Raw genomic sequence first — 115,343 nt, 5'->3', positions numbered from 1 at the left:
GGGCGCAACATCGTCGTGTCGATGCCCGGCGTGCCCTCGAGCGAGACCCGCGACCTCATCCAGACCTCGGCGCAGATGGCGTTCCGCCCCGTGATCGTCACCGGCGACGGTGCCCCCACACCGGCGGACAAGCGCACGGATCCGAAGTCCATCCCGGAGCCGGACGCGAAGCCCACCAACTCCTCGGACCCCAACTGGGTGACCCGCGAGCTTTACGCCCAGTACGAGGCCCTGGACTGCACCAAGGGTCAGTCGCAGGAAGAGCGTGCCGCGCAGCCGCAGGACAAGGCCGTGGTGGCGTGCGACTCGCAGGGCGGCTCCGAGAACGGCACCAAGTTCATCCTTGGGCCGGTGGAGATCCCCGGCACCGAGATCTCGGACGCGTCCTACGCCCAGGCCACGAACTCGCAGGGCCACGCCACGGGTGGTTTCGCCGTGAACCTGCAGTTCGACGAGCAGGGCACCAGGACCTTCAAGGACCTCTCCGAGCGGCTCTACAGCCTGGGGCAGAGCAGCCAGGGCGATCCCCGCTCCCAGTTCGCCATCGTGCTGGACGGCTCCGTGATCTCCGCGCCGAGCATGAACTCCGTCATCACGGACGGCAAGGCGCAGATCACGGGCAGCTTTACGGAGGACGAGGCCAAGTTCTTGTCCCAGCAGCTGAAGTACGGTGCGCTGCCGGTGTCCTTCTCGATCGACTCGGAGCAGCAGGTCTCCGCGACGCTGGGCAGCGACCAGCTGCGCATGGGCATCGTGGCCGGTCTGATCGGTCTGGCGCTCGTGTGCATCTACTCGCTGTTCCAGTACCGCTGGTTGGGGCTCGTGACCATCGCGTCGCTCGTCGTGGCCGGTGTGCTCACGTACCTCGCGATCACACTGCTCGGCTGGGGCGCCAACTACCGGCTCTCACTCGCCGGCGTGGCGGGCCTGGTGGTGGCTATCGGGCAGACTGCTGACTCGTTCATCGTCTACTTCGAACGCATCCGCGACGAGATCCGCGCCGGGCGTACGATTCCTGCCGCCGTGGACCACGGCTGGCAGCGGGCACGTCAGACGGTGCTCGCCTCCAAGGCCGTGAACCTGCTGGCCGCGGTGGTCCTGTACTTCGTGGCCGTGGGCAACGTGCGCGGCTTCGCGTTCACCTTGGGTCTCACGGCCATCGCGGATCTGCTGGTCGTGTTCCTGTTCACGCACCCGGTCATGGTGCTGCTGGCCCGCACGCGCTATTTCGGCTCCGGCGCCAAGAACTCCGGCCTGGACCCGGAGGCCCTCGACGCCGTGCCGCTCTACCGCGGCGCCGGGCGGCTGCGCGACCCCTCCGAGAACGACGGCCTCACGATCGCCGAACGACGACGCCGCGCGGCACGCGAGGCGGCCCCCGGTGACGACACGGCGTCGTCCTCCGCCCACTCCGACACTCAGGAGGCCCAGCGATGAGCAACCGACTCGCGCGATTCGGCAACGACCTGCACAGCGGGCGCCGCTCCTACCCGTTCGTCCAGAAGCGCGGGTTGTGGCTCGCGGTGAGCCTGGCGCTCGTGGTGGTCTCCGTGCTGATCCCCGTGGTCAAAGGCGGGTTCAACCTGGGCATCGACTTCACCGGGGGATCGGAGTTCACGGTCTCCGGGGTCGAGAACACGGACGTCTCCCTCGGCCAGCGCGCCGTGGCGGGCACCCCCGGCGCGGACGAGGCCACGGTCACCAACATCGCCCCCGGCACCATTCGGGTGCAGACCCAGCAGCTCGACGACGACCAGACACTGAGTGTGAAGTCCAAGCTGCAGGACTCCTACGGCGTGGGCGAGGACCAGGTGACCTCGAACTTCGTGGGTCCCACGTGGGGTCAGGGCGTCACGCAGCAGGCGCTGTGGGGCCTGCTGGTCTTCGTGGTGCTGGCCCTCGCGCTGATGGCGCTGTACTTCCGTACGTGGAAGATGTCTGTGTCCTCGATTGCTGCGATGCTCGTGACCGTGGTGGTCACGGGCGGTGTCTACTCGCTCGTGGGTTTCGAGATCACCCCGTCCGCCGTGATCGGCTTCCTCACGGTGCTCTCCTACTCGCTCTACGACTCGGTGGTGGTCTTCGACAAGGTCCGTGAGAACACCGCGGGGCTGTTGGACGGCACCGCACCTGCGGAGCGCGCGAAGCGCACGTACGGGGAGCAGGTGAACCTGGCGGTGAACCAGACGCTCGTGCGCTCGATCAACACCTCCGTGGTGGGCATCCTGCCGGTGGGCTCCATCCTGTTCATCGGCGCCTACCTGCTGGGCGCGGGAACCCTGAAGGACCTCTCGCTCTCGCTGTTCGTGGGCATCATCGTGGGCACCCTGGCCACGCTGTTCGTCGCGGCGCCGCTGTACTCGTGGCTGCGGGACCGCGATCCCGCGGTGCGCGAGCAGACCCGGAAGGTGCTGGAGGAGCGGACCACGGATGCGCCCCCGGTGAGCTCGGACCCCGTCTCCGCCTGAGCCCGGACACCCGGACCACGGGCCCCGCCAGCGCTCACGCCCCCCGCGGCCCCGTGCACGGAGCACTGGGCCGCGGCATTACACTGGGTCATCAGCCGCGCCGGGCCAGGATCCCACCTCCCCGGCACCGCGGCACGGTGAGGAGGCCACGACTCATGTCCAGCACGTCCGACCACGCGGGTACCCGCGCACCCGCAGACTCACCCGCGCCCGTTTCCAGGGGATCTGCCGAGGCCACGGCCGCTGCGACGACGGCGCGCACGACGTCGTCGGCGTCCGCTCCCGCGTCTGCCGAGGTTGTCGGCACGACCACGGGTCACGCCACATCGCTGGGGTCGGCCCCCACGTCCGCCGTGGGAACCAGCGTGGCCGCCGACGGCGCGTCGCGCGCGGCCGGCGGTCAGCGCACCGCCGTGGCCCGCGGGGACTTCAGCGGGACCCACTTCGTGCTCCCGGCCTCTCGCCCCGTCTTCGGCCGCGCCGTGTTCCCCGGTCGCAGCGAGAAGACCCGCTCCACGCTGTCCGTGCTGAGCGGGGAGTCAGTGCCCAGTTCGCCCGTGCTCGTGCCGCTGCTGCGCACGGTGCAGAACTCGCACCCCGAGCAGGACCTCAGCGTGCTGGAGCGCGCCTTCGCCGTGGCGGATGCGCACCACGAGGGCCAGAAGCGCAAGTCCGGGGACCCGTACATCACCCATCCGGTGGCAGTGACCACGATCCTCGCGGAGCTCGGCATGACGGGTGCGACCCTGGTGGCCGGGTTGCTGCACGACACGGTGGAGGACACCTCCTACACGCTGGACGAGCTGCGGGCGGAGTTCGGCGAGGAGGTCGCCGAGCTCGTGGACGGCGTGACCAAGCTGGACAAGATCCAGTACGGGGAGAACGCCCAGGCCGAGACCGTCCGCAAGATGATCGTGGCCATGGCCAAGGACATCCGGGTGCTGGTCATCAAGCTTGCGGACCGCCTCCACAACGCCCGCACGTGGCGCTTCGTCTCCTCCGAGTCCTCGGGCCGCAAGGCGCGCGAAACGCTGGAGATCTTCGCGCCCCTGGCCCACCGGCTGGGCATGAACACGATCAAGTGGGAACTCGAGGACCTCTCCTTTGCCGCGCTCTACCCCAAGGTCTACGACGAGATCGTGCGCATGGTGGGGGAGCGGACCCCCGAGCGGGAGCGGCACCTCGCCCAGATTCGTGGAGAGATCGGCGAGGCGCTGGACGCCTCCGGGATTGAGGCCACCATCACGGGCCGACCCAAGCACTACTACTCGATCTACCAGAAGATGATCGTGCGCGGGAAGGACTTCGACGAGATCCACGACCTGCAGGCTGCGCGCGTGCTCGTGAACTCCGTGCGCGAGTGCTACGCGGCCCTCGGTGTGCTGCACGCCAAGTGGCGGCCGCTGCCCGGGCGGTTCAAGGACTACATCGCCATGCCCAAGTTCAACATGTACCAGTCGCTGCACACCACGGTGATCGGACCGAACGGGCGGCCCGTGGAGATCCAGATCCGCACCCACGAGATGCACCGACGCGCGGAGTACGGCGTGGCCGCGCACTGGAAGTACAAGGACAAGGTCAACCAGGCGAACTCCGCCACGCCCAAGGCCAAGGAGGGCGAGCTGAACTGGCTCAGCTCCCTGGTCTCCTGGCAGGAGGAGGCCAAGGACTCCTCGGACTTCCTGGACTCGCTGCGCTACCAGATCAACACCGCCGAGGTGTACGTGTTCACGCCCAAGGGCGAGGTCATGGCCCTGCCCGCGGGTTCCACGCCGGTGGACTTCGCCTACGCCGTGCACACGGAGGTCGGCAACCGCACGATCGGTGCGCGGGTCAACGGCAAGCTGGCACCGCTGTCCTCGACGCTGCAGCACGGGGACCGGGTGGAGATCCTCACCTCGAAGTCGGAGCAGGCCGCGCCCTCCCAGGACTGGCTCAAGTTCGTGGGCTCCCCGCGCGCCCGCACCAAGATCCGCCAGTGGTTCTCCAAGGAGCGGCGCGAGGAGGCGATCGAGCGAGGCAAGGACATGCTCACCAAGGCCCTGCGCAAGCACCACCTGCCGTTGCAGCGCACGGTCACGAGCGAGTCGCTGCTCGCGGTGGCGCAGGACTTCAACCGCGGGGACGTGGCCGCCCTCTACGAGGCGCTCGGCTCGGACGCGGTCAGCGCCCAGCAGGTGGTGGAGAAGCTGCTGGAGCACCTGGGCGGTGCGGACGGCACGGAGGAGGACCTCACGGAGGTCACGCGTGTCACCAAGCCGGTGCGGTCGGGCGTGGCGGATGCGGGAGTGCTCGTGCAGGGCGCCTCGGACGTCTACGTGAAGATCGCCCGTTGCTGCACGCCAGTGCCCCCGGACGAGATCGTGGGCTTCGTGACCCGTGGTTCAGGGATCTCGGTGCACCGGGTGGACTGCGCGAACATGAAGGCGCTGCCGGAGGGAGACAACCGGGTCAAGCAGGTCTCGTGGGCTCCCACGCAGTCATCGCTGTTCCTCGTGGAGATCCAGGTGGAGGCGCTGGACCGCAAGTCCCTGCTCTACGACGTCACGCGCGTGCTCTCCGAGAACCACGTGAACATCCTCTCCGCCCAGGTGCACACCTCTCGTGCCCGTCTGGCCATCTCACGCTTCTCCTTCGAGATGGGGGACACCCGGTACCTGGACCACGTGCTGAACCAGGTCCGGCGGATCGACGGCGTGTACGACGTGTACCGCGTGTCGGGCCACCAGCCCGTGGTGTCCTGACGCCAGCCCGGGCGGGCGCCTACTTCCTGGGCCTCCGGCGTGCGGTCCGGCGGGTGAGCGGTCTGGCAGGTGATCGGCCCGGGAGCGCACGCCTTCCCGGGCCGGGCCGTTCGGCGTGGTCAAGCTCCACCGCGATTCTCAGGTCCCGGTGACCGCCGCGGGCTGCACCGTTCGGCCCTGTGCCTCGGTCTGCATCCCCCGTGACAGCTTGCGCACCCGCGTGAGCGCCGCGCGCCGTCCGGGGGTCTTGGGCAAGGTCTCCAGGCCGTGGCGGACGTCCTGCGGAGTGCACTGCAGCCGTGAGGCGCTCATGAGGGCCAGCAGGGCGGCGTCGCCGGCGGGGCCCGGAACGTACAGCGCGATGTCCAGGGCCGTGCGCCGAGGAGACGTCAGAGAAATTCCGCGCAACGTCACGACGTCCTCCGGAGCGAAGCTCGTCTGGTGCAGCACGATCCCCGGCGGAACGGTGGCCGTGGTGCGCGCGCTCTTGTCCACGAGCACGGGCAGGGGCGAAGGTTCCGGCGCGCAGCGGTAGAACCACGCCGCACCCAGCCGCCCCAGCACACCCCGGCGCTGCAGGTTGCCCGGCACCACCCGGCTCAGCACCACCGCCCGCAGGGAGTCGGTGACGGGCTGGGACGCGTGCACGTGGGCGTCCAGCAATTCGCGGCGCAGCACACCGTCCACGGTCATGGCGTGTAGCTCCGCGCGGCTGAACGGGTGGCCGGGCAGGAACACGGTGAACGCGCCGTCGTAGCGGGAACCGGAGGGGCGCAGCGCAGGGGCGAGGGAGGTCATGGACCCATCCCACCCCACGAACCGGCGCCACGGCAGACCCGCGCCGCACCTGTGGAGAACCCACGAGAAGCGCCCCCGTCCGGCGGACCGGAACGGGGGCGCTGGCCGTGAAAAGCTCGGAACCGGGCGCTCTCACCAGGAGACCCGGGACGGCACGCCGTCAGCGGTGCCGCCCCGGGGCGGGCCTCAGCCCAGTTCGGAGGCGGAAGTCTGCAGCGTGGCGAGCCACTGCTCGCTCGTAGCCAGGTCCTTCTCCAGGGAGGCGGCCTTCTTCTCGTTGCCGGAGGCGCGGGCGGTCTCGACCGCCGCGCGCTGGTCCGCGATCTTGTTCTCCAGCTGGGAGAGCATCGAGTTCGAGCGCGCCTTCGTCTCCGGGTCGGTGCGACGCCACTTGTCGTCCTCCGCCTTCTTGACGGCGTCCTCGACGGAGCGCAGCTCGTTCTCCACCCGGCGCATGTGGGCGCGCGGCACCTTGCCGGCCTCCTCCCAGCGCTGCTGGATCGAGGCGAGCTTCTTCTTGGCGGCCTCGAGGTCCTTGACCGGCAGGATCTGCTTCGCCTCGGCGAGCAGCTTCTCCTTCACGCCCAGGTTGCCCTCGAACTCCTTGTCGATCTGCTCGTTCGCGGCCTTGCGGGCGTTGAAGAAGACGTCCTGCGCCGCGCGGAACCGGGCCCACAGGGCGTCGTCGTCCTTGCGGGAGGCGCGCGGGGCCTGCTTCCAGCGGTCCATGAGCTCGCGGTACTTCCCCGCGGTCTCGCCCCAGTCCGTGGAGGAGGACAGCGCCTCGGCCTCGGCGATCAGGGCCTGCTTGACACGCTTGGCCTTGGCGTTGGTCTCGTCCAGGGAGGAGAAGAACGCCTTGCGGTGGCGGTCGAACGTGGTGCGCGCCTTGCGGAAGCGCTTCCACAGGGCGTCCTCGTCCGACTTGGACAGCCGCCCGCCCGAGCGCTGGTGCTCCTGCCACTGCGTGAACAACTGCTCCATCCGGGCCGAGGACCGCTTCCACTGGGTCTTCTCGGGGTCCTGGCCAGCAACCTCCTCTGCCTCCTCCACGATGGCCGTGCGGCGGGCCAGCTGCTCGGCCCTGTGCTTCTTCGACTCCTCCCGCTCGCGCTCCAGTGCCACGCGGATGGCGTCCTCGAGCGTGTCCAGGCGCGTGGAGAGGTCCACGAGGTCACCCACCATGGCGTGCGCGTCCACCTGCTCCCGCACGTGCTGCACGGTCTTGCGCATGTCGCCAGCAGGGGCCTTTGCGGCGATGCGCTGCTCGAGCAGCGCGACCTGCGCCTCGGCGTCGTCGAACTTGCGGGCGAAGTAGACCAGGGCCTCGTCGCTCGTGGCGTCCGGGAACTGGCCGCACTCGTACTCGGTGCCCTGGACGGTGACGTAGACGGTGCCGTTCTCGTCCGCGCGGCCGAAGCGCTTGGCACGGGCCACGGACTCGGCCGGGGAAAGCGCGGCGGGCGCGCTCTCCGCGGCAGTCCCGGGGGTCGACGTCGCGGCGGCCGGGGTCTTCAGGGCCGCGGGGCTCGGGGTCTTGGGCGCGGCCGGGGTGGGACGTCCGGCGGCCGACGGCGACGGCGCACCCGGCGTGGGAGCCGACGGCCGCGGGGTGGGCGCGGGCGTCGCGGGAGCGCTGCCCGTCTCTGCCGCGGTGGCCGTCTCGGGCGCAGCAGCGGTCTCTGGTGTCGCAGCGGTCTCGGACACAGCTGCGTCGTCGGACGCGTCGGCGGCGTGGTCCACCGGTGCAGGCGCCGCCGGGGCGGCGGAGGACTCGGATGCGGGAGTCTCAGCCGCGGGTGTCTGGGGGGAGCGCTCCTCGGGCGCCTCGGGGGTCTGCGGTCCCTGCTCGGGACGGCGGTCGTCGGATTCAGGACGTTCTGTCACCGCTACAACTCTTTCTGCACGGCCTCGCCGGGAGGGCTCTGTGGCGCTGCTCACCCGGCGGGGGCTCCATTGGTGGACACGGCCATCCTAACGAGGGGCGCGCCCTAGAATGGCCGCAGACACCGTCACGACCGTCCCGGGTACCGTGCCGAGGGCGAACACGGCCGGTGGCCCACCCACACCGAGGAGTTCCACCCATGGCTCGCACCACCTCCCTGTCCGGCTTCCCCGAATGGCTCCCGGAGGAGCGGATCGTGGAGCAGCACGTCCTCGACTCGCTGCGCCGCACCTTCGAGCTGCACGGGTTCACCTCGATCGAGACCCGCGCGGTCGAGACCGTCGAGCAGCTGCTGCGCAAGGGCGAGATCGACAAGGAGGTCTACGGCGTCTCGCGGCTGCAGCAGGACGAGGAGGACTCCTCCAAGGAGGGTGCGCTCGCGCTGCACTTCGACCTCACCGTGCCGTTCGCCCGCTACGTGGTGGAGAACAACGGATACCTCACCTTCCCGTTCCGCCGCTACCAGATCCAGAAGGTCTGGCGCGGCGAGCGCCCCCAGGAGGGCCGCGCGCGCGAGTTCACCCAGGCGGACGTGGACGTCGTCGGGGACGGCACCCTCCCGTTCCGCTACGACGTCGAGCTCGCCCTCGTGATGATCGACGCCCTGTCCGCATTGCCCATCCCCCCGTTCGTGCTGCGCGTCAACAACCGCAAGCTGGCTGAGGGCTTCTACCGCGGCATCGGCCTCGAGGACGCCCCCGCAGTGCTGCGGGAGATCGACAAGCTCGAGAAGATCGGTGCGGACGCCGTGGCCCGCAACCTCCAGGACGCCGTGGGCGCGAGCCCAGAGCAGGCACGGGCCGCGCTGGCACTCGCGGAGATCCGCACCGAGGACACTTCCTTCGTGGAGCAGGTGCGTGCCCTTGGCCAGACCAACGAGCTGCTTGAGGAGGGCCTCGCGGAGCTCGCGGAGGTCGTGGGGGAGGCCGCTCGCCGAGCGCCGGGCAAGGTGGTGGCAGACCTGTCGATCGCGCGCGGTCTCGACTACTACACGGGCACCGTCTACGAGACCGTCCTGGTCGGCCACGAGCAGCTCGGCTCGGTGTGCTCCGGCGGGCGGTACGAATCCCTCGCGAGCACCGGCAAGAAGAACTTCCCGGGCGTGGGCCTGTCCATCGGCGTGACCCGGCTGGTCACGCGCATCCTCTCGCAGAAGATGGCCTCCGCCTCCCGCTCCGTGCCCTCAGCCGTGCTCGTGGCCCTGAACGACGACGAGTCGTGGTCCGCCGCGCAGGACGTCGCAGGCGCCCTGCGCTCCCGGGGAATCGCCACCGAGGTGGCCGCCACGGCCCAGAAGTTCGGCAAGCAGATCCGCTACGCCGAGCGCCGGGGCATCCCGTTCGTGTGGTTCACCACGGTGGCGGAGGACGGCACGGTGGGCCACGAGGTCAAGGACATCCGCTCCGGCGAGCAGGTCCCGGCGGACCCGCAGTCGTGGCAGCCGCCCGTCGAGGACCTCCGCCCGGGCGTCGCCGCCGGGCCGGCCGACGACTGAGCCGCCGCGCGCTTGTAGACTCGCGGGAGACAACCCACCGGGCCGGGCGACGTCGTGCCCCGTGCCCGTGGCGCCGCGTGCGCGCGGCCCAGAGAACTCCGGGGACGTGCTCCCCGCACCACAACCAATGAAAAGGTGAATGCACTTGTTGCGAACACATGAGCTTGGCGCGCTGAGCGCCGAGAACATCGGACAGACCGTCACGCTGGCGGGCTGGGTCGGCCGCCGCCGGGACCACGGCGGCGTGGCGTTCGTGGACCTGCGGGACGCCTCCGGCGTGGCGCAGATCGTGGTGCGCGACGAGGAGCAGTTCCACCAGCTGCGCAACGAGTACGTCCTGCAGGTCACCGGCACCGTGGAGCGCCGCCCGGAGGGCAACGAGAACCCGAACCTGCCCTCGGGCGAGGTGGAGGTCATGGTGGACGAGCTCGCCGTGCTCAACACCGCCGCGCCCCTGCCGTTCCAGATCGACGAGCACGTGGAGGTGGGGGAGGAAGCGCGCCTGAAGTACCGCTACCTGGACCTGCGCCGCCCGGAGCCCGCCCGCATCATGCGGCTGCGCTCCGAGGTCAACCGCGTGGCCCGCAACCTGCTGCACGAGCAGGGCTTCACCGAGGTGGAGACGCCCACCCTCACCCGCTCCACCCCCGAGGGCGCGCGCGACTTCCTGGTTCCGGCGCGCCTGGCTCCGGGCTCGTGGTATGCCCTGCCGCAGTCCCCGCAGCTGTTCAAGCAGCTGCTGCAGGTGGGCGGGATCGAGAAGTACTTCCAGATCGCCCGCTGCTACCGGGACGAGGACTTCCGCGCGGACCGCCAGCCCGAGTTCACCCAGCTGGACGTCGAGGCCTCCTTCGTGGAGGAGGACGACATCATCGCCCTGGGCGAGCAGATCGTGAAGGCGCTGTGGGCGCTGATCGGCGTGGAGATCACCACCCCGATCCCGCGCATGACCTACGCGCAGGCCATGGCTGACTACGGCTCCGACAAGCCGGACCTGCGCTTCGACCTGAAGCTCACCGAGCTCACCGAGTACTTCAAGGACACCCCGTTCCGCGTGTTCCAGGCCCCGTACGTGGGTGCCGTGGTGATGCCCGGTGGTGCGTCCCAGCCGCGCCGTCAGCTCGACGCGTGGCAGGAGTGGGCCAAGCAGCGCGGCGCCAAGGGCCTCGCGTACGTCCTGTTCAAGGAGGACGGCGAGATCGCCGGACCGGTGGCCAAGAACATCTCCGAGGAGGAGAAGGCCGGACTGGCCGAGGCCGTGGGTGCAAAGCCGGGAGACTGCGTGTTCTTCGCCGCCGGCGGGGTCAAGACCTCCCATGCGCTGCTCGGAGCGGCGCGCGTGGAGATCGGTCACCGCGTGGGCCTGATCGACGAGAACGACTGGGCCTTCGTGTGGGTCGTGGACGCGCCCCTGTTCGAGCCGGCCGCCGACGCCGTGGAGTCCGGTGACGTGGCCGTGGGCTCCGGCGCCTGGACCGCGGTGCACCACGCGTTCACCTCGCCGAAGCCCGAATTCATGGACACGTTCGACACCGATCCCGGCTCCGCGCTGGCCTACGCCTACGACATCGTGTGCAACGGCAACGAGATCGGCGGCGGCTCCATCCGCATCCACCGCCGGGACGTGCAGGACCGGGTCTTCCGCGTGATGGGCCTGAGCGAGGAGGATGCCCGGGAGAAGTTCGGCTTCCTCCTGGACGCCTTCCAGTTCGGTGCGCCCCCGCACGGCGGCATCGCCTTCGGCTGGGATCGCGTGGTCGCGCTGCTCGCGGGCACCGACTCCATCCGCGACGTTATCGCGTTCCCCAAGACCGGCAACGGCTACGATCCGCTGACCGCCGCTCCCGCCGCGATCACGGCGCAGCAGCGCAAGGAGGCGGGCGTGGACGCCAAGCCCGAGCCCCGCACCTCCGGCGAGTCCAAGACCACCACGACCAACGAGAGCGGGCGGTAGTCGTCCAACCCGCTGAACAGCACACCGGCCGGAGCCTGATGGCCCTGGCCGGTGTGCTTCTGACTGCCTTCACCCTCCGACTCGGCGTCTCCGGGGTGTCCCCGGTGCTCGAACGCCTCTCCACCGACCTGCACCTCACCGCAGCGAACACGGGTGTGCTCGCCATGATGCCCACCCTGGGCTTCGCGCTGACGGGCTTCCTCACCGCGTTCCTGATGCGCCGCATGGGGCTCGAGGCGCTGCTGATGCTCTCGTGCGCCCTGGCCGCTGCGGGTCTGGTGGCGCGCGCCCTGTGCACGGACGTCATCCTGTTCCTCGTGTTCACGTTCGTGGCCATGTGCGGTCTGGGCATCGGCAACGTGGCGCTGCCGCCGGTGATCAAGAAGTACTTCCCGAACCGGATCGCGCCGCTCACGGCCGTGTACTCGATGCTGCTGGGAGTGTCCACGGCAATGGCCCCGTTCTTCGCGGTCCCGATCGCCGACGCCGCGGGGTGGCGTGCGTCCGTGGGGTCCTGGGCGGTCTTCTCCGCGGCGGCGCTCGTTCCCTGGCTCGGCGTCCGCTGGCCGCAGCCCGCCCGCGTCCTGGGCGCCTCCGAGCTGGCCGAGGTCCCCGTCCCGGGCGTCACCGCCCCCGCGGCGGGCCCCGGGCGGGCCTCCCCGTGGCGCACCCGCGTGGGCTGGGGGGTGGTGCTGATGTTCGTGGGCACCTCGTCCAACACGTTCGCCATGTTCACCTGGCTTCCCCGCTTCGTGGTGCACACCGGCTTCTCGGAGCACGAGGCCGGCGCAATGCTCTCCTTCTACGCGATCCTCGGCCTGCCCGTGAGTCTCGTGGTGCCCCTGCTGGTGCGCCGCACGGGCAACACCCTCGTGCCGGGTCTGTGCGCCGTGCTGCTGTACGGCACCGGCTACCTCATGCTGCTGCAGTGGCCACGGGAGGTCTTGGGTGGCCTGCCGCTGGTGTGGGTGTGGATCACGATCGCCGGGCTCGGCCAGGCCTCCTTCCCCCTGGCGCTGACACTGATCAACATCCGCACCCGCACCACTGCGGGCGCCGGCGCGCTCTCCGGCTTCGGGCAGGGCCTGGGCTACCTCGCTGGCTGCGCCGGGCCCCTGATGTTCGGTCTGCTCTTCGGGGCCACGGGCAACTGGTGGACCTCCTTCGGGTACCTCTGGCTCATGCTCGGGGTGCTCGCCGTCGGCGTACTGGTGACCGCCCCGCACCGCTTCATGGAGGACTCGGGCCCGGGATAGGGACAACGACGCCGCCCGCGCACCGCGGCGTCGTCGCCGGTTCCGCTGCGGGTTCCGGATGTGGTGGAGTGGACGGCATGCGAATCGTGCTGCAAGTGGTGACGGGTGCCCGGGTCACGGTCGAGGACCTCACGGTCGGGGAGATCGACGGTCCGGGGCTTGCACTGCTCGTGGGGATCACCCACACGGACACCCCCGCCACGGCGCAGAAGCTCGCCGCGAAGATCGCCGGGCTGCGGGTGCTGCCGGGGGAGACCTCCTGCGAGGACAGCGGCGCGCCCGTGCTGGCCGTGAGCCAGTTCACCCTCTACGGGGACGTGCGCAGGGGGCGGCGGCCCTCGTGGACGGACGCCGCCCCGGCAGCGTTGAGCGAGCCGCTGTTCGACGCGTTCGTCGCCGCGCTGCGCGAGCGTGGCCTGACGGTAGAGACCGGCCGGTTCGGGGCGCACATGGCGGTCTCCCTGGTCAACGACGGGCCCATCACGCTCGTGGTGGACAGCGACGACCTGCAGCGCCCGCGCCGCGACTGACGCCCGGAACGGGCTCGTGTGCGTGTCCGGGTCGGGCAGTAGGGTCGAGGCGTGAGCGACTCCCTGTTCGACCTGCCGGACCCCGCACGCGGCGGCCGGGCGCACGCCAACGACCCCGCGTTCCCGGAGCCCTCGGCCGCTTCCGGGGGTTCTGCCTCGGAGCACGGGCGGCGCCGCTCCCGCGCACCCCTGGCCGTGCGGATGCGACCGCGCACCCTCGACGAGGTCGTGGGCCAGAAGCACCTGCTGCGCACCGGCTCCCCGCTGCGCGCGCTCGTCACGGGACTCACGGGTCCCGCCGCGCCGTCCTCGGTGATCCTCTGGGGCCCACCAGGAACGGGCAAGACCACCATCGCCCACGTGATTGCGCGAGGCCACGACACCACTTTCGTGGAGCTCTCCGCCGTCACGGCCGGGGTGAAGGACGTCCGGCGGGTCATGGACGAGGCGCTGACCGCGCGGGACCTTCACGGGCGCACCACCGTGCTGTTCCTGGACGAGATCCATCGCTTCACCAAAGCCCAGCAGGACGCCCTGCTGCCCGGTGTGGAGAACGGGTGGGTGGTCCTGGTGGCCGCGACCACCGAGAACCCGTCCTTCTCCGTGATCTCCCCGCTGCTCTCCCGGTCACTGCTGCTCACCCTGCAGCCCCTGGAGCGCTCCGACATCGGCGAGCTGCTCGAGCGTGCTGTCACGGAGCCTCGCGGGCTCGACGGTGCCGTGCGGCTGGACCCCGCTGCGCGCGAGCACCTGCTTGACGTGGCCGGCGGGGACGCCCGCAAGGCGCTGACCTCGCTCGAGGCGGCGGCCGCAGTGGCGCTCTCCCATGCCACGGACAGCTCCGCCGCAGCGGCCACGGACGGCGCTGGGAGAGCAGGCAACGGCACCGGGGCGCGCGAGAGGGCCGTGGGATACGACGAGGCCGGGGAACCGGTGGGGGTCGGAGCGGATGGCGGGGCCGCCGGCAGCGGTGGGACGGGGACGAGCGGACAGACCGGAGCAAGCCGTGGGACCGGGGAGGGCAGCGGCGTCACCCGGGAAGATACGGACGGGCGGGCCGCAGCCCCGCCCACGGTGACCCTCGCGGACGCCGAGGAGGCCGTGAACCGGGCGGCGGTGCGCTACGACAAGACGGGCGACCAGCACTACGACGTGGTGAGCGCGTTCATCAAGTCCATTCGAGGCTCGGACGTGGACGCCGCGATGCACTACCTCGCCCGGATGATCGAGGCGGGGGAGGACCCTCGGTTCATCGCACGCCGGCTCATCATCTCCGCGTCCGAGGACATCGGGATGGCTGATCCCACGGCACTGCAGACCGCCGTGGCGGCGGCACAGGCCGTGCAGCTGATCGGCATGCCAGAGGGCCGGATCCCCTTGGCGGAGGCGGTCGTGCACCTCGCCACCGCCCCCAAGTCCAACGCCGCGTACCTCGCGGTGGACGCCGCCATCGCGGACGTGCGAGCCGGCCGCGCCGGGCCCGTGCCGCCGCACCTGCGCGACGCCCACTACCCCGGGGCCGCCGCGCTCGGCCACGGAGCGCACTACGTCTACGCCCACGACGCCCCCAACGCCGTCGCCGCCCAGCAGTACCCTCCCGACGAGCTCGTGGGCCGCGACTACTACGCACCCACCCAGTTCGGCCACGAGAAGAACGTGACCAGGCGACTGGAGATCCTGCGCGGGCTCGTGCGCGGCACCGGCGGCGGGTAGCGGCGGGTCCCGCGGCCGCGGGACACCCCCGGGGCCCGGGCACCGCGCGACATCCCGGCTGCCGGGTCCCCGGTTGTTCCCGTGCCGTTGCACGCGGACTATCGTGAACGTGGCCCTACAACCTCAACCGGCAACCCCTTGGTAGACAGGAGCGGCAACCGTGCCACTGACCTCACTGAACGCACAGCAACGCAGCGACGACCTGCGAGACATGGCGGAGCACCCCGTGGACGTCCTAGTCATCGGCGGCGGCATCACGGGCGCAGGGATCGCGCTCGACGCCGCCACCCGGGGCCTCTCGACCGCCATCATCGACGCGCAGGACTGGGCCCAGGGCACTTCCTCGCGCTCCTCGAAGCTCGTCCACGGCGGCCTCCGCTACCTGCAGCAGCTCAACTTCGCCCTCGTGGCAGAGGCGCTGAAGGAGCGAGACCTGCTAATGCACCGCATCGCCCCGCACCTGGTCAAGCCCATCCAGTTCATGTACCCCCTGGTGCACAAGGGCTGGGAGCGCCCGTTCGTGGCCACCGGCATCGGCATGTACGATGCCCTGGCCCACGTGGGCGCCAAGGGCGAGTCCATGCCCCTGCAGCGCCACCTCAGCGCGCAGGGCGTGCGCCGCACCTTCCCCTCGCTGAAGGACGACGCCGCCGTGGGCGCCATCGTCTACTGGGACGGGCGTGTGGACGACGCCCGCCTGACCCTCGACCTCGTGCGCACCGCCCAGCGCTACGGCGCGCTCGCGGCCAACCGTGCGGCGGCCCGCAAACTGGTCCGTGACGAGACGGGCCGCGTGGTCGGCGCACTCGTGGAGGACATCACCACCGGTGAGACCCGCGAGGTGCGCGCCAAGGCCGTGATCTCCGCAGCCGGTGTGTGGACCGAGCCCGTGCAGGACCTCGCCGAGTCCAAGACCGGCCTGAAGGTGCTGGCCTCCAAGGGCATCCACATCGTGGTGCCGAAGGAGCGTCTGAGCGGAACCACGGGGCTGATCCTGCAGACCGAGAAGTCCGTGCTGTTCATCATCCCGTGGGACGACTACTGGGTCATCGGGACTACCGACACCCCGTACGAACGGGACCTCGTGACACCCACCGCCAACGCTGCGGACGTCGAGTACGTCCTCGAGCACGCCAACGCTGTGCTGCGGGACCCCCTGACCGTGGACGACGTCATCGGCACGTGGGCCGGGCTTCGTCCGCTCGTACAGCCGGGAACCAAGGGCGAGGAGACCCCCTCGACCAAGATCTCCCGCGAGCACTCCGTGGTGGAGTCCGCGCCCGGGCTGTTCGCAATCGCCGGCGGCAAGCTGACCACCTACCGCGTGATGGCCAAGGACGCCGTGGACGCGGCCCTGGGCAAGAAGGCCGCCAAGAAGCTGCCGTCGATCACCGACGAGGTGGCACTGCTGGGCGCACAGGGCTGGTCCGGGCTGATGAACCAGGCCGAGCACCTCTCCCGGCGCACGGGCGTGGACCAGGTGGTCATCGAGCGACTGCTCAACCGCTACGGGGACGAGACCCTCGAGATGCTGGACGCCGTGGCCGAGCACCCCGAGCTGGGTGAGCCCGTGGAGGGCGCACCGCGCTACCTCGCGGTTGAAATCCATCGTGCGGCAACCCACGAGGGCGCCCTGGACCTCGAGGACGTCATCTGCCGGCGCACCCACCTGAACTACGACCAGCGCGACGGCGGGCTGGGCGCCGCCCCGGCGATCGCCCGCATCATGGGCGAAGTCCTCGGCTGGGACGAGGCCGAGCAGGCCCGTCAGGTGGAGCTCTACACGCAGCTGCACGAGGCCGAGCGGGCCGCGCTGCGGGAGACGGACGAGAACAGCGCGCAGCAGCTGCGCGCTGGTGCGGGCGATCCGTACCCCCGCCGGGGCTGATCACAGATCTCGGGCCCGGAACTCCTCCGGGCCCCCGACCATCCAATGGAGGGTGCAGTGAATGAAGTGACCGAGGTCGCGTTGTCCACCGTTTTCTTGTCCGAGGCGTTCGGCACGGCGATCCTGATGCTGCTGGGCTGCGGTGTGGTGGCCAACGTGGTCCTGCCCCGGACCAAGGGCAACGGCGCCGACTGGCTGCTGATCAGCTTTGGCTGGGGGCTCGCAGTGTTCTCGGGCGTCTACGTGGCGCACGCGTCCGGGGCGCACCTGAATCCGGCGGTGACCATCGGCATGCTGGCACGTCACAACGCGGAGTACGCCCCGGGCGTCACCATCACCCCGGCGAGCACCGTGGTGTACCTGGTGGCGCAGTTCCTGGGCGGTTTCGTGGGTGCCCTCGTGTGCTGGCTGGCCTACAAGAAGCACTTCGACGCGGCGGGTGAGGAGGGCGTCGCGACGATCGGCGTCTTCTCCACCGGCCCGGAGATCCGCAGCTACGGCTGGAACTTCGTCACCGAGGTCATCGCCACGTTCGTGCTCGTCTACGTGATCCTCGTCTTCGGCGAGACCCCCAGTGAGCTCGGCCCCCTCGCCGTCGCGATGCTCGTTGTGGCCATCGGCGCCTGCCTCGGCGGACCCACGGGCTACGCGATCAACCCTGCACGTGACCTCAGCCCGCGCCTCGTGCACACGTTGCTGCCCATTCCGAATAAGGTGAGCAGCGACTGGTCCTACAGCTGGGTCCCGGTCCTGGGCCCGATCGTGGGCGGCGCCCTCGCCGGTGTCGCGGCCATGGTCATCGGCTGACCCGCGCCACCCAGCAGGCAACACACTTTTTGACAAAGGAGTCAGACATGACCGAACCCAAGCACGTGATGGCGATCGACCAGGGCACCACCAGCACCCGCGCGATCGTCTTCGACCACTCGGGCAACATCGTGAGCGTGGGCCAGTACGAGCACGAGCAGATCTTCCCCCGCGCTGGGTGGGTGGAGCACGATGCCCAGGAGATCTGGCGCAACACCCGCCGCTGCGTGGCGGACGCGCTCGCGGAGACCGAGCTCACCAAGGACGACCTCGCGGCGGTGGGCATCACCAACCAGCGCGAGACCGCCGTCGTGTGGGACAAGAACACCGGTGAGCCCGTCTACCACGCGATCGTGTGGCAGGACACCCGCACGCAGGCCATCGTGGACGAGTTTGCGAAGGACGGCGGGGACGAGAAGTTCCGGGAGCTCACCGGCCTCCCCCTGGCGAGCTACTTCGCGGGCCCGAAGGTCAAGTGGATCCTGGACAATGTCGAGGGCGCGCGGGAGAAGGCCGAGGCCGGGGACCTGCTCTTCGGCACCACCGACAGCTGGCTCGTGTGGAACATGACCGGCGGCAGCGGGGACGGCGTCCACGTCACGGACGTGACCAACGCCTCCCGCACCCTGCTCATGAACATCGACACCCTCGACTGGAACGAGGAGCTGTGCGAGACCATGGGCATTCCGATGTCCATGCTCCCGGAGATCCGCTGCAGCAGCGAGGTCTACGGCAAGGGCCGTGCCCGCGGATTCCTCAAGGGCGTGCCGATCGCCGGCATCCTGGGTGACCAGCAGGCGGCCATGTTCGGTCAGACCTGCTTCGAGCCGGGCATGGGCAAGAACACGTACGGCACGGGCAGCTTCCTGCTCATGAACGTGGGGGAGACCCCGGTGCGCTCGGAGTACGGGCTCATCACCACGGTCTGCTACCAGATCGAGGGCCAGAAGCCGGTCTACGCCCTGGAGGGCTCCATCGCCGTCACAGGTTCGCTGGTGCAGTGGGTGCGCGACAACCTGGGCCTGATCCAGGACGCCAAGGAGATCGAGCCCCTCGCCCGGGCCGTGGAGGACAACGGTGGCGCGTACTTCGTGCCGGCGTTCTCCGGGCTCTTCGCGCCGCACTGGCGCCCTGACGCCCGCGGTGCCCTGGTGGGTCTCACCCGCTACGTGCGCAAGGAACACATTGCCCGCGCCGTCCTGGAGGCCACCGCGTTCCAGTCCCGCGAGGTCGTGGAGGCCATGAACAATGACTCCAAGCAGGACCTCACGGAGCTGCGCGTGGACGGCGGCATGACCGCCAACGAGCTGCTCATGCAGTTCCAGGCGGACCAGCTGGACGTTCCCGTGATCCGCCCGAAGATCACGGAGACCACGGCTCTCGGTGCCGCCTACGCGGCGGGCCTCGCGGTGGGGTTCTGGGCGGACCTGGACGAGATCACCCAGAACTGGGCGGAGGACAAGCGCTGGGAGCCGGAAGGGGACCGCGCGGAGGAGGACAGGCTCTTCCGCAACTGGACGAAGGCCGTGGGCAAGTCCCTCGACTGGGTGGACGAGGACGTCAGCTGAATCGGATATAGTAGACGGCTGGCTGGCACGTCGCGTTGCGGCATGCCCTCGGACGGTGAACACTCACCGCCCCGGGCTGCTGCGCGGACGCTAGGCACGTCGGATTGCGGCTGATCCGCACCTCTCCCGCGGGAACCACTTTCCGCGCCGGAGGCCAGTACCACCCAGAACGGAGCACGGGCCCCGCCCGTGCGCCGTCGAACCGCAGGAAAGGCAAGTCTTGTCCCAGAACAACAGTTCTCGTGCGCGCCGCCAGGTGCGCAAGTCTCGTGCCCTCGGCATCGCCCTGACGCCCAAGGCCGAGAAGTACTTCGAGCGCCGCCCGTATGCTCCCGGTGAGCACGGCCGTGCCCGCCGCAAGCAGGACTCGGACTACAAGGTCCGTCTGACCGAGAAGCAGCGACTGCGTGCGCAGTACAACATCCGCGAGAAGCAGATGCACCGCGCCTACGTCGAGGCCAAGCGCGTCGAAGGCCAGACCGGTGAAAACCTCATCGCTCTGCTCGAGACCCGTCTGGACGCCCTGGTGCTGCGTGCGGGCTTCGTGCGCACGATGGCTGCCGCGCGCCAGGCTGTGGTCCACCGCCACATCATGGTGGACGGCCAGCGCGTGGACCGTCCCTCGTTCCGCGTGCGCCCGGGTCAGATGATCCACGTGCACCCGCGCTCCGAGAAGATGGTCCCGTTCCAGATCGCCGCGACGGGTGCGAACCAGGATGTCCTGCCGAACACCCCGCCGTACCTGGACGTGACGATCGACCGGCTGCAGGCCACGCTCTCGCGCAAGCCCGAGCGCTCCGAGGTCCCCGTGACCTGTGAAGAGCAGCTCGTGGTCGAGTACTACGCCCGGATGGCCTGATCCTCCGAGCGCCACGCCGCCCCCTGGGGCGGCGGACGAACAGCCCGCGACCCCGGTCGCGGGCTGTTCGCCGTCTGCGGCACGGTTCGCCGCGCGACGCGGGTTGTTGGGTAGAGTTGCCAGTCGGTCGGCGTTGCTCGCCGGCACCCAGATCGTCGAGCCCGAACGGAAGAAGTGATCCCCATGGACGGTGGCGATATCGCCGGATTGATCGCGGCATTCGTCTTCGCGGTGCTGGTGGGCCTGCTCGCACTGCCCATCGTCAAGCTCGGTCGTGTCTTTGACGAACTCCGGCTGACCATCCGCTCGATCAACGACGGCACCACACCGCTGATCGACGAGGTTACGCGCACCGTGAGCACCACCAACACGCAGCTGGAGAAGGTGGACGGCATCACCTCGAACGTCTCGGACGCCTCCGCGAACGTCTCGGCCCTGTCCTCGCTCGTGGCCTCCACGGTGGGGCAGCCCCTGATCAAGGTGGCGTCCTTCTCGCACGGGCTGCGCCGGGCCTTCTCCCCGCAGCCTGGCCCTGCGGGGGCGCCCCGCACGGCGCCCACCGCAGGCTCCCCGGGCGACGCGAACGCCTCGAACCCCTCGACCGCCCGGCCGGAGGGTTCCGCACCCACGTCGGGGGCCGGTGACCGGCCCGCAGGCGACGCCGCGGCGTCGGGAACCGCGCGTGCCTCCCGCTACGGGACGTCCGCTTCCGGGGCTCCCGGTCCCTCCGCGACGTCGGGGCCCCGTTCCACCGGATCGGGGAGCTGAGCGTGGGAGTCTGGTCGAAACTCGCCCTGCTCGCCGCGGGTGCCCTCATGGGGGGCGCCGCCACGCGGGTCGCCTCGGATCCCACCGCGCGCCAGGTCCTCGCACGCCAGGTCTCCGGCGGCGCGCCTGCCGCAGAGGACACCGGCGGAACCCTTGCGGCCAGGACTGCGGGGGACGTCGAGCGCCGCCCCGAGTCCGGCCCCGTGGCCCTGCTGCGCGGCGGTGCCCGGCGGCTGCGTCAGTTCACGGCCCGTGTGCGCGCCGGCATGGACGAGCGCGAGAGCGAGCTGCGGGAGCAGTTTGGCGTGCGCTCACCCATGGACCACACGGCGAACCACTCCGGCGACGATGCCGTGGCCCCTGCGGGGGCGCCGTGGCACGCCGTCGACCCCCGTCCCTCGACCGGTCCCGGGCACACCGGGCACCGGATCATCGACCATGACCCTTCGGAAGGAAACGAGCGGTAATGCTCTCTCATGAGATCACCCAGCGCTGGCTGAGCTACTTCGAGGCGAAGGGGCACCAGGTGGTGCCCTCGGCCTCCCTCGTCTCGCAGCAGTCCGGGGCCATGTTCACCATCGCCGGGATGGTGCCCTTCATCCCGTATTTCCTGGGCCAGGAGACCCCGCCCTACTCGCGGGCCACGTCCGTGCAGAAGTGCATCCGCACCCTGGACATCGACGAGGTGGGCAAGACCGCCCGCCACGGCACGTTCTTCCAGATGGCCGGCAACTTCTCCTTCGGCGACTACTTCAAGTCCGAGGCGATCCCGATGGCCTGGGAGCTGCTGACCTCCGCCGTGGCGGACGGCGGGTTCGGGCTGGACCCCGAGCGGCTGTGGGTCACGGTGTACGAGGGGGACCAGGAGTCCTACGACCTGTGGCACGACACCGTGGGCCTTCCCGCCCAGCGGATCCAGCGCATGGGCCGGGACGAGAACTACTGGGACACGGGCCAGCCCGGCCCCGCCGGTCCGGACTCGGAGATCTTCTACGACCGCGGTCCGCGCTACGGCAAGGACGGCGGTCCGGCGGTGGACGACGACCGCTACATCGAGATCTGGAACCTCGTGTTCATGCAGTACCAGCGCGGCGAGGGCAACGGCAAGGACTACGAGATCCTGGGCGAGCTGCCCAAGAAGAACATTGACACCGGTCTGGGCGTCGAGCGCCTGGCCATGCTGCTGCAGGGCGTGGAGAACTTCTACGAGACCGACCAGGTCCGCCCCGTGCTCGATGCCGCCGCGAAGCTCTCCGGACGCGCGTACCGCGGCTCCGAGAAGCCGGGGGAGGAGGGCTACGAGGACGACGTCCGCATGCGCGTCGTCGCCGACCACGTCCGTTCCTCCCTCATGCTCATCGCGGACGGCGTGACCCCGGGCAACGAGGGCCGCGGCTACATCCTGCGCCGGCTGCTGCGCCGCGCGGTGCGTGCCATGCGCCTGCTGGGCGTCACGGACCCCTGCCTGCCGGTGCTGCTGCCGGAGTCCCGAGACGCCATGAAGGGCGTGTACCCGGTGGTCGCGGAGGACTTCGAGCGGATCTCCCGGATCGCGTACGCCGAGGAGCGTGCGTTCCTGAAGACCATCGAGTCCGGCACCACGCGCCTTGAGGGCGCCGTGGCTGTGGCGAAGGGCGAGAAGCGCGCACTCAGCGGCGCGGACGCCTTCGCCCTTCACGACACGTTCGGCTTCCCGATCGACCTCACCCTCGAGATGGCCGGTGAGGCCGGGGTGAGCGTGGACGAGACCGCGTTCCGCGAGCTCATGGCCGAGCAGCGCCACCGGGCCCAGGAGGACGCCCGCGCCAAGAAGGGCGCGCTGGCGGACCTCTCCGAGCTGCGGCGGATGCTCGACGAGCACGGCAGCGAGTTCACCGGCTACACCGAGCTCGTCACCCCCACCACGGTGCGCGCCATCCTCTCGGACGGGGTTTCCGTCCCGGCGGCGAGCCAGGGCGAGAGCGTGGAGGTGGTGCTCGAGCGCACCCCGTTCTACGCGGAGGCCGGCGGCCAGGCGGCGGACGTCGGCGTGATCGAGAACTCTGACGGGCTGAAGCTGACCGTCGAGGACGTCCAGCAGCCGGTCAAGGGTCTGTCCGTGCACCGGGTGAAGGTCTCCGAGGGCCAGGTGGTCGTGGGGGATGAGGTCACCGCGCGCGTGGACTCCCGGCGCCGCCACGACGGCGAGGCCGCCCACTCGGGCACGCACGTGGTGCACGCTGCGCTGCACGACGTCCTCGGGCCCGACGCGGTCCAGCGCGGCTCCTTCAACAAGGAGGGCTACCTGCGTTTCGACTTCTCCCACGGGGAGGCCGTCACGGCGTCCCAGCTGCAGGAGATCGAGCAGATCGCGAACACGGCCATCCGCGACGACTTCGAGGTCGTCACCCGCGAGATGCCCCTCGCAGAGGCCAAGAAGCTGGGCGCGATGTCCCTGTTCGGCGAGAAGTACGGGGAGCAGGTGCGCGTGGTCGAGATGAACGGCCCGTGGTCCCGTGAGCTGTGCGGCGGAACGCACGTGGGCTCGACCTCCCAGCTCGGCTCGCTGTCCCTGGTCTCGGAGCAGTCCGTGGGCTCGGGCAACCGCCGCGTCGAGGCGCTCGTGGGCCTGAACTCGTTCAACCACCTGGCCGCGGAGCGTACCCTCGTCAACCAGCTCACCGGGATGCTCAAGGTGCAGTCCAGCGCGGAGCTGCCCGAGCGGCTCTCGGCCACGCTGGAGAAGCTCAAGGAGACAGAGCGGCAGCTGAGCGCCCTGCGCCAGCAGCAGCTGCAGGCGAAGGCCGGGCAGCTGGCCCAGGAAGCAGAGCGGGTGGGACGCGTCACGGCCGTGCTTCACCACGCCGGGGAGGTCGCCTCCGCAGACGCCCTGCGTAGCCTCGCGCTGGACCTGCGGACCCGGCTGGGTTCGGAGCCCGCGGTTGCCGCGGTGACGGGCGTGGCCAACGGCCGTCCGCTCGTCGTCGTGGCCGTCAACGACGCCGCTCGGGAGGCCGGTCTCGCAGCGGGACAGCTCGTGCGCACGGCGGCGACCACGCTCGGCGGTGGCGGGGGTGGCAAGCCCGACGTTGCCCAGGGCGGCGGCTCGGACCCCTCGAAGGTCTCCGAGGCGCTCGAGGCGATCCGCGCCCAGATCCTGGCCACCGCGGGCTGATGCCTGAGGGCTTCGAGCGCGGCGTGCGCATGGGCGTGGACGTGGGCCAGGTCAGGGTTGGGATAGCCCTGACCGACCCGGAGTGCGTCCTGGCCACGCCGCACCAGACCCTGAAGCGCGATACGAACCCCCGCAAGGCCTTCGACGTGAAGATCATCACACGGCTGTGCGAGGAGCGGGACGTGGTCACCGTCTACGTGGGGTTGCCGCTGAGTCTGGACGGCGCGGAGAACCGCTCGACCCAGATGGCGCGCGATTACGCCGCAGCGCTCGTTCGTCGGCTAGGCTCACGGGGGTGCACCACCGCGGTGCGCCTGGTGGACGAGCGGCTTTCCACGGTGGCCGGGCACCGGGCGCTGTGGGACTCCGGGATCTCGCGGCGGCACCACATGGACAAGGTCGACCAGGCCGCGGCCGTGACGTTCCTGCAGTCGGCCGTCGAGCAGGGGCTGCGCACCGGGGCCGAGCCCGGGGACCCGGTCCAGGGCTGAGTACGAGCGGTATCGTGTCTGCCCGGGCCGCGGCAGGCCCGGGGGGAAACGAGAGACCACACCACACCACCAGAACGGCGGACGGAGACAATTCGTGAGCGATGAGCCGCGAGGCAACGGCACCGGAGACGGGACGCCCGACCACGGGTCCCACGGCGACGTGCGGAACTCTTCATCGGCCTCGGACCGGGATGCCACGTCGAACCTGGCGGGCTCGTTCGAGCACCACGACGTGACCCCGGAGCAGCGCAAGCGTCGCAAGGTGCGGTCGCGCGCGTCCCTCGCGACCGCCGTCGCCCTGTTCGTCGCAGCGCTGGTCGTGGTCGTGGCCGTGCTGGGGTCCGCCTTCGGGCTGTTCGAGCGCAAGGACTACCACGGCTCGGGCGACCAGGACGTCAGCTTCTCCGTCGCGGACGGCAGCACCACGGGCCAGATCGCCCAGGACCTGCAGTCGCAGGAAATCGTGGCGAACGCCTCGTACTTCGTCGAGAAGTTCCAGGACCGCTACCCGGAGGACTTCATCCAGCCGGGCACGTACGAGCTCAAGACCCACATGCCCGCGGACGCCGTCGTCAGCGCCCTCATGGAGCGCGACGAGGCTTCGCACTACGCGGCCATCGCGAAGACCCAGCGCATGGATGACACATTCACCACGCTCAGCGAGGCCACCGGCCTCGACAAGTCCGAGTTCGAGAAGCTCTCCACCGAGAAGGCGAAGTTCGGTGTCCCGGACAAGTTCCCCAACCTCGAGGGCTGGCTGCACCCCGGCGAGTACCGCTTCCCGCTGGACGCCACGGCTGAGCAGATCATCCAGGAGATGGTCGACCGCACCAAGCAGACGTTGAAGGACAACGACGTCGCCGAGGACAAGTGGTTCGACGTGCTGACCATCGGGTCCATCGTGGAGTTCGAGGGCACACCCAAGATCTACCCGGCCGTGGCCGGCGCGATCGAGAACCGGATCAACAACCCGGACGGCGAGACGAGCGGTTTCATCCAGTCGGACGCCTCCGTGACGTACGGTCTGGGAAAGAAGACCGTGCACCTCACGGACGAGGAGAAGCGGGACAAGTCCAACCCGTACAACACGTACGCCAACCCGGGCCTGCCCGTGGGGCCCATCGGCTCTCCGAGCGACGAGGCCATCGCCGCGGCGGCAAAGCCCGAGAAGAACGACTACTACTACTGGGTGACCGTGAACCTCGACACCGGCGAGACCAAGTTCGCCAAGACCTACGAGGAGCACCAGAGGTACGTGGAGGAGTACCAGAAGTGGTGCTCCGACAACGACGGCAAGTGCTCCTGAGATGACGGCGACGCTCCACGCAGCGGTCCTCGGGCACCCCGTGGACCACTCGCTCTCACCAGCGCTGCACTCCGCGGCGTTCGAGGTACTGGGTCTGGACGCGGACTACGTCCGTCACGACGTCCCCGAGCAGCAGTGGGACGAGTTCTGGGCCGGGGCCCGTGCGTCGGGGCACTGGCGGGGGTTCTCCGTCACGATGCCCCTGAAGCCCTTCGCGGCTCGGGACGCGGAGCGTGTGACTCCTCTCACCCGTGCCCTCGGGGTGGCCAACACGCTCACGTTCGCTCAGGACGGGAGCGTGGCCGCGGACAACACGGACGTCATGGGCATCATGGCGGCCCTCGGCGCCGCGGGGGAGATCCCCGCCTCGCCGCGCGCCGTCGTCCTGGGCGGGGGTGCCACCGCGAGTGCCGCGGTGGCGGCGCTGCACGGGCTAGGCGCGGACTGCGTGGACGTGGCGGTGCGCACGGCTCAGCGGGCCGAGTCCCTGACCGCGGTGGCCGAGGCCCTGGGCACGAGCATCCGTGTGCTGCCGTGGGAGCAGGCGGGTGCCGCTCTGCACGGCGCGGACGTCGTGGTTGCCACCCTCCCGCCCCGCGGCGCGGACGAGCTGGCCCGGGGCTGGCGCGAGGAGCACCCGCGGGTGTCCGGTGTGCTGCTCGACGTCGCCTACGACCCGTGGCCCTCGGCCCTGGCGGCCGCGTGGCAGGACGCGGGCGGCGCCATTGCCCCCGGGGTCGATATGCTCATCTTCCAGGCGGTGGACCAGCTGCGCTGGTTCACGCAGGGGGACTCGTCCCGCGCGCTGCCCCGCGAGAACGAGGTCACCGCAGCCATGTGCCGGGCGGTGGAGCGCCCGGAGCGTGTCGTCCCGGCGCGCGTCCGGCAGGCGCAGACCACGCGGCTCCCGCGCTGACCCGCCCGCCGCGGCCCCGTACCGTGGGTGGCAGGTGTCGTCCGGGCCGCGGAGCCGCGGGAGGGCACGCACGACACCGGGACCGCACGGGTCCCGGCGCAGACGACTCGCGAAAACTTGAGAACTGGAGTGTTGGATGTTGCGTTGGCTCACGGCCGGAGAGTCCCACGGTGAAGCACTTGTGGGAATCATCGAGGGCGTCCCCGCCGGGGTGGAACTGACCACGGGGATGATCCAGGACGCACTGGCCCGGCGCCGGCTCGGTTACGGCCGGGGCGCGCGCATGAAGTTCGAGCAGGACCGCGTGCGGATCCTGGGCGGGGTGCGCCACGGGATCACCCAGGGCGGGCCGGTGGCCATCGAGATCGCCAACACGGAGTGGCCCAAGTGGCAGGATGTCATGAGCTCCGACCCCGTGGACTCCGAGGTGCTCGCCGGGCGCGCCCGCAACGCGCCGCTGACCCGCCCGCGTCCCGGCCACGCGGACCTCACGGGCATGCAGAAGTACGGCTTCGACGAGGCCCGTCCGGTGCTCGAGCGCGCCTCCGCGCGCGAGACCGCCACGCGCGTGGCCCTCGGGGTGGTCGCTGCGCAGATCCTGGCGGCCCTGGGGATCCGCCTGGTCGCGCACACCACCGCCATCGCCGACGTCGCCGTGCCCGACGACGCCCCGCTGCCCGGCCCGGACGACGTCGCCGCGCTCGACGCGGACCCGCTGCGCTGCTTCGACGCCGCGACCTCCCAGGCCATGGTGGCCGCCGTGGACGAGGCCCACAAGGCGGGGGAGACCCTGGGCGGCGTCGTGGAGGTACTCGCCGAGGGGCTGCCCCCGGGACTCGGCTCCTACGTCCACTGGGACCGCCGTCTCGACGCCAGGCTCGCTGCCGCGCTCATGGGCATCCAGGCCATCAAGGGCGTGGAGGTCGGGGACGGCTTCCGCACGGCCGCGCGCCCCGGATCCCAGGCGCACGACGAGACGCTGCCCGAGGAGGGTGCAGTGCACCGCGTGTCCAACCGCGCCGGCGGCATCGAGGGCGGCATGTCCATCGGGGACCTGCTGCGCGTGCGTGCGGCCATGAAGCCGATCGCCACCGTGCCGCGCTCCCTGCACACGGTGGACGTCGCCACGGGTGAGCCCGCACGGGCCCACCACCAGCGCTCTGACGTGTGTGCGGTGCCGGCCGCGGGCGTCGTCGCCGAGGCCATGGTGGCCCTCGTGCTCGCCGAGGCCGTGCTCGAGAAGTTCGGCGGGGACTCCGTGGCGGAGGTCATCCGGAACAGGAACGCCTACCTGGCCGCGATCCCAGCCCAGCTGCGCACCTCCCCGGAACTTGCCGATCCCGCCGCGCTGGCGGCCCTGGACGAGGTGCGCGGGGACCTCTCGTGAGGCACGCACCCCTGCCCGTGGTGCTGATCGGGCCCATGGCTGCCGGCAAGTCCCACGTGGCCCGTCACATGGCATCGCACTACGGACTGCGCCACGTGGACACGGACAGGTTGATCGTGTCCCGCCACGGACCCATCCCGGAGCTGTTCCGCGCGCGAGGGGAGGCGGAGTTCCGCCGGGTCGAGGCCGAAGTCGTGGCCGAGGCCCTCGACGACCCGCAGAACCGGGAGTGCGTGATCTCCCTGGGCGGGGGAGCACCCATGTCCCCGCTCGTGCAGCCCCTGCTCAGTGGACGAATGGTCGCGTACCTGGAAGTGGACCTGGACACCGTGCGACCCCGGATCCGCGGCAACACCACCCGGCCCATGCTGCAGCCGGACCCCGAGGTCCGATGGAGCCAGATCCTGGACGAGCGCCGGGAGACCTTCGAGCGGCTCGCCACCATCCGCCTGGACGGCCGCGCGCCCCGCAGCGTCGCGCAGATCGCCCACGACCTCTACGCCGCGCTCGGTGAGCCGCAGACCTCCGTGCTCACCGCACGCGGGAAGGAGCACACCGCATGACCGAGACCGTGATCCCCGTCCGCGGGGAGACCCCCGAGAACCAGTACGACGTCCTGGTGGGCCACGGCCTGCTGGGCCGCGTGCCCCAGCTGCTGGGTGAGCGCGTCAAGAAGGTCCTCATCATCCACCCGCGCGCCCTGCGAACCACCGGGGACGTGGTGCAGGAGGACCTCGGGCAGGCGGGCATCCAGAGCTTCGTCGCGGAGATCCCGGACGCGGAGGAGGGCAAGCGCGTGGAGGTGGCGGCCTTCTGCTGGCAGATCATGGGCCAGTCCGACTTCACGCGCACGGACGCCGTGGTCTCCGTGGGCGGCGGGGCCGTGTCCGACCTCGCTGGTTTCGTGGCCGCCACGTGGCTGCGCGGGGTGCGGGTGGTCCACCTTCCCACCACTCTGCTGGGCATGGTGGATGCCGCCGTGGGCGGAAAGACCGGGATCAACACCGCGGAGGGCAAGAACCTGGTGGGCTCCTTCCACCCGCCAGCCGCGGTCGTGTGCGACCTCGACTCCCTGGCCACGCTGCCCGAGAACGAGCTGCTGACCGGGATGGCCGAGGTGGTCAAGTGCGGTTTCATCGCCGATCCGCAGATCCTGCAGCTGATCCAGGAGAACCCCGAGCAGGTGCGCGACAGCCAGTCGGACGTGGTCCGGGAACTGGTGGAGCGCAGTGTACGGGTCAAGGCGGAGGTCGTCTCCTCGGACCTGAAGGAGTCCGGGCGGCGTGAGTACCTGAACTACGGCCACACCCTGGGCCACGCGATCGAGCACAACGAGCGCTACCAGTGGCGCCACGGTGCCGCAGTCTCGGTGGGCATGGTCTTCGCGGCGGAACTGGGGCGCGCGGCAGGAACCCTGGACGACGACGTCGTGGCCCGTCACCGCGAGATCCTCACCTCCCTGGGGCTGCCCGTGAGCTACCGTGCGGACCAGTGGCCGCGGCTGCTGGAGGTCATGAAGCGCGACAAGAAGACGCGGGGCAACCTGCTGCGCTTCGTGGTCCTGGACCGCATTGCCGCACCGCGCATCATGGAGGTTCCGGACCCCGCGATCCTTTTCGCGTGCTACCAGGAGATCGCGGACTGAGACCCGCCACGCCGGCCCGTGCCGTGGCCACCGGGCGGACGGGCCCGGCCACGCGGTAGACTGGTGCGGCTCCACGAGCCGATCCCGCCCGCAGACGTTCCCGACGAGAAAGTGACACCGTGGCAACCAGCAACGACATCAAGAACGGCACCATCCTCAAACTCGACGGCAACCTCTGGCAGACCATCGAGTTCCAGCACGTCAAGCCCGGCAAGGGGGGCGCGTTCGTGCGCACCAAGCTGCGCAACGTGACGAGCGGCAAGGTGGTGGACAAGACGTTCAACGCGGGTGCCAAGATCGAGACCGCCACGGTGGACCGTAGCGAGTACCAGTACCTCTACCAGGACGGTGAGGACTACGTGTTCATGGACAACTCCACGTACGACCAGATCACTGTCCCGGGTGTCGTGGTGGGGGACGCGGCGAACTTCATGCTCGAGAACCAGAACGTGACCGTGGCCATCCACGAGGGCGCGCCGCTGTACATCGAGATGCCGCCCTCGGTGGTCCTGGAGATCACCTACACCGAGCCCGGCCTGCAGGGTGACCGCTCCACGGGCGGCACGAAGCCCGCCACCGTGGAGACCGGCTACCAGATCCAGGTCCCCCTGTTCCTCGAGCAGGGCACCAAGGTCAAGGTGGACACCCGCACCGGCGACTACCTGGGACGCGTCAACGAGTGAGCGGGGCACGCAGCAAGGCCCGGGTCCGCGCCGTCGAGATCCTCTTCGAGGCCGAACAACGTGACGAGTCGGTCCGCGACGCCCTGGTGCGCCGGCGGGAGAACTCGACCTCGCCCATCCAGCCCTACACCGTGGAGATCCTCGAGGGCGTGGACGGGCGCCGCGAGGACATCGACGAGTTCCTGCAGACCTACTCGCAGGGCTGGGAGCTCTCGCGGATGCCCGCAGTGGACCGCAACGCCCTGCGCGTGGGCGCGTGGGAGCTTCTCTACAACGACGACGTCCCGGACGGCGTGGCCGTGGCGGAGGCGGTGGCCGTGGCGCGGGAGCTGTCCACTGACGACTCGCCCCGTTTCGTCAACGGCCTGCTGGGCCGTCTGCAGAAGGTCAAGCCGTCCCTGCTGGACGACTGAGACCGTGACCCCGGTTCGTGGACCCCACGGGCCGGGGTTTTTCCGTGTGGTAGCTTCAAAGACAGATCGCACCCTTTAAATTCCGTTCAGTGAGGCGGGGAAGGAGGCGGCACGTGAGCGTGCCCGAACACGCCGAGCAGGCACCGGGGAGCACAGTCTCCCGAGTGATCCTCTCGACATCCGACATCGACCGGGCCCTGTCCCGGATCGCCCACGAGATCCTGGAGTCCAACAAGGGCTCGGAGAACCTCGTGCTGCTGGGGATCGCCCGTCGCGGCTTCCCGCTGGCCCAGCGCCTCGCGGCCAGGCTCGAGCAGATCGACCCCGACTTCACGGCCCGCGCCGCCACGGGGCAGCTGGACATCACCATGTACCGCGACGACCTGCGCCGCCACCCCGCCCGCACCCCGCAGCCCACGCTGATCCCAGATTCCGGGATCGACGGGCGCACCGTGGTGCTCGTGGACGACGTCCTGTGCTCCGGGCGCACCATCCGCGCTGCGCTCGACGCCCTCGTGGACGTGGGTCGGCCCCGGGCCGTACGGCTGGCCGTCCTGGTGGACCGCGGGCACCGCGAGCTGCCGATCCGCGCGGACCACGTGGGCAAGAATCTGCCGACCTCCTCTCAGGAGAAGGTGCGGGTGCTGCTGCGCGAGACGGACCCGGACACGCGCGCTGAGGGCCACGAGGACTGCGTGGTGATCGACGCGCCGGTGGCCTCGGACCCGGACGTCGCCAGGGACGCCGAGGCCGCGGGGGAGGGGACGAGCCGATGAGGCACCTGCTCTCCACTGCCGAGCTCTCCTACGGGGAGGCCGTCCAGATCCTGGACACCGCGGACCAGATGGCCGCCGTGTCCTCCCGCTCCGTCAAGAAGCTGCCCGCGCTGCGCGGGCGCACCGTGGTGAACCTGTTCTTCGAGGACTCCACGCGCACGAGGATCTCGTTCGAGACGGCGGCCAAGCGGCTGAGCGCGGACGTGATCAACTTCTCCGCGAAGGGCTCGTCCGTGTCCAAGGGCGAGTCCCTGAAGGACACCGCCCAGACCCTGATGGCCATGAGCGCGGACGCCGTGGTGATCCGCCACGCGTCCTCCGGCGCGCCGCAGCAGCTCGCGGACTCCGGGTGGATCGACGCCGCCGTCGTCAACGCGGGGGACGGCAAGCACGCACACCCCACGCAGGCGCTGCTGGACGCGATGACGCTGCGCCAGGTGCGCTCCCGCCGCACGGGCACGCCCACGACGGGCATGGACCTGGACGGTATGCACGTGGTGGTCGTGGGTGACGTGCTGCACTCGCGGGTAGCCCGCTCCAACGTGTGGCTGCTCACGGCCCTGGGCGCCCGGGTCACGCTCGTGGCCCCGCCCACGCTGCTGCCCGTGGCCATGGACGACTGGCCGTGCGAGGTCTCCTACGACCTCGACGCCGTGCTGGCGGAGGCTCCGGACGCCGTGATGATGCTGCGGCTGCAGCGTGAGCGGATGAACGCGGCGTTCTTCCCGAGCGAGGCCGAGTACACCCGGGGCTGGGGGCTGACCTCCCAGCGGGTGCAGCGTCTCGAGGCCCTCGGCGCGCCCACGGTGTTCATGCACCCCGGTCCAATGAACCGCGGCCTGGAGATCTCCTCCGAGGCCGCAGACTCGGAGCGCTCCACCGTGCTGGAACAGGTGTCCAACGGCGTCTCCGTGCGCATGGCCGTGCTCTTCCAGCTGCTCTCCGGAGACGAGAGCACCCCCTACCCGAGCGAGAACTGAGGCGGTCCCATGAGCTCCTACCTGATCAGCAGTGCCCGCCCCGAGGGCGGTGAGCCGGCGGACATCCTCGTCACGGACGGCGTCATTGCGTCCGTGGGCGCCCCCGGAACCCTGGAGGCGCCCGAGGGGACCGAGACCGTCGACGCCGCGGGCGCCGTCGCACTGCCCGGTCTCGTGGACATGCACACCCACCTGCGTGAACCAGGCCACGAGGACGCCGAGACCGTGGAGACCGGCACCCGTGCCGCGGCGAAGGGCGGGTTCACCGCCGTCTTCGCAATGGCCAACTCCCACCCCGTGGCGGACACTGCTGGCGTGGTGGAGCAGGTCTGGCGCCTGGGCCGCGACGCGGGCTGGGCGGACGTCCACCCGGTGGGCGCGGTCACCGTGGGCCTCGAGGGCACGCAGCTCTCGGAGCTGCGCGCCATGGCCGAGTCCCGCGCAAGCGTGCGGATGTTCTCCGACGACGGCAAGTGCGTGCACGACCCCCTCCTGATGCGCCGGGCGCTGGAGTACGTGAAGTCCTTCGGTGGCATCATCGCGCAGCACGCCCAGGAGCCGCGCCTGACGCAGGACGCGCAGATGAACGAGGGCACCGTGTCCGCGGACCTCGGCCTCACGGGCTGGCCCGCGGTGGCCGAGGAGGCGATCATCGCCCGGGACGTGCTGCTGACGCAGCACGTGGACTCCCGCCTGCACGTGTGCCACGTCTCGACCGCTGGCTCGGTGGAGATCGTGCGCTGGGCCAAGGAGCGCGGAGTGGTCGTCACCGCCGAGGTGACCCCCCATCACCTGCTGCTCACGGACGAGCTCGTGCGAACCTTCGACCCCGTCTACAAGGTCAACCCCCCGCTGCGCACGGACGAGGACGTCCGGGCCCTGCGCCGCGCCGTCGCCGAGGGCGTGATCGATGTGGTCGGCACCGACCACGCGCCGCACCCCGCAGAGGACAAGGAGTGCGAGTGGAGCTGCGCGGCCCACGGGATGACCGGGCTGGAAACCGCTCTGGCCGTGGTGCAGCAGACCCTCGTGGACACCGGACTCATGGGCTGGGAGCGGGTGGCGCAGATCATGTCCCACCGTCCGGCCGAGATCCTCGGGCTCTCCGACCAGGGGCAGAAGCTGGAGCCCGGCGCGCCGGCGAACATCGTGCTGTGGAACCCGGAGGGCTCCACGACGGTGGACCCCGCGAGCCACGTCTCCAAGGGCCGCAACAGCCCCTACCGGGGGATGAACCTGCCGGGGGCTGTGCGCGCCACGTTCTACCGCGGCCACCCCGTTGTCCTGGACGGGGAACTGACCACCCCCCTGGCCCGCTGATCCCCGCGCGTTCACGAAAGGTTCTGTCTCGATGTCGGACAAGCTCGTCCCCACCCTGCTCACCATCCTCATCGTGGTGGTGCTCTTCGCCCTGCTCTGGTGGGGCTGGCGGGGTCGGGTGCGACGCCAGTCGGGGCTGCCTCCCGTGGCGCAGGCCCCGCGGGACCTGATGCAGCGCGCCACGGCCCGGGTGGACGGGATGTACGTGGTCACCACCTACGCCTCCCAGCCGCTGGAGCGGATCGCGAGCCACGGCCTCGGCGTGCGCACCACTGCGGAGGCCGTGGTGGCACCCGAGGGCGTGTTCCTCAACCGCCAGGGCGCCCCGGACGTCTTCATCCCCCGGGAGCATCTGCGCGCTGTGTCGACCGCCTCCGGGATGGTCGGCAAGTTCGTGGAGCGCGGCGGACTCGTGGTGCTCACGTGGGACCTGGGGGACACCCGTGTGGACACCGGCTTCCGCGCCCGCACCGGTGAGGGCTCCCGCGAACTGGAGGACGCGGCGTCGGCCCTGCTGGACGCCTGAGCACAGAACCCGAGAAGACACCCCGAGAACCTGATCCCGGGACGGCACCGCAAAGGAGCCTCCCAGCATGCTCAACGAAAGGAGTTCACCATGAACTCACCACGCATCGAACCGGCCGTCATGGTCCTCGAGGACGGCACGGTCTTCCGTGGCCGTGCCTGGGGCGCCCCCGGCACGGCATTCGGCGAGGCGGTCTTCGCCACCGGGATGACCGGCTACCAGGAGACGCTCACGGACCCCTCCTACGCGGGGCAGATCGTGATCCAGACCGCGCCGCACATCGGCAACACGGGCGTGAACCTGCAGGACATGGAGTCCCACAGGATCTGGGTGAACGGCTTCGTGGTCCGTGACCCCGCCCGCCGCCCCTCCAACTGGCGCAGCGAGCGCAGCCTGGACGAGGAGCTCGCCGAGCAGGGCATCACCGGGATCCAGGGCGTGGACACCCGCGCCCTGACCCGCCACCTGCGCAACAAGGGTGCGATGCGCGCCGGCATCTTCTCCGGGGAGGCCGCCGAGCAGCCCACCGCGCAGCTCGTGCAGCAGGTGGCCGAGCAGCCCGCCATGGCGGGACGCTCGCTCGCGGAGCACGTGAGCGTGGACGAGGCCTATGTGGTGGAGCCCTCCGAGCACGGCTGGGACGCCCCGGTGCGCCACGACGTCGTCGCCGTGGACCTCGGCATCAAGTCCATGACGCCGCAGCGACTCGCCGAGCGCGGGGTGCGCGTGCACGTGGTGCCCGCGGACGTGACCTTCGAGCAGCTCCGCGAGCTGGACCCGGATGGTGTGTTCTTCTCCAACGGTCCCGGTGACCCGGCGACCGCCGACGAGCAGGTGGCCCTGCTGCGCCAGGTGCTCGACGCCCGCATCCCGTTCTTCGGAATCTGCTTCGGCAACCAGCTGCTGGGTCGCGCGCTCGGCTTCGGCACGTACAAACTGACCTTCGGCCACCGCGGCATCAACCAACCCGTGATGGACCTCGCCACGGGCACGGTGGAGATCACCTCCCAGAACCACGGCTTCGCCGTGGACGCCCCAGTGGGCGAGACCGTGACCGCCCCCGAGTCCCGCTACGGCCGGGTGGCCGTGTCCCACGTGGGGCTCAACGACAACGTGGTGGAAGGCCTGCGCTGCGAGGACATCCCCGCGTTCTCGGTGCAGTACCACCCCGAGGCCGCGGCCGGTCCCCACGACTCCGCCTACCTCTTCGACCGCTTTATCGACGTGATGGACCGGGCCGGCCAGGGCTCCGATCCGGAAGCAGGAGACAACTGATGCCCCGCAGGCAAGACCTCAACAGCGTCCTGGTGATCGGCTCCGGGCCCATCGTGATCGGCCAGGCCGCGGAGTTCGACTACTCCGGCACCCAGGCCCTGCGCGTCCTGAAGGACGAGGGGCTGCGCGTGATCCTGGTCAACTCCAACCCGGCCACCATCATGACCGACCCGGAGTTCGCGGACGCCACCTACGTGGAGCCCATCACCCCGGAGACGGTCGAGAAGATCATCGCCAAGGAGCGCCCGGACGCCGTGCTGCCCACCCTGGGTGGTCAGACCGCGCTGAACACCGCGCTCGCCCTGGACGCCAACGGAGCGCTCGAGAAGTACGACGTCGAGCTGATCGGCGCGGACGTCGCCGCCATCAACCTCGGTGAGGACCGCGAGGCCTTCAAGGGCGTCGTCGAGCGCTGCGGCGCCGAGTCCGCCCGCTCGGTCATCGTCCACTCCATGGACGAGGCGCTCTCGGCCGCGGAGAAGCTGGGCTACCCCATGGTCGTGCGGCCCTCCTTCACCATGGGCGGGCTCGGCTCCGGGCTCGCGTACAACGAGACGGACCTGCACCGCATCGCCGGCGCCGGCATCCAGTACTCGCCCACCTCGGAGGTGCTCCTGGAGGAGTCCATCCTGGGCTGGAAGGAGTACGAGCTCGAGATGATGCGCGACGCCAACGACAACGTGGTGGTCGTGTGCTCGATCGAGAACGTGGACCCCGTGGGAGTGCACACCGGCGACTCCATCACCGTGGCCCCCGCCCTGACCCTGACCGACCGCGAGTACCAGCGCATGCGCGACATCGCGATCGCCGTGATCCGCGAGGTGGGCGTGGACACCGGTGGGTGCAACATCCAGTTCGCGGTGGAGCCCGACACCGGGCGCATCGTGGTGATCGAGATGAACCCCCGCGTCTCCCGCTCCTCGGCGCTGGCGTCCAAGGCCACGGGCTTCCCGATCGCCAAGATCGCCACGAAGCTCTCCCTGGGCTACACACTGGATGAGATCCCCAACGACATCACGCAGAAGACCCCGGCGAGCTTCGAGCCGACGCTGGACTACGTGGTGGTGAAGGTCCCGCGCTTCGCGTTCGAGAAGTTCCCCGCGGCGGACCCCACGCTGACCACCACCATGAAGTCAGTGGGCGAGGCCATGGCCATCGGGCGCAACTTCACGGAGGCCCTGCAGAAGGCCATGCGCTCGCTGGAGCAGAAGGGCTCGTCCTTCAGCTTCGCCAGGCCCGCCGTGGAGCCCGGGCCCAACACGGTGGCGCGCCTGGTCGAGAAGACCCGGGAGACCACCACGCAGCGGCTGCGCAACGTGCAGCGTGCGCTGCTGGCTGGTGCCACCGTGGAACAGGTCTTCGAGGCCACCGCGATCGACCCGTGGTTCCTGGACCAGGTCCAGCTGCTCAACGAGACCGCCGAGCTGATCCGCCAGGACCCGGACCTGCACCCCGCCACCCTGCAAGAGGCCAAGCGGCACGGCTTCTCGGACGCGCAGATCGGCGAGCTCGTGCACCTGGAGGAGTCCGTGGTGCGCGGGGTGCGCCACGCCCTGGACATCCGCCCCGTCTACAAGACCGTGGACACGTGCGCCGCGGAGTTCGAGGCGTTCACCCCGTACCACTACTCGAGCTACGACGAGGAGTCGGAGGTCGCCCCGCACGAGAAGCCCTCGGTGATGATCCTGGGCTCCGGGCCCAACCGGATCGGGCAGGGCATCGAGTTCGACTACTCGTGCGTGCACGCCTCCATGGTGCTGCGCGAGGCCGGTTACGAGACGGTGATGCTCAACTGCAACCCGGAGACCGTGTCCACGGACTACGACGTCTCCACGCGCCTGTACTTCGAGCCGCTGACGTTCGAGGACGTCATGGAGGTCGTGGAGGCCGAGCGCCGCTCGGGCGGGCTGCTGGGCGTGTTCGTGCAGCTCGGCGGGCAGACCCCGCTCAAGCTCGCCGCGGACCTCAAGGCCGCGGGTGTGCCCATCCTGGGCACGACTCCTGAGGCGATCGACCTCGCCGAGGACCGCGGGGAGTTCGCCCGCGTGCTCACCGAGGCCGGACTGCGCCAGCCCAAGAACGGCACGGCCTACGACTTCGCCGAGGCGCGGCGGATCGCCCACGAGATCGGTTATCCCGTGCTCGTGCGCCCCTCGTATGTGCTGGGTGGCCGGGGCATGGAGATCGTCTACGACGAGGCCTCCCTGAAGACCTACCTGGACAACGCCACGGAGATCAGCCCGAGCCGCCCCGCCCTGATCGACAAGTTCCTCGAGGACGCGATCGAGATCGACGTGGACGCCCTCTACGACGGCCGGGACTGCTACGTGGGCGGGATCATGGAGCACATCGAGGAGGCCGGGATCCACTCCGGTGACTCCGCGTGCGTGCTGCCCCCGATCACCCTCGGCCCCGACGTGATCGCCCGCGTGCGCGAGGCCACCGGGGCGATTGCCCGCGGTGTGGGTGTGAGGGGTCTCATCAACCTGCAGTTCGCGCTGGCCTCGGACGTGCTCTACGTGATCGAGGCGAACCCCCGTGCCTCCCGCACGGTCCCGTTCGTCTCGAAGGCCACGGGGGTCCAGATGGCCAAGGCCGCAGCGCTGATCGGCACCGGGCGCACGGTGGCACAGCTGCGGGCCGACGGCGTGCTGCCGGCAGACTACGACGGCACCACCCTGCCGGAGAACACACCGACCGCAGTGAAGGAGGTCGTGCTCCCGTTCGCCCGCTTCCGCACCCCCGAGGGTGCGGTCGTGGACTCGCTGCTCGGCCCGGAGATGCGCTCCACGGGCGAGGTCATGGGCATCGACAAGTACTTCGACACCGCGTTCGCCAAGGCCCAGGCCGCGGCCGGCGGCCCCCTGCCCACCGCGGGCCGGCTGTTTGTCTCGGTGGCCAACAAGGACAAGCGCTCGGCGGTGATCCCCGTCAAGATGTTTGCGGACCTCGGCTTCGAGATCGTCTCCACGGGCGGTACCGCGCAGGTGCTCCGTCGCAACGGCATCGAGTCCCGTGTGGTGGCCAAGATCGCGGACACGGGCGAGGACGGCCCCACGGTGGCGGACCTGATCACGGCGGGAGAGATCGACCTGATCTTCAACACCCCCTCAGGTGGCCAGGCGGCGCGCGGAGACGGCTACCAGATCCGCGCCGCGGCCACGTCCGTGGGCGTGCCGACCATGACGACGGTCTCGGAGCTCGGTGCCGCACTGCAGGCAATCACGGCGCAGCGGCAGTACTCGTGGTCCGTGACCTCCCTGCAGGAGCACGAGGAGAACCTGCGCAGCCAGGTGGCGGGGGAGCGGACGGGTGCGTGAGCCCTTCGGCGCCCGCCTCGCGGCGGCCATGGGCGCGACCGGTCCCCTCTGTGTGGGGATCGACCCGCACCCGGCCCTGCTGGACGCGTGGGCTCTGCCCCGCACGGTCTCGGGACTGGAGCGCTTCGCGCTGAGCGTGGTGGAGGCCGCCGCGGGTCTGGCCGCCGCGGTCAAGCCGCAGGTCGCGCTGTTCGAGGCCTACGGCTCGGCGGGTTTTGCGGTGCTCGAACGAGTGCTGCGGGAGTCCCGTGAGGCAGGGGTGCTCAGCATCGCGGACGCCAAGCGCGGGGACATCGGCTCCACGATGGCGGCCTACGCCCAGGCGTGGCTCGCCGACGACTCGCCCCTGGCCGCCGACGCCGTGACGCTCAGCCCCTACCTCGGGTTCGAGTCCTTGCGCCCTGCCCTGGACCTCGCGCGGCAGACTGGCCGTGGCACGTTCGTGCTGGCGCTGACCTCCAACCCGGAGGGCGCGGCGGTCCAGCACGTGGGCGGCACCAGCTCCGTGGCGGGGGCCGTGCTCGACGCGGTGGCTCACGAGAACGCGCCCGCACGCGACGTCGTGGCGCACGATGGCGCGCGGCCCGGCACCTGGGGCGACGCGGCGGCGTCGTCCCAGGTGGGAGCCCACGACGCCGCGCGGGCGGGTCTCGCGAATCGTGACGAAATCGTGACGTCGCCTGTGAGGGGCGCTCTCGGCTCGTGCGGCGTGGTCGTGGGGGCCACTGTGGGGGACGCGCTCGAGCGCCTGGACATCGACCTAAGCGCGCTCGACGGGCCGATCCTGGCACCGGGATACGGCGCCCAGGGCGCGGGGGCGGGTGACCTCGCGGCAGTGTTCCAGCACGTCAGACCGGCAGTGCTCGCGAATTCCTCGCGCGGCATCCTCGCTCACGGCCCGGACGCGGCTGCCCTGCGGGAAGCGATCCGGCGCTCCAGCGAGGAGCTCTCCGCCGCCCTGCGCTGACCCGTCCAACCTCGGGAACGCCCCCTGACCGTGAGCCGTCCGGCCACGTCAGGGGGCGTTCACCGTGTTTACCGGGGCAAACGCGTCGGGTACTTTCAGGGTGACCACCCCGGTGCGCCACCCCCCCCCAACACGGGCGCACCCGGGGGTGAAGGCACACGAGGAGGAGAGCTGGGCATGGCACTACGGCCACTGACGGATGAAGAGCGCGCGCACGCTCGGGAGAAGGCCACCGCGGCACGGACCGCGAGGGCGGAGATCAAGAAGGGGCTGCGGGACGGCTCGCTGAGCGTCGCGGACGTCCTCACCAGGAGTGAGACGGACGAGGCCGTCAGCCGACTGAAGGTCACCGAGCTGCTGGAGGCAACCCCCGGGATCGGGAAGGTGCGCTCCGCGGCGATCATGGAGCACATCGGGATCGCACCCACGCGCCGCGTGCGCGGGCTGGGCCAGCACCAACGCCGCGCGCTCGTGGAGTACCTCGACCACTGAGCCCCCCGGCCCCGGCACTGGCCTGCGGGCGACGTCGCGCCTGACGGTACCCCGCCGGGTCGGTGCGGCCGGTGGTTGGTACAGTGGCGGACGAGCCGACCGCTCGTCCACCACTGCTCCGCTGGAGGTATTCCGTGACCCCGTCGCCCACCGTGACCGTCCTGGCCGGCCCCACGGCCGTGGGAAAGGGGACGGTCTCCACCTACGTCCGGGACCACTACCCGCAGGTGTGGCTCTCGGTCTCCGCGACCACCCGGGCCCCGCGGCCCGGAGAGGTGGAGGGCGTGCACTACTTCTTCGTGAGCGACGACGAGTTCGACCGCATGATCGAGGACCACGACCTGCTCGAGTGGGCCGTGGTGCACAACCTGCACCGCTACGGCACACCGCGGCACAAGGTGGAAGAGGCGCTGGCCGCCGGACGCAGCGTGCTGCTGGAGATCGACCTGCAGGGCGCGCGCAGCATCCGCCAGAGCCTTCCGGACGCGCGCTTCGTGTTCCTGGCGCCGCCCAGCTGGGAGGAGATGGTGCAGCGGCTCGTGGGCCGGGGCACCGAAACCCCCGAGCAGCAGCAGCGACGCCTGGAAACGGCTAAACTGGAACTTGCGGCACGTTCGGAGTTCGACCACACGGTGGTCAACGACACCGTGGAGCGCGCCGCCGCCGAACTCGTGGCTCTCATGGGGCTGCCGGACGAACAGGGCCGCTGAGCCCGTTGCGTCCGGGGACCTGCGCGGTCCACCCCGAGCCAGCACAGACATCCACCTGCACTTCAGAGGAGTCCTGACACACGTGAGCATGAACAACGAAGGCATCGTCGACCCGCCCGTGGACCGGCTGCTCGACAAGACGGATTCCAAGTACGGCCTGGTGATCTTCGCTGCGCGTCGCGCCCGCCAGATCAACGCGTACTACTCGCAGCTGCACGAGGGCCTGTTCGAGTACGTGGGCCCGCTCGTGGACACCCAGCTCAACGAGAAGCCCCTGTCCATCGCCTTCCGCGAGATCGACGAGGGCCTGATCGAGGCCGACCACGTGACCAACGGGGGCTTCACCCCCAACGGCCAGCTGGTCTCGGACGAGCCCACGGCCACCGAGATGTTCACCGGGGACTTCTTCGCCCAGGGTGAGGATGCCGGCAGCGCGGCGGTCTTCTCGGACGGCGTGCAGGTTGCCGAGGAGCAGCACCCCGAGGGCACCGAGACCGTCACGGAGACCGTGGCCGAGGAGGCCACCGAGGACTCCACGGAGCCCACCGAGCAGTGACGGTGAACTCCACCGGCCCCGCCCCCGTCCCCTCCGGCCCGAGCGCTTCGTTGCGCATCGTGCTTGGTGTGGGCGGGGGCATTGCCGCATACAAGGCCGCCCTGGTGTCCCGCCTCCTCTCCGAGGCTGGCCACCACGTCGTGCCCATGCCCACGCGTTCCGCCCTGGAGTTCGTGGGCGCACCCACGTGGGAGGCGCTGACCGGTGAGCCTGTGACGGACTCCGTGTTTGAGCGCGTGGACACCGTCAACCACGTGGCGCAGGGTCAGGCGGCGGACCTCGTGGTCATCGCGCCGGCCACGGCTGACCTGATGGCGCGCATCGCCCACGGCCACGCTGACGACCTGCTCACCACCACGGTGCTCGCAACCGCTGCGCCCGTGCTCCTGGCCCCGGCCATGCACACCGAGATGTGGCAGAACCCCGCCACCCGGCGCAACGTGGAACTGCTGCGCCAGCACGGCCACACGGTGCTGGAACCGGCCTCGGGTCGTCTGACGGGCGCGGACAGCGGACCCGGCCGGCTCCCGGAGCCCCGGGAGATTGTCGATGCCGCCCTGGCGCTCGTCGCTGACCGCACCGGGTCTGCCCCCGCGGCCCACACCGCCGAGGGGCACGGCCTGGACGAATCGCACCAGCACGAACCGCTCCTGGACGAACCGCCCCGGGGGACCGGACAACCCGTCGCTCACGGTGCGGCCGACCAGGCCGCCGGGCCCGGCACCCGCGCCCTGGCCGGTCGGCGCGTGCTCATCACCGCCGGGGGTACACGGGAGGCCCTGGACCCCGTGCGGTTTCTCGGCAACCGCTCGTCCGGCAAGCAGGGGATCGCGATCGCCCGCGCCGCCCGCGACGCCGGTGCGAACGTGCACCTGATCGCGGCGCACGTGGAGACCCCGCTGCCCGAAGGCGTCCGGGTCACCCGCGTGTCCTCGGCGCTGGAGCTGCGCGATGCGAGCCTGGCCGCGGCGGAAGGCTGCGACGTCGTCGTCATGGCCGCTGCCGTGGCCGACTACCGCCCCGACACCGTGGGCGAGCACAAGATGAAGAAGTCCGAGGACGGCACGGACCCCGTGATCCGCCTGGTGCGCAACCCGGACATCCTGCGGGAGCTGGTGACGCTGCGCAACGAGCAGGGCCGGGAGCAGCTCGTGGTGGGCTTCGCCGCGGAGACGGGCGACGCCGAGCGCTCCGTCCTGGACTTCGGCCGCGCCAAGCTGCGGCGCAAGGGCTGCGACCTCCTCGTGCTCAACGAGGTGGGCACGGACAAGGTCTTCGGCCGGGACGACACCGAGGTTGTGGTCCTCTCGGCGCACTCGGAGGACGAGTCCGGTGCGCGCGGCACGAAGGACGAGGTGGCACGGTTCGTGGTGGCCCGGATCGCCTCCGAACTCCACGTCTGAGCCTGCAGGTAGTGTGGTCTTCCGTGACAGCATCGAGTGAGCACCTGAGAATCTTCACCTCCGAGTCCGTGACCGAGGGCCACCCGGACAAGATCTGCGACCAGATCTCGGACACGATCCTGGACGCCCTGCTCACGGAGGACCCGGAGTCCTCGGTGGCCGTGGAGACCATGGTGACCACGGGCCTCGTGCACGTGGCGGGCGAGGTCAAGACGGACGCGTACGTGGACATTCCCCACATCGTGCGCAAGACCCTGCTGGACATCGGTTACAACTCCTCGGTCCACGGCTTCGACGGCGAGTTCTGCGGCGTGTCCATCAGCGTGGGGGAGCAGTCCAACGAGATCTACGAGGGCGTCTTCACGTCCCTGGAGGAGCGCACGGGCACCGCCAAGGACCCACGGGACGCGCAGGGCGCCGGGGACCAGGGCATCATGTTCGGCTACGCCTCGGACGAGACGAACGCCCTGATGCCCGCGCCGATCCTGCTCGCGCACCGCCTGTCTGAGCAGCTCACGCGCGTGCGCAAGACCGCCGTGCTGCCGGGGCTGCGCCCGGACGGCAAGACCCAGGTCACCCTCGGCTACGACGGTCACACGCCGGTGTCCGTGGACACCGTGGTGGTCTCCTCCCAGCACGTGGAGAACTACGACCTCGAGCAACTCACCAGCGACATCACCTCGAGCGTGGTGAACCCGGTGCTGGAGGAGTCCGGACTGGATCTCTCCGGCGCGCGGATCATTGTGAACCCCGCGGGGAACTTCGTGCGCGGCGGGCCCGTGGGGGACGCCGGGCTGACCGGGCGCAAGATCATCGTGGACACCTACGGCGGCATGTCCCGTCACGGCGGCGGCGCGTTCTCTGGCAAGGATCCGTCCAAGGTGGACCGCTCCGCCGCGTACGCGATGCGCTGGGTGGCCAAGAACGTGGTGGCGGCAGGCCTCGCGCGCCGTGCCGAGGTGCAGGTGGCGTACGCGATCGGCCAGGCGCACCCGGTGGGTCTTTACGTGGAGACCTTCGGCACCGAGACCATGGACCCCGTGCGGATCGAGAAGGCCATCACGGAGGTCTTCGACCTGCGCCCGCTGGCCATCATCGAGGACCTCGACCTGAAGCGCCCCATCTACGCCAAGACCGCCGCCCACGGCCACTTCGGCCGCAACGACCCGGACTTCACGTGGGAGCGCACGGACCGCGTCCAGGAGCTGCGTTCCGCCGCGGGTCTGTGACCCCGGAGCCCGAGCAGGGGTCCGGTCCGACCGAGTCCGCACCGGCGGCTGCTGCCGGGGCCAACGAGCCGGGAGAGCAGCTGACCCTCGCGGGACTTTCGCAGGCCGTGGCGAGGCCGGCGAAGGCCCCTGCTGCGGGCACCGGGCGCGACGCTGCTGCGGCACCTGTCCGCCGCGCGGTGGGCTCCGAGGGCACAGCCCCCGAGAACCCCGTGGCGCAGGTGCTGCTGGAGGCCTACGTGCCCCACCTGGACCGGCTCTTCGACTACCGCGTCACCGCCGCGCTGGACACGCAGGCCGTGGTGGGCTCCAAGGTGTCCGTGCTGTTCTCGGGCCGCAAGATGTCCGGGTGGATCGTGCACCGGGTGGCGCACACGGACGTCCCCGAGGACCGTCTGCTGCCCGTGCGTCGGGTGCTCAGCCCCCTGCCCGTTGCACGGCCCGAGATCGTGGAGCTCGCGCAGGCCGTGGCGGACCGCTGCGCGGGAACTGCCGCGGACGTGCTGCGGGTGGCCATCGCCCCGCGGGTCGCCCGGGTGGACAAGGAGTTCTCCTCGGCGGAACAGTCCGGGGACGGCGAGGTCACGTCCTCAACCACCGGTCAAGCACCGGGAAACCCTTCTCACGAGGCTGCCTCATCGGCGGCCCCCACCGATGCCGCCGCCCCTCCGCGGGCAGACCCGTTGCCTGCCGAAGCGTCATCTGGTGACCCGCTGCGGGCGGACTCGCTTCCCGCCCACGAGGCGCCTGCGCACACCTCACCCGCCCACGCGCCGTCGCCAGCCCTCTGGGATCACTACAAGGGCGGCCCCGAGTACATCGCCGCGGTGGCGGCGGGCGAGCCCGCGCGCGCCGTCGTCGAGGTGCTGCCCGCCGCCCCCGACCACGACTGGGCGCTCCTCACGGCCCACGCCATGGCCACGGCCTACGCCGCTGGCCGGGGCGCGGTGGGTGTGGTCGCGGACCACAAGGGCCTTGACCGCCTCGAGAAGGCGCTCCACGAGCTGGTGGGGGAGGACGCCGTCGTCCGGCTGCACGCCGGTGACGGCCCAACCCCGCGCTACCGAGGCTTCCTCGAGCTCGCCCTGGGCCGCAAGAAGCTGGCCGTGGGGACCCGTTCGGCGGCCTACGCCCCGGTGCAGGACCTCGCTCTCGTGTGCTGCCACGACGACGGGGACGTCAACTTCGTGGAGCAGCGCGCGCCCTACCAGCACACGCGCGACGTGCTCCTGCTGCGGGCGCAGCGCGAGGGGCTCGCGAGTCTGTTCACCGGCCACGCTGTGAGCCCGGAGGCGCAGCGGCTCGTGACCACGGGCTGGGCGGCGCGGGTGGCTCCGCCCCGGTCCGTGCTGCGGCGGTTCTCCCCGCGGATCGAGGCGACGTCGGACTCCTTCAACAGTGAGCGGGACCCGCTTGCGGCGCGGGCCCGGCTGCCGCAGGAGGCGTTCCGGGTGGCGCGCGCGGGGCTGGAGCGCGGCCCGGTGCTCGTGCAGGTGGCCCGCAAGGGCTACGCACCGGTGCTCGCGTGCCAGCGCTGCCGCACTCCCGCGCGCTGCCGCGCGTGCAACGGGCCCCTGGCGCTGAGCTCCGCGCAGGCGGTGCCCGTGTGCAGCTGGTGCGGTCGCCAGGCCCACGACTGGCGGTGCGCGGAGTGCGGGTTCGCGCGGGTGCGTCTGAGTTCGGTGGGCGCGGGGCGCACTGCCGAGGAGCTGGGCCGCGCCTTCCCCCAGGTACCGGTGATCTCCTCGAGCGAGCGCACGGTGCGTGCGCGAGTGGGGTCTGCACCTGCACTCGTGGTGGCCACGCCGGGTGCCGAACCCGTGGCCGAGGGCGGCTACGCGGCAGCCCTGCTGCTGGACGGCAACCAGATGCTCGCGCGACCCTGGCTCCGCGCGGAGGAGCAGACCCTGCGCCGGTGGTTCAACGCGGCCGCCCTGGTGCGGTCGTCCTCCGACGGGGGCACCGTGGTGGTCACGGCGGACCAGGACCGCGCCGTCTCGGCGCTCGTGCGCTGGGATCCGGCAGGGCACTCCGCGCGGGAGCTGCAGGAGCGTCATGAGCTGGGTCTGCCGCCAGCGGTACGGACCGCGGCGCTGACCGGCCCGCGCGACGCCGTGGAGGCCACTCTGCGTGACCTCGCACTGCCCGAGCGTGTTCGCGTGGTCGGGCCAGCGCCGGTGGAGCAAACACCCGGAAACGGTGCGGACCTAGCCGAGCCCGCCACTCAGGATGCCGTCGACGTCGCCGGCTCCCCGGAGCGCGGCGGGAACCGGCTCTACTGTGCGCTTCTGTTCTTTGGGTTCGGGATCGCGCCGCGGGTCACCGGTGCCCTGCGGGCGGAGAAGGCACGCGCCTCCGCGCTGCGCGAACACGCGCCGGTCACGGTGCGCTGCGACGTCGCCGACCTGCTGTAGGGCGCGTCACAGCCGCCGTCGGCGGAGCCTGACGTGCCGCGGATCGCGAGGCGGGACCGGGACCGCATGCGTGCACCAGGACTGGCTGACCTGCTCAGTCCAATGTGTCGAACTGTTAATCCTCCTGCACGGGGCGAACATGGCAGTCCTACGGTGGAGGGCACGTTCACGCGGGGTGGCACCGCGCACCGGGGCAGAGAGTCCCGGCGTGCGCGCGAGTCATCGCCGCAGACCCGTTCCCGAAAGGATCCGCATGTCGTTGCAGCTCATTGAAATAGTTCCCGCCGTGGCCGAGAAGGAGGCCGTGCGCTCGATCATCGACGCGACGTCGAGCGCTGTCGCGCAGGCCTCCGCCGAGCTCATCGAGTCCCAGGTGACGGCGGACCACGCTCGCGTGTTCGTCGTTGTGGAGACGCAGCAGGACACGCCCGAGGGTCTTGCGCAGACCGTGCGCACGGCGCTGGGGGATTCCGTTACCGAGGTCACCGGCCCGGACGAGGTGCGCCTGGTGGGCGCGGAGCTCGAGGACATCAAGAAGCTCCGTGGCCAGACCGACTACCTCGTGGAGTGGGACATCCCCGCCGAGATCACCATGGACCAGTACCTCGCCCGCAAGAAGGCGAACTCGCCCAAGTACGCCGAGGTTCCCGAGGTGTCGTTCCTGCGCACCTACGTGCGTGAGGACACCGCCAAGTGCCTGTGCTTCTACAACGCACCGGACGAGGACGCCGTGGTACGTGCCCGCGCGGCCGTGAGCACCCCCTTCGACCGGATGTTCAAGCTCGAGGTCTGAGTCCCGCGTCCACCCGTCACCACCACCGGGTGCCGCCGCCCACCACGGGCCGCGGCACCCGGCGCACGCCCCGTCAGAACGGAACCCATGTCCCAGTCCAGTGCTTCGGCAACCCTCGAGACTGCCTCCGACCAGGATCTCCTGGCCCCGCTGACCGACTACCCGGAACACGGCCTGGTCCGGGCACGCGCGGCCGAGCGTGCCCGGGCCACCGACGAGGCGGACACCACCCCGTTCGAGACCCTGCGCGAGCTCGGGCAGCGGGGCCTGCTGGACCTGGGTCTCGGGGGCGGGGACCTGCGTGGACAGGCTGCCGTCGTCTTCGACCTCGCGGCCGAGTGCACGGCCACGGCGTTCTCGCTGTGGGGCCACCGCTCCGGCCTGGAGTACCTCGACGCGGTGGGGGCGCCCGTCGCGTCTGAGCTGCGCACCGGCGAAGTGCCGCTGTGCTCCGCCATGGCACCGGCGTTCAAGGCCGCGGCGGGCATCGGTGAGATCCCCGTGACGCTCACCCGCCGGGGGGACCACCTGGTGCTCGACGGCACCGTGCCGTGGGCCTCGAACCTGTACCCGGACGCCGTCGTGATCCTGCCGGTCGTCCGGGAGGACGGACGCCCCGCGATCGTCCGCACCCGGGTGGCGTTGCCCGGGGTCAGCGTGCGGCCGCTGGAGAACCTCATGGCGCTCAACGCCACGGCGTCCGGCATCCTGCGTCTGGAGGGCGTGGAGATCGACGCGGAGCAGGACGTCCTCACCGAGGACGTCCCCGGGTTCCTGGCCACGGTCCGCGGACCGTTCCTGCTGCTGCAGACCTCGTTCTGCCTCGGACTCTCCGCGGCGGCGCTGACGAGCGCGCGGGAGAACCTGGGCGGCGTCGGCGAGATGTTCCGCGAGGACCTGGACGACGCCGTGGCGGAGCAGCAGCGCCTTCGCGCGGATCTCGTGCGCCTGGCACGGGAACCGCGTGCCGCCGCACCCCTCGAGCTCCTGCAGCTGCGCCTCGACGCAGCCCTGCTCACCGGCGAGGCCACCCGCCTGGAGGCGAAGATCGTGGGCGGCCGCGGCTACGCGCTGTCCTCGCCCACGGCGCGCCGCGCACGGGAGGCAGCGTTCCTGCCCGTCCAGTCACCCACGGAAGGCCACCTGCGGTGGGAACTGCGCAGGCTCGGGTGAGGTCCGGGCACGGGCGCGACGGCGCCGCGGTGACCACGGACCCGGGCACCGCGCTTCGGGTGCTCGGTGTCAGCAAAACCTACCCGGGGGCCTCCGACCCCGCCCTCGACGGCGTGGACCTCACCCTGCACCGGGGCGAGACCCTCGCCGTGCTGGGCCCCAGCGGCTCCGGGAAGTCCACCCTGCTGCGTGCCATCGCCGGGCTCGAGACCCTCGACGCTGGCAGCATCGCGTTCTCAGACCCTGACGCCCGCCTCGCCGTGGTCTTCCAGTCCCCGGCACTGTTCCCCTGGCTGTCCGTGCGGCGCAACATCGCCCTCGGCGGCAGGTACCGGCGCAACCGCGACCGCTTCGACGACGAGCGCGTGGGCGAGCTGCTCGAGATCCTCGGCCTCTCCCACCTCGCCCACACCCCCGTGCAGGAGCTCTCCGGCGGCCAGGCCCAGCGGGTCTCCGTGGGCAGGGCCCTCGCTGTGCGCCCGGACGTGCTGCTGCTCGACGAGCCCTTCAGTGCGCTGGACCCCGCCACCCGCGAGGACCTGCAGCAGTGGCTGCGGCAGCTGACCACTGACCTCGGGCTGACGGTCTTCCTGGTCACGCACGACGTCGCCGAGGCCATGGCGCTGGGGGACCGGATCGGCTTCTTCGCCGGACCGCGCGGTTTCCGGCAGCAGTGGGTTCCGTCCCAGGACGGCACCACGGCCGGACAGATTCTCGCGACGTACCGCGGCACGGACGACGAGGCGGGAACCTGGGAGATATGAGCGGGCCGCTCACCACACGGCGGGCCGTCCTGCGCGCTGGGACCGCGGCGGTGGCACTGACGGGTGCGGCCTGGGGCGCCGGTTCCCTCTACACGGGAACCCGCACCGGCAGCGGTGGTGACGACGGCTCACGGCCCGTGCGCATCGGGTACCTGCCGATCACTGATGCCGCGCCCCTGCTGGTGGCCCACGCCAACGGCTACTACGACGACGCCGGGGTGGCCGTCGCGCGGCCCGTCCTGTTCCGCAGCTGGTCCTCACTGTCGGAGGCCTTCGTGGCGGGCAAGGTGGATGCCATCCACATGCTCATGCCCATGGCGCTGTACATGCGCTACGGCCTGCAGGCGGACGTGCGGATCACGGCGTGGAACCACACGAACGGCTCGTCGTTGACGGTGCACCCGGAGATCACGGAGCTGGCGGGTCTCGCGGGGCGCACCGTGGCAATTCCCGCGTGGTGGTCGATCCACAACGTGGTGGTGCAGAAGATGCTGCGTGCCGAGGGGCTGACCCCGGTGATGCGCGAGAGCCCGTCCACGAGCGCCAAGACCGTGGCCCTGGTGCCGATGGCCCCCTCGGACATGCTGCCCGCCCTGAGCAACGGGGTGATCGGCGGCTACGTGGTCGCGGACCCGTTCAACGCGGCCGCGGAGGCGAAGCACGTGGGCACGATCCACCGGTTCCTGGGGGACGTGTGGCGTGACCACGCGTGCTGCGTCACCGTGCTGCGCGGGCAGCTGCTGCGGGAGCGCCCCGATCAGGCGGCGGGTTTCATGGACGCGCTGGTCCGCGCTCAGGCGTGGGCGCGCACGAACCGCCCCGAGACGGCGGCGGTCCTGGCCTCCGGCTATCTCCCGCAGCCGAAGCCGGTGATCCAGCGCGCCCTGACCTACTCGGCCGCCGAGCACACCGGGGCGCTGCACCATCCCGGGTGGCACGGCGAGTCACTGGACTTCCGGCCCTACCCGTACCCGAGCTTCACGCAGGAGCTGGTGCGCGCGATGCAGGACACGGTGGTGGACGCCCCCGAGGGCTTCCTCGCCGAGCTCGACCCGGCCGCCGCGCACCGAGAACTGGTGGACGACGCCCTGGTGACCCGCAGCATCGCGAAGGCGGGCGGCTGGGGTGTCTTCGGGCTGCACGGCACCACACGCACCGAGGAGATCCAGGCATGAGACGCACGTCCCGCAGCGCGCCCGAGAGCACACGCACGGATCCCGACGCCGCGCGGTCGTCGGACGGGGTTGGCTCGACTGCCTCGGGCGACAACGGGCCCGGAGCGCACGGTTCCCGGGCCACGTCGCGCGCCAGCTCCCGGGGACGGGCGACCCGGGGTGCCGAGCGTAGTGCGGCCGTGGCCTGGGGCGCCTTCGGGGTGCTCGTGAGCGTGGCCGTGTGGTGGGTGTTCACCCACGCCGCCGCCGGCGGGTCCACGATGATCGCCGCGTTCCGCCCCGAACAGCTGCCTGACGCCGTCGGCTCGCTCCTGGAACGCGGCGTGGTGCTGCAGGACGCCGCCACGAGCCTGTGGCGGCTGCTCGGCGGACTGCTGCTGGCCACGGTGCTCGGGGTGCCGCTGGGGCTGGTGATCGGATCGTGGCAGCGGGTGCGGTGGGCGAGTGCGCCGGTCGTGCAGTTCCTGCGGATGGTCTCGCCGCTGTCGTGGGCTCCGGTGGCGGTGGCACTGTTCGGGGTGGGCAGCGCGCCGGTGCTCTTCCTCGTGGCGGCCGCGGCGGTGTGGCCGATCGCCCTGAACACCGCGGCGGGGGTCGCCGCTCTGGACCCGGCCCACCTGCGCGTGGCGCGCACCCTGGGGGCGACGCCGTTCGAGCGGCTGCGCACGGTGGTGCTGCCGAGTATCCGGCCCCACGTCATGACGGGGGTCCGTCTGGCACTGGGCATCTCGTGGGTCGTGCTGGTGCCCGCCGAGATGCTCGGGGTCAGCACCGGGCTGGGCTACGAGATCCTCAATGCCCGGGACCGGCTGGCCTACGACGAGATGCTCGTGGTGATCCTCGCCATCGGACTGCTCGGCATTGCGCTGGACGCCCTCGCCCAGGTGCTGCTGCGGGAACGGGTGGTGCGCACCTGAGCGGGTCGCCCACGGCACCCCCGGTCACCGTCCGGAGCACTGGCTGCTGAAATCTTCCGGGTTGAAGACCCCAGGGCCGAGAACCGGGGGGCGAGTACGGGGGAACTGTGCACAGCGGTTCAACCGCGCTGGTGCAGCTCCCACGCCAGGTCCAGCAGGTCCCGGGCGGAGTCCCCCCACGTGTGCTCACGGATCCGTTCCAGTCCGGCGAGGACGCGCTCGCGGGCCACACCGGGATCGGTGAGCTCGCGCACCCGGGCGGCGAACGCGGCGTCGTCGTCCGAGGGGGCGTAGCCGGCGGCGTCCCCGGCGACCTCGTGGAAGATCGGCAGGTCCGAGCACACGACCGGGGCCCCCTGCGCGAAGGCCTCCACGAGCGGCAGCCCGTAGCCCTCCGCGCGCGAAGCCGTGACGAGTGCGGCGCACGAGGTGAGCAGCTCGCGGTACTCGTCCTCGCCCACCCCGCGGTGGAAGACCACGTGCGCGCCCTCGGGGACGTGCGTCCGCAGCTGAGCCTCCCGCGCGGGGGTGATCCGGGAGAGCAGGTGCAGCGTGTGCCCCGGCAGGTGGGCCATGGCGCGCAGCAGGGTCTCCACGTTCTTGTACGGCAGGAACGATCCCATGTACACAAGGTCCGTGCCGCGGCGTTCGAGCCGTTGCAGCGCCTCGGCCCCTGGGATCCCGGACGACGGCGCCGCGTTGGCCACCACGCGCACGTCCCGTTTCGTGAGGCGGTGCGCGAGGATCTGCTGCCGTGACGTCTCGGACACGGTGGCCACGGCGTCCGCGCGGTTCAGGGTGAGCCGCTGGGGCCACCACGCCTTGTGGTAGGCGCGCCACCCCCACTGCACGGGCAGGGGCAGATCACCGGGCGGCTGGGGGTGCTCGTAGTAGATGAGGTCGTGCAGCGTGAGGATCAGGCGGTGGCGGCGGCCCAGGGAGCCCATGGTCTGCATGGGGGAGAACACGACGTCGGGTGCGTGCCTGTTCACGGCGAGCGCCGTGAGTGCCTCCGCGGGGGAGGTTACGGACGGCCCGGTGATGGTCGGCAGCTCGGGAAGGTACGCGGCCTGGGCGGGGTCGCTGATCAGCGCGCACAGCCGCACGCGGGGGTCCTCGGCCACGGCGCGGGCCGTGGCGGTGAGCAGCTCGGCACTGTAGCGGCTGATGCCGTCGTGGTGGTCGGTGCGGATGTAGCGGGCGTCGAAGAGGAGCTTCACTTCGGCCGGGACCCGTCCCGGTGACGCGCGTCATCGTTCACGTGGTGCTCGTCCGCGGGGGCCGCCGTCCCCCCGAGTCCGCGGGTGCGGGTCTCGCGCGCGAACTGGCGTGCGCCGTCGTCCGCGGTGACGGCCGGGAGCATCCCGGTGAGCTGGTCCGGGGTGGAGACGGTGGTGTCCGCGTGGGGCAGCTTGTCGTAGCCCTCCAGCGGCTCGGGTGCGGGGGAGGCCAAGAACTCCTCGATGTGCTGCGCGGCCAGGACGGGGGTCTCGTAGTGGATCAGGTGGCCCACACCGGGGATGATCTTCAGGCTGTGGCTGCGGATCCACGAGGCCATGGTGCGCTGGGAGTCCACGGAACCGAGGTCGTCCAGCTCGCCCACGACCAGCAGGGTGGGCATGCTCAGCTGCATGGCCACCTCCGCCACGGTGCGGGAGATCGAGGCCTGGTACGCCTCGCTGACCACCTGCCGGTTGGCGAACGCGTTGAAGTACGCCTGGTGCTGGCGAAGGGCGTAGCGCGTGACCTCCGGGTCCTCGGACTTGACCATCACGTCCGTCATGAGCTTGACCACCGTGTTCGAGGACAGCAGGCGGGTGCCCAACCGCTTCGGCAGCGAGGCCCCCACCCCGTAGTAGAGCTCGGTGAGCTTCGTCAGCTTCTTCTGGGAGCCTGCGAGCGCGGGCTGCGAGATCGGGTTCACGAGCACGAGGCGTTCGACCATCGAGGGGTGGGCGGCGGCGAAGTGGGCGGCCACGGTGGAGCCGAAGGAGTGCCCGAGCAGCACCACGCCGGTGTCGGACTCCGGGGACACGGCGCCGTCGGTCAGGGCGGTGATGAACGCGCGGGTGAAGTTGACGTAGTTCGCCACGGAGTGCTCCCGGTCCGGGAACGGCTCGGAGCGCCCGAAGCCGGGCAGGTCCGGGACCACCACGTGGTACCTCTCCCGCAGGGCGCTCGCTATCAGCTGCAGCCCGTGGTGGTCGCCGCGGAAGCCGTGGAGCATCACGAGCAACGGTTTGCGCTGTCTGTCCGCGTCGTAGAACCAGTACCGCACGCGGTAGCCGTCCAGTTCCACGCTGCGGCGTTCTGCGTAGGGGTTCTCCACCGTGGCCTCCAATGTTCCGGGTTCAGCGCACCCATGGTAGCGGTGGCACGTGGGAACGGAGGGCACGGTGGGCTGGTCTAAACTGGGAGGGATCCCCACACACCACCACGGGGGACCAGGCCGTCGCCTCGGAACCCGGGCGCGGGAGCAGCCCGACCCCGTGAACCCTGAAGGCGAGGCACGTGAGCGAGCACAGCACCCCGGAGGCGGGCACCGACTACGACACCCGGCGGATCGAGGACACCTGGTCCGGCTACTGGGAGAAGCACCGGGTCTTCGCGCCCCTCGACGACGACTCACTGCCGCGTCGCTACGTGCTCGACATGTTCCCCTACCCCTCCGGTGACCTGCACATGGGCCACGCGGAGGCGTTCGCCATGGGGGACGTGGTCTCCCGCTACTGGCTGCACCGAGGCTTCGACGTGATGCACCCCATCGGCTGGGACTCCTTCGGCCTGCCCGCGGAGAACGCCGCCATCAAGCGTGACGCGCACCCCGCCGAGTGGACCTACCGCAACATCGACACCCAGCGTGAGTCCTTCAAGCGCTACGCGATCAGCGTGGACTGGGACCGCGAGATCCACACCTCGGACCCCGAGTACTACCGCTGGACGCAGTGGCTGTTCCTGCAGTTCCACTCCCACGGCCTGGCGTACCGAAAGGACTCCCCGGTCAACTGGTGCCCCAAGGACCAGACCGTGCTCGCCAACGAGCAGGTGGTCAACGGGCTGTGCGAGCGCTGCCACACCCCGGTGACCAAGAAGTCTCTGAACCAGTGGTACTTCAAGATCACCGACTACGCACAGCGGCTGCTGGACGACATGGCAGAGCTCGAGGGCCACTGGCCCGAGCGAGTGCTCGCCATGCAGCGCAACTGGATCGGACGCTCCGAGGGCGCGCACGTGAAGTTCGTGATCGAAGGCGCCCCCGCGGAGGGGGCTGACGCCGCAGACACCTCCGGGCGCGAGGTCACCGTCTTCACCACCCGCCCGGACACCCTCTACGGTGCCACATTCTGCGTGGTCGCCGCCGACGCCGCCATCGCCTTGGAGATCGCGGCCCCCGAGCACGCCGAGGCGCTCGCCGAGTACCGGGAGCAGGTCAAGGCGCTGTCGGACATCGAGCGCCAGTCCTCGGACCGGGAGAAGACCGGTGTGTTCCTGGGCCGGTACGCGGTGAACCCCCTGACCGGGGAGAAGCTGCCCGTGTGGGCCTCGGACTACGTGCTGGCCGACTACGGCACCGGCGTGGTCATGGCCGTGCCCGCGCACGACCAGCGGGACCTGGATTTCGCCCGCGCGTTCGACCTGCCCGTGCGCACGGTCCTGGACACCGGCGAGGAGGACCCCGCGGTCACGGGTGTGGCGACGACGGGCGACGGCACCCTGGTCAACTCCGGGCCCCTGGACGGGCTGCCCAGGGCCGAGGCCCTGGACAAGGCCATCGAGATCGTGACCGAGGCCGGCACCGGCAAGCGCCACGTGAACTTCCGGTTGCGGGACTGGCTGCTGTCCCGGCAGCGCTTCTGGGGTGCGCCCATTCCGATCATCCACTGCCCCGCGTGCGGCGAGGTGCCCGTGCCCGAGGACCAGCTGCCCGTACGGCTGCCCGAGGACCTGCGCGGTGAGCAGCTGGCACCCAAGGGCCAGAGCCCTCTCGCGGCGGCGTCGGACTGGGTGAACGTGAGCTGCCCCGCGTGCGGTGGCCCGGCGAAGCGCGACACCGACACCATGGACACCTTCGTGGACTCCTCCTGGTACTACCTGCGCTACGCGTCCCCTGCGGATGAGACGGGCCCGTTCGAGCGCGCCGCCGTGGACCGGTGGCTGCCCGTGGACCAGTATGTGGGCGGCGTGGAGCACGCGATCCTTCACCTGCTGTACTCGCGGTTCTTCACCAAGGCGCTCTACGACTTCGGCCTGGTGGGCTTCACCGAGCCCTTCAAGGCGCTGCTGAACCAGGGCCAGGTGCTCAACGGCGGCAAGGCAATGTCCAAGTCCCTGGGCAACGGTGTGGACCTGGGCGAGCAGCTCGACGAGTTCGGTGTCGACGCCGTTCGTCTGACCATGGTCTTCGCCTCCCCGCCGGAGGACGACGTCGACTGGTCGGACGTCTCGCCCCAGGGCGCCCAGAAGTTCCTCGCCCGCGCGTGGCGCCTCGCGCAGGACTGCACGTCGGACCCCGCCGCACCGTTCGCCGACGGTGACCGGGCGCTGCGCGGCACCACCCACAAGACGGTGGTGGACTCCGAGCAGCTGCTGGACTCCGGGAAGTTCAACGTGGTCATCGCCCGCACCATGGAGCTGGTCAACGCGGTGCGCAAGGCCATTGACTCCGGCTGCGGTCCCGCGGATCCTGCCGTGCGCGAGGCCGTGGAGGCTGTCACGATCCTGCTGAGCCTCGTGGCGCCCTACACCTCCGAGGACATGTGGCGCCTGCTGGGCCACGAGGACTCCGTGGTGCGCGCCCCGTGGCCCACCGTGGACCCCGCGCTGCTCGTGGAGGACACCGTGACCGCCGTCGTGCAGGTCAAGGGCAAGGTCCGCGACCGGCTGCAGGTCCCCGCGGACATCAGTGACGAGGACCTCGAGGCCGCCGCCATGGGCTCCCCTGCCGTGCAGCGGCTGCTCACCGAGGCCACGGTGCGCAAGGTCATCGTGCGCGCCCCCAAGCTCGTGAACATCGTGGTCTGATGACCGGCCACGGTTCCCGGAGCCCGTCCCCCGACTCGAGCGAGCCGGAGGGCGGGCTCCGTCCCGTTGCGGGCCACGGCGACGCCGCGCTCCGCCGCGTCGCCGTCGTCGCCGACAGCGCCGCAGCCCTGCCCACCTCCTGGCTCACCGACTACACGACGGCCGGCGGTTTTGCGCTCGTGGACATGCCCGTGCTGATCGGCGGGCAGCTGCACACCGAGGACGAGTCGGACACGCTCTCCTCACTGGTCGTCGCGCTCGCCGAAGGGAAGCCGGTGACCACCTCCCGCCCCGCCCCGGGCCAGCTGCGTGCCGCGTACCGACGCTTCGAGGCGGAGGGCTTCGACGCCGTCGTCTCCGTCCACCTGTCCGGGGAGCTCTCGGGCACCGTGGGGGCCGCACGGATCGCCCGGCAGGAGATCGGGATCCCCGTGCGGATCGTGGACACGCACAGCGCCGGTCTCGGGCAGGGACTGGCGGTGCGTGCGGCGCTGGAGGCGGCGGCGTCGGGAGCGGGGATTGACAAGGTTGCCCAGGCGGCCCGCGAGGCCGCGCAGCGCGCGCAGGTGCTCATCCAGGTGCGGTCGCTGGAGACGCTGCGTCGCGGTGGGCGGATCAACCCGACGACGGCGAGGGTGGGCTCCGTGCTGCAGATCAAGCCGCTGCTGAGCCTGGCGGAGGGGAAGATCGTGACCGTGGAGCGGCCGGTGTCCCTGGCGAAGGCGAGGGCGCGGTTCATGACGCTCGTGGGGGAGGCGCTGGCCCACGCGGAGCCCGAGCGGCCCGTGCTGTGCGTGCACCACGTGGCGGATGCGAACGGGGCACGCGAGATCGGCGAGGTGCTGCGGGACCGCTACCGCCCCGAGGCCGAGCTGGTGATCAGCGACCTGCCGCCCGTGCTCAGCGCGCACGTGGGGCTCGGGACGAAGGCCGCGGTGGTGGAGGGGCCAACCTCGGTGCCGGTGTGGCGCGGCGAGAGGCCTGCACAGCCCGCTCCGTGACCTGATTGTCGAGTCGACAGGCCCTCAAACCACGAGTGGTACCGTAAAGTTGTACCGGTCGAGGCTGTGAAGGGGTTGTCGTGTCCATCAGTGCCAGCGAGGCCCGCAAGACGCTGTTCCCGCTCATCGAGCGCGTGAACCAGGACCAGGAGGCTGTCGAGATCGTCTCCCGCAAGGGCAACGCGGTGCTCATGCCGGCCGACGAGTACGCGGCCTGGCAGGAGACCGCGTACCTGTTCCGTTCACCGGCCAACGCCCGCAGGCTGCTCGATGCCTACGACCGTGCCCGCGCGGGGAAGGCCCAGGCTCACGAACTCGACCGTTCCGACGACACGGCCGACCAGTCCCGGGACCACTGAGTGCGACTGGTCTGGGACGAGGCCGCCTGGGAGGACTACAAGCACTGGCAGACGGTCGACCGGAGGATCCTCAAGCGGATCAACTTGCTCCTCGACGCCTGCCTGCGGGAGCCGTTCGGGGGCATCGGCAAGCCGGAGCAGCTGAAGTACGGGGCGCAGGGGGCCTGGTCACGGCGGATCAATGAGGAGCACCGGCTCGTCTATCTCGTGGACGACGGAGACCTGATCATCCTCCAAGCCCGCTACCACTACTGACCCACGCAGTGACCTGCCGCCCGTGCTCAGCGCGCATGTGATGCTCGGGACGAAGGCCGCGGTGGTGGAGGGTCCCACATCTGCGCCGGTGTAGCGCGGCGAGAGGCCTGCACAGCCCGCTCCATGAGGCGTGGACATCTGCTGTCCTCCACACGGGCGGGGCATCGGCCCACGTCAGCGAGATCGTTGGGGTGGAGTGGGCCGCATGAGCGGCATCGATTTCAGGGGACGACGGCGGTTTCGGGACAGCCAGGCCACCGAGCGGTTGGCGGCGCTGCTGGGGGAGGACGACACATCCGGCGCGGCGGGTGGGACGGCGCTGCCCAGGGAAGAGGACGCGCGCCACCTCGACCCGGAGGGTACGCAGGGCGACGCCCGGGATGGTCTCGGTTCCACTCCGACAGGTGCGGGCTCCCGGTCGGTTCCTCGGACCGGTTCCCCCGACGATTTTTACGGCCCCGATGAGGACTCCGACATCAGTGCCGGCGGCGGTCGGTCCCGGCACCGCGAGGACGTTCTCGTGCGGCGTCGGCTCTCCCGCCCGGCCGTGGTGGTGCTGTGTGCGGTGCTGCTGCTCGCGGTGGTGCTGGGCGGGCTCTCCTTGCTCTCGCGCGGAGACGACGCGGCGGTGGTCACCTCTGCCGCGGTCTCTGGCGAGGGAGGGGGAGCGGCGGACGGCGACGGCGCGGCGTCCGGTGACGGGGCGGTAGCTGCTGAGTCGTCGGGTGCGTCCGGTCACGACCGAACCGGAGCCACGTCGCACGCCAGCTCAGGGGCGGCCACGGCCTCGGACGGGGCCACGGCCGGCGCCCAGGACTCGGGTGTGCTCACCGTGCACGTGGTAGGGGAGGTCAAGGATCCCTCGGTTGTCACGCTCTCGCCGGGTGCCCGCGTGATGGATGCCGTGCAGGCCGCCGGGGGATTCACCTCTGCCGCGGTGAAAGACCGGATCAACCTGGCCCAGCCCGTGCAGGACGGCGCGCAGATCACGATCCCCAACAAGGCCAACGCGGACCTGTTGGCGGCGGAGCAGGCCGGCGGGGCGACGTCGTCCTCGTCCTCTGCAACGGGCAGCGGTTCAGCGGGCGGTTCCGGTGGCACCGCGGTTTCAGGTGGCGCAGCTGCTTCCGGTGGTTCGGGGAGCGGCGGTTCCGAGGGAGCCGGTGCTGCGCTCGCTGAGGGCTCCGGAGGGACGGCCGCAGGTGGGGCGCTGGTGAACCTCAACACCGCCACGGCCGCGGATCTGGAAACCCTTCCCCGCGTGGGGCCGGTGCTGGCGCAGCGGATCGTGGACTTCCGCACACAGCACGGGCCGTTCACCGCACCCGAGCAGATCGACGACGTCAGCGGTGTGGGCCCCGCGATGCTGGAGGCGCTGCTTCCCCTGGTCACGGTATGAGGGGTCAGTGGGACCTGCGGCTGCTCCCGGTGGCCCTGACCACGTGGGTGTGCTCGATCCTCACGCTGCTCGACGGCTGGGCGGCCGCCGCCTGGGGTGCGGTGGTGTGCGCCGTGGTTTTCACGCTCGCGTGGTCCGCTCCCGCGTGGTTCCAGGACCGCGTCTTCCGCCGTCTCCGCACCGGGGTCCTGAGGGCTCGTCGTGGCGAACGGGCACGTGTTTGTGAGCGGGCTCGCAGCTGCGAGCAGGTCGAGGGCACGTCACCACGGTTCCCGGGTGCGGTGCTCGGGCAACCAGCACCGGGGCAGACGTCGTCACAGTCAGCGGGCGCGGGTGCGGGCGCGCGGCGTCGGCTCGGGCCCGCGCTCGTGCTGCCCGTGGTCATCGGGATCGCGGGCACCGCGGGGATCATCACGGCGCTCGCCGCGACCGCGCCCGCCCGGGAGTTCCTGGCCGCTCACCCCGCCGGGTCGGTGGTGCGGGTTCAGGCAGACGTCCAGGGAGCGCCGTCGCCGTACACCTCAGGACCGGCGCCGGGGGAGCAGGAGGCGTCCCACGGGGTGGCCGTAGACCTGCGCATCGCCGTCGCGGACGGCTCGCCACAGGACGTTGCCGCTACAGTTTTCGCCACGGACCCGGCGTGGGGCATCCTCGAGGCCGGCGAGCGCGTGGAGGCCGTGCTGAGTGTGACCGCTACTGCGGAACCGGCACGCCTCACCCTGAGGGGCTCCTCACCGCCCGTCCCTGCGCACGACGGAGGGGAACAGGCGCACGGGCCCGGCCTGCGGACAACCGTCCGCCAGGATCTCGCGCGCATCGCCGGGAAGCACGGCGCGGTGAGTGCGGGACTCGTGCCCGGCATGACCGTGGGGGACACCTCCCGGCTGCCTGACGCGCTGGCCCAGAGCATGAAGGACACGGGGCTCACCCACCTCACCGCCGTCTCCGGCTCCAACTGTGCGCTCGTGATGACCCTGACCGGGTACACCGCTCTCGCGCTCGGAGCGGGGCGCCGCGGGTGCGTCCTCGCGGGGCTGGCGGCGCTCGCCGGTTTCGTGGTGCTGGTGGGACCGGACCCCTCCGTGCTGCGGGCCGGCGTGATGGGCGCCCTGGGAGGGCTGTCCATGCTCACCGGCCGCCCCGGGGTGAGCCTCAACGCGCTGTGTGCCGCCGTGACGGGGCTCGTGCTCGTGGAACCGCAGCTGGCCATCGACTACGGGTTCGTGCTCTCCGTGCTGGCGACGGCGGGCATCGTCGTCAGCGCCCGCCCTGTCACCCGGCTGCTCGCCATGCGCGTGCCCACGGTGCTCGCGGTGTGCGTGGCCGTCCCAATGGTTGCCCAGCTGTGGTGCGGGCCCGTGCTGCTTCTGCTCAATCCCACACTGCCGCTCTACAGCCTGCCCGCGAACATGGCGGCCTCCCCGCTCGTCCCGGTCGTGACTGTCGCCGGGCTGCTCGCGGTGTGCGTCCTGCTCGCGGGCCACCTCCTCACCCCGGTGCTGCAGCTGCTGGTGCCCGGCACACCCGACCCCGCCGTGTTCACCGCCTGGGAGCGGACCGCCGGACTGCCCGTGGGCCTCGCCTCCTACCCCGCGCGCCTGCTCGGCCGCATTGCCGACACCTTTGCCGGACTCCCCGGCGCGCACCTGCCCTGGCCCCCGGGGATCGCCGGGATCGTCCTGCTCACCGCGGCAACCCTGCTCGCGCTCGCCGCTCTGCATGCCCTCGACCACCGCATGCGTCGCCCCGGACCCACCCGAGGCACGGTCACCTCGACCCCGGCCGAGCCGCCCCTGCCCGACGCCGTGTGGCGCGTCCGCGCCCGGGAGCACCGGTTCCGACGCCGCGCCCTCGCCATCACCGCGGCCCTCACACTGCTGGCGCTGCTCGTCACGGCCGTGGTGTGGTGGCTGCGCCCCGCACCAGCGTGGGAGTCCGTGGTGTGCGACGTGGGGCAGGGCGACGCCGTGCTGCACCGCACGGGGGAGCACAGTGCCGTGCTCGTGGACGGCGGCCCCGACCCCCGGGCACTGACCCAGTGCTTGCGGCAGGCCGAGGTCACCCACCTGGACGCGGTGATCGCCACCCACGACCACGCCGACCACGTTGCCGGATTGGAGGGGCTCGCCGAGGCCGTGGCCGTGGACCGCGTCTGGTACTCCGCCGCCGGGGACATCCCACCGGACGAGCTCAGCCAGTGGGCGGACATCGCCACGCGCCCTGCTCCCGGCGAGCAGCTGCGCCTGGGGCCGCTCACCGTGGAGGTTCTCGCCCCCGCACCTCCGCCCACTGTCCCTGATGGCTCCCCGACGGCAGGCACGGCGCCGCCGGGCACCGGGGCAGGCGGCTCCGGCGGCAGCACGACACCACGCCCCCCGCACCGGAAGGTCACCTCCGAGGACGAGAACAACGCCTCCCTGGTCCTGCTGCTGACCCTCGACGGCCCCGACGGCACCACCACCTGGCTCAGTGCAGGCGACCTTGAAGCGGACGGCTACCGCCGTACGCTGCACACCCTCCCCGGCGGACACCCACCCCCGGTCGACGTCCTCAAGGTCTCCCACCACGGCGCCCGCAACGGCGGCATCGACATCATTCGTGACACCCACCCGGCGCTCGCCGTGATCTCCGTGGGGGAGGACAACAGCTACGGCCACCCGCACCCCGGGACGGTCGCCGCGTTGCAGGAGGTGGGCGCTGCAGTGGCCCGCACCGACCAGAACGGCGCGCTGTGGGTGCACCGCGAAGGAGATCGCGTGGTCGTGTCACGGCGCTGAGCCGGGGAGCACCAGCAGAAATATCGCGAGGGAAAGATCTGTTGTGCACCACGAAACACCGGGCATCCGCGCCGGTCACCCCGGGGTCGTGCGTCGTCAGGAGCCCGCCCCCCGGCGCCCCCGTGCTCGTGCCACCCAATGGAAGGACTCCCATGCGCTCCACCCTGTTCGAACCACTCACCCTCCGCGGCCTCACGGTCCGCAACCGGCTGTGGATCCCGCCCATGTGCCAGTACTCCGCGTTCGGGGAGGACGGCGTGCCCACGGACTGGCACCTCGTGCACTACGGATCGCTCGCCGCCGGTGGGGCGGGGGCCGTGATCGTGGAGGCGAGCGCCGTCGTGCCCGAGGGCCGGATCAGTCCCCGGGACCTGGGACTGTGGAACGACGAGCAGCGGGACGCCCTCGTGCGGATCGTGGACTTCGCCCACCAGCAGGGCGCGGCCATTGGCGTGCAGCTGGCCCACGCGGGGCGCAAGGCCAGCACGGAGGCCGCCTGGGGCTCCGAGAACCCCGGCCGGTCCATCGCGCCGCAGAACGGGGGCTGGCAGACCGTGGGCCCCTCCGCCGTCGCCTTCCCGGGGCTCGCCGAGCCAGTCGCGCTGGACGGGCAGGGCCTCGACGACGTCGTGGCCGCGTTCGCCGCCTCGGCCCGCCGTGCCGTGGAGGCCGGCATGGACTTCGTGGAGCTCCACGGCGCCCACGGGTACCTCCTCCATGAGTTCCTCTCCCCGCTGAGCAACGAGCGCACGGACGAGTACGGCGGCACCCTGGAGAACCGCGCCCGGCTGCTGCTGCGCGTCACCGACGCCGTCCGCGACGTGATCCCCGAGGACATGCCCCTGCTCGTGCGCCTCTCCGCCACCGACTGGACCGAGGGCGGGCTCACGGTCGCCGACACCTCCCGCGTCTCCGGGTGGCTCGCCGAGCACGGCGCGGACCTCATCGACGTCTCCTCCGCCGCCAACGTGCCCGCCGAGATTCCCGTGGGCCCCGGCTACCAGGTGCCCCTCGCCACCGAGATCAAGACCACCGCCGGAGTCCCCGTGGCCGCCGTCGGCATGATCGACACCGCCTGGCAGGCCGAGCAGATCATCGCCACCGGCCTCGCCGACGTGGTGCTCATGGGCCGCGAAGCCCTCCGCGACCCCCACGCGGCCCTCACCGCCGCCCACACCCTCGGCGTCCCCGACGCCCCCGTCCCCGGCCAGTACGAACGCGCCTACCGCCGCCCACCCCGCACCCGGTGAGCCCCGGCGCTCGCCGGACGACGAGGCGAGCGTGATCCGGCGGTGAACACCGAGCACGTGAGCCCGGGCGCTCGCGGGACACCGCTTGATCTGCGATGCGGAGTGGAACGACGAGCAAGGGTCGGGGTGGACCCGGGACGACGACGCGGCCCCGGCACGCGTCCGCGGTGCCGCACGCGGCTGCGCCGGCTCCCGCCCTGCACAGACCCTCCGGGGGTGTCTGCACCCACGGCTAGCATGGGGACGCAGCGTCGGCGTCCCGACCCCGCACCTTCCGGTGAGGGGGCTCGCTCGCACCCGGTCCCGGGCGGCGTCGTCGCCCGAGCAGTCGGCCACGATCGAGGAGCACCATGACCCCGGCACGCACGTCTTCCCGCCGACAGGCGCCCACGGCCCCGCAGACCTCCTGGCGTGAGGCCGTTCCTCAGCCGCTCGTGCTGGCCTCCGGCTCGGACGAGTACATCCTGCAGCGCATCAGGGAGACCCTCCGGGACACCATCCGTGCGGAACGGGGTTCCTGCGAGGTCACGGACATCGCGGCCGGGGACTACGAGCCGGGCCAGCTCGCCGTGGTCACCAGCCCGTCCCTCTTCGACGACCCCAAGCTCGTGTGCGTCCAGGAGCTCGCGGGCATGAACGAGCACCTGCTGGCGGACGCCCTGGCCTACGTGGCCAACCCGGATCCGGACGTCACGGTGCTGTGGCAGCACTCCGGCGGGAACCGCGGCAAGAAGCTGCTGGACGCCCTCAAGGAGAAGGCCCTCGTCCTGGACTGCGCCCCGCCCAAGTCGGACCGGGACAAGTCCTCGTTCGTCCTCGCGGAGTTCCGTGCGCAGAACAAGCGCATCGAGCCCGACGCCGCCCGCGCCCTGGCCGCGGCGGTCGGCACCTCCACCGCCGAGCTGGCTGCCGCGTGCGCCCAGCTGATCGCGGACGGCCCCGTGACCGTGGACCTCGAGCTCGTGGAGAAGTACTACGGCGGCCGCGTGGAGGTCACCGCGTTCCGGGTGGCGGACGCCGCGGTGGCCGGCAACGCGGAGCAGGCCCTGAAACTGTGGCGTCAGGCCGTGGACGTCGGGGTGGACCCGGTGCCCATGGTGGCCACGCTGGGCTCGAAGATGCGCCTGATCGCCGTCACGGCCGGTTCCCGCGGGGGAGCGGGGCAGATCGCCCGTGACGTCGGGGCTGCGCCGTGGCAGGTGGAGCGCGCCCAGAACGAGGCGCGCCGGTTCACGGCCCAGGACGTCACCCGGGCGCTGCAGGCCATCGCCGAGGCCGACGCCCAGGTCAAGGGGGCCTCCCGGTCCCCGTACTTCGCGGTGGAGCGGGCCATCACGGTGATCGCCACCTCCGGGCACCGCTGAGCGGGCACCACAACACCGACAACGGCGGGGCCACCGAGGATCGCGAACGCGGGCACCGTGCAACCGCACGCCGCGGCACCGCGCGCAAGGGTACGGGGCCACCGTGACCTGAACGGTCAGTCCTGGGCGGCGCTGAGTAGCGACTCCGCACCGACGGACCGCTGGCGGGACACGACACTGTCCTCACACGAGAACGGGCCCGGTACTCGCGAGGAGTGCCGGGCCCGTGTGCTCCGTCAGTGCGACGGTGTCAGCCGATTCAGATCTTGGCGACCTTCTTGGCCAGACCGGACTTCTTGTTGGCCGCGGTGTTCTTGTGCAGAACGCCCTTGGACACGGCCTTGTCGAGCTTGCGGGACGCGGTGCGCAGGGTCTCGGCGGCGGCGTCCTTGTTGCCGGACTCGACAGCGGCATCCACCTTGCGGATGAGCGTCTTGAGCTCGGACTTGTACGATTTGTTGCGCAGGCGAGCCTTCTCGTTGGTGAGGATGCGCTTCTTCTGCGACTTGATGTTGGCCACGTGTAACTCCTAGAACGATTGCGGAAGTAGGTCAGTGAGGGCTCACGGATGGTCATCGACTGAGTTGTGAGAGTGGGGATGCTCGGTGGCAACCATCCGCTGTGCCCGACGACCAGCGCGGACACACAGCGGACTACTTTAGCAGACGAGGCGTGTCCGTGCCGGGACAGGCGGGACTTCAGCGCGTTCCCGGCCCCGCGTGAGGCTCAGTGAGCCCAGGCCTGGCCGGGGGAGAGCGGCTCAGCGCCGGGAAGTGAGCTCCGCCGCCACGGCCTCGAACACGGCCCGGTCCAGCACGGCGCCCTCGCGCCGCACGGCGTCCGGGCGCACCGGGATCACACGGTCAATCCTCGCCTCGGAAGGCCGCCCCGAGCGGTCCCAGCCACCGGTGCCCACGTCCACGTATCGGGGATCGTCGTGCGTGGCGGTGTCGTGGTCCTTGGAGGTGAGCATCACGCACAGCAGCCACTCCTGGGCACGGTCCACGATCAGCACGGGCCGGTCCTTGCCGCGGGAGTGGTCCTCCTCGTACGGTACCCAGCTCCACACGATCTCCCCGGGATCGGGCTTGCCGTCCGGGTGGGCGTCCCACCGCGGGTGCACGGGCCCCGTCCAGTCCCCTGGGTAGTCGGCGGTGCCTGCGGGGGACGACGTCGCCGTGCCCCGCCGGGTGCCCGAGGTGCCGTGGTCGTGGGCGACGGTGGGCGGTGTCGCCGTGCCCGCGGAGCGGGGACCGCGTGATCCAGTGCCCCGGGAGCCGGGGTCGCGGGAGTAGCGCTGGTACATGCGGAAGAGCCGCAGTCCCTGGTTGATGAGTCGAGTGATGTCGGCCATGGGGACATCGTAGGGGGACCGGTTCGCCCGATCGTCGTGGGCATGGGAAACTGGGGAGTCATCCTGAGAACGAAAGGACCGCCCGTGTCACCGTTGGCCGTCAATCCACCGGCACCTGCCTCGACCGATCCCTCGGTGATCAGGAACTTCTGCATCATCGCCCACATCGACCACGGCAAGTCCACCCTCGCGGACCGCATGCTCCAGGCCACGGGCGTGGTGACACCCCGGCAGATGAAGGCCCAGTACCTGGACCGCATGGACATCGAGCGCGAGCGCGGGATCACCATCAAGTCCCAGGCTGTGCGCATGCCGTGGAACGTGGACGGCACGGACTACGCGCTGAACATGATCGACACCCCGGGCCACGTGGACTTCACGTACGAGGTCTCCCGCTCGCTGGCGGCGTGCGAGGCCACCATCCTGCTGGTGGACGCCGCCCAGGGCATCGAGGCGCAGACGCTGGCGAACCTGTACCTGGCGCTGGAGAACGACCTCACGATCATCCCGGTGCTCAACAAGATCGACCTCCCGGCCGCGCAGCCGGAGAAGTACGCCGCGGAGCTTGCCAACCTGATCGGCGTGGAGCCCGAGGACGTCCTGAAGGTCTCGGGCAAGACCGGTGAGGGCGTGGAGGAGCTGCTGGACCGCATCGTGCGGGACGTGCCCGCGCCGCAGGGAAAGAAGGACGCGCCGTCGCGCGCCATGATCTTCGACTCCGTGTACGACACCTACCGCGGCGTGGTGACCTACGTGCGCGTGGTGGACGGAACCCTGGTGCCGCGCGAGCGGATCCAGATGATGTCCACCGGCGCCACGCACGAGCTGCTGGAGATCGGGGTGATCTCGCCCGAGCCGATCCCGTCGAAGGGCCTGAGCGTGGGGGAGGTGGGCTACCTCATCACGGGCGTGAAGGACGTCCGCCAGTCGCGCGTGGGCGACACGGTCACCAACCAGCAGAAGCCGGCGGAGGACTCCCTGGGCGGCTACGAGGACCCCAAGCCCATGGTGTTCTCCGGGCTGTTCCCGGTGGAGGGCTCCGACTACCCGGTGCTGCGGGACGCGCTGGAGAAGCTGCAGCTCAACGACGCCGCCCTGGTCTACGAGCCCGAGACGTCCACGGCGCTGGGCTTCGGCTTCCGCTGCGGCTTCCTGGGACTGCTGCACCTGGAGATCACCCGCGACCGTCTGGAGCGCGAGTTCAACCTGGACCTGATCTCCACCGCACCGTCCGTGTCCTACAACGTGACGCTCGAGGACCACTCCGAGGTGGAGGTCACCAACCCGTCCGAGTTCCCGGAGGGTCGGATCCTGGAGATCCGCGAGCCCATGGTCTCCGCGACGATCCTTGTGCCCTCGGAGTTCATCGGCGCGGTCATGGAGCTCTCCCAGTCCAAGCGCGGTGAGATGAAGGGCATGGACTACCTGTCCGAGGACCGCGTGGAGCTGCGCTACCGGTTGCCGCTCGCGGAGATCGTCTTCGACTTCTTCGACCAGCTCAAGTCCAAGACCCGCGGCTACGCGTCCCTGGACTGGAAGGCGGACGGGGAGCAGGCCGCGGACCTCGTGAAGGTGGACATCCTGCTGCAGGGCGAGCAGGTGGACGCGTTCAGCGCGATCACCCACAAGGACAAGGCGTACTCGTACGGCGTGCTGATGACGGGCAAGCTGCAGAAGCTCATCCCGCGCCAGCAGTACGAGGTCCCCATCCAGGCGGCCATCGGCTCGCGCATCATCGCGCGGGAGAACATCCGCGCGATCCGCAAGGACGTGCTCTCGAAGTGCTACGGCGGTGACATCTCCCGCAAGCGCAAGCTGCTCGAGAAGCAGAAGGAGGGCAAGAAGCGCATGAAGATGGTGGGCCGAGTGGAGGTCCCCCAGGAGGCCTTCGTGGCCGCGCTGTCCTCGGACGAGGACAACGGCAAGGACAAGAAGAAGTAGTGCCCGCGCAACCGGAAGGTGATCCGGCTCCGGAGGACGGTGCGCTGCCCGCCGGTGCAGTGGCCCGCGCCTCGGAGCGCACCCTGAGCCTGTACGTCCACGTTCCGTTCTGCGCGGTGCGCTGCGGCTACTGCGACTTCAACACCTACACCATGGAGCAGCTGGGGGACGGGGTCTCCCGGGACGACTACCACCGCGACGCCGCGGCAGAGGTCCGTTTCGCCCGTTCAGTGCTCGACGCCGCCGGGGCGCCCCCGCGGGCCCTGCACAGCGTGTTCTTCGGCGGGGGCACCCCCACGCTGCTCCCAGCCCGGGAGCTCGCGAACATGCTCGGCCAGGCCCGTCAGAGCTTCGGGCTCGCACCGGACGCCGAGGTGACCGTGGAGGCCAACCCGGACTCCGTCACGGCGGAGACCTTCGACGTGCTGGCCGAGGCGGGCGTGACGCGGGTTTCCTTCGGGATGCAGTCCGCCGTGCCGCACGTGCTGAGGGTGCTCGAACGCACGCACACGCCGGCAAACGTGCCGCGCGCCGTCGGCTGGGCGACGGAGCGCGGGCTGGGCACGAGCGTGGACCTGATCTACGGCACCCCGGGGGAGAGCGTGGCCGACTGGCGGACCTCGCTGGAGGCCGCCCTGGAGATGGACTCGGACCACGTGTCCGCGTACTCGCTGATCATCGAGGACGGCACCAAGCTCGCCGCGCAGATGCGCCGGGGCGAGGTCCCCCGGGTGGACCCGGACGACCAGGCGGAGAAGTACACGCTGGCGGACGCGATGCTCCGCGAAGCGGGTTTCGAGTGGTACGAGGTCTCCAACTGGTCCCGGGACGCCCACGGGCGCAGCGCGCTGGAGAACCGCAGCGCGCACAACCTCGCCTACTGGCGCAACCAGGACTGGTGGGGCATCGGCCCCGGAGCGCACTCCCACAGCGACGGCGTGCGGTGGTGGAACCTCAAGCACCCCCTGCCCTACACGAACAAGGTCCGCCAGGGCGTCTCACCCGCGGCGGGCCGGGAGACGCTGGACGCGCAGACGCGCTACGTGGAGGACGTGATGCTCGGCATCCGGATCCGCGACGGTCTGGAGACTGCCCGGCTGCAGCCGGAGGGCCGAAAGGCGGTGGCTGGGCTGATCGCCGACGGCTGGCTGGACGGTGCCGCCGCGGTGCGGGGCACGGCCGTGCTCACGGACGCGGGACGGCTCATGGCCGACGCCGTGACGCGCCGGCTGCTCGACTGGTGAGCGGCCCGAGGCGAGTCGTGGGCGCGGGCGTCAGCCGCGGGACGTGGTGAGCCGGTCGTAGAGGTGTGTGTTGCCGCGATACTGGTGCGGCTCGCCGCGGTTGACCTTCACGCCCGCGACCACGGAGGCGATGGCCAGCCACAGCCAGGTCACGGCGGCGACTACGGAGAAGATCCAGCCGATCACGGGTACGAGAGAGAGCGCGATGCCTGCCAGCACCACGACACTCGGCAGCAGCGTGAAGTTCAGCGCCTCCCGGGACTCCTGCGCGGTGAACGGGCCGCGGTCCCCGAACACCCGGTGGATCACGTAGCTGGGCAGCGAGCCGACCACGCCGCCCAGGTGCGCGACGGTGGCCCACTGGCGGTCCTGGTTCACGTCCAGGGGCTGGGCCTCGGCGGGCACGGCCTCGAACGGGGTCTCACCCGCGGCGCGGGCGGCGGGGGCAGCGGGGGTGGGAGCAGCGTCAGTCACGGGTGGGTGTCCCTTTCAGGGGCGGTAGCCGAACCGGGGTGGATCGGAGTCCCGGTGCCCCCTATTCTACGGTGCGCTCCTGGAAACGGACCGGGGTGCGTCTGGAATCACGTGTGAGCCTGGATATGTCGGACGACGCCGCCGCGCCACCGGCAGCCCGGGGCCACCGCGCCAACCGCGTCGGCCGGGACAACGGGTCCCACACGGCACATCCGGCGCCCCACGTGCCAAAACCCCTCAGTAGCCGTCCGGTGCGGTGAGGAAGTCGATGAGCTCCTCGACCCGGCCCAGCAGTGCGGGCTCCAGGTCCGAGTAGCTGTCCACGCGGGCGAGGATCGCCTGCCACGCCCGCCCCACATCCTGGGGAGTGCGGTGGGGCATACCGAGGGCCTTGGCCATCCCGGTCTTCCAGTCCACACCGCGAGGGATCACGGGCCACGCGGGGATGCCCAGGGCTGCAGGCTTCACCGCCTGCCAAATGTCCACGTAGGGGTGGCCCAGGATCTGCACGTTGCCCCGCGCACCCGGCACAGACAGCGCCCGATCCGCGATCCGCGACTCCTTGGACCCGCTGACCAGGTGGTCCACGAGGATCCCGAGACGACGGCCCGGGCCGGGGTGGAACTCCGCGATGGCCGCGGGGAGGTCGTCGATGCCGTGCAGCGGCTCCACGACGATCCCCTCGACTGCGAGGTCGTGGCCCCAGACCTTCGCCACGAGCTCGGCGTCGTGGTAGCCCTCGACCCACACGCGGGACTCCTTGGCCACCGAGGCGCGCAGGTTCTCCACGGCCACCGAGCCGGAGCGCGTAATTCTGGGCCCGCTCGGGACACTGCGAGGTGCGGGCGGGGTGAGGCGGACGGGCTCGCCGTCAAGCAGGAAACCGGGACCGAGGGGGAAGGCCTTGACTCGGCCGTGGCGGTCCTCCAGGCCCACGACGCGCATGCCGCCCACGACCTCCACGCTCACCACGGCGCCCACCCACCCGCTCTCGACGTCCTCGAGCACCATGCCGGACTCCACGGGCAGCCCGCGGGCCGCGGGGGAGCGGCGCGAGACCTCGGGGCTGCCGAGGTCCTGCGGGCCCCAGCCCCAGCCGGGTGTGTTCACGGGGGTGCTCCTCGCTCGCGGGTGACGAATCAGCCGCGAGCGTACCAAAGGACCGGTCCGCGGCAGGGCCACTAGACTCACGGAATTAGCACTGTGCCGATTCGAGTGCCAAAATTGGTCGCGGCCCGGTTCACCGGGTGCCGCACGGGCGCCCGAGGACATCCGCGAGCGGGAGGTGGGAGACATGGAGCATCCGCGCAGGGCGAAGATCCTGCAGGCCATCGTGGAGGACTACGTCCACTCCCGCGAGCCCGTGGGCTCCAAGGCGCTCGTGGAGCGCCACCGGCTGCCCGTCTCCTCCGCCACCGTGCGCAACGACATGGCCGCCCTCGAGGAGGACGGTCTCATTGTGGCACCCCACACCAGTTCAGGTCGGATCCCCACGGACCGCGGCTACCGGGTGTTCGTGGACCAGATCGCCGCGCTGCAGCCCCTCACGCCTGCGCAGCGCCGTGCCGTGCAGGTCTTCCTGGGCGGCGCCCACGACATCGACGATGCCATGGAGCGCACCGTGCGCCTGCTGGCCCAGCTGACCCACCAGGTGGCCGTCATCCAGTACCCGGTGCGCACCGGGATCACGGTGCGCCACGTGGAGCTCGTGGACGTCGGCGGAAACACGCTGCTCGTGGTGCTCATCCCCACGAGCGGCCGCGTGGTGCAGCGCACGGTTGCCCTCACCGCGCCCGTTGCCGAGGACGCCCTGCTCGAGCTGCGCGCCGCCGTCCTGGCGCGCGTGCTGGGTCAGGCACTGGAGACCGTGCCGGCCGCGGTCGCCGAGCTCCCCGAGACCGTGGAAGACCCGGTCCGCGAGGCCGCGCTCGCCGTCGCCGACACCGTGGCAGTGCTGGCCGCCGCCTCGGACGACCAGCGCCTCGTGAGGGCGGGCACCGCCAACCTCGCCCGCTTCAGCGGGGACTTCCCCCAGAGCATCTCCCCGGTGCTCGAGGCGCTTGAGGAACAAGTGACACTGCTGCGATTGTTGTCCGAGATGCAGCAGGACGAGCGCGGCGTCGCGGTACGGATCGGCTCCGAGCAGTACGACGACCCGCTGGCCGAGGCGGCCGTGGTGGCCACCGGCTACGGCCCGCAGGACGCCTCCAAGGTGGGCGTCGTGGGCCCCACGCGCATGGACTACCCCACCACCATGGCCTCCGTGCGTGCCGTGGCCCGCTACCTCTCCAAGAACCTCGGGGACTGACGCGCCACCCGGCGCCGCCCCGGCACAGACCACCGACCCAGAGACGAAAGCAGAAGCGACGACATCGTGAGCGATCACTACGAAACCCTCGGCGTGAGCCGTGACGCCAGCGCCGAAGAGATCAAGCGCGCCTATCGCAAGAAGGCCCGCAAGCTGCACCCGGACGTGAACCCCTCGCCGGAGGCAGCCGAGGAGTTCAAGCGCGTCTCGCACGCCAACGACGTCCTGTCGGACCCGGACAAGCGCCGCGTGTACGACGCCACGGGCAACGAGAACGGCACGGACACCGGCTTCGGCGGAGGCTTCCCCGGCAGCGGGTTCGGCTTCTCGGACATCTTTGAGACGTTCTTCCAGGGCGCGGGCTCCGGCGGCCAGCGGGGCCCCCAGTCCCGCACGCGACAGGGCCAGGACGCCCTGATCAACGTGCGCATCTCCCTGAAGGACGCCGTTTTCGGAGTGGAGAAGGACATCACCGTCGACACCGCGGTCACGTGCCCCACGTGCGAGGGGACGTGCTGCCAGCCCGGCACGAGCCCCACCACGTGCACCATGTGCCACGGCTCCGGCCACATGCAGTACCAGCGGCAGTCCATCCTGGGCATGGTCACCACGCAGGCGCCCTGCTCGCAGTGCAACGGCTTCGGCACCGTGATCGAGCACCCGTGCCACGAGTGCTACGGCGAGGGCCGCGTGCGCGACCGCCGCCCCCTCACGGTGAAGATCCCCGCCGGCATCCAGTCCGGCAACCGGATCCGCCTGGGCGGTCAGGGCGAGGCCGGCACGGCCGGCGGACCCAACGGCGACCTCTTCGTGGAGCTGAAGGTGGACCCGGACCCCACGTTCGTGCGCGAGGGCGACGACCTGCACGCGCGGCTGCGGATCCCCATGACCGCCGCGGCACTCGGCACCACCGTGACGCTGGAAACTTTCGACGGCACGCGCAGCGTGGACGTGGTCCCCGGAACCCAGTCCGGTGCCACCATCACGCTGGACGACCTCGGCGTCACCCACCTGCGCGGCAAGGGTCGCGGGGACCTGCAGGTGCACTTCGAGGTCGAGACGCCTCGGGACCTCACCGGCGAGCAGCGTGAACTCGTGGAACGGCTGGCGGAGCTGCGCGAGGAGCAGGCCCACGACGGCACCACCGTGAGCACCTCCCACTCCGGCGGGTTCTTCTCCCGGCTGCGGGACCGGTTCAACGACCTGTGACGAATCCCGTCTTCCACCGCGAGGACCTCACCGGGGCGCACCCCGGCGAGGTCCTCGACGTCGTCGGCCCCGAGGCCCGTCACGCCGTGACCGTTCGCCGGCTGCGCGCGGGCGCGTCCCTGGACCTCGTGGACGGCCGCGGCACCCGCGCGGTGTGCACGTTCGTCGCGGGGGAGAAGGACCGCATGAGCGTCACCGTGGACTCCGTGGCGCACGAGGAGCCGCCGGCGCCGCGCCTCACGCTCGTCCAGGCGCTGGCCAAAGGGGACCGGGACCTGCAGGCCGCGGAGACCGCCACCGAGCTCGGTGTGGACTGCGTGATTCCGTGGCAGGCAGAGCGCAGCATCGTGCGGCTGCGCGGGGACCGTGCCGCCAAGACCATGGCCAAGTGGGACGCCACCCTGTGCGCGGCCGCCAAGCAGTCCCGGCGCGCGCACTGGCCGCGGCGGGAGCAGTGGGTGGACACCGCCGCCCTCGCGCGGCTCGTGGCGGAGGACACGGAGACCCTGTGGCTCGTGCTGCACGAGACCGCCTCCACCGCGTGGTCCGGGCACGACGTCACCGCCTGGCGGGAGCGGACCCGGATCGCCGTGGTGGTCGGGCCGGAGGGCGGCATCAGCGATGCGGAGACGCAGCTGCTCACCGAGGCCGGGGCCCACACGCTGCGCCTCGGGGACACGGTCATGCGCTCGGCCACCGCCGGGCCGGCCGCCCTGGCCGCGCTGCACTCTGTCCTGGGCCTCTGGGGCTGAGCGCCCCCTCCGCGGGAGGGCTGGGTGGGACGAACCCCGGGATCTCGGGGGAGCAGCATGCCGGGGACGCCACCCGCGCCTCGTCGGGACGGCATGACGACGACGTCGCGCGCCCGCGTACGGCGGATGCGCCTCAGCGCGTGGCAGCGACGGTGATCACGTGGTCGTCCACGAGCACGGTGCCCTGGTCGTTTGTTCCCGCGACCCGCACCGTGTACTCGCCCGGGTCCAGGTCGATGGTGGTCCGCAGCTCGGTGCCGACAGTGGGGTCCGAGCCGGGGGAGGCCGCGGCGACCGTGCCGCTGCGCACTGTGCGCTCGTCCTGCGTGACCTCCCAGCGGACGTCGTGCACCGCGGGCAGAACGCGCAGGAACACGGTCAGGGGACTGCCGGGGTCCGCGTCCGTCTGGGGGTCGATGAGCCACACGGGCGCGGCCAGGGACGTGTCGCGGGTCAGCGGATCGGAGAGGTCCACGGAGCCGAACGCCGAGAACCCGGTGCGCCCGTCCACCAGGATGCGGACCTCCTTGGCGGTGGAGGCGTCCAATAGTCCCGCGGTCACGGCGGCCGCGGAGACCGTGTACACCATCTGCTGCAGCGCCATCTGGGCGTCCTTCTCGGACAGCTGCGTGCCGAACGCCGCCGCGGGCAGGTCCACGGTGATGATGCCGTCCGGGGACACCGAGGTTCCCACCGTGCTCACGGGGGACCACAGCGTGCGGTAGTCGGGGTCCATGGGGGTGGCACGGGTCACCATGGCAGCGGCGCGTGCCACCGGGTCCGCTGTGCTCGTGTCCTCGGGGTTGCGGAACTCACGGAACAGGTAGCCGGACTGGTCACCCGTGCCGACCCAGTAGATGGGGGCCTGCTCGGTGGCCACGCCGCCGAGCGCCTCGTCCGTGGTGCCCGGTGCCGCGCCGATTCCCGGTGCGGCCGCGGAGTTGTCGTCCGGGCGGTCCGCGGCCGTGCCGCACCCGGCCAGCGCCACGGACGCGACCACAGCGAGCGCGGCGAGGCTCCAGCGGCGGGGTGTGCGCGGTGGTACGCGGCGGCGCGGTCTCACGCGGTGCTCGCCCTCCTCCGGGCCCTCGGTGACGGGTGCGGGGTCAGGGACCGCGCCACGGCGACGTCGTGTTCCCACCTCTCCGACACAGAACCTGGAGGGTGGGACCGCGCGGTGTGGCACCGGCGGCATGATTTCACGGCTTCACAAGATACCGACCGGCGGGGGTGCGCGCGAACTCCGGGAGCCCGTGGCGCGGACCGTTACCCGATTGCAACCCGGGACCGTGGCGGACGGCGCGTCGGAGGGGACCGGTAGGCTGGTGCCCGATGAGAGAACAACCCGAGGGGATGAAACCACTGACCGCTGCACCCAGTGAAAGTACCCGTGTGACCGTGCACATGCCGGACCGGGACACCGCCGTGCGGTGCCTGGGCCAGGCGGATTCGACGCTGAGGCTCCTCGAGGGCGAGTTCCCGGCGGTGCGCATGACCGTGCGGGACCTCGATGTCGCCCTCGAGGGCCCCGTGCTCGACACCCGGCTGGCGGCATCCCTGCTCGAGGAGCTGCTGGCGATGGCGCTGCGCGGCACGGAGATCACGGAGCGCACCGTGCTGCGTGTGGCCCGCATGATGCGCGAGTCCCAGCAGGTGCGCCCGGCGAGCGCACTGTCCACGAGCATCCTCTCCACCCGGGGCCGCACCATCCGCCCCAAGACGGTGAACCAGAAGACGTACGTGGACGCGATCGACGAGCACACCGTGGTCTTCGGAATCGGACCGGCAGGCACGGGCAAGACCTACCTGGCCATGGCCAAGGCCGTGCGCGCGCTGCAGGCCAAGGAGGTGAACCGGATCATCCTCACGCGCCCCGCGGTGGAGGCCGGCGAGCGCCTGGGCTTCCTCCCGGGCTCGCTCAACGACAAGATCGACCCCTACCTGCGCCCGCTCTACGACGCGCTGCACGACATGATGGATCCCGAGTCCATCCCGCGGCTCATGGAGGCGGGGGCCATCGAGGTGGCTCCGCTGGCCTACATGCGCGGGCGCACCCTCAACGACGCCTTCGTGATCCTGGACGAGGCTCAGAACACCACTCCCGAGCAGATGAAGATGTTCCTCACGCGGCTGGGCTTCGGCTCGCGCATCGTGGTCACCGGGGACGTCACCCAGGTGGACCTGCCGGGCTCCACGAAGTCCGGGTTGCGTCAGGTGCAGCACGTGCTGGGAAAGATCGACGACATCGCGTTCTGCGAGCTGACCGCCGAGGACGTGGTGCGCCACGAGCTGGTGGGGGAGATCGTGGCCGCTTACGACCAGTTCGACACCACCAACCGGCACCGCATGGAGCGCGCGCACCGCAAGGAGGACCGCCGTGCGGCGGCCGTGCACCGGGCGGCCGCTGCTGGTGAGCGAGCTGGGGCCGACGGAGCAGGAGCGGACCAGGCCACGGGGCCGGCGGGTGGCGCGCTGTGAGCGTCTCGTTCGACCTGCCGTGGGACGGACCGCAGGAGCTCGAAGGGTTCGAGGAGTGCTACCGCGCGGTGGACACGGACCAGCTGGCGGCCCTCGTGGACCTCGCCTTCACCCGGTGGCACCTCCACCCTGAGACCGAGGTCTCGATCGCGGTGGTGGACGAACAGCGCATGGCCGAGCTGCACGAGCAGTGGCTGGACCTGCCCGGTGCCACGGACGTGATGTCCTTCCCCATGGACGAGTTGCGCGAGGGCACCCCGGAGGAGCCCAGCCTGGGCGTCCTCGGGGACGTGGTGCTGTGCCCGCCCGTGGCGCAGCGCCAGGCGCAGGCCGCGGGGCACAGCACGCAGGACGAGCTGTGCCTGCTCACGGCGCACTCGCTGCTGCACCTGCTAGGCCACGACCACGCGCAGGAGGAGGAGCGCGCCAGGATGTTCGCCGCCCAGCGCGCGCTGCTCGAGGAGTTCCTGGGCCGCGATGCCCCCGTGGAGACCATGACGTGACGCCGGTGCCACACCCCGGGCAGCCGCAGGACCCCGCGCGCTGTCCCCACAGGCGCACCCCGATCGAACGCAGGAGCGAGGACACACCATGATGCAGGACACCACCGCCGAGCACGGCGCGGACTTCCGGGCCGGCTTCGCCGTGTTCGTGGGCAGGCCCAACGTGGGCAAGTCCACCCTGACCAACGCTCTGGTGGGCCGCAAGGTGGCCATCACGTCCAACCGTCCACAGACCACGCGCCACACCATCCGAGGCATCGTGCACCGCCCGGACGGGCAGCTGATCCTCGTCGACACGCCGGGCCTGCACCGGCCCCGGACTCTGCTGGGGCAGCGGCTGAACGACGTGGTCGCGGAGACCCTGAGCCAGGTGGATGTCATCGGGTTCTGCGTTCCCGCGGATCAAAAGGTGGGCCCCGGGGACCGCTTCATCGCCCAGCAGGTCGTGGCCGCCGTGAGCAGCACCCCCGTGGTCGCGATCGTCACCAAGGCGGACCTCGTGCCCCAGGACCGGCTCGCCGAGCAGCTGATCGCCGTGAGCGAGCTGGGCCGCGAGGTCGTGTCCGAGGAGCGCGCCCAGCGCGAGGCACGGCGACGACGGCGCGCCGCGGCGTCGTCGGGCGGCACAGGCTCCCGGTCGGAGAAGGTACCCGCCACGGAGGACCAGGACGCCGGCTGGGCCCACGTGATCCCCGTGAGCGCAACGGACGGCTACCAGATGGACGAGCTGGCAGAGCTGCTCGTGTCTCTGATGCCGGTCTCCCCGCCGCTGTACCCCGAGGGTGACCTCACGGACGAGCCAGAGGTCACCATGATGGCCGAGCTGATCCGCGAGGCCGCACTGGAGGGCGTGCACGACGAGCTGCCACACTCGCTCGCCGTGGTCGTGGACGAGGTCTCCGAACGGGAAGGCCGCTCGCCCGAGAACCCCATGCTGGACGTGCACGCGAGCGTGTACGTGGAGCGGTCCTCGCAGAAGGCCATCGTGATCGGCAAGCGCGGTGCGCGGCTGCGGGAGATCGGGACCAAGGCGCGCGAGCAGATCGAGGCACTGCTGGGCACGCGCATCTACCTGGACCTGCACGTCAAGGTCGCCAAGGAGTGGCAGCGGGATCCCAAGCAGCTGTCCAAGCTGGGATTCTGACCCCGCCCACACCGCACACGGAGGGACGGGGCGTATCGTGGCCGAGCGGTCGGGGCGCCGCCCCCGGCCCCGCCCCAGACAGCGAAAGACTGCAGGAGACGTCACCGGTGGATCCCAGCTCAGCACCCCGTCGCGGTCGCCGCGCGCAGGAGACCACGGCGCCTTGGGTCACGCACCCGGCACGTCGCACGAACCGGGAGGGGGAGCCCTTCGACCTGCGGCAGACCGGGCGCCACCACAGGGCCCGTGAGCACCGTGCCTCCGCCCGCAGGATCGGCGTGATCCTGGCGGTCCTCGCCCTGATCGCGGCAATCGGGATCGGTGGTATTGCCGCGCTGCGGCTGACGGGAAACCTACAGTCCAGCCCCCTGAACCTCTCCGACGGCGCGGAGGCAGTGGACGACGGCCCGCTCGACATCCTCGTGATGGGCTCGGACACCCGCAGCGGCACGGGCAACTCCGAGTACGGCAGCAAGGACGACTCCGAAGGCCGCACGGACGTGATGATGCTCCTGCACGTCACGCAGAGCAGGGATGCCGTGACCGTGGTGTCCTTTCCCCGGGACCTGATGGTGGAGATCCCGCAGTGCACGGACCCGGACTCCGGCAAGGTTTACGCCGCGGAGACGGACATGCTCAACAGCGCGGTGGAGCGCGGCGGACCCGGCTGCACCGTGGCGGCCATCAACGAGCTCACGGGCGTCAACATCGACCACTTCATGCTCGCGGACTTCAACGCCGTGAAGGAGCTCTCCTCCGCGGTGGGCGGCGTCGAGGTGTGCGTGAACAACGCCGTGGACGATCCGAAGTCCGGGCTGAAGCTGCCCGCGGGCATCTCCTCCGTGGAGGGCGAACAGGCGCTGGCGTTCCTGCGCTCCCGCGCGGCGTTCGGCAACGGTGGGGACGAGGCCAGGATCCGCTCCCAGCAGTCGTTCCTGGCGTCCCTGACGCGCAAGATCCAGTCCGACGGGACCCTCACGAACCTCCCGGAGCTCTACCACATCGCGGAGGTCATGACCCAGAACCTGCACGTGGACTCGGGTCTCACCTCGATCCCCACGCTCGTGGGCATCGCGCGCACGTTCAACGGCATCGACCCCGGGAAGATCGCGTTCGTCACGGCCCCGACCGAGGTCTACCCCGAGGACCCGAACCGGCTGCAGCTGGACGAGAAGGGCGCCGAGAAGCTCTTCGCCACGTTGCGCGACGACGTCTCGGTCACGCGGGCGCAGGACGGCACTTCCGCGTCCCCGAGCGGTGAGTCCTCGGACGTCGCGACCTCCGGCAGCGGGGCCGGTCACTCGACGGCCGGGGCGACGTCTTCCCCGTCCGCCACACCGAGCGCCACAGGGCCCGCGCTGGACCCCGCCACGGTGCCGCTGGCCGTCTCCAACCGCTCGGACGCCGGGGGCCGGGACAGCCAGCTCGTCTCGGTGCTGAAGAAGGCCGGATACGACCACGCCGCCACCGAGAAGTCCGGTGCGCAGCTCTCCGCCACGCAGATCTTCTACAACCCGAACTGGGCGGCCGCGGCGGATGACGTCGCCGAACTCCTCAACGTCTCCGCGAGCCAGCTCACCGCCTCCTACGAGGTCACGGGTGTGGAGGTGGCCGTGGGCCAGGACTTCGTGAGTGGGGACAGGATGGACAAGAACCTGTCCCTCCCGGACGACCTGCAGGGCCAGACGGCCGAGCAGTTCACGTGCCAGGCGACTGCGGACGAGTAACGGGGCCGGGGGCCAACGTGCCTAGTGGTACGTTGGATCACATGCGGCAGGACATGAAGCGACTCGTGCTTATGTGCCGCAGCGGGGCCTGAACGATCCTATTGACGGCCGACCACCCGCTGCGGAGTTCCGTGGTGCCGGCCCACAGTCACAGATCGAAAGGCCCCCTCCCGTGAAGAATGTGCAACGCCCCTCCGGCATGCCGGTTCACAAGTACACCCCGTACCACCAGAAGTTCCCGTTCGACATGTCCGACCGCACGTGGCCGGACAAGGTGGCGACAACGGCGCCGCGCTGGTGCGCCGTGGACCTTCGTGACGGCAACCAGGCGCTGATCGATCCCATGAACTCCGAGCGCAAGCTGCAGATGTTCCAGCTGCTTGTGCGCATGGGCTACAAGGAGATCGAGGTTGGTTTCCCCTCGGCCTCGCAGACGGACTTCGACTTCGTGCGCACCCTGGTCGAGGGTGACCACATTCCCGAGGACGTCTCCATCCAGGTGCTGACGCAGTCCCGCGAGCACCTGATCGAACGCACGTACGAGGCCATCGACGGCGCCCCGCACGCGATTGTGCACCTGTACAACTCCACTTCCACGCTGCAGCGGCGCGTGGTGTTCAAGCAAGACATGGACGGCATCGTGGACATCGCCCTCACTGGAGCCCGGCTGTGCCGCAAGTACGAGGAGCAGCTCAAGCACACCGCCGTCACCTACGAGTACTCGCCGGAGTCCTACACGGGCACCGAGCTGGAGTTCGCCGCCCGGATCTGCAACGAGGTGGCGGAGACCTTCGAGATCGGCAACGGCCGCAAGATGATCGTCAACCTGCCGGCTACGGTGGAGATGGCCACCCCCAACGTCTATGCGGACTCGATCGAGTGGATGGGCCGGCACCTTTACCAGCGGGAGGACATCATCCTCTCCCTGCACCCCCACAATGACCGCGGCACCGGGGTTGCCGCCGCCGAGCTGGGCTACTTGGCCGGCGCGGACCGCATTGAGGGGTGCCTGTTCGGCAATGGTGAGCGGACGGGCAACGTGGACCTGGTGACCCTGGGCCTGAACCTGCTGACGCAGGGTGTGGACCCGCAGATCGACTTCTCGGACATCGAGGAGATCCGCCGCACCGTGGAGCGCTGCAACCAGCTGCCCGTTCCGGAGCGCAGCCCCTACGGCGGGGACCTCGTCTTCACCGCGTTCTCCGGCTCGCACCAGGACGCGATCAAGAAGGGCTTCGAGTCCATGCAGCAGGATGCCCAGGCCCAGGGCGTGGCCGTGGACGACCTCGAGTGGGCCGTTCCGTACCTGCCGATCGACCCCAAGGACGTGGGCCGCAGCTACGAGGCCGTGATCCGTGTGAACTCGCAGTCTGGCAAGGGCGGCGTGGCCTACCTGCTCAAGAGCGAGTACGGGATCGACCTGCCGCGCCGCGCACAGATCGAGTTCTCCGGTGTGGTGCAGAAGTTCACGGAGACTTCCGGCTCGGAGGTCACGGCCCAGCAGCTGTGGAAGATCTTCTCGGACGAGTACCTGCCCGCCAAGGTGGACGGCGAGGGGACATGGGGTCACTACCGGATCACGTCCATCTCCACCCACGCGGAGGATGAGGGAAACACTGTGCTGGAGATCGGCCTGGACGTCGGTGGCGAGCACCGCGAGCGCAGCGCCCACGGCACAGGCCCGATCGACGCGCTGATCAACCTGTTCAACGAGGAGGGCGTGGACGTGCGGCTGCTGGACTACACCGAGCACACGCTCTCCGCAGCGGCCAACGCGCAGGCCGCTAGCTACGTGGAGCTGGCCGTGGGTGACCGCGTGCTGTGGGGTGCCGGGATGGACAACAACACCACCCGAGCCTCGCTCAAGGCCGTGATCTCCGGGGTGAACCGCGCCGTCCGGGACGCCCAGCTGGCGGGGCAGGCCTGATCACCTTTCCGTGAGCGCAGGGGACCCCGGCCCCGGTGGGGCGGGGTCCCGTTCTCCATCCGTCGTGGACGACGCCGCCGCACGGTACCGTCTTCGAGGCACCGCCCGGGCACCGTCGGCCGGTCGCCCCAACCACTGCGACACCAACAGTTGCTGCACGGGGCCGGCGAAGCACGCCACCGTTACGGCCCGCGACAGGTACGGTGTGGGCTCTGCCGGGGACGGGGCGTCGTCGTGTCCGAACCGGGTGGCACAATGACGCTGTGGCCCGCTCAACCTTCGCTTCGCGTTCCTACAGCGACGACGCCGTGGTGCTGCGCACGTACAAGCTGGGCGAGGCTGACCGGATCGTGATCCTGCTGACGTCGGAGCACGGACAGGTGCGGGCCGTGGCCAAGGGGGTGCGACGTACCACCTCGCGCTTCGGCGCCAGGCTTGAACCGTTCAACGTGGCGCGGGTGCAGCTGGTGCACGGCCGCACGCTGGACATCGTCTCCCAGGCCGTGGGCATGCGGTCCTACGGCGAGCGCATCGTGGCCGACTACGAGCGCTACACGGCCGCGGCCGCCATGGCGGAGACCGCCGAGAAGCTCACCGCGGACGACTACGACACCGCAGCCCAGCACTTCCGCCTGCTCACGGGGGCCTTCTCCGCGGTGGCCCGCGGTCTGCACCCGCCGGGGCGCATCTTGGACTCCTACCTCCTGCGCGCCGTGTCCCTCGCCGGCTGGTCGCCGAGCTTCATGGACTGCGCCCGGTGCGGGGCGCCGGGACCGCACCGTTCGTTCTCAGCCGCTCTCGGCGGGGCCGTGTGCCCGCAGTGCCGGCCACCGGGGGCAGCGGCGCCGAGCCCCTCGACGTTCGTGCTGCTGGACGGTCTGTTGCGGGGAGACTGGCCCGTGGTCGACGCCGCGGACCCTCGCACCGCACGCGCCGCCGCCGGCCTGGTGGCCGCGTACGTGCAGTGGCACATGGAACGCACGGTGAAGGCCCTGGCTCTCGTGGACCGCGGGGAGGCCTGAGCTCGGCACGCAACGGTCACGCGAACGTCGGAGCCCGGCGGCGGTGGCAGGGAGGCGTGAGCCCTTGACGGCCTGCAACGGCTGCGCCAAGGCGTGAAGCCCCGCCCGGCATGGCCGCGCGGAGCTGGCCGTGAACGTCCTAGGGTGGAGACGACATCGCACCCCCGTTGAGAGGACTCCCGCGTGAACCGCTTCTCCCCGCCACCCCTGCACCCGAGCGGCGCCACCGCGCCCGCCCTGGAGCGCGTCGCCCTGCCGCAGCACGTGGCGCTCGTGATGGACGGCAACGGGAGATGGGCCAATGAGCGCGGGCTGCCGCGCACCGAGGGGCACCGCGCGGGGGAGCGCGCGCTCATGGAGGTGGTGGCCGGTGCGATCGAGCTGGGAATCCCCTATGTCTCCGCCTATGCGTTCTCCACGGAGAACTGGAAACGTTCCCCGGCGGAGGTGGCCTTTCTCATGAACTTCACGGGGGACGTCATGGCACGTCAGCTGCCCACGTTCCAGGAGTGGGGGATCAAGGTCCGGTGGGCCGGGCGCCGACCCCGGCTGTGGGGCTCGGTCATCAAGCGGTTGGAGACCGCGGAGCAGGAGACGCAGGACAATGACGTCATCACCCTGACCATGTGTGTGAACTACGGCGGACGGGCCGAGATCGCGGACGCCGCGGCCGCGATGGCCCGTGATGCCGCGGAGGGACGGCTCAAACCGGGGTCCATCACCGAGGCCACCGTCCAGCGCTACCTGGACGAGCCCCAGTTGCCGGACGTGGACATATTCCTGCGCTCCTCGGGGGAGCAGCGGCTGTCCAACTTCATGCTGTGGCAGTCGGCATACGCGGAGATGGTGTTCCTAGACGTCCTGTGGCCCGACGTGGACCGGCGGGTGCTGTGGCGCGCGGTCGAGGACTACGTGGACCGCGACCGCCGCTATGGCGGAGCGGTGGACCGCGCACCGGACGCTGAACCGGGGGAGTAGCCCACCACATCCCACACGGAGGATGAAGGTTTTGCTGAAACTCAAAATATATATGTCAACCTTCACCTGAAACTATGATTACTTGCCTTCCGTCCTCCCCGCATGGAGGATGGCTCCCCACTCAAAGGGAGAGCGGCGCACAGGCGCCCGTGTGGAAAACTGCTCCCATGCGTGTGTATCCCACCTTCTTCAGAGTCGCTTTCTCCTGGATGGACCCCGAGCTCGCCCACACGCTGGGCTTCGCCGGGATCAAGCTCGCCCACCGTTGCGGTCTGGGCCGTGTACTGAGCCGGGTGACGGCACCGGCACCCGGCAGCGAGGTGCAGGTCATGGGCCTCACGTTCCCCTCACCCTTTGGGCTGGCCGCGGGCTTCGACAAGGGAGCCACGGGAACCCACGCGCTCACGGACCTCGGCTTCGGCCACGTGGAGATCGGCACCGTTACCGGCCAGGGACAGCCCGGCAACCCCCGCCCGCGGCTGTTCCGGCTTGTGGCGGACCGGGCCGTCATCAACCGGATGGGCTTCAACAACGACGGTGCACAGGCCGTGGCCCCCCGGGTCGTCTCGGCGCTGCAGAGCCTCGCGGGACGGGCAATTCGCACGAGCAGGCCCCGCCCGGTGGTCGGCGTGAACATCGGCAAGACGAAGGCCGTGGGGCTCGAGGACGCCACGGAGGACTACGTCCACAGCACGCGCGTCCTCGCGCCCTACGCGGACTACCTCGTGGTCAACGTGTCCTCGCCCAACACGCCCGGACTACGACAGCTCCAGGAGCTCGACGCCCTGCGGCCGCTGCTGGGGGCTGTGCGGGAAGAGGCGGACCGCGTCACGTCACGCCGGGTGCCGCTGCTGGTGAAGATCGCGCCGGACCTCGCGGATGAGGACGTCCTCGCGGTGGCGGACCTTGCCCTGGACCTGGGCCTGGATGGCATCGTCGCCACCAACACGACGATCGCCCGCGAGGGGCTGGGGCTGCGGACCCCCGCCGAAGAGGTGGCCGCGGACGGCGTGGGCGGACTCTCGGGGGCCCCGCTGCGGCGTCGTTCCCTGGAGGTGCTGCACCTGCTGCGCGAGCACGTGGGTGACCGCCTGGTCCTCGTTTCCGTGGGCGGAGTGACCACGGCCCAGGACGTCCAGGAGCGGCTGGATGCCGGCGCCTCGCTCGTCCAGGGCTACACGGCGTTCCTCTACGAGGGGCCGTTCTGGGCGGCGCGGATCAACCGGGGCCTGGTGAAGGCAGCGCGCCGGGGCCGCTGAGATCCCCAGCTGTTGTCGTGACGAAGGGCCGGTCCACCGCTCGGTGGTCCGGCCCATCGTCATGGCAGATGACGGGCACAACGGCCCGTGGTGGATCAGGCGGGGCGCTCACCGCGGCGCACCTGTGGCTTGGGCAGGCGCAGACGGCGGATGGTGAAGGTGCGCATGGCGGCGTACCAGCGGGTGCCGCGCTGCACCGTGCCGAACTTGCGGCGCAGGGCCGAGTGCATGCGCGTGGTGGTGATGGCGGCGTCGACCACGCACAGCACGATGTACCCGTAGACCATGTAGATCAGGGTCAGAGCGGCGGACTGCAGCGGCAGGAACATCACCACCAAGATGAGCAGCAGCACGATCAGCACGTACTCGCCGATGTTGAACCGTGAGTCCACCCAGTCGCGCGCAAAACGACGCTGGGGCCCGGCGTCGCGCGGACCCAGGTAACGCTCGTCGCCCGCGGCCATGCCCGCCTGGGCCTGCGCTCGGCGCTCCCGTTCGAGCTGCTTCGACTCCTCCTTTGCAGCCTTGCGGTCCTCCGGGATCAGGGGGCGACGGCGCGCGGCCTCCTGCTCCCTTCGGGTGGGCGTGGGCCGACCCTTCTTTCCGCCCGTGGCGGCGCTCTGCGCACCCCGCACGGAGGAGTCGGTGGAGTCCTTCACGGCCGTGGCGCGCACTGCGGTGGAACCCGAGGATTGATCTGCCTTCTTGCGTCCAAACACCCGACCAGCCTAACGGAGGGCAGCGGCCTTTCCGCCCGCGTGACCTGCCGGTGCCCAGGTGTCCCGTCTACGCTGGGACCATGAGCACAGACTTCACCCGCCCCAGTTCACAGACGGTGGGCGCACTGCGTCGCCGCGTCGTCGATTCGCGAGCGGAGCTGCTCGCGGACCTCAGCGCCCTCGTGGCGATCCCGGGCATCGCCTGGGACTCCTTCGACTCCGCGGACCTCGACCGCAGCGCGGACGCCGTCGCCGGGCTGCTGCGCGAACTGCCCTTCGACGACGTCGAGGTGCTGCGGGTCCCCACCGCCCCGGACGAGAAGCCGGGCCACCCCGCGGTCGTCGCCCGCAAGGCCGCGGCCACCGGATTCCCCACGATCCTGCTCTATGCGCACCACGACGTGCAGCCCCCGGGCAGACGCGAGCTGTGGGAGACCGAGCCTTTCGAGGCCGTCGAGAAGAGCGGGCGGCTGTGGGGACGCGGCGCCGCGGACGACAAGGCCGGTGTGATGGCCCACGTGGGTGCCCTGCGCGCGTTCTTCGAGCAGGCGGGAAGCGAGCCCGGGCTCGGGATCTCCGTGTTCGTCGAGGGGGAGGAGGAAGCTGGTTCGCCCGGCTTCGAGGCCTTCCTCGATGCCCACCGGGACAAGCTCGCGGCGGACGTCATCGTGATCGCGGACTCCGCCAACTGGGAGGTCGGGGTGCCCGCGCTGACCACGAGCCTGCGCGGCGTCGTCGGCGGCGTGGTGGAGGTCCAGGTGCTGGACCACGCCGTCCACTCCGGCATGTTCGGCGGCCCGGTCCTGGATGCCCCCACGGTGCTCTCCCGACTGATCGCCACCCTTCACGACGACGACGGCGCAGTGGCCATCGAGGGGCTGCTGAGCGAGGACCACACGGACGTCGACTACGACGAGACCCGCTTCCGCGCGGACGCCGGAGTGCTTGACGGAGTGCAGCTGACCGGGCGCGGCTCCATCTCGTCCCGGCTGTGGACCCAGCCGGCGCTGTCGGTCACCGGCATCGACGTCACCGAGGTGGACAAGGCGTCAAACACCATCGCCGCGACGGCGCGCGCCAAACTAAGCCTGCGGATCGCTCCGGGTCAGGATCCGAAGGAGGCGGCACAGGCGCTGCGCAAGCACGTCGAGGACAACGCGCCGTTCGGCGCCCACGTGAGCTTCGAGCTCGAGGAGACCGGCCCGGCCTTCAGCGCGGACACCGAGGCCACGAGCTCGCAGATCGCCCTGTGGGCCTTCGAGCAGGCATGGGGCCGCCCCGCCGTGACCGCCGGCATGGGAGGCTCCATCCCCTTCACCGCCACCCTCACGCGGGCGTATCCTGAGGCGCAGATCCTGATCACCGGAATCGAGGACCCAGACACCCGCGCCCACAGCGCCAACGAGTCCCTGCACATTGAGGACTTCCTGCACGCCGTCACCGCGGAGGCACTGGTCCTCGCGGCACTCGCGGAACAGGGCGCGCCGGGAACGGAATGATTCCTCCCACCTGGACGTTCGAATTGGCAGAAGGGTCAGACAGCACCCCGGGGTGAGCCCAGGGTCGAACAGAAAGTGAGCACCATGAGCGTCACGACCGACAACAAGACCATGCAGGACCTGCCCACCCACGAGGTGCTGCTCACCGACAACGCCGCGCAGAAGGTCCGCGACCTCCTCGAGCAGGAGGGCCGCACCGACCTCCGGCTGCGCGTGGCTGTTCAGCCCGGTGGCTGCTCTGGGCTGATCTACCAGCTCTACTTCGACGAGCGTGTCCTGGACGGCGACCACGTGCGCGACTTCGGGGGAGTGGAGGTCATCGTGGACAAGATGAGCGTCCCCTACCTCAGCGGTTCCACGGTGGACTTCGAGGACACCATCTCCAAGCAGGGCTTCTCGATCGACAACCCCAACGCGCAGGGCTCCTGCGCGTGCGGCGACTCCTTCCACTGAGTCCCCGCGGGGACACCGCGCAGCAGCGGGGGTGTGCATGGCCCACGGGCCGGGTACACCCCCGCTCTCCGTGTCCGGGGTGGTTCCGCAGCTGCCGCTGCGCGGCGCAGACCACGATGTCGCGGGCCCGCGTGGAAGCGGTTTTAACGAGCTCCGGGCCCGGATTCCCGGGCGACACGGCGTGCTGACACAGTGTCAGCACATGGAGGGGCTGAGGGGTAAGCTTCCTAGGGAGAACCATTAACGGGCGACGTGTCCTCTCTGCCCTCGCGCAGGGCCGATGCCGAACCCACGTACAGAAGAGGAAGGGCCGTCTGTGAGTTCGCAAACTCGAACCGGCACCCGCCGCGGCCGAGCGCTGAAGGTCTCGGCAGTGGCAGTCCTGGCGACGATCTCGCTCACCGCGTGCTCGGAGCAGTCGAAGGTGGGCTTCCTGCCCACTGAACGGGGTACCACCGACAACGCTGACCAGGTCATGGACCTGTGGATCGGTTCCTGGATCGCGGCACTGAGCGTTGGCCTCGTGGTGTGGGGTCTCATGCTCTGGTGCATGGTCGCCTACCGCCGGCGCAAGAATGAGACCGGTTACCCTCGTCAGCTCGCATACAACGCCCCGCTGGAGATCTTCTACACGATCGTCCCCATTGCGCTGATCGTGAGCCTGTTCTTCTTCTCCTTCCGTACGCAGACCGCCATCACCGACCGCTTCGACAATCCCGACGCGAAGATCCAGGTGTACGGCAAGCAGTGGGCGTGGGACTTCAACTACCTCGACGAGGACGTCCACTACCAGGGCGTGCAGGCGCACCTCACGGGTGAGCCCGGTGTCGAGGAGACCCTGCCGACTCTGTACCTCCCGGCGGACAGCAAGGTCGAGCTGGAGATCTCCTCCCGCGACGTCATCCACTCGTTCTGGGTCCCGGCCTTCCTCGAAAAGATCGACATGGTCCCGGGCCGTACGAACTACATGAGCTTCACCACCGGTCGCGAGGGAACCTTCGCTGGCAAGTGTGCCGAGCTGTGCGGCGAGTACCACTCCGAGATGCTCTTCAACGTGTCCGTCGTGAGCAAGGACGAGTACAACGCCCAGATCCAGAAGCTGCGCGACGAGGGCAACACGGGGATCGTCGGCGACGAGTACAACCGCAACCCGAACCTCAACGCAACGTCCAACAACTAGGGGATAGGCAATGTCTACGCTCGAATACTCGCGGGACGACGCGGCCACGGCCGCACCCCGCGTTGTCCCACGCTCCAAGGGCAAGGTGATCGTCAACTGGCTCACCTCGACCGACCACAAGACCATCGGGTACATGTACCTGATCTCGTCCTTCAGCTTCTTCTGCGTGGGCGGCGTTATGGCGCTGCTCATCCGTGCGGAGCTCTTCGAGCCCGGCATGCAGATCCTCGAGACGAAGGACCAGTACAACCAGCTGTTCACCATGCACGGCACGATCATGCTGCTGATGTTCGGCACCCCGCTGTTCATCGGCTTCGCAAACGTGATCGTCCCGTTGCAGCTGGGCGCACCGGACGTCGCCTTCCCGCGACTGAACGCGCTGGCCTTCTGGTTCTTCCTCTTCGGCTCGCTCGTGGCCGTCTCCGGCTTCATGTCCCCGCAGGGCGCCGCGTCCTTCGGCTGGTTCGCCTACGCACCTCTGAACAGCACCACGTTCAGTCCAGGGGTTGGCGGTGACCTCTGGGTCTTCGGCCTGGGCCTGCAGGGCTTCGGCACCATCCTCGGTGGGGTCAACTTCATCACCACCATCGTGTGCATGCGCGCTCCCGGCATGACCATGTGGCGCATGTCACTGTTCACCTGGACCACGCTGATCACCGCCATCCTCATCATCATGATCTTCCCGCCGCTGGCTTCCGCGCTGTTCGCACTGGGAATGGACCGCCGACTGGGTGGTCACATCTTCGATGCTGAGAACGGTGGGGCCATCCTCTGGCAGCACCTCTTCTGGTTCTTCGGACACCCTGAGGTCTATGTGCTGGCGCTGCCGTTCTTCGGCATCGTCTCCGAGATCATCCCCGTGTTCTCCCGGAAGCCGCTCTTCGGCTACAAGGGCCTCGTTTTCGCGACCATCGCCATTGCGGCGCTGTCCGTCACCGTGTGGGCACACCACATGTACGTCACGGGTGCTGTGGCGCTGGGCTTCTTCTCCTTCATGACGATGATGATCGCGGTGCCCACGGGTGTGAAGTTCTTCAACTGGATCGGCACCATGTGGCAGGGCTCGCTCACCTTCGAGACACCCATTCTGTGGGTGCTGGGCTTCCTCTTCACGTTCCTGTTCGGCGGTCTGACCGGCATCATCTTGGCCACCCCGCCCCTGGACTTCCACGTCTCGGACACCTACTTCGTGGTGGCGCACTTCCACTACGTGATCTTCGGAACCGTCGTGTTCGGCATGTTCGCGGGCTTCTACTTCTGGTGGCCCAAGTTCACCGGCAAGATGCTCAACGAGCGCATCGGCAAGATCCACTTCTGGCTGCTGTTCGTCGGCTTCCACATGACGTTCCTCATCCAGCACTGGCTGGGCGTGGACGGCATGCCCCGCCGTTACGCGGACTACCTGCCGGAGGACGGATTCACCTGGATGAATCAGTTCTCGACGGTCGGCTCCATGCTGCTGGGCGTGTCCATGATCCCGTTCTTCTGGAACGTGTACACCACGCACCGCAACGCCAAAAAGGTCGAGGTGGACGATCCCTGGGGCTTCGGGGGTTCTCTCGAGTGGGCGACCTCCTGCCCACCCCCGCGCCACAACTTCACTTCGTTGCCCCGCATCCGCTCTGAGCGGCCCGCGCTGGACCTCCACCACCCGGAGCTCTCCGCGTTTTCCAGCCAACAGTACGACGCCGAGATGCCCCTCGTGGGCGGTTCCGGGAGGAACGGACGATGAAAGCAACCATCAAACTGTTCCTGATGCTGGCCGTGTTCTGCCTGGTAATCGGGTTCATCTACGGATACGTGACCGACTTCCAGGAGCTCGCGGGCTTCCCGGCGCTCCTCGCTCTGTCGGCCATGAGCTTCATGCTCGTCATCTACCTCTGGCTCGTGCAGCGCTCCGCCGGTGGCAGCCTGCCGGAGGACCGCGAGGACGGCGAGATCGTGGAGATGTCCGGCGACTACGGTGCTTTCTCCCCGTGGAGCTGGTGGCCCCTGCTCCTCGGCATCGGCTGCGCGTTGTTCGTGACCGCGCTGGCCGTTGGCTGGTGGATCATCATCCTGGCCGCTCCTGTGGCCCTGCTGGGCCTCCTGGGGCTGATCTTCGAGCACTCCCGCGGAGACCACGCGCACTGATCGACCACTGAGCACCGTGATTTGCGACGATGCCCGCCCCATCCACGAATGGGGCGGGCATCGTCGTGTCTCCGCGCAACAGAGAGGAGCACTGCAGAGCAGCTCCGACACCACGTGCTGCAGGCGACCACATTCCAGGGTCCATGGAGCAGTTCGTGACGGCAGGGGCGTAATGGGCGTAAGCTGATGCGCCTGTCCCGATCGGTGTGGGCGGAGCGCAGGTCGCAGTCAGGTCCAACGGCATTGGCCGCGCCGTGCTCCAGAGCAGCGTCGGTGCCGAGAAGCGTGGGGCGCCGTGAGATTGACGGCCTTGCGGGCACCAAGGTCAACCCGAATGCTTTCGACATGGACGTCACCGCTCGGCGCTGCGGCTACTTCTTCACCAAGATGCTCATAGCAACACTGGGCAGGGAGGTTGATCAACGGTCGGGTATCTCGCTTACCGGTCGTCGGACTCGAGCGAGAGACGCTCTGCCATGTCCGTCCCGATCTGACGAATGCGTTCGCGTGCTCCTTCGGGGGGAAGTATCTCGATGTGGTTGCCGAACTGGAAGAGCTGACGCACCGTACGAGGTCGAGTCGGCTTTCTAGGAGGCGGACGGTCACGCTCACCCGACCCGGCGACTCGGCGCGTTCCTTCAGCGCCGCCCACACGGTGCGCCGCGTATGACCTGACCGGAGGGCGGCCGGTGCGTCGAGCGGCGTGCAGTCCGAGAGCTGTTCCAGAGTGAACAGCCGGCCGGTGCCCTGCTCGTCGGCGATGAGGTACCGGCGGCCCGACGTCGCTACGAGCCCGTACGGGTCGACGATGCGGGGCGATGCCCGCCCGTCAGCGCTGCGCGTGTACTGGATTTTCATCCGGCATAGGTGACGAAGCGCCCAGGCACGTTCGGTGATGTCCACTTCCGCACTCGGCTCTACCAGCCACACGCTGCTGTCGACCGTTACCAGGTCAGCCAATCGCGTCACGTTCGAGGCCCCGGACGCCGCGGTCTGACGGACGGTGATTTTGCGCGCGGCCGTCTCATGCACCGCAGGCAGTCCGAGGCACTCGAAACTTTCAACGCCGCGACATCCCGCAGCACCGTCCGCCGGGACACCTCCAGACGCTCGGCGTGCTCGGTCGTGGGCATGCGCTGGCGCGTCTATAGGAACGGCAGGAGGCGCAGCAATTTCGAGGCCTGCAATCCGAGCAGTCCTTTCAGAAAAAGATGACAGGTCCTGTCGTGGTCTCCAGTCGCGCTACATGGCTTTCGACGTTGCCCCCGGCGTCCTGTTCGCCCCGTGGACCAGACGCACCGAACACGCCGTCTCGAGCGCCCCCCGCACGAGCAAGCTCGGGCTGATGATCACCGGCCCGGCCTCCACAGTTGACAAGACCTTCACGAGTTGGGTCTCACAGTGCGTCCACATCGCGACGGAGCCGCACGGTGACGTCTTCGGCCACACATTCGCGGCTACGAATCCGGACGGCAATCTCATCCCCGTCTCCCCGGTGGACTGACCCGCACGAACACTGACCATGTCATTCGGTCCTCGAAGGGACGGTCGCGCCCGATGGTCGGCCCTTGGGCGTGTCTGCCTCCGGGGGGCGACTTCATCACGGAGGCTGTCCGGGCCCGCGGGATGGTGTCACCTTCGAGCGAGTCCCAACGCGTGATGGTGGTACCTGCTGGTTGCACCCGCCGTGTGGCAACTGCGAGGCGCGGGCGATCCCGCCCCGAATCGGATGCGGTCGTACCCGCCGCACTGCACACACGCCAACGTGGAACGCTCCCACCGGCCTGTGGCCCATGGCCGGGCCTGGTCCTGCCGCTACACTCGCGGTCCACGGCGTGGTCGCGATGTGGACATGAAAAGGGCCCGTGGAGATCAGTGATCTCCACGGGCCCTCCTGAGCCCCATCCGGGTCCGACGGGGGGAGCGGTGCTACTTGTCGAGCTCGCCCTGGTGCGAACCGGCTCCGACACCCACGGGCTCCGCGTCGTGGCTGTGGCCGTGTGCCGCCTCGAGCTCGGCCGGTGTCACGGGAGCCACACGGTCCTCGAAGAACAGGCGGCTCAGGCGGCCACGCAGCTTCTCGGAGGAGGTGACCTTGCCCTTGGCATTGGCACGGGCTGGCAGGACCGGGCGGTCCTGGAAGTCCACCAGCTTGTACCGCTTGTACTCGTTCAGCGGCTCGTGAACCTCTACGAACTCACCGTGGGGCAGGGCCTGGATACGACCAGACTCGCGACCGTGGAGGACAATCTCCCGGTCCTTGCGCTGCAGGGAGAGGCAGAACCGGCGTACGATGATGAACGCGAGGATCGGGCCGAGGAAGTACAGCGCGCGCAACCAGTAGATGACGTCGTTCACGGCCATGTGGAAGTGCGTGGCAATGAGGTCACCGCTGGCGGCCATCATCTGCACCGCGTAGAACGTGATGCCTGCGGCACCCACCGCGGTGCGGAACGGCGCGTTGCGGGGGCGGTCCAGGATATTGTGGACACGGTCATCGCGAGTGACCCATCGCTCGATCCAGGGCCAGGCGAACATGACCACGAACATGCCAGCCATGGGGATCAGCGGCAACAGGATCGCCAGCGGAACCGCGAGGCCGAAGATGCTGACCTCCCAGGAGAACGGCCAGTTGCCGGGCATCAGGCGCAGTCCGCCGTCGGAGAAGCCCATGTACCAGTCAGGCTGCGAACCGGCCTGCACGGGGGAGGGATCGTAGGGACCGTAGTTCCAGATGGCGTTGATCGTCGTGGTGCCCGCAATGGCAGCGAGGATGCCGAAGACGATGAAGAAGAAGCCCCCGGCCTTGGCCGCGTAGATGGGGCCCACGGGGAAACCGACCACGTTGTCCTCAGTGCGGCCGGGGCCGGGGTACTGGGTGTGCTTGTGGACGACCACCATGAAGAGGTGAATCACGATCATCACCAGGATCAGCGCGGGGATGATCAGCACGTGCACGATGTAGAGGCGGCCGATGATCGCGTGACCCGGGAACTCGCCACCGAACATGAACATGGAGATGTAGGTGCCGACGATCGGCATGGACTTGGCGATCGCATCAGCGATGCGCAGGCCGTTGCCGGAGAGGACGTCGTCCGGGAGGGAGTAGCCGGAGAAGCCGGCGACGATCGCGAGGATGAAGAGCACGCAGCCGACGACCCAGTTGAGCTCGCGCGGGCGCCGGAACGCACCGGTGAAGAAGACACGAAGCATGTGCACGGACAGCGCCATGACGAACATCAGCGCGGACCAGTGGTGCAACTGGCGAAGGAAGAGGCCGCCTCGGATATCGAACGAGATGTTCAGCGCTGAGGCGTAGGCCCCGGACATCTCCACGCCCTGCATGGGCACGTAGTTGCCCTTGTACTCCATGGAGGTCATGGTCGGGTCGAACCAGAATGCCAGGAACGTGCCCGAGAGCAGGAGGATGACGAAGCTGTAGAGCGCCACCTCACCGAACATGAAGGTCCAGTGGTCCGGGAAGACCTTGCGGCCGAACTCCTTGACCATGGCGGAGGCACCCACGCGGGTGTCCACGAAGTTGGCAATGCGACCGGTGCCGGTGCTGGGCCGGTACTCGAAGTCTGACGAAGTAGACATTAGTTCCCCTCACCCTGCATTTCCTTGACTGCGAAGTCACGCTGGGAGTATGTCGGTCCCACGGGCTCGTGGAAGTCGCTGCGCGCCACGAGGTAGCCGTCGGAGTCAACGGAGATGGGCAGCTGCGGCAGCGGGCGGGAAGCCGGGCCGAAGATGACCTCGCACTCGTTCACGAGGTCGAAGGTGGACTGGTGGCACGGGCACAGCAGGTGGTGCGTGTGCTGCTCGTACAGAGCGATCGGGCAGCCCACATGGGTGCAGACCTTGGAGTAGGCGAAGATGCCGTCCACGTTCCAGTCCTTGCGCTCCTCCGAAACGTTCACGGTGTCGGGGTCCAAACGCATGAGAAGAACCACGGACTTGGCCTTCTCGTTCAGGTAGCCGTCCTCGTGGCTGAGGCTGTTGAGGCTTTCTGGCACCACGTGGAAGGCGGAGCCGAGGGTGACGTCTGAGGCCTTGATGGGCGTGCCGGACGGGTCGCGCACCAGTCGCACTCCCTCATCCCACATGGAGTGGCGCAGGACCTTGAGGTCCGTGGGGCCGAGATCCTTGAGCAATCCGACGAAGGGGAGGGGCATCAGCACGGCCGCACCGATGAGCGTGTTGCGCAGCAGCGGGCGACGCTTGACCCCCGACTCGTCGTAGATGGTGTTGAGGATGCTCTGTGCTTCGGCGCGATCCTCTTCACTTCGGATGTCGTGGCGCATCTCGACGATCTCGTGATCCGGCATAAGCGTGCGGGCCCAGTGGACCACGCCGATGCCGATGCCGAACATGCCGAGTGCGATGCCAAGACCGAGCAGCGTGTTCTGAAGACGCAGCTGGCTCGTGGGCTCGGTGTTCACCGCGTCGTACAGGGGGCCGTCCACGCGGATGCCGAAGTACGCCACGAAGAACAGGACGGACCCGACCATGGAGAGCAGGAACAGCAGGACCACCTGGTGCTCTGCCCGCTTGGCAGCTTTGGGATCTACGTCGGTCACGCGGGGGCGGTGCGGTGGAAGCCCCGGATTGGGGAACTGGTCCTGCTCCGCTCCGTCCGAGGTGACAACCGCCCCGCTCTTGTGGGGAGTGCCGTCACGATGGTCGCCCATGTGGTCCCTCATTCTTCTCTTGGTGCTGTGAATAGTGTCTAAAGTGCCGACGGGTGACCGCCGGCGAGTGCTCTCAGGCGGAGCGGGAGGTCAGCCACACGGTGAAGCCAATGACGATCACCAGGCCGACGGTCCAGATGAAAAGGCCCTCGGAGACCGGGCCGAGTGAGCCCAGGCTGAACCCACCGACGGTGGTGTTGTTGTCGAGGGTCTTCAGGTACGTGATGACGTCCCGCTTCTCTTCCGGCGTGATGTTGGCGTCGTTGAAGACCGGCATGTTCTGCGGGCCTGTCTGCATGGCCTCGTAGATGTGCTTCTCGCTCACGCCCATGAGGGACGGGGCGAACTTGCCGCGGGTCAGGGCGCCGCCCTGGCCGGCCGCGTTGTGGCACATGGCGCAGTTGGCGAGGAAGACCTGGGCACCGTTGGCGGAGTTGCCCTTGGAGATGTCGAGGTCCTCATCCGCGGGAACACTGGGGCCGGCGCCGAGGGAGGCGACGTACGCGGCGAGCTGGCTGGTCTGCTCCTCGTTGAACTGCTGGGGCTTGACCTGCGCCTGGGGACCCTGCATCTGCATGGGCATGCGGCCGGTGCCGACCTGGAAGTCCACAGCGGAAGCACCCACGCCGATCAGGGAGGGACCGGAGCTGGTGCCCTCGGCCTTCATGCCGTGGCAGGTGGAGCAGTTGGCCATGAACAGCTTCTGCCCCTCCTCGATGTCCTGAGCCGAGTAGGTGGTGGTCTCGGCCTTCGCTTCGTTGGTGGTTGTGGCAACTGCGTAGAGTCCACCGGTCAGAAGCAAAGCCATGACCAACAGCGCGAGGGCTGCCATGGGATGGCGGCGCTTTTGTGAGAGTGCCTTCACGTCAAACGTTCCTTTTACTCGGTTCTGAGACTTGGATGGGTGAGGTCCTGCGGCTGGCTACTTGATGAAGTAGACCAGCAGGAACAGGACGATCCAGACCACGTCGACGAAGTGCCAGTAGTACGACACCACAATGGCCGAGGTGGCCTCGTAGTGACCGAAGCGCTTGGCAACGAAGGCGCGTCCGATGATGAAGAGGAATGCGATCAGACCGCCGGTCACGTGCAGGGCGTGGAACCCGGTGGTGATGTAGAACGCAGAACCGTACGCGTCGGCGGAGATCGAGACGCCCTCCGAGACCAGGGAGGCGTACTCGTAGACCTGCACGGAAACGAAGACCGCGCCCATGAGGAAAGTGAGGGCGAACCACTCGGTCAGTCCCCACTTGTTGAGCTGGAGCAGTCCGCCGGTGCGGCGGGGCTGCAGCCGTTCGGCGGCAAAGACCCCGAACTGGCAGGTCACCGAGCTCAGCACGAGAACGATGGTGTTCACCGTGGCCATGGGCACGTTGAGCACCTCGGTGTTCTCGTGCCACACCTCCGGGGAGGTGGCGCGCAGGGTGAAGTACATGGCGAAGAGGCCGGCGAAGAACATCACCTCGGAGGACAACCACACGATGGTGCCCACGGAGGTGAGGTTGGGGCGAGTGATGGTCGCCGTCACCGGTTTGGCTGGGGTATGAGTCGCAGTTGTCACAGAGACATTATGTCGCCAAAACTCTCGGCGAACCAACCACCACCGCGTTGGGCTCGCACCGTGTCGCGGCTCCGGCTCATGATCTGGACCACAGGCAGGGTGTCCCGCGGACCGGTGCAGCAGCGGCGCCGTCGTGCCCGCGTGAGCACGGCATCCCGGGATCCGCGGGGGTCCAGGACGGACGGTAGAGTCGGCACCGTGACTACCTCCAACGATGCGCGGACCCCCTACCAGTGGCCAGATCTGCTGGCCTCCCTGACCCAGGGCAAGGATCTTTCCCGGGAGCAGTCGTACTGGGCCATGGACGAGATCATGTCCGGTGAGGTCCAGGACGCCGTGATCGCAGGGTTCCTGATGGCGCTGCGGAGCAAGGGCGAGAGTGTCGGCGAGCTCAACGGGCTCGCGGACGCGATGGTCGGCCACGCGCGTCGCATCTCCGTGCCCGGGCCAGCCCTGGACATCGTGGGCACAGGGGGAGACCGCCTGTCTAGCGTGAACATCTCCACCATGTCCGCCCTGGTGTGCGCGGGCGCGGGGGTGCGGGTGGTCAAGCACGGCAACCGTGCCTCGTCGTCGAAATCGGGCTCCGCGGACGTTCTCGAAGCCCTCGGCGTCCAGCTGGGCATGCCCGTGGACCGGGTGCAGCGCGCGGCGTCGGAGGTGGGCATCACCTTTCTCTTCGCGCAGACGTTCCACCCGTCGATGCGCTACGCGGCGGCGGTTCGCAAGGCACTCGGCGTGCCCACGGCGTTCAACTTCCTGGGCCCCATCACCAATCCGGCACGCGTGGAGGCCTCCGCGATCGGGGTTGCGGACGGCGCACTCGCTCCGCTCATGGCCGGGGTCTTCCGCAACAGGGGAGACCGGGCGCTGGTCTTCCGTGGCGGTGACGGGCTCGACGAGCTCACGGTCACGGCGCCATCGGCCGTGTGGGAGGTCAGGAACGGCGAGATCACGGAACACACGCTGGAGCCGCTGGAGCTCGGCATGCCGCGTGCGACCGTCGAGGACCTGCGGGGTCATGACGCGGCTTACAACGCGGGGGTGGTGAGGGACGTGCTCGACGGCGCCCCGGGGCACGTCCGCAACGCGGTCCTCCTCAACGCGGCGGCGGGTCTCGTGGCGGTGGACGAGCGCGCCGAAGGTCCGTTCGAGGACCGGTTCGCCGCCGCGCTCACGCGCGCCGCGGACGCGGTCGACTCCGGCGCTGCCCGTGACGTCCTCTCCCGCTGGGTGGCTTTCTCGGCGCAGTGACGCTGTCGCGCGCCGGTCAGCGCCCTGTCCTCGCACACCCCCTGCTGGTGAGGCTCCCTAATTGCAAAGGGTCGGGTTCTGCTATGACGACGCCGCCGCCCGCTCCTGTCCCCGGGGCCGGCGGCGTGTTTCGTGAATGGGTGTCAGTCGTCGATGCCCAGTGAGAACGCCGCATCGAGGTCGTGGGTGCTGTAGGTGCGGAATGCGATGTTGGTGCTCGTGGAGACGACTCCCGCCACCTTGGAGAGCTCGTCCGCGATCACGTCGGCCAGTCGTTCGTGCTGCTGGACGCGCACCATGGCGATCAGGTCCCACTCACCGGTCACGGAGTAGACCTCGGTGACGCCGCGGATGTCGGAGACCTCCTGGGCGACCTCCGGAATCCGGTCCGAGCTTGTCTTGATCAGGACGATGGCGGTGAACATGGGCGTTCCTCTCCGAGGTGTTGTCCCCGCCTGGTGGCGGGGATGGAATTGACCGGTCGGCCAGCTCTTGCGTGGCTCAGCGTTCCCGGGCATGGTCGACGGCACGCGCCACGAGCCGGTAGCCGAGCAGGAAGATCCCGAGCACCACCAGACTGACGATCACGAAGGACAGTGCCGTTCCCTGGCCCGTGACTGCGCGCAGCAGCATTCCCACGATCTCCGCGGAGAGCCAGACGAGCACACCGGTGGGCCAAAGGGCGGCGGGGGAGCGGGAGCCCCGGGACACGGCCCAGCCGATCAGAGCACCCACCAGGAACGGCCACGCCGTGGTGAAGACCCCCGTGAGGTCCTCCCCGTGGCTGACCCGGCCGATCCCGGCGAAGACCACCACAAGAACCACGTCTGCGGCGAGGAAGAGAGGCCAGCGCACCGGGGGGTGGACGGCGCCGTGGGGCTCGCCGTTGCTGCTCGCCGCTCCTGACGTGGACGCCGATCCGGGGGAGTCGGGGTGCGGTGGAGTGGTCGGGGCAGGTGTGTCTGAAGCTGCAGAATTCATGCACTCGATCTTAGCGTGCGGAAATTTCTGAAGTCAGACCTGAATGTTGAAAACAGTATCTTAAGGCTCACCTGGAAGTTAAAACGTGCGATAAGTTCCCTCTGCTGAGGTGATCGGTTTCAGCCCTCGAGTGCTCGCAGCTCGACCCGTTGCCCGCAGGCCGCGGACCCCTGCGCGGCGCGGTCCAGGGCTACGGTGTCGTTCGGTGCCTCGATGATCCAGAAGCCTCCGAGGGCGGTGGCCGAGATGGAAAATGGCCCGGGCGAAACCCGAGGAGTGGTTGCGGCGGCGCCTACTGCATCCACGGTGTGGGCGAGACTCGGGGGAGTGAGGGATCCTGAGAACAGGAGCTGTCCCGCTGCCTGCAGGTCCTCGTTGAAGCGAGTGACCGCGGCCACAGCCTCGTTCATCTCCTCCTGCGTGGCGTAGACCGCGCCCGAGCTCTGCGCGTCCGCCTGGTGGAAGACGGAGATCATGAATTGCGCCACAATAGATCCTTTCGGAGGGCGGATCGTTCCGACTGAGATGTGTGCCACCCCATCTCGCCAGATCTCGGTTGCTGCGACCAGGGAGCGAGTTTTGTACCAGTCGGAGCCCGCGGCGTATGCGTTGTGAGCGAGAGGGGTTGTCACGTGTTCGAAACCGGCACGTGGTGGCGGCGCATTCGAACATCGGAGTTGAGGCCGATGAGCTCGGCTCACAGAATCGGACGTCGTGTGGACGGGATGCCGCGGTCGGCGCAGGAATGGCGAGTTCTCCGACGTCTCCAGGCTCCTGATGGCGTGCGGCTGCGGGAACTGCCTGTGCTGCGGACCGAACAGCCGCTGTCTGTTCTATGAGAAAACAACCATCACGTTGCAGACACGTCTGTCCGATAATGTACATTATGTAAAGTAAAGCCAAGAGAAGGCCAAGAGGGGCTCTCCCCTCCGCCTCCTTCACCTCGATCCCTCAACTTCGCGCCCCGGCGCCTTCCGGCCCCACCCGCACCACGTTGCGTCTGCTTGCAACGCACCGCCGCACCCGCACGCCACCCTCCCGGTCATCGTTCTCCCGCTCCCGTCGCTCCCTGCCCGGCACGAAAAAACCCGCCCACCTCGGAACTCTCGTCCCGTGGTGGGCGGGCGCCGCGTCGTCGTTGCCGGACTGTCAGGCCGTGGCTCCGGCCTCCGTCGCGGAAGCCTGCCGCGCGGCGTCGCCGTAGTGCACCTGATCCCCCTGCTGGGACACCGCGGGCTGCTGGCCCGTGGCACTGTGCTGCGACTGGCACTGCGGGCGGTGCTCGCGGTGGTGAACGGGCTCCTCCTTCGTCTCGTCCTTGCCCGTGAGGGCGGACTCGTTCTTGTGGTGGCCCAGGATGGTGAGGACGGCCCCCAGGATGACCCATCCGATGAGTGCCCAGATCTGCCCGGCGATGTTCGCCTCAGGGAAGTAGGACAGGTCGCGCAGCAGTGTGCCGGACAGGCCCGGAACGAGCCACTGGCCGATCTCACCGAACGGCGCCAGGATGAATTCCTTGGGTGACTGCAGGGCAGAGATCGGGTTGCCGATGAACATGGTCAGCACCGCGCCGATGGCAAGGCCCGCACGGCCGAGCAGCGAGCTCAGGCCCACGATCACGGATGCCGTGGCGGCGATTCCCAGGCCCACGGCGGCCCAGTTGGCGAAGAAATTGACGATCAGGAACCCGAACAGGCCCTGCAGGATGGCGGTGAGCATGAGACCGCCCAGCACGCCGTAGAACGCGATTGCGAGCAGGTGCTTGCGGACGCCGGTGACCAGCGTGGAGATCAGCACGCCGCCGATCATGCCGCCCATGGTGAGGGGCAGTCCGGCGATGGCGAGACCGCTCCCCCGCGGATCGTCCTCGGACAGGGGTACCACGTCCGTGGTCTTGACCGTGGGCGGTGTGCCCGCCTGCTGCCCGGAGCCCTGCTGGCCCTGCAGGGCGGCGAGCCCGCTCGGGCCCTGGCTCAGGGCGGAGGTGATCTTCTGCAGAGCCTGCGTCGTGTTCTCGATGACCTGCTGGTCGATCCCCCGCTGCATGGTGGTGCCGATGCCCGTGAGCATCTGGGACGCGACGGGGCTGGCGGCGCTGGCCGTCAGGATCTCGGGCTCGCCGCCCAGGACGATGCCGCCGTAGACCTCACGGGTCTTGATGCCGTTGATGATGTCCTGGCGGTTCGCCACCGGGTGCAGCTCGAGCATGTTGTCCGGGATCTTCTCGGAAATGGTGGCGATCTGCTCCTGCGTGCCGATGATCGCGACCGGCAGGTTCTCGGTCTTCGACGTGGCGGTGGGCCACGCGAACGCGAGCAGGACGATCGACACGGCGACCGTGGCGATCAGTGCAGCACGGACGCTCTCGGTCCATGCGGGCCTCTGGCGGGGCTCCGGGGTCCTGACGTGCGACACGACGCACTCCTTCCACAAGGAATGTTTGTTCTTGAAGAGTGTGGGCCTCCTCCGATAGCATATCAAGAACGATCATTCGTTTTTGGGGGAACACGTGCCCAAGGTCACAGAAGAGCACCGGGAACACATGCGTCGGCGGATCCAGGAGGCGGCGTTGACGTGCATCGGCCGCAAGGGGTTCTCCGCCGTGTCCATGGCGGACATCGTCGCGGAGTCAGGGCTCTCCGCCGGCGCCGTGTACGTCTACTACAGGGGCAAGGACGAGCTCTTCCTGGATGCCAGCCGCGGCGTGATGCGCGACCGCCTGGGCATGCTCGGCCGCCTGCGGGAGCAGCGCCCCCTCCTCCACCCGGCGCGCGCCCTGGCGTTCGTGGTCCAGGACATCCCGGAGCGAGGCGCCTTCCCGGGACTTCCCGTGCAGGTGTGGGGCGAGGCGGTGCGCCGCCCCGAGATGCAGGGCGTGGCACTGAAGATCCTCGCGGAGGCACGCTCGCACCTGAGCAGCTACCTCACCGACTGGCTGGTCACCGAACGGGGCCTCGGGGACGACGACGCCGCGCTGCTGGCCGAGCGCCTCGCCCCCGCCTTCATCGGCATCGTCCAGGGCTACATGGTGCAGGTGAGCCTCTCCCCCGATCCCGACCGGACCCACGAGAACTACGTGGCGGCCGTGGAGGCACTGCTCAGCGGTGTTCTGTCCCCGGCGTCGTCGTCCCAGTGCGAACCGGCGCCGTCAGCTCAGAGCACCGAGCGGTAGACCTCCAGGGTCTGCTCCGCGATGGACTCCCACGCGAAGTGCTCCTCCACGCGGCGTCGCCCGGCCTGGCCCATGCGGCGGGCGCGCTCAGGATCGGTCACGACCTCGGTCAGTGCCGCGGCGAAGTCGTCCACGAACTTCTGGGGGTCCAGGGGCGTGCCGGTGCCGTCCGTGACCTGGTCGATGGGGACGAGGCGTCCTGTCTCGCCGTCGACGACGACCTCGGGGATGCCGCCGGTGGCAGAGGCGACGACGGCTGCGCCGCAGGCCATGGCCTCGAGGTTGACGATGCCGAGGGGTTCGTAGATGGAGGGGCACGCGAAGGCGGTGGCGTGGGAGAGGATCTGGATGACCTCGCGGCGGGGAAGCATCTTCTCAACGAGGACCACGCCGTCCCGTTCGGTCTTGAGCTGGTCGATGAGGGTGTTGACCTCGGCGGCGAGCTCGGGGGTGTCCGCAGCACCGGCGCACAGCACGAGCTGGACCTCGGGGGGCAGCTGGAGGGCGGCGCGCAGCAGGTAGGGCACACCCTTCTGGCGGGTCACGCGACCCACGAAGACCACCGAGGGACGGGCGGGGTCGATCCCGTACTCCGCGAGGACGTCCGTGTCCTGGTCCTGGTGCCACTGGGAGACGTCGATGCCGTTGTGGACGGTGTGCACGCGCTCGGGGTCCACGTTGGGGTAGGAGCGCAGGATGTCCTGGCGCATTCCCTCGGACACGGCGATGATCGCGGCGGCGGCCTCGTAGGAGGTCTTCTCCGCGAAGGAGGAGATCCGGTACCCGCCGCCGAGCTGCTCGGCCTTCCAGGGGCGAAGGGGCTCCAGGGAGTGGGCGGAGAGCACGTGGGGGATGTCGTACATGAGGGAGGAGAGGTGTCCGCCCATGTTGGCGTACCAGGTGTGGGAGTGGACGAGGTCCGCGCCCTCGACGTCCTGGATCATGGTGAGGTCAACGCCGAGGGTCTGGACGGCGGCGTTGGCGGCGACCAGTTCGGTGGGAACGGGGTAGGCCGTGACGTGGGCGCCGTGGAAGTCGGGTTCGCGGGGCTCGCCGAAGCAGCGGACGTTGAGGTCCACGAGCGGTGCGAGCACGCGGGAGAGCTCGGCCACGTGCACCCCCGCTCCCCCGTAGATGGCCGGCGGGAATTCTTTGCTCAGGATGTCTACTCGCACAGTGTGAGCGTACTGCACATCACACGGGCTCCACGGGCGACGGGAGCCGCGCGGCGAGCGCAACACGTCGGCAACACTTGGGTTGGCGTGGTGGCGCGGTGCTCCGGGTGGGAGACAATGGCGGGAACGACCAGTCAATGTCGACGCCGCGTCGTGGTCCTTGGGGCCCTGACCCGCTCGGGAAGTGAGAGGTACTAATGTCACGACACAAGAAGGTCCTTGCCATCGTCTTGGCGGGCGGTGAGGGCAAGCGTCTGATGCCGCTGACCGAGGACCGGGCGAAGCCCGCGGTGCCGTTTGCGGGTGGCTACCGTCTGATCGATTTCGCTCTGTCCAACCTGGTGAACTCCGGGTACCTGCAGATCGTGGTGCTGACGCAGTACAAGTCGCATTCGCTGGACCGTCACCTGTCCGAGACGTGGCGGCTTTCCACGCAGCTGGGCAACTACGTGACGTCCGTGCCGGCGCAGCAGCGACGCGGCAAGGATTGGTTCCTGGGTTCGGCGAACGCGATCTACCAGTCCATGAACCTGATCGACGATGCGGATCCGGACATCGTGGTGGTGGTGGGTGCGGACCACGTGTACCGGATGGACTTCTCGGACATGGTGCGCAAGCACGTGGAGTCCGGGGCGAAGGCCACGGTGGCCGCGGTGCGTCAGCCCATGGAGATGGTGAAGTCCTTCGGTGTGATTGAGACGGACGAGCAGGATCCCACGCGGATCGCGCGGTTCGTGGAGAAGCCGGACACGACGACGCCGCTTGCGGACGATCCGAACTCGTTCCTTGCATCCATGGGCAACTACGTCTTCGACCGGGATGCCCTCGTGGAGGCGCTGCGCACCGACAACCGCAAGGCGGACACCCACCACGACATGGGCGGGGACATCATGCCGTACTTCTCCGAGCGCGGTGAGGCGCGGGTCTACGACTTCACGCACAACGACGTCCCGGGCTCCACGGAGCGCGACCGCCAGTACTGGCGGGACGTGGGCACATTGGACTCGTACTACGACTCGCACATGGACCTGATCCGGCCGCTGCCGGTGTTCAACCTGTACAACTACGACTGGCCCATCTACACGCACCAGATCATGGCCCCGCCGGCCAGGACGGTGCGCGGGCCCAATGGCCAGGCGGGTGTGGCGTTCGATTCCATCGTCTCCCCCGGTGTGCTGATCACTGGCGGCCACGTGGGCTCCTCGGTGCTGTCCCCCAAGGTGAAGGTGGGGCACGACGCCCGGGTCACGGAGTCGGTGCTGATGCAGAACGTGCAGATCGGTGCCGGCGCCACGGTGCACCGCTGCATCCTGGACAAGAACGTGGTGGTTCCTCCGGGGACCACGGTGGGCCTGGACCGCGAGCATGACCTCGCGCGCGGCCTCACGGTCACGGACTCGGGGCTGACGATCGCTCCGAAGAACTATCGCTTCGAGAGCTGAGCGCCCGCTCCCGAGCCGCCTGCGCCCCGTCACAGATTCGCGTCCGTGGCGGGGAGTTCGCGTGTCCGGCCGGTGCTGGTGTGGCCGTCCCGCCCCGCCTGTCACAGGCCCTGAGCCGGTCTCCTGCCGCGGGCCCGGTACTCGGCCGCGAGGGCGGTGAGGAGGCCGGCGCCGACGCGGGGCGCGCGGCGGCGTCGTGGGATGCGGGTCACGCGTGTGTGGTGGTGCCTACACTGGGGCCATGGTATCCAGCCTGACCAGAGACGAAGCGACGACCAGAGCCGAGCAGATCAGGGTGGTGGACTACCGGGTCACGGTGGACCTGTCCGGGGCGGAGGATCCGCAGCGCGCCACTTTCGGCTCGGAGGTCACGGTGCGTTTCACCGCGGACGAGGGTGCGGAGTCCTTCATCGACTTCGTGCACGAGTCGGTGAGCAGCGTGGAGCTCAACGGCGAGCTGCTGGACGTGGACGACGTCGTGGAGGGTTCCCGGATCCGCCTGCCCGAGCTGGGTGAGGCGAACGAGTTGCGGGTGGTGGGGCGTGCCCTGTATTCCCGCTCCGGCGAGGGCCTGCACCGCTATGTGGACCCGCAGGACGGCAGTGTCTACATCTACACGCAGTACGAGCCGGCAGACTGCCGCCGGGTCTTCGCGGTGTTCGAGCAGCCGGACCTCAAGGCTGAGTTCCACTTCACGGTGCTCACACCGCAGGGCTGGCTGGCGGCGTCCAACGGCGAGCACCTGGGGGCCCAGCCGAGTGATGACGGGGACGTCCCCGGTGCGTTGAGCCACGAGTTCGCGCCCACCCAGCGGATCTCCAGCTACATCACCACCGTCCTCGCCGGGCCCTACGCCCGCGTCACGGACGAGTGGACGGGCACTGACCCCCAGGGCGAGTCCGTGAGCATCCCGCTGGCGCTGTACTGCCGCCAGGCGCTCGCCGAGGCCATGGACGCCGAGGAGATCTTCGCGCTCACCAAGCAGGGCCTGGACTTCTTCCCGAAGCTCTTCGCGTTCGCCTACCCGTTCGGCAAGTACGAGCAGGCGTTCGTGCCGGAGTACAACCTGGGTGCCATGGAGAACCCCGGGATGGTGACGTTCACCGAGGACTACCTCTTCCCGTCCGGGGCCACCCGCGCGCAGCGGGCGGGCCGGGCCAACACGCTGATGCACGAGATGTCCCACATGTGGTTCGGTGACCTGGTGACCATGCGCTGGTGGGACGACCTCTGGCTGAAGGAGTCCTTCGCCGAGTTCATGGGCGCCTACGCGTGCGTCCACGCCACCGAGTACACGGACGCGTGGGTCACCTTCGCCCTGGCGCGCAAGGAGTGGGCGTACCGCCAGGACCAGCTGCGCACCACACACCCGATCGTCGCGGACATCGTGGACCTCGAGGCCGCGCGGCAGAACTTCGACGGCATCACCTACGCCAAGGGCGCCTCGGTGCTCAAACAGCTGGTGGCCTTCGTGGGGGAAGAGTCCTTCATGGACGCGTGCCGCGCCTACTTCCGCCGCTTCGCATTCCGCAATACTGACCTCTCCGACTTCCTGGACGTGCTCGACGAGGCCTGCGACCACGACGTGCGCGCCTGGGCCCAGCTGTGGCTGCACACCACCGGTGTCCCGGTGCTCGCCCTGGACGCGCCCGACTCCACGGGGCACGACGCCGCTGCACCTGCGGGCCCGAGCCTCACCCAGGCCGCCTCGCCCTTGCGCCCGCACGTCCTGACCGTGGGCGTCTACGGACGCACCTCGGACGGAGGCCCCGTCACGGTGAGCGGGCGCGCCGAGGTGCGCGTGCCCGCCGAGAACGGTCCGACTCCCCTGCCGGAGGCCGTGACCGCGGCGCTCACCGGTGGACAGGCCGTGCGCGACCCGTTCGTGCTCGTGAACGACACGGACCTCACCTACTGCCTGGCCCACCCGGATGCGCGCTCCCTGCAGCGGCTCGGCCACGCCGTGGCGGAGGTCGAGGACCCCCTGGCCCGCGCCGTCGCCCACTCCCAGCTGTGGGCCGCGGTCCGCGATGGCCGCTCCCACCCCGGGGACTACGTCCGCATGGTGGCCGAGCGGTGCACCGGGGAGAGCCACGCGGCGATCCTCACCACCGTGCTGGACCACGCGCACCAGGCACTGGGCGAGTACGTCCCCGCGCCCCACCGTGTGAACCTGCGCCGTGTGCTCCTCGACGCCCTGCGGGACGCGCTGCTCGCGGCGGCCCCCGGCTCGGACGGGCAGCTGATCCTCGCCCGGGCCTTCGCACGCGAAGCCGCCCGGGACGGCACCTACGCCCGGCACATCCAGGAGTTGCTCGGTGGCACCCGCGTGGTCGAGGGACTGCCCCTGAGCCCCCAGCTGCGCTGGTCGCTGCTCACCGCCGTGACCGCTACGGGCCACAGCACCATGTCCGAGCTGCGCACCGAGCACGCCCAGGACCCCACTCGCGACGGCCACCTGGGCCACCTCCAGGCGCTCGCGGCCATGCGCTCGGACCGGGCCAAGCAGCAGGCGTGGGAGCGGATCCTCTCGGGCGAGCTGTCCAACGACGAACTCAGCGTCACGATCGCCGGCTTCCAGCTGGCCTCCCCCACGGTGCTGCGCCGCTACGAGGACGCCTACTTCGCAGGTGTCGCGCAGTGGTGGGACGAGCGCTCCATGGAGATCGCCACCCGCATGGTTTGCGGCCTCTACCCGCGCGCCCTGGACGTGCGCGCCGCCGGTGCGGACGTCGTGGACGGGCACCGCGTGGTGCGCGCCACCCAGCGGTGGCTCGAGGCGCACGGGGACGCCCCGGCCGCGCTGCGACGAATCATGACGGAGCTGCTGGACGAGGCCCGGCGCTCGGTGGACCTGCAGGCACGCTGCCTGGCCCGGTGAACCGCGGTCGGGGCGTCCACACAGTGGATGAACCTCGATGCGCAGGGATCAACGGATAGCATGTGGTGACACGCCGCGGGTGGACACCCGACGGCGCTACAGCGAGGGAGACCATGACCGATTACGCGCTCAACGACCGGGGGTCCTTGGACGTCGTCACCGAGAACTTCTACGACACGGAGATCATGCGCGTGTTCGGCGGGCTCTCCGTGGGCCGCGCGCAGTCGTGGAACGGTTTCGCGGCGCTGGTCCCGGAGCCTGACAACCCCTTCGACCCCCGCACCGTGTCCGTGCGCGTGGGCGAGAACAAGGTGGCCCACCTCAGCGCCCCGGACGCCCACCGCTACTGGCACCCGATCTCGCGCGTGATCGCCTCTGGCTACACCCCCGTGGTGCCCCTGCACCTTGAGGCCGAGCTGCAGCGGGAGGACGGCGTGGCGGAGGTGGACGCCCGCGCGGTGATCGACATCGCTCCCCCGGACATGCTCTTCCCCCTGAACACCGGCCCGGCCCAGGCGGCGGTGCTCCCCCAGGGCTCCTCCATCAAGGTGCTGGACGAGCAGGAGTTCGCGGAGTACCTGCACTCGATCGTCCCCGCCTCCGGCGAGGGCCGCGTGATCCTCACCCTCGAGGTCAACAAGGTCCGCAACAGCCACGGCGTCACCGTGGACACTGTGGACGTGCTCTACGAGCGCAAGCAGGTGGGGCGGCTGTCCACGCAGATGTCCCAGCAGTTCATCCCGATCATCCACTACGCGTTCGAGCACGACCTGCTCACCGCAGTGTGGGGGACAATTCGGGGCTCTTCGTTCGAGGTGTCCATGACCCTGCAGGCCGCCCGAGCCTCCGAGGTGCCGGCCCAGTGGTTCGAGGAGCTGCCCAACGACGTCCCTGAGCTGCTCCCGGACGCCGAGCACTTCGACGTCCCCCCGGCCTACGTGGCCGTGGAGTCCGACCGCGGACGCAACGCGAAGAAGTGGCGCAAGGGCTTCACGGCCGCCTCCCGTGCGGAGCACGCCGAGGCCCCCGCGTTCACGAAGGACAAGCCGGTGAGCGGGCCCGACCAGGCGCAGGCCGCCACGGGAGGATCCTCCCCGACCAGGGCGGCAGGAGTGACGGGCGGGCTGAAGCCGCTCGTCACGGGGCTGCTGATACTGACCGTCATCCTGGTGGTGCTCGGCGTGGTGCTGCTCGGCGTGGAGCCCCTGGCCACCACGCTCGTGCTGATCGTGGCCGTAGCCACCGGGTTCATGGCCGTCTACCTCCACAAGACGCTGTAAAGGGTCCTTCCACCCGTATGATTTCCCGCCGAGAACGGTTCCTGCAGATCGTCGAAGTGCTCACCAAGCACGGCTTCGGCTTCACCCTGGGCGGTTTGAAACCCCAGTGGCGCGCCCCCCTGGCCCGGGTCAAGCTGATCGACCCAGGAACGCTGCACACCCAGCCCGAGCACCTGCGCATGGCGCTGGAGGAGCTGGGCCCCACCTTCATCAAGCTCGGCCAGCTCGCCTCCACCCGCCCGGACCTGATGCCCCCGGGGTACTCGGAGGAGCTGCTGAAGCTGCAGGACCACACCCCGCCCATCCCCGTGGAGCAGATCCGCGCGATGATCGAGGCGGAGCCGGACTCCACGGCGGAGGAGATCCTCACCCACATCGATCCCGCGCCCGTGGCCACCGGTTCCATCGGCCAGGCCCACGCCGCCACGTTCGAGGGTCGGCAGGTGATCGTGAAGGTCCGGCGCCCGGGTGTCACCGACGAGGTCAACCGAGACCTGGAGATCCTCACCGACATGGCCTCGTGGGTCTCACGCTACTGGAGGGCCGCGCAGGACTACGACGTCCAGGGAATCGTGGAGGAGTTCAGCTCCTCGCTGCGGGACGAGCTCGACTTCATCCAGGAGGCCCGCAACGCGCAGCGCATGGCCGAGAACTTCTTGGGCCACCCCCAGATCCACATCCCAGAGATCTTCTGGGAGGCCACGAGCTCCCGTGTGCTCACCATGGAGCGGATGTTCGGGGTCAAGATCAACAACTACGAGGCTCTCGAGGCCGAGGGCATCGACCGCCACCTGCTGGCCAAGGAAGCCACGGACGCCATCTGCAAGATGGTCTTCGAGGACGGCTTCTTCCACGCAGACCCCCATCCCGGTAACCTCTTCGTGGAGCCGGACGGACGGATCGGAATCATCGACTTCGGCATGGTGGGCAACCTGACCGAGGAGTTCCGGGACCACCTCATCACCCTGCTGCTGGGCGTGGTGCAGGACAATCCGCGCCGGGCGGCCACCGGCCTGCTGGGTCTCACCGACAGCGGCGAGCACGACATCGCCAAGCGGGAGATTGAGAAGGACGTGGCGGTCATGATGCGCCGCTACGCCAACAAGCCGCTCGAAGAGGTGCGGGTGGGTGCGCTGATGGCGGACCTGATCTCCGTGCTGCGCCACCACAAGCTGCAGCTGCCCCGCCAGTCCGCACTGCTGCTGCGCATGCTCGTGACCGCCGAGTCCATGGGCACGGGTCTGGATCCCGGCTTTGACCTGGTCTCCTCCGTGCAGCCCTACGCGGAGCGGTTCATCATGCACAGGCTCTCCCCCGAGATGCTGCTCAACCGGCTGCGGTCCTCGGTGGAGGACGCCGTGCAGATGGGGGTGGACGTCCCCGAGTACGTGCGACGCTTCATCGTGGTGCTTGAGCGCGGTGGCTTCGACGTCCACCTGCGCACGGACGAGCTAAACCCCCTGGTCAAGAGCGGTGCCAAGATCGGGCACCACGTGGTGGCCGGCGGCGTGATCGCCGCGACGATCAACGGCACAGCGCACATCATCGCCTCGGACCCGGAACGGTGGCAGAAGTACCACACGCCGTTGATCGTGGGGGGCATGTCCACCGTGGGGGTGCTCAGCGGCTACCTCGCGATCTCTTCCAACGTGGACCGGGTGCGCCACCTGGCGCGGGTGCTGCGGGGCAGCAAGACGAAGAAGACGGTGCGCTGAGCGGGCGAGTCGGCCGCGCGGCGGCGTCATCCCCGGGGCGGACGCGGAGGGTGGGTACTCAGTCGGTGGGGGCCTCGGCCGTCGGCACCTGGTCCTGCGCCGAGGACGACGCCGCCCCGGCCCGCGCCCGCTCGCGCGCCTCCGCGAGGTCCTGGGTGGTCACGGGCAGGGGCTGGCCGGCGGCGAAGGCGCGAAGTGCGTCCGTGGTGGCCACCTGGGTGCGGCGCACGTACTTCAGCCCCGGGGTGTGCTGGGTGATGGTCGCGTAGGCGAGCCCGGGCTGCTTGAGGTTGGCCACCAGGGCGCACAGCACACCCATCCCCTCGGGTGTGAGCAGCCCCTCCAGGGAACTCGCCTCCACAGCCATGACGGCACGGTCCCCGTTGAACAGCTCGTAGTAGGGGCTGAAGTCGTCCTCGACGTAGCGGACGCGGACGTCCGGGTGGTTGGCGAGGTAGACCCCGGCCACACTCACCCCCATGATGACGTCCGTGAGGTGGTGGAGCATGGCGGTGACTGTGAGGTACTCCTGGGCGGCTCGGCGCCCGCGGAGCCGGATGCCGTGGGTGGCGGCCGCTCGGACCTCGATGCTGAACGTGGAGGGGCCCATCTGCCTGATGGTGAAGTCCTGCGTGAACCCGGACAAGGAGTCCTCCGCGAAGCCCAGGACACGCTTGGTGAGCAGCTGCAGTCCGGTGAAGCTCTCGCGGGTCTGCGCCTGGGGAAGTGGAAGCTGCCGCCCCTCGGCGTCGCGGTAGGTCACCAGGACCGACACGTGGGGGGTTCGGGAGCGCGCTGCCAGGGGGTTGCGTGCCACGGTATCTTCCTTCGGATCTCTGAACCTGTCAATGAATGTCACGTGCCATGAGACATGAGGCGTGACCCGAGCTGCAGGGAATTCGGATCGCGCGACGGGGGGGTGCTCGCGTCCGGTCCTGCATTCGTATGCACACAGTGTAGGTGAGGCTGACTAGGGGAAACACCATTTTTCACCCCCGATGCTGTCGCCACTATGGTGGACATCGGGTGCGGCACAGATCACTGGGGCGCGGGAGCGTCCCCTAGACTGTTGCGGGGCGGTAGCGGCCGCCGAAAATGACGATCCACATGCGGCGCCGGTGCGCATTCGGCCCGAGACAAGGATGGACTCCAGTGTTCACGATCATGCCGATCTATGGCACGCGCCCGGAAGCCATCAAGATGGCACCCATCGTCAAGGTGCTGCAGGACAGCCCGGACTTCGAGTGCGTGGTCACCGTGACCGGCCAGCACCGGGAGATGCTGGACCAGGTCAACGAGATCTTCGACATCACCCCGGACCACGATCTGAACATCATCCAGCCCCGCCAAACCCTCAACGGTGTGCTGACCCGCACGGTCGAGGGTCTGGACAGGATCTTCGAGGACACTCCCCCGGACGCCGTGGTGGTCCAGGGTGACACCACCACCTCCACCGCTGCGGCGATCGCCGCGTTCTACCGCGGGATCCCCGTGATCCACGCCGAGGCCGGGCTGCGTTCCTTCAACCTGTTCTCCCCGTTCCCGGAGGAAGCCAACCGCAAGATCACCTCGCAGATCACGTCCCTGCACCTGGCCCCCACGACCACGTCCAAGGAGAATCTCCTGCGCGAGGCCATCGCGGAGGAGGACATCGTGGTCACGGGCAACACCGTGATCGACGCTCTGCTGCACACCGTGGAGCAGCAGCTGCCCTTCACGGACCCCCAGCTCGAGAAGATCGCGTCCTCCGGCACGCGTGTGCTGTTGGTGACCACGCACCGTCGTGAGAACCAGGGCGAGGCGATGCGCGGCGTCGGACGCGCCCTGGCCCGGATCGCGGACGCGGAACCCGAGCTGACCATTGTGCTGCCCGCCCACCGCAACCCGGTGGTGCGCGAGGCGGTGCTGCCGGCCATCGAGGGCAAGTCCAATGTGGTCGTGACCGAGCCGCTCGCCTACGGCGAGTTCACCCGCATGCTGTCCGTGGCGCACGTGGTGCTGACCGACTCCGGCGGGGTGCAGGAGGAAGCGCCGTCGCTTGGCAAGCCCGTGCTCGTGATGCGCGAGAACACCGAGCGCCCCGAGGCCGTGACGGCCGGGACCGTGAAGCTCATCGGTACGGACGAGGAGCGGATCGTGACCGAGGTGGACCGGTTGCTCAACGACGATGCCGCATACCACGAGATGGCCAACGCCGTGAACCCCTACGGTGACGGCAAGGCCGCCGAGCGCTCCCTGGCCGCGATCGAGCAGATGTTCGACGTGGGCCGGCGCGTGGCGGACTTCGATTCCCAGGCGTAAGCCCAGCCCTCTCGCCTCGAACGGAAGGATCACGGTCTCTTCATGCGCATGACAGTCATCGGCACCGGATACCTCGGTGCCACGCACGCGGTGGCCATGGCCGAGCTCGGTCACGAGGTGCTCGGCGTGGACGTGGACCAGGCCAAGATCGATCTACTCTCCACCGGGCAGGTGCCCTTCCACGAGCCGGGGCTGCCCGAGCTGCTGCGCAAGCACGTGGCCACGGGCGCGGTGCGCTTCACCACGTCCTACGAGGAGGCCGGCGCCTTCGGGGACGTGCACTTCATCGGGGTGGGAACGCCCCAGAAGCGCAACGGCCACGCCGCGGACATGACCTACGTGGACTCGGCCGTGGAGCAGATCTCCCGCGCCGCCACGCACGACTGCGTGATCGCCGGTAAGTCCACGGTTCCCGTGGGCTCGGCGGCCCGGTTACAGGAACTGGCCCTGACCTCGGCGCCCTCGGGCACGCGCGTGAGCCTCGTGTGGAACCCCGAGTTCCTGCGCGAAGGTCACGCGGTGGAGGACACCCTGCGTCCCGACCGTATGGTATTGGGCCTCGAGTACGACGACGCCGGTCGCCCCACCTCCGCGGCGCAGGCCGCCGAGGCCGTGCTGCGTGAGGTGTACGCGCACCAGCTCGAGGCGGGGATCCCGTTCATCGTGACCGACTACGCGACCGCGGAGCTCGTGAAGGTCGCGGCCAACAGCTTCCTGGCCACCAAGATCAGCTTCATCAACGCGCTGTCCGAGATTACCGAGACCGTGGGCGGGGACATCCGTACGCTCGCGGACGCGATCGGGTTGGACGAGCGCATTGGACGCAAGTTCCTCAACGCTGGCGTGGGATTCGGTGGCGGGTGCCTCCCCAAGGACATCCGCGCGCTGCGCGCCCGCGCTTCCGAGCTGGGTCTGGACCAGTCCCTGCGGTTCCTGGCCGAGGTGGACGACATCAACCTGCGGCGGCGCGAATACACCGTGCAGCTGGCCGTCCAGGAATGCGGTGGTTCTCTGCACGGCACGCAGATTGCCGTGCTCGGCGCGGCGTTCAAGCCCGAGTCCGACGACGTCCGGGACTCCCCCGCCCTGGACATCGCCGCCCGGCTGCACTCGATGGGCGCGGACGTGCGCCTCTACGACCCCCAGGCCAACGCCAACGCCGCCCAGCGCTTCCCCCGCCTGGACTACGTGGACTCGCTCGACGCCGCCGTGTCCGGTGCGCAGGTGACCCTGCTGCTCACGGAGTGGCGGGAGTTCCGGGAGATGGACCCCGCGCATGTTGCCGGGCTCGTGGCGTCGCCCACGATCATCGACGGCCGCAACGTCTTGGACCCCGCAGCGTGGCAGGACGCGGGGTGGCGGTATCTGGCGTTGGGGCGGCGGCACTGACCACTGCACAGTAGGCGGCACTCGCAGCGTCAGAACCGCACTCGCAGCTCGATGTCGAGGTTGCGCCCCAGCCACCGTCGTGAATGATTCGTGTCATAGCTGGGCACCGATTGAACAGCCAAATCTGGCTCTTCAGGATCCAGGGTGTAGTTGGGGTCGGCGCGTCGGTCGCCGGATAGGGGTCGAGGC

The 115,343-nt window shown here is 69.8% G+C and carries 97 protein-coding genes and 1 pseudogene (1 of these 98 running past the window's edge); 76 read left to right on the top strand and 22 right to left on the bottom strand.

The window, feature by feature from the left end; all coding sequences use genetic code 11:
- The 3 genes from secD to FS770_RS06920 form a co-directional block, all read left to right on the top strand.
- Positions 1-1,437 carry the 3' portion of a protein translocase subunit SecD gene (gene secD / locus FS770_RS06930; protein ID WP_144942875.1) on the top strand. It extends 429 nt beyond the left edge of the window, so only the last 1,437 of its 1,866 coding nucleotides appear in the window; the start codon falls outside the window, past its left edge; it ends in the stop codon at positions 1,435-1,437.
- A complete protein-coding gene (secF, locus tag FS770_RS06925; protein ID WP_144942876.1) occupies positions 1,434-2,468 on the top strand; it encodes a protein translocase subunit SecF in 1,035 nt (344 codons plus the stop codon). The genes secD and secF overlap by 4 nt, the downstream gene beginning before the upstream one ends.
- Positions 2,469-2,623: 155 nt before the next feature.
- Positions 2,624-5,212 carry a RelA/SpoT family protein gene (locus FS770_RS06920; protein WP_260983378.1) on the top strand — a complete coding sequence of 863 codons (2,589 nt, stop codon included), beginning with the start codon at positions 2,624-2,626 and terminating at the stop codon, positions 5,210-5,212.
- A 138-nt stretch (positions 5,213-5,350) separates the two neighbouring features.
- Here FS770_RS06920 and FS770_RS06915 read toward each other — a convergent pair whose 3' ends face one another.
- Together FS770_RS06915 and FS770_RS06910 are read right to left on the bottom strand one after the other, a co-directional pair.
- Positions 5,351-6,010 carry a type IV toxin-antitoxin system AbiEi family antitoxin gene (locus FS770_RS06915; protein WP_144942877.1) on the bottom strand — a complete coding sequence of 220 codons (660 nt, stop codon included), beginning with the start codon at positions 6,008-6,010 and terminating at the stop codon, positions 5,351-5,353.
- Positions 6,011-6,196: 186 nt separating this feature from the next.
- A complete protein-coding gene (locus FS770_RS06910; protein WP_244944795.1) occupies positions 6,197-7,897 on the bottom strand; it encodes a DUF349 domain-containing protein in 1,701 nt (566 codons plus the stop codon).
- A 197-nt stretch (positions 7,898-8,094) separates the two neighbouring features.
- Between FS770_RS06910 and hisS the strand changes: the two genes are divergently transcribed.
- The 38 genes and pseudogenes from hisS to FS770_RS06720 all read left to right on the top strand — a co-directional run bounded on the left by hisS (position 8,095) and on the right by FS770_RS06720 (position 51,578).
- Positions 8,095-9,450, top strand: coding sequence for a histidine--tRNA ligase (gene hisS, locus FS770_RS06905; protein WP_144942878.1), 1,356 nt, complete (start codon positions 8,095-8,097; stop codon positions 9,448-9,450).
- Positions 9,451-9,595: 145 nt separating this feature from the next.
- Positions 9,596-11,404 carry an aspartate--tRNA ligase gene (gene aspS / locus FS770_RS06900; protein ID WP_145010786.1) on the top strand — a complete coding sequence of 603 codons (1,809 nt, stop codon included), beginning with the start codon at positions 9,596-9,598 and terminating at the stop codon, positions 11,402-11,404.
- A gap of 38 nt (positions 11,405-11,442) precedes the next feature.
- Positions 11,443-12,660: an MFS transporter gene (locus tag FS770_RS06895; RefSeq protein WP_145010783.1), complete on the top strand. Its 1,218-nt coding sequence runs from the start codon at positions 11,443-11,445 to the stop codon at positions 12,658-12,660.
- A gap of 77 nt (positions 12,661-12,737) precedes the next feature.
- The gene (gene dtd, locus FS770_RS06890) at positions 12,738-13,190 is read left to right on the top strand and encodes a D-aminoacyl-tRNA deacylase (protein WP_126875077.1); all 453 of its coding nucleotides are present in this window, start codon (positions 12,738-12,740) and stop codon (positions 13,188-13,190) included.
- 51 nt (positions 13,191-13,241) lie between these two features.
- Positions 13,242-14,903 carry a replication-associated recombination protein A gene (locus tag FS770_RS06885; RefSeq protein WP_244944794.1) on the top strand — a complete coding sequence of 554 codons (1,662 nt, stop codon included), beginning with the start codon at positions 13,242-13,244 and terminating at the stop codon, positions 14,901-14,903.
- Between the two features lie 160 nt (positions 14,904-15,063).
- A complete protein-coding gene (locus FS770_RS06880) occupies positions 15,064-16,791 on the top strand; it encodes a glycerol-3-phosphate dehydrogenase/oxidase (RefSeq protein ID WP_144942881.1) in 1,728 nt (575 codons plus the stop codon).
- Positions 16,792-16,836: 45 nt separating this feature from the next.
- Positions 16,837-17,598, top strand: a complete 762-nt coding sequence (locus FS770_RS06875; RefSeq protein ID WP_186366719.1) for an MIP/aquaporin family protein — start codon at positions 16,837-16,839, stop codon at positions 17,596-17,598.
- A gap of 47 nt (positions 17,599-17,645) precedes the next feature.
- Entirely contained in the window at positions 17,646-19,166 is a 1,521-nt protein-coding gene (gene glpK, locus FS770_RS06870; protein WP_144942883.1) for a glycerol kinase GlpK, read from the top strand.
- Between the two features lie 220 nt (positions 19,167-19,386).
- Positions 19,387-20,025, top strand: coding sequence for a 30S ribosomal protein S4 (gene rpsD, locus FS770_RS06865; RefSeq protein WP_144942884.1), 639 nt, complete (start codon positions 19,387-19,389; stop codon positions 20,023-20,025).
- Between the two features lie 183 nt (positions 20,026-20,208).
- Positions 20,209-20,577 (top strand): annotated as a pseudogene (locus tag FS770_RS06860) (DUF948 domain-containing protein); the annotation flags it as partial.
- 218 nt (positions 20,578-20,795) lie between these two features.
- Positions 20,796-21,260, top strand: a complete 465-nt coding sequence (locus tag FS770_RS06855; RefSeq protein WP_145010777.1) for a hypothetical protein — start codon at positions 20,796-20,798, stop codon at positions 21,258-21,260.
- On the top strand, positions 21,260-23,947 hold the full coding sequence (alaS, locus tag FS770_RS06850) for an alanine--tRNA ligase (protein WP_144942886.1): 2,688 nt from the start codon (positions 21,260-21,262) through the stop codon (positions 23,945-23,947). Before FS770_RS06855 ends, alaS begins: the two co-directional genes overlap by 1 nt.
- Positions 23,947-24,438 (top strand): Holliday junction resolvase RuvX, encoded by a 492-nt coding sequence (gene ruvX / locus FS770_RS06845; protein ID WP_094393884.1) that lies wholly within the window; start codon positions 23,947-23,949, stop codon positions 24,436-24,438. The genes alaS and ruvX overlap by 1 nt, the downstream gene beginning before the upstream one ends.
- A gap of 94 nt (positions 24,439-24,532) precedes the next feature.
- Positions 24,533-25,744: an endolytic transglycosylase MltG gene (gene mltG / locus FS770_RS06840; protein ID WP_145010774.1), complete on the top strand. Its 1,212-nt coding sequence runs from the start codon at positions 24,533-24,535 to the stop codon at positions 25,742-25,744.
- Position 25,745: 1 nt separating this feature from the next.
- Positions 25,746-26,660 carry a shikimate dehydrogenase family protein gene (locus FS770_RS06835; protein WP_126874996.1) on the top strand — a complete coding sequence of 305 codons (915 nt, stop codon included), beginning with the start codon at positions 25,746-25,748 and terminating at the stop codon, positions 26,658-26,660.
- A gap of 136 nt (positions 26,661-26,796) precedes the next feature.
- Positions 26,797-28,047, top strand: coding sequence for a chorismate synthase (aroC, locus tag FS770_RS06830; RefSeq protein ID WP_144942887.1), 1,251 nt, complete (start codon positions 26,797-26,799; stop codon positions 28,045-28,047).
- Positions 28,044-28,610, top strand: coding sequence for a shikimate kinase (locus tag FS770_RS06825; RefSeq protein WP_094393890.1), 567 nt, complete (start codon positions 28,044-28,046; stop codon positions 28,608-28,610). The genes aroC and FS770_RS06825 overlap by 4 nt, the downstream gene beginning before the upstream one ends.
- Positions 28,607-29,692, top strand: a complete 1,086-nt coding sequence (aroB, locus tag FS770_RS06820) for a 3-dehydroquinate synthase (protein ID WP_055084649.1) — start codon at positions 28,607-28,609, stop codon at positions 29,690-29,692. Before FS770_RS06825 ends, aroB begins: the two co-directional genes overlap by 4 nt.
- A 119-nt stretch (positions 29,693-29,811) precedes the next feature.
- Complete coding sequence (efp, locus tag FS770_RS06815) at positions 29,812-30,375, top strand: elongation factor P (RefSeq protein WP_055084651.1); 564 nt, start codon at positions 29,812-29,814, stop codon at positions 30,373-30,375.
- The gene (gene nusB / locus FS770_RS06810; RefSeq protein ID WP_055084653.1) at positions 30,372-30,788 is read left to right on the top strand and encodes a transcription antitermination factor NusB; all 417 of its coding nucleotides are present in this window, start codon (positions 30,372-30,374) and stop codon (positions 30,786-30,788) included. The genes efp and nusB overlap by 4 nt, the downstream gene beginning before the upstream one ends.
- A 113-nt stretch (positions 30,789-30,901) precedes the next feature.
- Positions 30,902-31,564 carry a bifunctional pyr operon transcriptional regulator/uracil phosphoribosyltransferase PyrR gene (gene pyrR / locus FS770_RS06805; protein WP_094393892.1) on the top strand — a complete coding sequence of 221 codons (663 nt, stop codon included), beginning with the start codon at positions 30,902-30,904 and terminating at the stop codon, positions 31,562-31,564.
- On the top strand, positions 31,561-32,544 hold the full coding sequence (locus tag FS770_RS06800; protein WP_094393894.1) for an aspartate carbamoyltransferase catalytic subunit: 984 nt from the start codon (positions 31,561-31,563) through the stop codon (positions 32,542-32,544). Before pyrR ends, FS770_RS06800 begins: the two co-directional genes overlap by 4 nt.
- Positions 32,545-32,553: 9 nt before the next feature.
- Entirely contained in the window at positions 32,554-33,864 is a 1,311-nt protein-coding gene (locus tag FS770_RS06795; RefSeq protein WP_145010771.1) for a dihydroorotase, read from the top strand.
- Between the two features lie 31 nt (positions 33,865-33,895).
- Positions 33,896-34,390, top strand: coding sequence for a PH-like domain-containing protein (locus tag FS770_RS06790; RefSeq protein ID WP_144942889.1), 495 nt, complete (start codon positions 33,896-33,898; stop codon positions 34,388-34,390).
- A 90-nt stretch (positions 34,391-34,480) separates the two neighbouring features.
- On the top strand, positions 34,481-35,665 hold the full coding sequence (gene carA, locus FS770_RS06785; protein ID WP_144942890.1) for a glutamine-hydrolyzing carbamoyl-phosphate synthase small subunit: 1,185 nt from the start codon (positions 34,481-34,483) through the stop codon (positions 35,663-35,665).
- Positions 35,665-38,985 (top strand): carbamoyl-phosphate synthase large subunit, encoded by a 3,321-nt coding sequence (gene carB / locus FS770_RS06780; protein WP_144942891.1) that lies wholly within the window; start codon positions 35,665-35,667, stop codon positions 38,983-38,985. Before carA ends, carB begins: the two co-directional genes overlap by 1 nt.
- Before the next feature lie 28 nt (positions 38,986-39,013).
- Complete coding sequence (gene pyrF / locus FS770_RS06775) at positions 39,014-39,952, top strand: orotidine-5'-phosphate decarboxylase (RefSeq protein WP_055084717.1); 939 nt, start codon at positions 39,014-39,016, stop codon at positions 39,950-39,952.
- A gap of 177 nt (positions 39,953-40,129) precedes the next feature.
- Positions 40,130-40,444, top strand: a complete 315-nt coding sequence (gene mihF, locus FS770_RS06770; RefSeq protein ID WP_055084668.1) for an integration host factor, actinobacterial type — start codon at positions 40,130-40,132, stop codon at positions 40,442-40,444.
- 134 nt (positions 40,445-40,578) lie between these two features.
- Positions 40,579-41,154: a guanylate kinase gene (gene gmk, locus FS770_RS06765; protein WP_055084670.1), complete on the top strand. Its 576-nt coding sequence runs from the start codon at positions 40,579-40,581 to the stop codon at positions 41,152-41,154.
- A gap of 82 nt (positions 41,155-41,236) precedes the next feature.
- Positions 41,237-41,710, top strand: a complete 474-nt coding sequence (gene rpoZ / locus FS770_RS06760; RefSeq protein ID WP_055084672.1) for a DNA-directed RNA polymerase subunit omega — start codon at positions 41,237-41,239, stop codon at positions 41,708-41,710.
- 50 nt (positions 41,711-41,760) lie between these two features.
- Positions 41,761-43,113, top strand: coding sequence for a bifunctional phosphopantothenoylcysteine decarboxylase/phosphopantothenate synthase (locus FS770_RS06755; RefSeq protein WP_144942951.1), 1,353 nt, complete (start codon positions 41,761-41,763; stop codon positions 43,111-43,113).
- Positions 43,114-43,136: 23 nt separating this feature from the next.
- Positions 43,137-44,342, top strand: coding sequence for a methionine adenosyltransferase (gene metK, locus FS770_RS06750; protein ID WP_145010769.1), 1,206 nt, complete (start codon positions 43,137-43,139; stop codon positions 44,340-44,342).
- Positions 44,339-46,756, top strand: a complete 2,418-nt coding sequence (locus FS770_RS06745) for a primosomal protein N' family DNA-binding protein (protein WP_186366718.1) — start codon at positions 44,339-44,341, stop codon at positions 46,754-46,756. Before metK ends, FS770_RS06745 begins: the two co-directional genes overlap by 4 nt.
- Before the next feature lie 253 nt (positions 46,757-47,009).
- The gene (locus FS770_RS06740; RefSeq protein ID WP_055084676.1) at positions 47,010-47,549 is read left to right on the top strand and encodes a DUF4242 domain-containing protein; all 540 of its coding nucleotides are present in this window, start codon (positions 47,010-47,012) and stop codon (positions 47,547-47,549) included.
- Between the two features lie 87 nt (positions 47,550-47,636).
- Entirely contained in the window at positions 47,637-48,722 is a 1,086-nt protein-coding gene (locus tag FS770_RS06735) for an acyl-CoA dehydrogenase family protein (protein ID WP_145010766.1), read from the top strand.
- Positions 48,719-49,486, top strand: coding sequence for an ABC transporter ATP-binding protein (locus FS770_RS06730; protein WP_244944793.1), 768 nt, complete (start codon positions 48,719-48,721; stop codon positions 49,484-49,486). The genes FS770_RS06735 and FS770_RS06730 overlap by 4 nt, the downstream gene beginning before the upstream one ends.
- A complete protein-coding gene (locus FS770_RS06725; RefSeq protein ID WP_144942895.1) occupies positions 49,483-50,661 on the top strand; it encodes an ABC transporter substrate-binding protein in 1,179 nt (392 codons plus the stop codon). Before FS770_RS06730 ends, FS770_RS06725 begins: the two co-directional genes overlap by 4 nt.
- On the top strand, positions 50,658-51,578 hold the full coding sequence (locus tag FS770_RS06720) for an ABC transporter permease (protein ID WP_222126496.1): 921 nt from the start codon (positions 50,658-50,660) through the stop codon (positions 51,576-51,578). The genes FS770_RS06725 and FS770_RS06720 overlap by 4 nt, the downstream gene beginning before the upstream one ends.
- Positions 51,579-51,697: 119 nt before the next feature.
- Here FS770_RS06720 and FS770_RS06715 read toward each other — a convergent pair whose 3' ends face one another.
- Entirely contained in the window at positions 51,698-52,798 is a 1,101-nt protein-coding gene (locus FS770_RS06715) for a glycosyltransferase family 4 protein (protein ID WP_144942896.1), read from the bottom strand.
- Complete coding sequence (locus FS770_RS06710; protein ID WP_144942897.1) at positions 52,795-53,907, bottom strand: alpha/beta fold hydrolase; 1,113 nt, start codon at positions 53,905-53,907, stop codon at positions 52,795-52,797. Before FS770_RS06710 ends, FS770_RS06715 begins: the two co-directional genes overlap by 4 nt.
- Positions 53,908-54,089: 182 nt before the next feature.
- On the opposite strand from FS770_RS06710, the gene leuS reads away from it, so the two are divergent.
- The 8 genes from leuS to holA all read left to right on the top strand — a co-directional run bounded on the left by leuS (position 54,090) and on the right by holA (position 65,005).
- Positions 54,090-56,600 (top strand): leucine--tRNA ligase, encoded by a 2,511-nt coding sequence (gene leuS, locus FS770_RS06705; protein WP_145010763.1) that lies wholly within the window; start codon positions 54,090-54,092, stop codon positions 56,598-56,600.
- On the top strand, positions 56,600-57,601 hold the full coding sequence (locus FS770_RS06700; protein ID WP_145010759.1) for a DegV family protein: 1,002 nt from the start codon (positions 56,600-56,602) through the stop codon (positions 57,599-57,601). The genes leuS and FS770_RS06700 overlap by 1 nt, the downstream gene beginning before the upstream one ends.
- An 80-nt stretch (positions 57,602-57,681) precedes the next feature.
- A complete protein-coding gene (locus FS770_RS06695; protein ID WP_055084688.1) occupies positions 57,682-57,960 on the top strand; it encodes a type II toxin-antitoxin system Phd/YefM family antitoxin in 279 nt (92 codons plus the stop codon).
- Positions 57,961-58,215, top strand: coding sequence for a Txe/YoeB family addiction module toxin (locus tag FS770_RS06690; RefSeq protein ID WP_055084690.1), 255 nt, complete (start codon positions 57,961-57,963; stop codon positions 58,213-58,215).
- 205 nt (positions 58,216-58,420) lie between these two features.
- Complete coding sequence (locus tag FS770_RS14060) at positions 58,421-59,614, top strand: ComEA family DNA-binding protein (RefSeq protein WP_083482463.1); 1,194 nt, start codon at positions 58,421-58,423, stop codon at positions 59,612-59,614.
- Positions 59,611-62,391 carry a ComEC/Rec2 family competence protein gene (locus FS770_RS06680; RefSeq protein ID WP_145010756.1) on the top strand — a complete coding sequence of 927 codons (2,781 nt, stop codon included), beginning with the start codon at positions 59,611-59,613 and terminating at the stop codon, positions 62,389-62,391. Before FS770_RS14060 ends, FS770_RS06680 begins: the two co-directional genes overlap by 4 nt.
- A gap of 152 nt (positions 62,392-62,543) precedes the next feature.
- Positions 62,544-63,641: an NADH:flavin oxidoreductase/NADH oxidase gene (locus FS770_RS06675; RefSeq protein WP_141269804.1), complete on the top strand. Its 1,098-nt coding sequence runs from the start codon at positions 62,544-62,546 to the stop codon at positions 63,639-63,641.
- A 350-nt stretch (positions 63,642-63,991) separates the two neighbouring features.
- Entirely contained in the window at positions 63,992-65,005 is a 1,014-nt protein-coding gene (gene holA / locus FS770_RS06670) for a DNA polymerase III subunit delta (RefSeq protein WP_141269802.1), read from the top strand.
- A gap of 259 nt (positions 65,006-65,264) precedes the next feature.
- On the opposite strand, the gene rpsT is transcribed toward holA, so the two are convergent.
- Together rpsT and FS770_RS06660 are read right to left on the bottom strand one after the other, a co-directional pair.
- Complete coding sequence (gene rpsT / locus FS770_RS06665; protein ID WP_141269800.1) at positions 65,265-65,525, bottom strand: 30S ribosomal protein S20; 261 nt, start codon at positions 65,523-65,525, stop codon at positions 65,265-65,267.
- A 240-nt stretch (positions 65,526-65,765) separates the two neighbouring features.
- The gene (locus tag FS770_RS06660) at positions 65,766-66,359 is read right to left on the bottom strand and encodes a type II toxin-antitoxin system PemK/MazF family toxin (protein ID WP_145010753.1); all 594 of its coding nucleotides are present in this window, start codon (positions 66,357-66,359) and stop codon (positions 65,766-65,768) included.
- An 84-nt stretch (positions 66,360-66,443) separates the two neighbouring features.
- Here FS770_RS06660 and lepA point away from each other — a divergent pair, with 84 nt between their 5' ends.
- On the top strand, positions 66,444-68,300 hold the full coding sequence (lepA, locus tag FS770_RS06655) for a translation elongation factor 4 (protein ID WP_055084708.1): 1,857 nt from the start codon (positions 66,444-66,446) through the stop codon (positions 68,298-68,300).
- On the top strand, positions 68,300-69,544 hold the full coding sequence (gene hemW / locus FS770_RS06650; RefSeq protein ID WP_145010750.1) for a radical SAM family heme chaperone HemW: 1,245 nt from the start codon (positions 68,300-68,302) through the stop codon (positions 69,542-69,544). Before lepA ends, hemW begins: the two co-directional genes overlap by 1 nt.
- A 30-nt stretch (positions 69,545-69,574) precedes the next feature.
- On the opposite strand, the gene FS770_RS06645 is transcribed toward hemW, so the two are convergent.
- Positions 69,575-70,018 carry a DUF4870 domain-containing protein gene (locus FS770_RS06645; RefSeq protein ID WP_244944792.1) on the bottom strand — a complete coding sequence of 148 codons (444 nt, stop codon included), beginning with the start codon at positions 70,016-70,018 and terminating at the stop codon, positions 69,575-69,577.
- Positions 70,019-70,255: 237 nt separating this feature from the next.
- The gene (locus tag FS770_RS06640) at positions 70,256-71,128 is read right to left on the bottom strand and encodes a DUF3097 family protein (RefSeq protein WP_055086309.1); all 873 of its coding nucleotides are present in this window, start codon (positions 71,126-71,128) and stop codon (positions 70,256-70,258) included.
- Positions 71,129-71,312: 184 nt separating this feature from the next.
- Here FS770_RS06640 and hrcA point away from each other — a divergent pair, with 184 nt between their 5' ends.
- The 3 genes from hrcA (at position 71,313) to FS770_RS06625 (ending at position 74,287) form a co-directional block, all read left to right on the top strand.
- Positions 71,313-72,326, top strand: coding sequence for a heat-inducible transcriptional repressor HrcA (hrcA, locus tag FS770_RS06635; RefSeq protein WP_145010747.1), 1,014 nt, complete (start codon positions 71,313-71,315; stop codon positions 72,324-72,326).
- Between the two features lie 66 nt (positions 72,327-72,392).
- Positions 72,393-73,535, top strand: coding sequence for a molecular chaperone DnaJ (dnaJ, locus tag FS770_RS06630; RefSeq protein ID WP_055086304.1), 1,143 nt, complete (start codon positions 72,393-72,395; stop codon positions 73,533-73,535).
- A complete protein-coding gene (locus tag FS770_RS06625; protein ID WP_145010744.1) occupies positions 73,532-74,287 on the top strand; it encodes a 16S rRNA (uracil(1498)-N(3))-methyltransferase in 756 nt (251 codons plus the stop codon). The genes dnaJ and FS770_RS06625 overlap by 4 nt, the downstream gene beginning before the upstream one ends.
- A 133-nt stretch (positions 74,288-74,420) precedes the next feature.
- Here the strand turns inward: FS770_RS06625 and FS770_RS06620 are convergent, their stop codons facing one another.
- Entirely contained in the window at positions 74,421-75,350 is a 930-nt protein-coding gene (locus FS770_RS06620; RefSeq protein ID WP_238694004.1) for a GerMN domain-containing protein, read from the bottom strand.
- 269 nt (positions 75,351-75,619) lie between these two features.
- Here FS770_RS06620 and FS770_RS06615 point away from each other — a divergent pair, with 269 nt between their 5' ends.
- The 8 genes from FS770_RS06615 to FS770_RS06580 all read left to right on the top strand — a co-directional run bounded on the left by FS770_RS06615 (position 75,620) and on the right by FS770_RS06580 (position 85,325).
- Positions 75,620-76,765, top strand: a complete 1,146-nt coding sequence (locus tag FS770_RS06615; protein WP_145010741.1) for a PhoH family protein — start codon at positions 75,620-75,622, stop codon at positions 76,763-76,765.
- Between the two features lie 14 nt (positions 76,766-76,779).
- Positions 76,780-77,268 (top strand): rRNA maturation RNase YbeY, encoded by a 489-nt coding sequence (gene ybeY, locus FS770_RS06610; protein ID WP_414672742.1) that lies wholly within the window; start codon positions 76,780-76,782, stop codon positions 77,266-77,268.
- An 88-nt stretch (positions 77,269-77,356) separates the two neighbouring features.
- The gene (locus FS770_RS06605; protein WP_145010738.1) at positions 77,357-78,412 is read left to right on the top strand and encodes a GTPase Era; all 1,056 of its coding nucleotides are present in this window, start codon (positions 77,357-77,359) and stop codon (positions 78,410-78,412) included.
- Positions 78,413-78,519: 107 nt separating this feature from the next.
- Entirely contained in the window at positions 78,520-80,139 is a 1,620-nt protein-coding gene (locus tag FS770_RS06600) for an LCP family protein (RefSeq protein ID WP_145010735.1), read from the top strand.
- Positions 80,140-80,311: 172 nt separating this feature from the next.
- Complete coding sequence (gene leuA, locus FS770_RS06595; RefSeq protein ID WP_144942909.1) at positions 80,312-82,066, top strand: 2-isopropylmalate synthase; 1,755 nt, start codon at positions 80,312-80,314, stop codon at positions 82,064-82,066.
- A gap of 263 nt (positions 82,067-82,329) precedes the next feature.
- Entirely contained in the window at positions 82,330-83,088 is a 759-nt protein-coding gene (gene recO / locus FS770_RS06590) for a DNA repair protein RecO (protein WP_145010732.1), read from the top strand.
- Positions 83,089-83,271: 183 nt separating this feature from the next.
- Positions 83,272-84,066: an isoprenyl transferase gene (locus tag FS770_RS06585; RefSeq protein ID WP_145010729.1), complete on the top strand. Its 795-nt coding sequence runs from the start codon at positions 83,272-83,274 to the stop codon at positions 84,064-84,066.
- A 167-nt stretch (positions 84,067-84,233) separates the two neighbouring features.
- Positions 84,234-85,325 carry a quinone-dependent dihydroorotate dehydrogenase gene (locus tag FS770_RS06580; RefSeq protein ID WP_145010726.1) on the top strand — a complete coding sequence of 364 codons (1,092 nt, stop codon included), beginning with the start codon at positions 84,234-84,236 and terminating at the stop codon, positions 85,323-85,325.
- A 95-nt stretch (positions 85,326-85,420) separates the two neighbouring features.
- On the opposite strand, the gene FS770_RS06575 is transcribed toward FS770_RS06580, so the two are convergent.
- A complete protein-coding gene (locus FS770_RS06575; RefSeq protein WP_145010723.1) occupies positions 85,421-86,044 on the bottom strand; it encodes a DUF3043 domain-containing protein in 624 nt (207 codons plus the stop codon).
- 80 nt (positions 86,045-86,124) lie between these two features.
- On the opposite strand from FS770_RS06575, the gene FS770_RS06570 reads away from it, so the two are divergent.
- The 5 genes from FS770_RS06570 to FS770_RS06550 all read left to right on the top strand — a co-directional run bounded on the left by FS770_RS06570 (position 86,125) and on the right by FS770_RS06550 (position 91,309).
- Entirely contained in the window at positions 86,125-87,543 is a 1,419-nt protein-coding gene (locus FS770_RS06570; RefSeq protein ID WP_144942914.1) for a dipeptidase, read from the top strand.
- Positions 87,544-87,627: 84 nt separating this feature from the next.
- Entirely contained in the window at positions 87,628-87,996 is a 369-nt protein-coding gene (locus tag FS770_RS06565; protein WP_145010720.1) for a HesB/IscA family protein, read from the top strand.
- A 316-nt stretch (positions 87,997-88,312) separates the two neighbouring features.
- On the top strand, positions 88,313-89,176 hold the full coding sequence (ctaC, locus tag FS770_RS06560) for an aa3-type cytochrome oxidase subunit II (protein ID WP_186366717.1): 864 nt from the start codon (positions 88,313-88,315) through the stop codon (positions 89,174-89,176).
- Between the two features lie 10 nt (positions 89,177-89,186).
- Positions 89,187-90,908, top strand: coding sequence for an aa3-type cytochrome oxidase subunit I (gene ctaD / locus FS770_RS06555; RefSeq protein ID WP_145010717.1), 1,722 nt, complete (start codon positions 89,187-89,189; stop codon positions 90,906-90,908).
- Positions 90,905-91,309 carry a cytochrome c oxidase subunit 4 gene (locus FS770_RS06550; protein ID WP_145010714.1) on the top strand — a complete coding sequence of 135 codons (405 nt, stop codon included), beginning with the start codon at positions 90,905-90,907 and terminating at the stop codon, positions 91,307-91,309. Before ctaD ends, FS770_RS06550 begins: the two co-directional genes overlap by 4 nt.
- Positions 91,310-91,537: 228 nt before the next feature.
- Here FS770_RS06550 and FS770_RS14290 read toward each other — a convergent pair whose 3' ends face one another.
- Complete coding sequence (locus FS770_RS14290) at positions 91,538-92,212, bottom strand: WYL domain-containing protein (protein WP_425323829.1); 675 nt, start codon at positions 92,210-92,212, stop codon at positions 91,538-91,540.
- Positions 92,213-92,274: 62 nt separating this feature from the next.
- A complete protein-coding gene (locus FS770_RS14285) occupies positions 92,275-92,442 on the bottom strand; it encodes an HTH domain-containing protein (RefSeq protein WP_222126494.1) in 168 nt (55 codons plus the stop codon).
- 113 nt (positions 92,443-92,555) lie between these two features.
- On the opposite strand from FS770_RS14285, the gene FS770_RS06540 reads away from it, so the two are divergent.
- Positions 92,556-92,813, top strand: coding sequence for a VOC family protein (locus tag FS770_RS06540; protein ID WP_145010711.1), 258 nt, complete (start codon positions 92,556-92,558; stop codon positions 92,811-92,813).
- 425 nt (positions 92,814-93,238) lie between these two features.
- Here FS770_RS06540 and qcrB read toward each other — a convergent pair whose 3' ends face one another.
- The 4 genes from qcrB to ctaE form a co-directional block, all read right to left on the bottom strand.
- On the bottom strand, positions 93,239-94,909 hold the full coding sequence (gene qcrB, locus FS770_RS06535) for a cytochrome bc1 complex cytochrome b subunit (protein WP_145010707.1): 1,671 nt from the start codon (positions 94,907-94,909) through the stop codon (positions 93,239-93,241).
- Positions 94,909-96,003: a cytochrome bc1 complex Rieske iron-sulfur subunit gene (qcrA, locus tag FS770_RS06530; protein ID WP_055085847.1), complete on the bottom strand. Its 1,095-nt coding sequence runs from the start codon at positions 96,001-96,003 to the stop codon at positions 94,909-94,911. Before qcrA ends, qcrB begins: the two co-directional genes overlap by 1 nt.
- A 73-nt stretch (positions 96,004-96,076) precedes the next feature.
- Entirely contained in the window at positions 96,077-96,868 is a 792-nt protein-coding gene (gene qcrC / locus FS770_RS06525) for a cytochrome bc1 complex diheme cytochrome c subunit (RefSeq protein ID WP_144942919.1), read from the bottom strand.
- Between the two features lie 57 nt (positions 96,869-96,925).
- Positions 96,926-97,564: an aa3-type cytochrome oxidase subunit III gene (gene ctaE, locus FS770_RS06520; RefSeq protein WP_144942920.1), complete on the bottom strand. Its 639-nt coding sequence runs from the start codon at positions 97,562-97,564 to the stop codon at positions 96,926-96,928.
- Positions 97,565-97,762: 198 nt separating this feature from the next.
- Here ctaE and trpD point away from each other — a divergent pair, with 198 nt between their 5' ends.
- Positions 97,763-98,818, top strand: coding sequence for an anthranilate phosphoribosyltransferase (gene trpD / locus FS770_RS06515; RefSeq protein WP_244944791.1), 1,056 nt, complete (start codon positions 97,763-97,765; stop codon positions 98,816-98,818).
- A 143-nt stretch (positions 98,819-98,961) separates the two neighbouring features.
- On the opposite strand, the gene FS770_RS06510 is transcribed toward trpD, so the two are convergent.
- The 4 genes from FS770_RS06510 to FS770_RS06495 form a co-directional block, all read right to left on the bottom strand.
- A complete protein-coding gene (locus FS770_RS06510; protein ID WP_144942922.1) occupies positions 98,962-99,243 on the bottom strand; it encodes an Lrp/AsnC family transcriptional regulator in 282 nt (93 codons plus the stop codon).
- A 76-nt stretch (positions 99,244-99,319) separates the two neighbouring features.
- The gene (locus FS770_RS06505; RefSeq protein WP_145010701.1) at positions 99,320-99,799 is read right to left on the bottom strand and encodes a DUF3054 domain-containing protein; all 480 of its coding nucleotides are present in this window, start codon (positions 99,797-99,799) and stop codon (positions 99,320-99,322) included.
- 119 nt (positions 99,800-99,918) lie between these two features.
- On the bottom strand, positions 99,919-100,287 hold the full coding sequence (locus tag FS770_RS06500; protein WP_144942924.1) for a YciI family protein: 369 nt from the start codon (positions 100,285-100,287) through the stop codon (positions 99,919-99,921).
- 661 nt (positions 100,288-100,948) lie between these two features.
- On the bottom strand, positions 100,949-102,214 hold the full coding sequence (locus FS770_RS06495) for an ABC transporter permease (protein ID WP_244944790.1): 1,266 nt from the start codon (positions 102,212-102,214) through the stop codon (positions 100,949-100,951).
- A 94-nt stretch (positions 102,215-102,308) separates the two neighbouring features.
- Here FS770_RS06495 and FS770_RS06490 point away from each other — a divergent pair, with 94 nt between their 5' ends.
- On the top strand, positions 102,309-102,971 hold the full coding sequence (locus FS770_RS06490) for a TetR/AcrR family transcriptional regulator (RefSeq protein ID WP_244944789.1): 663 nt from the start codon (positions 102,309-102,311) through the stop codon (positions 102,969-102,971).
- Here FS770_RS06490 and glgA read toward each other — a convergent pair.
- Entirely contained in the window at positions 102,953-104,146 is a 1,194-nt protein-coding gene (gene glgA / locus FS770_RS06485) for a glycogen synthase (RefSeq protein WP_145010695.1), read from the bottom strand. The two genes, FS770_RS06490 and glgA, sit on opposite strands and share 19 nt — an antisense overlap.
- A 197-nt stretch (positions 104,147-104,343) precedes the next feature.
- Between glgA and glgC the strand changes: the two genes are divergently transcribed.
- From glgC to FS770_RS06465, 4 genes are all read left to right on the top strand, one after another.
- Positions 104,344-105,588 carry a glucose-1-phosphate adenylyltransferase gene (glgC, locus tag FS770_RS06480; RefSeq protein ID WP_144942927.1) on the top strand — a complete coding sequence of 415 codons (1,245 nt, stop codon included), beginning with the start codon at positions 104,344-104,346 and terminating at the stop codon, positions 105,586-105,588.
- 241 nt (positions 105,589-105,829) lie between these two features.
- A complete protein-coding gene (pepN, locus tag FS770_RS06475) occupies positions 105,830-108,469 on the top strand; it encodes an aminopeptidase N (RefSeq protein ID WP_145010692.1) in 2,640 nt (879 codons plus the stop codon).
- A 113-nt stretch (positions 108,470-108,582) separates the two neighbouring features.
- Complete coding sequence (locus tag FS770_RS06470; protein ID WP_144942929.1) at positions 108,583-109,749, top strand: hypothetical protein; 1,167 nt, start codon at positions 108,583-108,585, stop codon at positions 109,747-109,749.
- A 17-nt stretch (positions 109,750-109,766) separates the two neighbouring features.
- Positions 109,767-111,464 (top strand): ABC1 kinase family protein, encoded by a 1,698-nt coding sequence (locus FS770_RS06465; protein WP_144942930.1) that lies wholly within the window; start codon positions 109,767-109,769, stop codon positions 111,462-111,464.
- A gap of 58 nt (positions 111,465-111,522) precedes the next feature.
- On the opposite strand, the gene FS770_RS06460 is transcribed toward FS770_RS06465, so the two are convergent.
- A complete protein-coding gene (locus FS770_RS06460; RefSeq protein ID WP_145010689.1) occupies positions 111,523-112,281 on the bottom strand; it encodes a hypothetical protein in 759 nt (252 codons plus the stop codon).
- 290 nt (positions 112,282-112,571) lie between these two features.
- Between FS770_RS06460 and wecB the strand changes: the two genes are divergently transcribed.
- Together wecB and FS770_RS06450 are read left to right on the top strand one after the other, a co-directional pair.
- On the top strand, positions 112,572-113,765 hold the full coding sequence (gene wecB, locus FS770_RS06455) for a non-hydrolyzing UDP-N-acetylglucosamine 2-epimerase (protein ID WP_425323826.1): 1,194 nt from the start codon (positions 112,572-112,574) through the stop codon (positions 113,763-113,765).
- Positions 113,766-113,807: 42 nt separating this feature from the next.
- Positions 113,808-115,154 (top strand): UDP-glucose dehydrogenase family protein, encoded by a 1,347-nt coding sequence (locus tag FS770_RS06450; protein WP_145010683.1) that lies wholly within the window; start codon positions 113,808-113,810, stop codon positions 115,152-115,154.
- Positions 115,155-115,343 lie beyond the last annotated feature (189 nt).

Origin of the sequence: Kocuria salsicia, from assembly GCF_007681555.1 — a bacterium.
GTDB lineage: Bacteria > Actinomycetota > Actinomycetes > Actinomycetales > Micrococcaceae > Kocuria > Kocuria salsicia.
Note: the sequence above shows the minus strand (reverse complement) of the source record. Positions and strands in the feature narration are given on the sequence as shown.

Excerpts from the sequence above, each read along its gene's own strand:
- FS770_RS06510 (WP_144942922.1), bottom strand. The coding sequence starts at position 99,243 with ATGTTCACCGCCATCGTCCTGATCAAGACAAGCTCGGACCGGATTCCG.
- FS770_RS06605 (WP_145010738.1), top strand. The coding sequence starts at position 77,357 with ATGATGCAGGACACCACCGCCGAGCACGGCGCGGACTTCCGGGCCGGC.
- FS770_RS06895 (WP_145010783.1), top strand. The coding sequence starts at position 11,443 with ATGGCCCTGGCCGGTGTGCTTCTGACTGCCTTCACCCTCCGACTCGGC.
- holA (WP_141269802.1), top strand. The coding sequence starts at position 63,992 with ATGACCCCGGCACGCACGTCTTCCCGCCGACAGGCGCCCACGGCCCCG.
- FS770_RS14060 (WP_083482463.1), top strand. The coding sequence starts at position 58,421 with ATGAGCGGCATCGATTTCAGGGGACGACGGCGGTTTCGGGACAGCCAG.
- mihF (WP_055084668.1), top strand. The coding sequence starts at position 40,130 with ATGGCACTACGGCCACTGACGGATGAAGAGCGCGCGCACGCTCGGGAG.
- aroC (WP_144942887.1), top strand. The coding sequence starts at position 26,797 with ATGTTGCGTTGGCTCACGGCCGGAGAGTCCCACGGTGAAGCACTTGTG.
- FS770_RS06800 (WP_094393894.1), top strand. The coding sequence starts at position 31,561 with ATGAGGCACCTGCTCTCCACTGCCGAGCTCTCCTACGGGGAGGCCGTC.
- alaS (WP_144942886.1), top strand. The coding sequence starts at position 21,260 with ATGCTCTCTCATGAGATCACCCAGCGCTGGCTGAGCTACTTCGAGGCG.
- ruvX (WP_094393884.1), top strand. The coding sequence starts at position 23,947 with ATGCCTGAGGGCTTCGAGCGCGGCGTGCGCATGGGCGTGGACGTGGGC.
- FS770_RS06875 (WP_186366719.1), top strand. The coding sequence starts at position 16,837 with ATGGAGGGTGCAGTGAATGAAGTGACCGAGGTCGCGTTGTCCACCGTT.
- FS770_RS06565 (WP_145010720.1), top strand. The coding sequence starts at position 87,628 with ATGAGCGTCACGACCGACAACAAGACCATGCAGGACCTGCCCACCCAC.
- qcrA (WP_055085847.1), bottom strand. The coding sequence starts at position 96,003 with ATGGGCGACCATCGTGACGGCACTCCCCACAAGAGCGGGGCGGTTGTC.
- glgC (WP_144942927.1), top strand. The coding sequence starts at position 104,344 with ATGTCACGACACAAGAAGGTCCTTGCCATCGTCTTGGCGGGCGGTGAG.
- FS770_RS06540 (WP_145010711.1), top strand. The coding sequence starts at position 92,556 with ATGGCTTTCGACGTTGCCCCCGGCGTCCTGTTCGCCCCGTGGACCAGA.
- FS770_RS06920 (WP_260983378.1), top strand. The coding sequence starts at position 2,624 with ATGTCCAGCACGTCCGACCACGCGGGTACCCGCGCACCCGCAGACTCA.
- hisS (WP_144942878.1), top strand. The coding sequence starts at position 8,095 with ATGGCTCGCACCACCTCCCTGTCCGGCTTCCCCGAATGGCTCCCGGAG.
- FS770_RS06735 (WP_145010766.1), top strand. The coding sequence starts at position 47,637 with ATGTCCCAGTCCAGTGCTTCGGCAACCCTCGAGACTGCCTCCGACCAG.
- glpK (WP_144942883.1), top strand. The coding sequence starts at position 17,646 with ATGACCGAACCCAAGCACGTGATGGCGATCGACCAGGGCACCACCAGC.
- pepN (WP_145010692.1), top strand. The coding sequence starts at position 105,830 with ATGGTATCCAGCCTGACCAGAGACGAAGCGACGACCAGAGCCGAGCAG.
- carA (WP_144942890.1), top strand. The coding sequence starts at position 34,481 with ATGAACTCACCACGCATCGAACCGGCCGTCATGGTCCTCGAGGACGGC.
- FS770_RS06725 (WP_144942895.1), top strand. The coding sequence starts at position 49,483 with ATGAGCGGGCCGCTCACCACACGGCGGGCCGTCCTGCGCGCTGGGACC.
- FS770_RS06505 (WP_145010701.1), bottom strand. The coding sequence starts at position 99,799 with ATGAATTCTGCAGCTTCAGACACACCTGCCCCGACCACTCCACCGCAC.
- aroB (WP_055084649.1), top strand. The coding sequence starts at position 28,607 with ATGACCGAGACCGTGATCCCCGTCCGCGGGGAGACCCCCGAGAACCAG.
- FS770_RS06550 (WP_145010714.1), top strand. The coding sequence starts at position 90,905 with ATGAAAGCAACCATCAAACTGTTCCTGATGCTGGCCGTGTTCTGCCTG.
- pyrF (WP_055084717.1), top strand. The coding sequence starts at position 39,014 with ATGGGCGCGACCGGTCCCCTCTGTGTGGGGATCGACCCGCACCCGGCC.
- FS770_RS06915 (WP_144942877.1), bottom strand. The coding sequence starts at position 6,010 with ATGACCTCCCTCGCCCCTGCGCTGCGCCCCTCCGGTTCCCGCTACGAC.
- FS770_RS06465 (WP_144942930.1), top strand. The coding sequence starts at position 109,767 with ATGATTTCCCGCCGAGAACGGTTCCTGCAGATCGTCGAAGTGCTCACC.
- FS770_RS06450 (WP_145010683.1), top strand. The coding sequence starts at position 113,808 with ATGCGCATGACAGTCATCGGCACCGGATACCTCGGTGCCACGCACGCG.
- qcrB (WP_145010707.1), bottom strand. The coding sequence starts at position 94,909 with ATGTCTACTTCGTCAGACTTCGAGTACCGGCCCAGCACCGGCACCGGT.
- FS770_RS06680 (WP_145010756.1), top strand. The coding sequence starts at position 59,611 with ATGAGGGGTCAGTGGGACCTGCGGCTGCTCCCGGTGGCCCTGACCACG.
- FS770_RS06720 (WP_222126496.1), top strand. The coding sequence starts at position 50,658 with ATGAGACGCACGTCCCGCAGCGCGCCCGAGAGCACACGCACGGATCCC.
- FS770_RS06615 (WP_145010741.1), top strand. The coding sequence starts at position 75,620 with ATGAGAGAACAACCCGAGGGGATGAAACCACTGACCGCTGCACCCAGT.
- FS770_RS06580 (WP_145010726.1), top strand. The coding sequence starts at position 84,234 with ATGCGTGTGTATCCCACCTTCTTCAGAGTCGCTTTCTCCTGGATGGAC.
- FS770_RS06700 (WP_145010759.1), top strand. The coding sequence starts at position 56,600 with ATGACCGGCCACGGTTCCCGGAGCCCGTCCCCCGACTCGAGCGAGCCG.
- FS770_RS06675 (WP_141269804.1), top strand. The coding sequence starts at position 62,544 with ATGCGCTCCACCCTGTTCGAACCACTCACCCTCCGCGGCCTCACGGTC.
- FS770_RS06470 (WP_144942929.1), top strand. The coding sequence starts at position 108,583 with ATGACCGATTACGCGCTCAACGACCGGGGGTCCTTGGACGTCGTCACC.
- carB (WP_144942891.1), top strand. The coding sequence starts at position 35,665 with ATGCCCCGCAGGCAAGACCTCAACAGCGTCCTGGTGATCGGCTCCGGG.
- FS770_RS14285 (WP_222126494.1), bottom strand. The coding sequence starts at position 92,442 with ATGCCCACGACCGAGCACGCCGAGCGTCTGGAGGTGTCCCGGCGGACG.
- FS770_RS06790 (WP_144942889.1), top strand. The coding sequence starts at position 33,896 with ATGTCGGACAAGCTCGTCCCCACCCTGCTCACCATCCTCATCGTGGTG.
- FS770_RS06570 (WP_144942914.1), top strand. The coding sequence starts at position 86,125 with ATGAGCACAGACTTCACCCGCCCCAGTTCACAGACGGTGGGCGCACTG.
- wecB (WP_425323826.1), top strand. The coding sequence starts at position 112,572 with ATGCGGCGCCGGTGCGCATTCGGCCCGAGACAAGGATGGACTCCAGTG.
- ctaD (WP_145010717.1), top strand. The coding sequence starts at position 89,187 with ATGTCTACGCTCGAATACTCGCGGGACGACGCGGCCACGGCCGCACCC.
- hrcA (WP_145010747.1), top strand. The coding sequence starts at position 71,313 with ATGGAGCATCCGCGCAGGGCGAAGATCCTGCAGGCCATCGTGGAGGAC.
- FS770_RS06740 (WP_055084676.1), top strand. The coding sequence starts at position 47,010 with ATGTCGTTGCAGCTCATTGAAATAGTTCCCGCCGTGGCCGAGAAGGAG.
- dtd (WP_126875077.1), top strand. The coding sequence starts at position 12,738 with ATGCGAATCGTGCTGCAAGTGGTGACGGGTGCCCGGGTCACGGTCGAG.
- FS770_RS06660 (WP_145010753.1), bottom strand. The coding sequence starts at position 66,359 with ATGGCCGACATCACTCGACTCATCAACCAGGGACTGCGGCTCTTCCGC.
- FS770_RS06795 (WP_145010771.1), top strand. The coding sequence starts at position 32,554 with ATGAGCTCCTACCTGATCAGCAGTGCCCGCCCCGAGGGCGGTGAGCCG.
- secF (WP_144942876.1), top strand. The coding sequence starts at position 1,434 with ATGAGCAACCGACTCGCGCGATTCGGCAACGACCTGCACAGCGGGCGC.
- FS770_RS06835 (WP_126874996.1), top strand. The coding sequence starts at position 25,746 with ATGACGGCGACGCTCCACGCAGCGGTCCTCGGGCACCCCGTGGACCAC.